Genomic DNA, 83,749 nt, shown 5'->3' with positions numbered 1-83,749 from the left:
CGCGACGGACGGTTGTCCGTCGCGCCACCGCCTTGTCCGCATACGTTCTTCCCGCTGCGAGCCGCCGGACCAACGGCGGCTCCCCACACGGAGATCGGGGGTGTACGCGTGCGCATCGGACTGGTCACGGAGGGTGGCTACCCGTTTCTGAACAGTGACGCCGGGCCGTGGTGCGACCGGCTCGTGCGCGGGCTCGGGCAGCACGAGTTCGACATCTACGCGCTCAGCCGCAGTCGGTGCCAGGAGGACGAGGGCTGGGCTCCGCTGCCGCCGCAGGTCAGCAGGGTGCACGTGGCCCCCCTGTGGACGGCCGAGGACGACGGCGTGACCCACGGGCGCCGCGCGCGCCGGCGGTTCACCGAGTGCTACGGCGAGCTGGTGGCCGCGATCTGCGCGGAGCCGTCCGCCACCCCGGCGCACGCCTCCGAGGCGGTGCACGCCCCCGAGGCGGACCGTTTCAGCAACGCGCTGTACGGTCTCGCCGACCTCGCCCGTGACGAGGGCGGCCTGGTGAGCGCGCTCCGCTCGGAAGGGGCGGTACGCGCCCTGGAACGCGCCTGTCGCGCGCCCGGCGCACTGCGCACCGCACGGGATGCCCGGGTGGCGGATCTCCTCACCGTCGCCGCCCACCTGGAGAGCGCCCTGCGCCCCCTCTCCCTCGACTGGTACGACGACGCCGGGCTCGGCTCGGCCGACGTGTGCCACGCCGCCTCCGGCGGCCCGGCCGCCCTGACCGGCCTGCTCGCCGGCCACTTCTTCGGCGTACCCCTGCTGGTGACCGAGTACGGCGTGCGGCTGCGCAGCCACTATCTGGCGCCCGGCCCCGGCCCGCAGGCCACGCCCGTCGCACGGGCCCTGCTCGCCGCCTTCCACGGGCGGCTCGCCACCGAGGTCTACCGCCGGGCCGCCTGTGTCACGCCCGGCAACGCGCACGCCCGCCGCTGGCAGGAACGCTGCGGCGCCGACCGGGACAAGCTGCGCACCGTCTACCCGGGCATGGACGCGAGCCGCTTCGCCGAGGTGGGCGAGGCGCCGGATGCCGCCGACCCCGGCACGCTGGTGTGGGTCGGCCGCATCGAACCGGCCAAGGACCTGGTGTCGCTGCTGCACGCCTTCGCCGAGGTCCGCAAGGAGGAGCCGGGCGCACGTCTGCGGATCGTCGGCCCGCCGGCCGGCGCCGAGGGCGAGGCCTACCTCGCGCACTGCCGGGCGCTCGCCGCCCAGCTCTTCCCGGACGAGGCCGCCGGACTGCACGCCGTCGGCGACAACCCCGTCTCCTTCGAGGAGATCGGCGGCCCGGAGCTGCCCCTCCTCGCGGACGCCTACGCCGCGGGCGCGGTCGTCGTGCTGTCCAGCGTCGTCGAGGGCTTCCCGATCGGGCTCGTCGAGGCCATGTTCTGCGGCCGCGCGACCGTCTCCACGGACGTCGGCGCGGTCGTGGAGGTGATCGGCGGCACCGGTCTCGTCATACCGCCGCGCAACCCGCGGGCGCTCGCCGAGGCGTGCGTGGCACTGCTGCGCGACCCCGAGCGCCGTGCGCGCCTGGGCGCGGCCGCACGCGCGCGTGCGCTGGAGCTGTTCACCGTCGAGCAGAACGTGGCGGCATTTCACGGCATTTACCTGGAGCTGGTCTCCCGCTGCCCGGTCAACCGCGTCGTCCTCGACGACACCGGTGAGCCGCTGCCGTTCGGCGTCCCGGCCGAGGCGCACGTGCCGGGCCGCTGGACCGACTCCGGCGCCCGCGTGGTGGCCCGCGGCGGCCCCGGCTGGGCCACGGCACCGGTACGGGCGGCGTCCCGGGCGGGCACCGCGCCGGTCCCGGCGGGGGAGGCGGCGCGATGAGCGACACCGGAGAGTTCGACCGCCCGGGGACACCCGGCAGCCCCGGCGCGTGGGACACGCGGTCGGCGCAGCTGCTGGACGAGGACGGGACGCAGATGTCGGGCGACGGCATGCGCGGAGCCCGGAGCGCCCCCCCGGCCACGGCGCGGCCGGACCCGAGGGAGCGCCCCGCCGTCCCCTCGGCCACCGCCGACCGCAAGGCGCCCGCCCCCCGGCGCGGAGCGGCGGACCCGGTCAAGGCCCTGATGCACCGGCACCGTGAGCTGTGCGAGCGGGCCGTCGACCCCCTGGAGATCGCGGCCGGTCTGGAGGCGCACGGCGTCACCGACCGCACCGCCGCCCGCTTCCGTCACCGGGACGTCTTCTCCCTCGCGGAGGAGATGTACGCGCGCGTGCCCCGCACCGGCGACACCCCCGCCCCACCCCCGGCCGTCACCGCGCCGGAGCGGCCGCGCACGGCCTGGCTGCTGCTCTCCCTGCTGCCGGGCACTCTGTGCGCCGCGACCGTGGCCGCTCTGCGCCTCACCGACGGCCGCGCCCGCCTGTACGTCACCCTGGCCGGCGTCCTCGCCATGGCCGCCGCACTGCGGGCCGTCCTGCGCCGGGGGCCGCTCGGCGCCCCGCACCGCCCCCACCAGGGCGTGCGGGCCGCGGGCACCCGCGCGTGGACCTGCTGGCTGCTCGCCTACGCCGCACTGGGCGACGCCCTGCTGTCGGACGCCGTCACCGGGGGCCCCGACGGCCTGCCCGACGGCACCGCCGCAGGCGCGTGGCCCCTCGCCGCCGCCCCGGTCCTGGCGCTCGCCCTGGCCTGCGCTCCCGCCGCCTGGTGCGCCCACCTCCTCTCGTCCCGCGCCCGCCGCGTCCTCGCCGCCAGCCGCGGCCTGGAGGAGTTCGCCGCCGCCGTACGGCCCCTGCTGCTCGGCGTCTTCGCCCTCTTCCTCGCCGCGCTCACCGCGCTGCTCGCCCTGAGCGCGGCGGTCCTGGGCGAGAGCGCCGGGTACGCCCAGGCGCTCACCCTCGGCGCGCTGCTGCTGCTTGCCCGGCTCCTGACGACACACGGTGCGACGCGCGCCCCCGGGATGGTCCTCGCCGTCACCGCGGGCTGCGAGGCCGCCGTCCTGGCCGTGGTCTTCACCGCCCGGCTGCCCGGCTGCGGCCTGCTGGCCGCCCCGGTCGAGGCAGTCGTCGACGCCCTGGGACCCGGCGGCGTTCCCGCCCTGCTGTGCGGGGCGGCCGCACTGACCCTGCTGATCCACGCGACCCGCACCCTCACCCGGGCCTCGGCCCACGCGCGAGCGGACCACCACCGGTGAGCCGCCGGCAGCCCACCCCCCACCGGGCCGCACGTCATCGCAACACCCCTGAAGGAGAAGACCAGATGATCACCTCCCGCGAGGACTCGGCCCGGGGAGCCGCCCGATGAGGGTCCTGCTGATCGGAGCCAACGGTTTCCTCGGCCGCTTCGTCGCCGACCGCCTGCTCGCCGACCCGGCCGTCCAGCTCACCGCGCTCGGCCGCGGCGACGACGCCGACGTCCGCTTCGACCTCGCCAGCGGCAGCCCGGGCGCGCTCACCCGCTTCCTCGACGCCGTGCACCCCGGAGTCGTCATCAACTGCGCCGGCGCCACCCGCGGCGGCGCCCGCGACCTGACCCGGCACAACACCGTCGCCGTCGCCACTGTCTGCGAGGCCCTGCGCCGCAGCGGCTGCGGCGCCCGCCTGGTGCAGCTCGGCTGCGGCGCCGAGTACGGCCCCAGCCAGCCCGGCTCCTCCACCGCCGAGGACGCCGTGCCGCGCCCGGGCGGCCCGTACGGCGTCAGCAAGCTCGCCGCCACCGAACTGGTCCTCGGCTCCGGCCTGGACGCCGTCGTCCTGCGGGTGTTCTCGCCCGCCGGGCCCGGCACCCCGGCCGGCTCCCCGCTCGGCCGGCTCGCCGAGGCCATGCGCCGCGCCATGCAGTCCGGCGACGGCGAACTCAAGCTCGGCGGCCTCGGCGCGCAGCGGGACTTCATCGACGTCCGCGACGTCGCCCGCGCCGTGCACGCCGCCTCGCTGTCGGCCGCGCAGGGTGTCATCAACATCGGCTCGGGCCGCGCCGTGCGGCTGCGCGACGCCGCCGCGATCCTCGCCCGGGTCGCCGGATACGGCGGCGCGCTGCACGAACTGGACGGCCCGCCCGGGCCCCTCAGGTCGACGATCGGCCACCCGCGCGCCGACTCCGACCACGTGGCCCCGGTCGCGTACCCGTACCCCGACGGCTGCGGCAGCTGGCAGCAGGCCGATGTGCGCACCGCCCGCGACCGGCTGGGCTGGCGGCCGCGGATCAACCTCGAGGAATCCCTCGCCGACATCTGGATGGAGGCGGCATGCCGCATCTGACCAGCCCGACAGCGGGCACCGCCGGCACCGTCCTGCACACCGGCCTCGGCCTGCCCGGCCTCGCCCACCCCCTGGTCGCACCGGCCGAGTGGGGCGAGCTGACCCGGCCCGGCACGCCGCTGCACTGGGTCGTCCTCGACGTCGCCGACGGCCCCGGCGCCCGCCCCGACCCGCACTGCCTGGCGGCCGCCGGCCGGCTGCGGAACGCGGGCGTGCGCGTCCTGGGCCGCCTGGACGCCACGCGCCCGGCCGGCGATCTGCTCGGGGACGCCGAGCGCTACCTCGACTGGTACCAGGTCGACGGCTTCCTGCTGCACCGCTGCCCCGTGGACCGCGCCGACCTCCCGGCGGTGCGGCGCGCGGTCTCCGCGCTGCGCGCCCGGCGTGACGACGCGCACATCGTCCTGGACCACGGCACCCACCCGTACCCCGGCTACGCCGAGAGCGCCGACCAGCTGGTGACCTTCAGCGGCGCCTGGAGCGACTACCGCTGGTCGCAGGCGGCCGAGTGGACCGCGGACTACCCGCCGGAGCGCTTCTGCCACTTCGTGCACGGTGTGCCGCACCCGCACCTGGAGGAGGCGCTGCGCATCTCCCGCTGGCACGGCGCGGCCACGATCTGGTTCACCGACCGCGTGGCGGGCGGCGGCCGGGGCCGCGAGACGGACGCGTGGACGACGATGCCCGGCTTCTGGGACGACATCGTCTCGCGTATCGGAACAGGTGTCTCGGAATGAAAAAGACCATGGCACTGTTACGGGGAGAACAACCGTAGTGATTGACCGACCAACGGAGTCCCCGTGTCGTTGCCACCCCTGGTCGAGCCAGCAGCTGAGCTCACCGTAGACGAGGTCCGCAGGTACTCCCGCCACCTGATCATCCCCGACGTGGGGATGGACGGGCAGAAGCGGCTGAAGAACGCCAAGGTGCTCTGTGTGGGCGCCGGCGGCCTGGGCTCGCCGGCGCTGATGTACCTGGCCGCCGCGGGCGTCGGCACGCTCGGCATCGTGGAGTTCGACGAGGTCGACGAGTCGAACCTGCAGCGCCAGATCATCCACAGCCAGTCCGACATCGGCCGCTCCAAGGCCGAGTCCGCGCGTGACACGGTCAAGGGCATCAACCCGTACGTGGACGTGATCCTTCACGAGGAGCGGCTCGAAGCCGACAACGTGATGGACATCTTCAGCCAGTACGACCTGATCATCGACGGCACGGACAACTTCGCGACGCGTTACCTGGTCAACGACGCGTGCGTGCTGCTGAACAAGCCGTACGTGTGGGGTTCGATCTACCGCTTCGACGGCCAGGCCTCCGTCTTCTGGTCGGAGCACGGCCCCTGCTACCGCTGCCTGTACCCGGAGCCCCCGCCCCCCGGCATGGTCCCCTCCTGCGCCGAGGGCGGCGTCCTGGGCGTGCTGTGCGCGTCCATCGGCTCCATCCAGGTCAACGAGGCCATCAAGCTCCTCGCGGGCATCGGCGAGCCGCTCGTCGGCCGCCTGATGATCTACGACGCCCTGGAGATGACCTACCGCCAGGTCAAGGTCCGCAAGGACCCGAACTGCGCGGTCTGCGGCGAGAACCCGACCGTCACCGAGCTCATCGACTACGAGGCCTTCTGCGGCGTCGTCTCCGAGGAGGCCCAGGAGGCGGCCGCCGGTTCGACGATCACTCCCAAGCAGCTCAAGGAGTGGATCGACGACGGCGAGAACATCGAGATCATCGACGTCCGCGAGCCCAACGAGTACGAGATCGTGTCCATCCCGGGCGCCCGTCTCGTCCCGAAGAACGAGTTCCTCATGGGCACCGCCCTCGAGGGCCTCCCGCAGGACAAGAAGATCGTCCTGCATTGCAAGACGGGTGTCCGCAGTGCGGAAGTCCTCGCGGTTCTGAAGTCCGCGGGCTTCGCCGACGCGGTCCACGTCGGCGGCGGCGTGATCGGCTGGGTCAACCAGATCGAACCGCACAAGCCGGTGTACTGATCACGGCTCTCGCCCAGCGGCGAGGCTGACGAAGCCCACGGCTCCGACCTTGTCGGACGCCGTGGGCTTCTGTCGTGGGAGGGCCAGGAGGTTCAGCGGGTGAAGGTGCCGAGGCCGCTTTCGTTCAGATGCTCGATGGTGATGCTCGTGGCACGCCCCGAGCTCGTGTGGAACGTGACGCCGGACAGGCCGACGGCGTTCTCCCCCTGGGTCTGGTAGCTGAAGGTGTCGCCCGTGTAGTGCTTCAGGGGGAACGTCATCTTCTTCGGACCCAGGGTCATGCTCAGGTTGCCTTTGCCGTCGCCGGAGACGGTGACCGGGCCGTAGTAGTCGTTCGCGTAGGTGCCCGTGTAGGCGTCGTCGGGCTTGGCCGGGGTGGCGTTGCCCGGTGGCTTGGCGTAGTTGGTGGGGGAGGCGGCCGCGTAGATCGTGGCCGTCACGATCTTCCGGAAGAAGGGCAGCCAGTCGACCGTCTGCTTTCCGTTCTGGGCGATGTCGAGGAACGCGGCGTTGATCGCCTCGGGCACGCCGATGGGCTGTCCGTTGGTCAGTGCGACCACGCCGAGCCGCTCGCCGGGAAGCATGTCGACCTCGGTCGCCGCGCCCAGCGCGAAGCCGCCGGAATGGCTCAGCCGCAGCCGTCCGCGCTGGTCGTAGCTGACGTTCCAGCCGAGCCCGTAGAAGCCCGGCTCGCCGGCCGGGGCGCGTGGGGGACCGGAGACGGCGTGGGGGACGCGGGTCTCGTCCAGGGCGGCCGAATCGATCACCTTCTTCCCCTCGAACGTGCCGTTGTTCATTTGGAGGCGCATCCACTTGGCGAGGTCGTCGATGGTGGAACTCGCCCCGCCCGCGGGCGCCTGCCGGTCGGCGTTCTCGGTGGTGGAGGGCTTCCAGTGGCCGTCGACCAGCACATGGGCCGACGCCTTGTCGGCGGCCTTGTCGTAGTCGGCGCGCCGGTAGCTGGAGTGATCCATCCCCAAGGGTTCGAACAGAGTCGTCGTCGCCAGCTGCGGCCAGCTGGTCTTCGCCGCGTCGGCCACCGCCTCGCCCGCCGCCGTGAGGCCGTAGTTGGTGTAGGCGTAGCTTGCCCGGAAGGGGGTCAGGGGCTCAAGCCGCAGGTGCTGCAGGATGTAGTCGAGCGGGTAACCCAGGTCCTGGAGCAGGTCGCCCGCGTGGTCGGGCAGGCCGGTGCGGTGCGAGAACAGGTCGGCGACCGTCGCGTTCGCGCTCACGTACGGGTCCTTGAACGCGAGATCCGGCTCGTGGGGACGGACCGGATCGTTCCAGCCGATGGCTTTGCGTCCCACGGCCCCGGCGACGACGGTGGACGCCAGCGGCTTGGACACCGACGCCAGCTGGAAGACGGTCGAGGGGTCGACCTTGGCGCTCTTGCCCAGCTCGCGGACGCCGAAGCCCTTGCGGTAGACGACCTTGTCCTGGTAGACGACGGCCACGGCGATGCCCGGTACCCCGGTCTGCCGCATCGCGTTCTCCACCAGGCCGTCGAGCCGGCTCACCGCGTTCTTCACCTGGTCCTGCGTCAACTGGGGCGGCGGTTGCTCCGGCGGCGTCGGCGCGAGCGACGCGGTGGCGGACGGACCGCCGGTCGTGGCGTCCGTCCTGTCGCTGCACCCCGACGCGGCGAGCCCCAGCAGGCCCAGCGGCACCACTGCCACGCCCACCCGGCTCTGCCACGACAGCCTTCTGCGGCTTCGATTCGCCATGATTCGGTTCCCTCGCGTTCACAGGCCCCCTGGCGCGTGGTCGGCGCCCGCTCCATCCTCGCCACAGTGGTACGGCGCGGCACTCGGGGCTCGGCAAGTGGGTGAGGGACCGTCACCGGGCGGCCTGCTCGCCGACAGGTCCTGCCGGCTCAGGAGCAGACGGTGCCGGCCGGTGGACTCAGGAGCAGACCGTGCCGGCCGGTGGCACCTTCCCGTCCAGCAGATAGCCGTTGACCGCGGACTGCACGCATTTGTTCTTGCTGTCGTACGCGCCGTGCCCCTGCCCCTTGTACGTCAGCTCCACTCCGACGCCCTTGCCGAGGGCGTCCACCATCTTGCGGGCCCCCTCGTACGGCGTGGCCGGGTCGCCGGTGTTGCCCACGACGAGGATCGGGGCCGCGCCGGGTGCGCTGACGTCGGGGTGGTCGGCGGCGCCGGGCACCGCCCAGTCGGTGCAGCTGACCATGCCCCAGGCCAGGAAGTCCCCGAACAGCGGTGAGGCGGCCCGGAAGGCGGGCAGCTCCTTCTGCACGTAGTCGGCGGTGTAGCGCGCTTTGTCGTCGGCGCAGTTGATGGAGATGTTGGCGGCGGTGATGTTGCTGTACTCACCGTTCTCGTTGCGTCCGTTCATCGAGTCGGACAGGGCCATGAGGATCCTGCCGTTGCCGCTGTAGGCCTCCTGGAGTCCCTCGGTGAGGTACTCCCAGAAGTCCTTGGAGTACAGGGCCTGCGCGATGCCGTTGGTGGCGGCGGTCTGGGTCAGCTGGCGGGGGAAGATGCCCGGGATCGGCTTGCGGTCGAGGTCCCTCAGCAGTTTGGCGATGCGGTCCTTGACGGCCTGCGGGGTGTCCCCGAGCGGGCAGTCCTCCGTCTTGGAGGTGCAGTCCTTCGCGAAGTTGTCCAGGGCGAGCTGGAACCCCTTGGCCTGGCCGAGCGCGCCCTGCTCGGCGTTCTGCGTCGGGTCGACGACCGCGTCGAACACGGCCCGTCCGACGCGCCGGGGGAACAGGTGGGCGTAGACGCCGCCCAGCTCGGTGCCGTAGGAGATGCCGAAGTAGTACAGCTTGGCGTCGCCGAGGACCTGGCGCATCAGGTCCATGTCGCGGGCCGCGTCCGTGGTGCGCACATGCGGCAGGACACGCTTGGAGTTGTGCTCGCAGGCCGCGTTGAAGTCCTTCGTGTTGTCGAGGTACGTCGTGCGCTCGGCGGAGTCGTCGGGGGTGGCGTCCTGCTGGAAGTAGGCGTCCAGCTGCTCGTCGTTCTCGCACTTGACCGGCGCGCTGCGGCCGACCCCGCGCGGGTCGAAGCTGACCAGGTCGAAGCGGGTGCGCAGGGTGGCGTAGTCCTGGCCGAAGGCGGGCAGCGTGGTCACGCCGGAGCCGCCGGGGCCGCCGAAGTTGAAGAGCAGCGAGCCGATGCGCCGGTTCTGCGGGCCGCTGGTCCTGGCCCGGATCAGCGCGATGCCGATCGTGTCGCCCTTGGGCTTGGCCCAGTCGAGGGGGGCCTTCATGGTCGCGCACTGCCACTGGCCGCCGTTCGGCAGCGCAGAGGGGGCATTGCCGCCGCCTTCCGCCTGCGAGGGGGCGGGACAGTCCTTCCAGCTCAGCTTCTGATCCGTCAGGTCCTCGTCCTTGGTGTCGTCACCGCAGGCCGTCAGGGCTGCCGACAGCAGCAGGGCGGTGGCGGTGAGGGCGGCGGCGCGCAGCCGGAAGGGGTTGGGCATGATCCCATGGTGCGGGCACGTGCGCCCACGCGCGCGGGGCGCGGGCCGTTGGGGGGACGAGAGGCCGGCATGCCTGCCTGCGGGGCTTCGCAGAGTCCGGCGCGGTCCGCTCCGGCGTCCGCCGGGCCTACAGCGCTCCCTTGCGGGTGAGCTGGTTGAACGCCAGCCAGCCCGGCAGCACCGGAAGCCACAGCGTGAGCAGCCGGAACAGCAGCACCGCGGGGGCGGCGACCTCCTTGGGCAGCCCGACGGCGATCAGGCCCAGCGTCAGGGACGCCTCGACGGCGCCCACACCGCCCGGGGTGGGCGCGGCCGAGCCGAGCGCGTTGCCGGCCAGGAAGACGACGGCGACGCTGGCGATGCTCAGCGAGGCCGAGCCGTCGCCGAAGGCGCGGATGGAGGCGTCCAGGCACATCACGAAGCAGGCGGTGAGCAGCAGCATGCCGCCGATGCCGGTGACGAGCTTCTGCGGTCGCTGCAGCACGTCCAGCATGCGCGGGATGACGCCCGCGAACAGCGACCGCACGCGCGTGACGATGAACTTCCGCAGGAACGGCACCGACGTCACGACGAGGACGAGGACCGCGACGGTCAGCAGACCCGCGATGACCGTGCGGGACGGCGACAGCGAGGGCGTCTTCTCGGTGCCCGTCAGATAGCCGAACGACAGCAGCATCAGGATGTGCGCGCCGAGCCCGAACAGCTGCGAGGCGCCGACGCTCGCCACCGCGAGCCCGGGCCGCACACCTTGGCGCTGCAGGAAGCGGGTGTTCAGCGCGACGCCGCCGACCGCGGCGGGCGCGACGATCTTCACGAAGGACCCGGCGACCTGCGCGGCCACCGTCCGCGGGAAGGGCACCCGCTCGGGAACGAAGCCCAGCAGGCTCATCGCCGCGGCGACGTAGCTCAGCGCGGAGAACAGCACGGCCGCGGCGACCCAGCCCCACTGGGCGTTGGCCACGAGCGGCCCGAACTCGATGTGGGTGAGCTGGGTGAGCAGGAAGTACGCGCCGATGGCGCCGGCGATGAAGCTGATCAGGGTGCGCGGCCGCACCCGCTCCAACCGGGCGGGCTCGACCGGCGCCTGCGGCCTGATCAGCAGCACTTCGTGCCGGATCTGGCTGAGCAGATCCTCCTCGCGGGCCTCCTCGCGCGCCTCCTCCAGCGCCTCGTCGACGGCCCGCTTCTCGGCCCGCGCATGCGCCCGGACGGCCTTCTTGTCGGCCATGTCCGGCAGGGTGGCGTCCTCTTCGTGCGCTTCGGCGCGGGCCTCCTTGGCGTGCTTGGCCGCCGCCAGGACCGCATCGCGCTCGCGCTGGGCACGCTCGCGTGCCAGTCTGCGCAGCGTCGCTCGCGTGGAGCGGGTCAGCGCGATCGGCTGGAGCATCGGCAGACAGTCGGCCACGGTGTCGGGGCCGAGGACGCTCACCGCGGAGGCCACCGCCCGCTCGGCCCCGACCCGCAGGCCCAGTGTGGTCACGAGCTGGGCGACGTCCATGCGCAGCAGCAGATCTCCGGCCGCGATCTCGCCGCCGCGCAGGTCGGTGAGGATCACCTTGCCGGAACGATCCACCAGAATCGCGTCACCGGCGAGCCTGCGGTGCGCGATGCGCCGCGACTGCAGGGCGCGCAGCTGGTGCCAGGCGTTGAGCAGCAGCTCGTCGGTGATCTCCTCGTCGGCCAGCGAGTCCAGCGTGCGTCCGCCGGTGTGCTCGTAGACGAGCATGACGGCGTCCGGGCCGAGCTCGGAGGTGGCGATCAGCTTCGGGGCGTTGGCGCCCGCGGCGATCGCGGCATAGGCGAGCAGCGCCTCCTGCTCCAGTGCCTGGCGCAGCGACTGCAGGCTGCTGCGGGTGGCGAAACCGCGCAGCGTCAGATTGCGCCAGGCGCGGTAGAAGAAGCCCTGGGCCTGCTGTTCGCGGTCGACGACCGTGACGTCCAGCGGCGGGCCGTCCTCCAGGGTGACGAAGTAGCGCCGGCCCCGGTCGCCGTTCTCGGCGGTCTCGGGCGCCTCCTCGCGGGCGGCGCTGACCGGGTGGAAGCCGACGGTCCGCAGGCCGGCCATCAGGGTGCGGCCGGTGGGGCGGACGTTGGGCGAGCCGACCGCGTACAGGGTGCCGTAGGCCACGGTCCAGCCGATGAGCACCGTCAGGATGATCGAGAACGGCGTCGTGTAGCCCGTGACCAGCATCGAGAAGGCGTCGAGGAGCAGCACGATCCACAGCACGGCCCGCCAGCGCGGCCTGCGCGACATGCCGACGGCGGTCATGTAGGCGATGACCGGGGCGAGGTAGCCGTGCACGGGGTCGGTCAGTGCGTGGATGTTGCCGGGGGAGGGCTGGGTGAGCGCCTCCTGGATGGAGTCGGGGGCGGCCTTGGCGACCCACAGGTCGGTGGCCAGCGTCACGCCGTGGGCGAGGACGGCGGCGAGGACACCGTCCGCGATGCGCAGCCCGTCCCGCTTGATCAGCCGCTCGATCGCGAACGCGACGGGCACCAGCAGGATCGCGATGCTGGAGACCAGACCGGCGATCTTGATCAGCAGATCGGGTGCCTGTCCGGTGCCCTTGTTGATGTCCTGTTCGAGGCCGGAGGTGGTGCCGTGGGCGAACGCGGCGATGCCCAGCAGGACGATGACGGCGAGCACGCCCACCGCCAGCCGCATGAGGTCGGAGGGGCGGTGCACGCGCGCGGGGAGCAGCGGTTCGTCGCCCTCCACCTCGTCGATGTGCGTCACGTCACCTGCCTCGTCACCGCCGCGCGAGGCGTCCGGGGCGCCCGCCTTCTTGCTGTGCCGCACGGGCCGGTCGCCGTCCGCGGGTTCGTCGTCCTTGCCGGTGTTCGCGCGCTGGGGGCCCTCGCCGGCGTTCACGGGCTCGGTGCCCTCGCCGGTGGGCGCGGGCTCCCCGCCCTGGTCGCCGCTGTCGCCGGTGTCCGGGCGCGACGCAGCGTCAGAGGTGCCCTCCGCGTCCCCGGGGTGCACGCCCTGCTGCTTCATCGCCTCTTCTTGATCTCGTATCACCGGTCACCGCCCGCACGATGGTGGCATGCCCCACTGACACACGGGGGCATCAGGGTGCAGATGCGGCGGCGCACAGTCTGCCGGAAGCGGCGTCTGCGGGCGAGGGTCACCCACCGTGTGGAGTCGGTCACGCTGTCGGTGGGGTGGTGCAGGATGGGACGAATGAGCGAGCAGAGTCTGCCGGACGACGCCCGTGCGGAGTACGCCGCCGCCCGCCCCGAGGACGCCGGCGCGCTCCCGGAGTACGCCGAGCGGGTCCTCGAGGTCGCCGAGCTGATCCCGCCGGGGCGCGTCATGACGTACGGAGATGTCGCCGAGTGGCTGGAGGAGGGCGGCCCCCGCCAGGTCGGCCGGGTGATGTCCCTGTACGGCGGCGCCGTCCCCTGGTGGCGCGTCGTGCGGTCCGACGGGGTGCTGCTGCCGGGGCACGAGCAGCGGGCGCTCGCGCACTACCGCGCGGAGGGCACACCGCTGAAGCAGGCCAGCCGGGCCGCGCAGGGCCATCTGCCGCGCCTCGACATGCGACGCGCGCGGTGGGACGGCGGACGCGCTGACGCTCACATCTGACAGCTTCCGCCATGCCGACCGCCCCCGTGTGACATGTGACCCGTATGGGTGAACAAGGGCACGAGGGTGGCATGACGTACGTTCGAGGGGCGAGGGACTCGCGTGGCATGAGCGTCGGACGGGAAGAAGCGGAAGTCCTGCTTCCACCCGACCGTCCGGCGTAGCGTCGCCTGCGCGTGTCCCCCGCGGCCCGCGGCCGGCACCACGCACGCGCGGGTGGCCGCACCACCAGTACACCCACCAGGACCGGCGAACCACGTGAGCTCCTCTTCCTCCACCAGGCGCCTGCCGCACCCCCAGGTGCGCCAGGGGAGCCGTGGCGCCTACCGGCTCCTGCGTACCCCGCCACACCGTCCGGACCCCCCTCGTCTGGACGCCGTCCAGCGCGCCGTGGTTGACCACACCGGCGGCCCGCTGCTCGTCCTCGCGGGCCCCGGCACCGGAAAGACCACCACCCTCGTCGAGTCCGTGGCCGCCCGTGTCGCCCGCGGCGGTGACCCCGCGCGCGTGCTCGTGCTGACGTTCAGCCGTAAGGCCGCCGTCGAGCTGCGCGACCGCATGGCGCTGCGCATGGGCGCGGCCCGCGCCCCTCGGGCGACCACCTTCCACTCCTTCTGCTACGCCCTCGTCCGCGCCCACCAGGACAGCGAGCTGTTCGCCGAGCCGCTGCGGCTGCTGTCCGGCCCCGAACAGGACGTCACCGTCCGCGAGCTGCTCGCCGGCGAGATCGACCTGGAGAAGCTCGGCCTCGCGCACGTGCGCTGGCCGGACGAACTGCGCGCCTGCCTGACCACGCGCGGCTTCGCCGACGAGGTCCGCGCCGTCCTCGCCCGCAGCCGGGAGCTCGGACTCGGGCCGGACGCCCTGGACGCCTTCGCCCGTCGCATCGGGCGCCCCGACTGGAGGGCGGCTGCCGCGTTCCTCGCCGAGTACCTGGACGTACTCGACCTCCAGGGCGTCCTGGACTACGCCGAACTGGTCCACCGCGCGGTGCTCCTCGCCCATCGCCCGGAGGTCGCCCGCGAGCTGGCCGCCCGCTACGACGCCGTGTACGTCGACGAGTACCAGGACACCGACCCCGCACAGATACGGCTGCTGCGCGCGCTCGCCGGAGGCGGACGCGACCTCGTGGCCTTCGGCGACCCCGACCAGTCGATCTACGCCTTCCGGGGCGCCGACGTGAACGGCATCCTCGACTTCCCGCACGCCTTCCCGCGCGCGGACGGCCGCCCGGCCCCCGTCGCGGTGCTGCGCACCTCCCGGCGCTCCGGGGCGGCCCTGCTCGCCGCCACCCGGCTGGTCACCCAGCGGATGCCGCTGACCCGGCTGCCCGCCGAGAAGGTGCGGGCCCACCGCGAACTGACGCCGGTGCACGACGGCGGCCGCGTCGAGGTGTACACCTACCCGACGCCCGGCACGGAACTCGACAACATCGCCGACATCCTGCGGCGCGCCCACCTGGAGGACGGCGTCCCCTGGCGTGACATGGCCGTCCTGGTGCGCGCGGGCGGTCGGTCCATCCCGGCGGTCCGCCGCGCCCTCACCGCCGCCGGCGTCCCGCTGGACATCGACGGCGACGACCTGCCCCTGCGGCACGAACCGGCCGTGGCGCCCCTGCTGGCGGCCCTGCGGGCGGTGGCCACGGCGGAGGCGGACGGGGCACCTCAGGCCGACGGGGTCGGGGAGGCCTCTGAGGCCGACGGGGTGGGGGAGCAAGCCGAGGTCGGCGGGGTCGGCGTGCCCGCCGAGCCGGTTGGGGTCGGGGAGCCTGGCGGGGTGCGTGAGCCTGCCGCGGGTGAGTCTGTCGCTGTCGAGTCCGGCGAGGTCGAGGCGCCCGCCGAGCCTGGCGCGCGAGGGGAGCCCGCTGAGCCCGGCGGGCCCGAGGATGCCACCGACTCTGCCGACGCCGTGGCGACCGGGGACGCGACCGAGTCCGAGTCCGACGCGCCCCCAGGCCCCGCCCACGGCGCCGTCGCGGTCCCCTGCTGGCTGGACACCGAGACCGCCCTCACCCTCCTCGCCTCGCCGCTCGCCGGTATGGACGCCGCCGACCTGCGCCGTCTCGGGCGCGCCCTGCGCGAGGAGGAACGCGCCGCCGGCAACCCCCTGCCGCCGCCTTCCGACGACCTGCTCGCCCGCGCCCTCGCCGAGCCCGAGCGCCTCGCCGTGCACGACCCGACGTACGCGCGTGGCGCCCAGCGTCTCGGCGCGCTGCTGCGCAAGGCCCGCGAGCGGCTGGCCGGAGGCGGTACCGCCGAGGAGGCGCTGTGGGACCTGTGGGAGGGCACGCCCTGGCCCGGGCGGCTGGAGCGGGCCGCCCGGCGCGGCGGCGCGGCCGGCCGCAACGCCGACCGCGACCTGGACGCCGTGTGCGCGCTGTTCGCGACCGCCGCGCGCGCCGAGGAGCGCACCGGCGGCCGGGGCGCGCTGAACTTCCTCGAGCAGATCGAGGCCGAGGACATCGCCGCCGACACCCTCACCCGGCGCGCGGTGCGCACCGACGCCGTCCGGCTGATGACCGCGCACCGCTCCAAGGGACTGGAGTGGCGCCTGGTCGTCGTCGCGGGCGTTCAGGAGGGCCTGTGGCCGGACCTGCGCCGGCGCGGCTCCCTGCTGGAGGCCGACCGCATCGGCCGTGACGGCCTCGCCCAGCCCCTCACCCCGGCCGCTCTGCTCGCCGAGGAACGCCGTCTGTTCTACGTCGCCGCCACACGCGCGCGTGAACGCCTCGTCGTCACCGCGGTGAAGGCCCCCGCGGACGACGGCGACCAGCCCTCTCGCTTTCTCACCGAACTCGGCGTCGAGCCCAAGGACGTCACGGGCCGCCCGCGCCGCCCCCTGTCGGTCGCCGCCCTGGTCGCCGAGTTGCGCGCCACCACCGTCGACCCGCGCGTCTCGGACGCCCTGCGGGAGGCCGCGGCGCAGCGCCTGGCCCGCCTCGCCGCGCTCGCCGACGAGGACGGCCGCCCGCTGGTGCCGTCCGCGCACCCCTACCGCTGGTGGGGCATGTGGGACCCGACCGAGTCCAAAGTGCCGCTGCGCGACCGCGACCAGCCCGTCGTGCTGTCCGGCAGCGCGCTGGACCAGCTCGCCAACACATGCGCCCTGCAGTGGTTCCTGGGTCGCGAGGTCAAGGCCGACGCCCCCGCGACCGCCGCCCAGGGCTTCGGCAACGTCGTCCACGTGCTCGCCGACGAGGTGGCCTCCGGACACACCCCGGCCGACCTCGCCGTGCTGATGGAACGCCTGGAGACGGTGTGGAACGCACTCGCCTTCGACGCGCCGTGGAAGTCGCAGCAGGAGAAGGAGAACGCGCGCGTGGCGCTGGAGCGCTTCCTGCAGTGGCACGTCATGGACCGTGGCGGCCGCACGCCCGTGGCCAGCGAGCACGACTTCGACGTCACCCTGGAGGCGGGCGAGTACGCGGTGCGCATCCGCGGTCAGATGGACCGCGTCGAGGCCGACGGGGACGGCCGCGCCTACGTCGTCGACTTCAAGACCGGCAAGCAGGCCCCCAGCTCGGCCGAGGTGGCCCGCCACCCGCAGCTCGCCGTTTACCAGCTCGCCGTCCGCGAGGGCGCCGTCGACGAGGTCTTCGACGGGGTGCGGCCCGAGCCGGGCGGCGCGGAGCTGGTCCAGCTGCGGCAGGGGGCCGCGAAACGGGACGGCGGTGAGGCGCTGCCGAAGGTGCAGGCGCAGGAGCCGCTGGAGGGGGAGTGGGTCGGTGAGCTGCTGGCGACGGCGGCCGGCAGGGTGCTCGACGAGCGGTTCGCACCGAGCGCGGGCCAGCACTGCACGCACTGCGCGTTCCGCGCCTCGTGCAGCGCCCGGCCGGAGGGCCGCCAGGTCGTGGAGTGAGTCCGCGGGCCGCCAGGTCGTGGAGTGACTGCGAGGACGGCCAGGTCGTGGACTGTCCGCAGGCTGCGAGGCCGTGGAGTGAGCGGCGTGACGTACCGCACCTCCCGGGCTGACCTGCGTTTCTTCCAGCACGGCAGGTGAGTGGGGCATCCGCTGTCAGTGCCCGCCGCTAGCCTTCGTCGATGTGTCCGCACGCATCACCGACCCCGAGCAGCTCAAGGAGCTCCTCGGCATCCCGTTCACCCCGGAGCAGACGGCCTGCATCACCGCGCCGCCCGCCCCGCAGGTGATCGTGGCCGGCGCCGGGTCCGGCAAGACGACGGTGATGGCGGCGCGCGTGGTGTGGCTGGTCGGCACCGGCCAGGTCGCGCCCGAGCAGGTCCTGGGCCTGACGTTCACCAACAAGGCCGCCGGCGAACTCGCCGAACGCGTCCGCAAGGCCCTGATCAAGGCCGGCGTCACCGACCCCGATGTCATCGACCCGGACAACCCGCCGGGCGAGCCGGTGATCTCCACCTACCACGCCTTCGCCGGCCGCCTGCTGACCGACCACGGCCTGCGCCTCGGCCTGGAGCCCACCTCCCGCCTGCTCGCCGACGCCAGCCGCTACCAGCTCGCCGCGCGCGTCCTGCGTGAGGCACCCGGCCCCTACCCGGCGCTCACCCGCTCCTTCCCCGACCTGATCAGCGACCTGCTCGCGCTCGACGCCGAGCTCGCCGAACACCTCGTGCGCCCCGAGGCGCTGCGCGCCCACGACGCCGGACTGCTGCTCACCCTGCAGGGCGCCAAGCTCTCCAACGCCGACCTGCGCAAGGTCCCCGAGACCGCCGCCGCCCGCCGCGAGCTGACCGACCTGGTCCGGCGCTACCGCGGCGCCAAACGCGACCGCGACCTTCTCGACTTCGGCGACCAGATCGCGCTGGCCGCGCAGCTCGGGGAGCTGCCCGAGGTGGGCCGCCTGCTGCGCGAGGAGTTCCGCGTGGTGCTCCTCGACGAGTACCAGGACACCTCGGTCGCCCAGCGCGTGATGCTCGCCGGCCTCTTCGGCGGCGGCAGCGGGCATCCGGTCACCGCCGTCGGCGACCCCTGCCAGGCCATCTACGGCTGGCGCGGCGCCTCCGTCGCCAACCTCGACGACTTCCCCGACCACTTCCGCCGCGCCGACGGCCGCCCCGCCGCCCGGCAGGCGCTGAGCGAGAACCGCCGCAGCGGCGGCCGCCTCCTCGACCTCGCCAACCACCTCGCCGAGCCGCTGCGCGCGATGCACGCGGGCGTCGAGGCCCTGCGCCCCGCCCCGGGGGCGGAACGCGACGGCATGGTCCGCTGCGCCCTGCTGTCCACCCACGCCGAGGAGATCGACTGGATCGCCGAGTCGATCGCCCACCTCGTCCACACCGGCACGCCTCCCGGTGAGATCGCCGTCCTGTGCCGTACGGCGAACGACTTCGCCGAGATCCAGGGCGCCCTCGTCGCCCGTGACGTCCCGGTCGAGGTCGTCGGCCTGTCCGGTCTGCTGCACCTGCCGGAGGTCGCCGACCTGGTCGCCGTGTGCGAGGTGCTCCAGGACCCCGGCGCCAATGCCGCCCTGGTGCGCCTGCTCACCGGCCCGCGCTGGCGCATCGGCCCCCGCGACCTGGCGCTGCTCGGCCGGCGCGCCCGGCTGCTGGTGTCCCCCACGCGCGTTGGCGACGGCGACGACCCGGACCGGCGCCTCGCGGAAGCGGTCGAGGGGGTCGACCCGTCGGAGGTGATATCGCTCGCGGACGCCCTCGACACGTTCCTCGAAGCTCCCCTGGCGGAGGATGACGACGGGCTGCCGTTCTCGCCGGACGCACGCGTGCGCTTCGCCCGGCTCGCCGCCGAACTGCGCGACCTGCGCCGCTCGCTGTCCGATCCGCTGATGGACGTCCTGCACCGGGTCCTCGCCGTCACCGGCCTGGAGGTCGAGCTGTCGGCGTCCCCGCACGCGCTGGCCGCCCGCCGCCGCGAGACGCTGTCGAATTTCCTCGACGTCGCCGCCTCCTTCGCCGCCAACGACAGCGAGGCCACCCTGCTGGCGTTCCTCGGCTTCCTGCGCACCGCCGCCCAGTACGAGAAGGGACTCGACAACGCCCTGCCCGGCGGGGAGAACACCGTCAAGGTGCTCACCGCGCACAAGTCCAAGGGCCTGGAGTGGGACGTCGTCGCCGTGCCCGGCCTGGTCACCGGCACCTTCCCCAGCGGGCAGGGCCGCGAGAAGTGGACCGCGCAGGCCAAGGTGCTGCCGCACGCCCTGCGCGGCGACGCCGACACCCTGCCCGACGTGCAGGCGTGGGACGCGCGGGGCATGAAGGCGTTCCACGAGGCCATGAAGGACCACCAGCACACCGAGGAACTCCGCCTCGGTTACGTCACCTTCACCCGGCCCCGCTCCCTGCTGCTCGGCTCGGGCCACTGGTGGGGCCCCACCCAGAAGAAGCCCCGCGGCCCGTCCGACTTCCTGCTCGCCCTGTACGAGCACTGCGCCGCCGGGTACGGCGAGATCGAGGCGTGGGCGGACGAGCCCGAGGAGGGCGAGGAGAACCCGGCCCTGCTCCGGGCCGGGGCCGAGCAGGCGTGGCCGCTGCCGCTCGACGAGGCCGCCCTCGCCCGCCGCCGGGCCGCCGCCGAGACGGTCCTCGCCCATCTCGACGCCCTCGCCGCGGGCGACGCGACGGCGACGCACGACCCGGACTCGTACGACGACCCCGACTGGCCGCCGCCACCCGAGGACGCCGAGCCCTACGACGAGCCGCCCCCCGAGGACCGGGCCGACGCCGAGCCGCCGTACGACGAAGCCGAACCGTTCGAGGACGACCCGTTCGAGGACGACTCGTTCGAGGACGACCCGTTCACCGACGACGCGGGCTGGGACGCGTCGCCCGCCGAGCGCCCGACCGTGCCCCACCAGGCCACCGCGCCGGAACCCGCGGCCGACGCCCGCCGGGCCACCGAGCACCCTGCGCCCGGGTCCCGGGCCGCCGGGGCGGATCCGCTCACCCCCGAGGAGGCCCGTGTCGTCGCCTCCTGGGACCGCGACCTCGACGCCCTCACCGGGGAGCTCCTGCGCGCCCGCGAGGCCGTCACCGACGTACCCCTGCCCGCGTCGCTGACCGCCTCGCAGCTGCTGCGCCTGGCCGCCGACCCGGACGGCTTCGCGCAGGAGCTGGCGCGGCCCATGCCGCGTCCGCCGCAGCCGGCCGCCCGCCGGGGCACCCGCTTCCACGCGTGGGTGGAGGCCCGCTTCGAGGCGCTGACGCTGCCCCTGCTGGAGCCGGAGGAGCTGCCGGGCAGCGACGCCGAGATCGCCGACGAACACGACCTTCAGACGCTCAAGGACGCCTTCGAACGCACCGAGTACGCCCACCGCACGCCCTACCGCGTGGAGGCGCCGTTCCAGCTGTCCCTGGCCGGACGCGTGATCCGCGGCCGGATCGACGCCGTCTACCGCAACGGTGACGGGGACGACGCGACGTACGAGATCGTCGACTGGAAGACCAACCGCCACCGCGACGCGGACCCCCTCCAGCTCGCCGTCTACCGGCTGGCCTGGGCCGAGCAGCAGGGCATCGATGTGGAATCGGTCACGGCGGCGTTCCTCTACGTGCGCAGCGGGCAGGTCGTACGACCGGACGATCTGCCGGACCGGGCCGCGCTGGAGCGGCTGCTGACGGCGGAACCGGCCGCCGGGGCCGGTACGCGTACGTGAAGGTGTGACGAACCGCCCAACCGGGATGTCACTCGGTGCCGATAGGCTCGTGACCATGAGCCAGACCCCGGACAGCGCCGTCCGCCAGTACATCGAGCAGCACCGTGCCGCCTTCCTCGACGACCTCGCCGTATGGCTGCGCATCCCGTCCGTGTCGGCCCAGCCCGACCATGCTCCCGATGTACGCCGCAGCGCGGACTGGCTCGCCGCCAAGCTCAAGGAGACCGGCTTCCCGACCGCCGAGGTCTGGCCGACCCCGGGCGCGCCCGCCGTCTTCGCCGAGTGGCCCTGTGACGACCCCGACGCCCCCACCGTCCTCGTCTACGGCCATCACGACGTGCAGCCCGCCGCCCGCGAGGACGGCTGGGACACCGAGCCGTTCGAGCCGGTCATGCGCGACGGCCGCCTGTACGCGCGCGGCGCCGCCGACGACAAGGGCCAGGTCTTCTTCCACACCCTCGGGGTGCGCGCCCACCTCGCCGCGACCGGCCGCTCCGCCCCGGCCGTCCACCTCAAGCTGCTGATCGAGGGCGAGGAGGAGTCCGGCTCCCCGCACTTCCGTGCCCTGGTCGAGGAGCGCGCCGGCCGGCTCACCGCCGACGCCGTGATCGTCTCCGACACCGGCATGTGGGCCGAGGACACCCCGACCGTGTGCACCGGCATGCGCGGCCTCGCCGAGTGCGAGATCCACCTGTACGGCCCGGACCAGGACATCCACTCCGGTTCCTTCGGCGGCGCCGTGCCCAACCCGGCCACCGCCGCCGCCCGTCTGGTCGCCGCGCTGCACGACGAGCACGCACGCGTGGCCGTCCCCGGCTTCTACGACGGCGTCGTCGAGCTGACCGACCGCGAGCGCGAGCTGTTCGCCGAGCTGCCCTTCGACGAGCAGCGCTGGCTCGATACGGCCAAGTCGTACGCCGCCCACGGCGAGGCCGGGTACTCCACGCTGGAGCGCGTCTGGGCCCGCCCCACCGCCGAGGTCAACGGCATCGGCGGCGGCTACCAGGGCCCCGGCAGCAAGACGATCATCCCGTCCTCGGCGATGGTGAAGCTCACCTTCCGGATGGTCGCGGGGCAGGACCCCGCCCACATCGAGAAGGTGGTCCGTGCCTGGGCCGCCGACCAGGTGCCCGCCGGGATCCGCCACGAGATCACGTTCGGCGGCGCCACGCGCCCGTGCCTGACCCCGCTGGACCACCCGGCGCTGCAGTCCGTCGTACGCGCCATGAGCCGCGCCTTCGAACAGCCCGTCCGCTTCACGCGCGAGGGCGGCTCCGGACCGGCCGCCGACCTGCAGGAGGTCCTGGGCGCCCCGGTGCTGTTCCTCGGCATCTCCGTCCCGTCCGACGGCTGGCACGCCCCGAACGAGAAGGTCGAGCTGGACCTGCTTTTCAAGGGCGTCGAGACCAGCGCGTACCTGTGGAGCGAGCTCGCGGCCGGCCTGCGCGATGCCCCCTGAAGCCGGCACACCCGACCGGGCGCCCTGGCGCCGGAGGCACACTGTAAGCACCGCCCGCGGAGCCCGTCCGGACCCGGTCGCCGCACGCCGTACCCACCGCTGAACCGCCCGCCGACCCAAACCGTTCCACCGGGGGAGTTGGAAGCACCCGTGACCACCTGGACCGACCGCACCGCCGACCGACCCATCTCGCTCACCGCGCCCAGCGGCATCGACCGGGCCGCCCACCACCGGCTCGACGAGGCCTGGCTCGCGGCGGCGTGGAGCCATCCCTCGACGCGCTGTTTCGTGGTCTCCGGCGGCCAGGTCCTCATCGACGAGACGCCCGACGGCCGCACCGAGCTCGTCATGACGCCGTCGTTCGAGGCCCCTCTCACCGAGGCGCACCGCTACTTCCTCGGCATCGACGAGGACGGCGTCAGCTACTTCGCCCTGCAGAAGGACGCGCTGCCGGGACGGATCGACCAGTCCGCGCGCCCGGCCGGCCTGCGCGAGGCCGGGCTGCTGCTCTCCCCGCGCGACGCGGGGCTGATGGTGCACGCCGTCGGCCTGGAGAACTGGCAGCGCACCCACCGCTTCTGCTCGCGCTGCGGTGAGCGCACCGTCATCGCCGCCGCCGGGCACATCCGCCGCTGCCAGGCCTGCGGCGCCGAGCACTACCCGCGCACCGACCCGGCCGTGATCATGGCGGTCACCGACGAGGAGGACCGCATCCTGCTCGGGCGGCAGGTGCACTGGCCGGAGGGCCGTTTCTCCACACTGGCCGGCTTCGTCGAGCCCGGCGAGTCCATCGAGCAGGCCGTGCGCCGCGAGGTCCACGAGGAGGTCGGGGTCAGCGTCGGGCCCGTGGAGTACGTCGCCAGCCAGCCCTGGCCGTTCCCGTCCAGCCTGATGCTCGGCTTCATGGCCCGCGCCACCTCGACCGCCATCGACGTCGACGGCGACGAGATCCACGAGGCCCGCTGGTTCTCCCGCGACGAACTGACGGCCGCCTTCGAGGCGGGCGAGGTCATGCCCCCCTACGGCATCTCCATCGCCGCCCGCCTGATCGAGCTGTGGTACGGCAAGCCGCTCCCGACGCGGAGCGTGTGACGCACCACCGGCACCACACGTGGCACGACGAAGGGGTGGCCGTCCCGCACCGGGACGGCCACCCCTTCGTCGTGCACGCGCTACGGAACGCCTACGCGCCGATCTTCTGCTTCACCTGAGCGAGCGACGGGTTCGTCAGCGTCGAACCGTCCGGGAAGAGCACGGTCGGCACCGTCTGGTTTCCGCCATTGGCCTTCTCCACGAAGGCCGCGGACTCCGGGTCCTGCTCGATGTTGATCTCGGTGTACCCGATGCCCTCGCGGTCCAGCTGGCTCTTCAGCCGGCGGCAGTAGCCGCACCAGGTGGTGCTGTACATCGTCACAGTGCCCAGCATGTCGTCGTGCTCCTTCGGCGGCTCGGGATCAGGTGCTCGCTGAGGGGAGAACGTACTTGAAAGGGCCACCATTCCCGCCGCCGGTACCGACCCGCGAGTGACGCCGGTCGCACCGGCCAGGGTGACACCGGATGCGGCGCAGTGACGCCTGTCGCATTAGTACGACCGCGAGCCCCCGCCTGTGGACAACGGCCGCAGCCGTCCCGGCCGACCTGGCAGCATGGCCATGTGACAGCAGCAACGCATTCCCCCCTCGTCCCGCCGGCACCGGACTCGGCCGACGCGGTGCTCGAAGGGCTCGACCCCGAGCAGCGCGAGGTGGCGACCGCCCTGCACGGACCCGTGTGCGTGCTGGCCGGAGCCGGAACAGGCAAGACGCGGGCGATCACCCACCGCATCGCCTACGGGGTGCGCGCGGGCATCCTCCAGCCCTCCAGCGTGCTCGCCGTCACCTTCACCAACCGGGCCGCGGGAGAGATGCGCGGCCGGCTGCGCCAGCTCGGCGCGCAGGGTGTGCAGGCCCGCACGTTCCACTCCGCCGCCCTGCGGCAGCTGCAGTACTTCTGGCCGAAAGCGATCGGTGGCTCCATGCCCCGGCTCGTCGACCGCAAGATCCAGCTCGTCGCCGACGCGGCCGCCGCCTGCCACCTGCGCCTCGACCGCGGTGAGCTGCGCGACGTCACCGCCGAGATCGAGTGGTCCAAGGTCACCCAGACCGTGCCCGCCGACTACGCGCCGGCCGCCGCCAAGGCCGGCCGCGAGGCTCCCCGCGCCCCCGCCGAGATCGCCCAGCTGTACGCCGCCTACGAAGACCTCAAACGCCGGCGCGCCGTGATCGACTTCGAGGACGTCCTGCTGCTGACCGTCGCCGTGCTGCAGGACCGGCACGACATCGCCGAGCAGGTGCGCAGCCAGTACCAGCACTTCGTCGTGGACGAGTACCAGGACGTCAGCCCCCTCCAGCAGCGTCTGCTGGAGCTGTGGCTCGGCGACCGGGACGCCCTGTGCGTCGTCGGAGACGCCAGCCAGACCATCTACTCCTTCACCGGCGCCACCCCCGACCATCTGCTCGACTTCCGGCTGCGCCATCCCGGCGCCACCGTGGTCAAGCTGGTGCGCGACTACCGCTCCACCCCGCAGGTCGTCCGCCTCGCCAACGGCCTGCTCGCCCAGGCCCGCGGACGCGCCGCCGACCACCGCCTGGAGCTGGTCTCCCAGCGGGCGCCGGGCCCGGAGCCCGTCTTCGCCGAGTACTCCGACGAGCCCGCCGAGGCCGAGGGCTGCGCGCGACGCATCCGCGAGCTGCTCGACGCGGGCGTCCCGGCGAGCGAGATCGCCGTGCTGTTCCGCACCAACGCCATGTCCGAGACCTACGAGCAGGCCCTCGCCGACGCCGGCGTGCCCTACCAGCTGCGCGGCGCCGAGCGGTTCTTCGACCGCCCCGAGGTGCGCAAGGCGGGCATGGCCCTGCGGGGCGCGGCACGCTTCGGCGGGAACGACTCCGCCCTGGACGAGGCCGTGGACCTGCCCAGCCAGGTGCGGGCCGTGCTCTCCGGCGAGGGCTGGACATCCGAGCCCCCGGCCGGTTCCGGCGCCGTCCGCGAACGCTGGGAGTCACTGGCCGCCCTGGTCCACCTCGCCCAGGACTTCGCCGCAGCCAGGCCCGGAGCCACCCTCGCCGACCTGGTCGCCGAGCTGGACGAGCGGGCGGGCGCCCAGCACGCCCCGACCGTGCAGGGCGTCACGCTCGCCTCCCTGCACTCCGCCAAGGGCCTGGAGTGGGACGCCGTCTTCCTGGTCGGTGTCGCCGAGGGCATGATGCCGATCACCTACGCGCGCACCGACGAGCAGATCGAGGAGGAGCGCCGGCTGCTCTACGTCGGCGTCACCCGCGCCCGCGAGCGCCTGTACCTCTCCTGGGCCGTGTCCCGCTCGCCCGGCGGACGTCCCAACCGCCGCCCCAGCCGGTTCCTGGACGGGCTGCGCCCCGGCTCGTCCGGTGCCGCCGGCCGAGGCGGCGCGGGCGGCGCGGGTGGCGTGGAGAGGGGCTTCGGCAGTGGCGGCCGGGCGGCGGCCGAGCCCGTGCAGCGGCGCAGAGCGCGCACCCCGGCACGCTGCCGGGTCTGCGGACGCACCCTCACCGACGCCGGTGAGATGAAGCTGATGCGCTGCGAGGACTGTCCGTCCGACATGGACGAGGGCCTGTACGAGCGGCTGCGGGACTGGCGCGCGGAACAGGCCCGGCTCAGCGGCCAGCCGGCGTTCTGCGTCTTCACCGACCGCACGCTGATCGCGATCGCGGAAGCCGTGCCCGACGACGAGCGGGAGCTGTCGCGCATCCCCGGCGTCGGCGCCCGCAAGCTGGGCCGCTACGGCTCCGACGTCCTGGCCATCTGCGCAGGCCGCGACCCGGGCGACGGCGGTGCGGGAGACAAGATCGACGACTGATGCGAACTCGTCGAAAAAATAGTTTGCGCATGCCCCGACGATCCCCATAGGTTCTTAGGCACGGGAACAGCGGCCTTCTCAAAGGCCCTGATGCCGTGTTGTACTTGCATATCCGTCGGACTGGTTCATCCCAGTCCTTGAGACGCCGAGAGGAGGCGAGTCCAGTGACCAACATCAACGCCAACCACACCAGCACCACGGCCAAAATGACCGATCGCTCGACCGTCTCCCTGTGCATGCTCGGCGCCTCGAACCAGGGCACCGGTCTGTCCGGCATCCGTGCCGTGCGTCCGGCGTCCTCCATTGCCCCCGCGGGTCTTCCTGTCCGCGAGCGCAATGAGCGACCGACCAAGGCACTGGAAGCGGCAGTAGCGGCACAGGCGCAGGCCTATGCCTTTACGGCGACCGGTGCCGGTGTCCGGAAGCAGACGACGCACCACCACCTGATGTGGGCCTTCCGTGGGCCAGAACCCTGGAGTGATCCAGCCTGATTCGATCAGGCCGGCGCCTTCAGGGCCGCGGAACCCCATCCGGGATCCGCGGCCCTTCTGTTTTTCCCCGAACGGGGACAGCAGAGCGAAGGGGCCCGGGACAAGAAAAGAACCCGGTACCAGCCGCCAACCGGCCAACAGGCCGGAACGACCAGACGAGGAAGACGATCCGTGCAACTCGAAGCGCACGCCCCGTCCGTACCGCCTTCCGACACGATCCCCAAGCCCGGCTCCACGGAGGACCCGTTGACCCCGCTCACCGCGCTCACCGCGCTCGACGACGCCATCGAGAACCTGGGCGTACCCGTCCCGTGCCGTTCCTACGACCCGGAGGTCTTCTTCGCCGAGTCGCCGGCGGACGTGGAGTACGCCAAGTCCCTCTGCCGCACCTGCCCGCTGATGGAGGCATGCCTCGCCGGCGCCAAGGAGCGGCGTGAGCCCTGGGGTGTCTGGGGTGGCGAGCTGTTCGTGCAGGGTGTCGTCGTCGCCCGGAAGCGGCCGCGTGGCCGCCCGCGCAAGAACCCGGTCATGGCATGAACACCATCGCAGGAACGATCGACCGCCCCCTCACGCACGACCCCCAGAAGCAGGCCCCGATGAAGCCGTCCACCAGCGAGCCCAGCGGCTCCGCGATCGAAGACGTCACCACCACCGGCGCGACCGACTCGCGCCAGAACAGGACCCGAGAGATGCAACTCATCCCAGAAGCCATGGCCCGTGCGCATATGCACGAGCGACTGCAGGAGGCTGAGCGAAACCGTCAGGCCGTGCGCCTGGCGGCCGCCCAGCGCATGCAGCGCCGGGCCGAGCGCGCCTCGCTGCGCGCCCGCCGCGCGCTCGCCATGGCGGTCATGCACTGACGGCAGTCCAGCGCGGACCGCGCTCAAGCCGGACCACGGTCAAGGCGGGCCACGGTCAAGGCGGGCCGCGGTCATGCGCGGACCACGCTCAAGCACTGACGTGCTCAAGCACTGACACTGTCAAGCACTGACACGGTCAAGCACGACGTGATCAGACGCTGACCGGTCGGCGCCCAGGGGCCACCGTCCACGGGTGGTGGCCCCCGCAGAGGGAGTGGCCCCCGCAGGGGCGGTGGCCCCCCAGCCACGGTGGGTGGCCCCTGCCACGGCTGGTGGCGCACCGCCACGGCGCGTGGCGCACCGCCCCAGCCCGTGCCGGGGCCCGGCGCCACGGCGCGTGGTACGCCGTCCGCTCGTGCCGGTGCCACCGCAGCAGCGCTCCTCACAGCAGCGGCCTTCCCCACCGGGAGGCGCGACTCCTCGCGGGGGTCGGTCCGTCCAGCACGGACCGGCCCCCGCAGGCGTTGTGCCCGGCGATCAACCGGCCCCGGCGTTATCGTCGCCGGATGACGAGCCTCCCCGGCAACGGCAACGGCAACGGCAACGGCAACGGCAACGGCAACGGCAACGGCAGCATCGGCAACGGCATCGGGGCCGACGGCGACGGTTCCCCGGCGGAGCCGCGGCCTCCGGTGTGTGCCCGCTGCGGAACCACGGCCACCGAACCGCAGCCCGCCACATGGACCTTCTCCGTGGAGAACGGCGTCCCGCGCTGGTTCTGCGACGCCTGTTCCCGGGAGAATCTCCGTGCCATCGAGGGCCGTCTGGACTCGTCCTGGTGGTGACGGGGGGCCGGCCCAACGGGCCCCCGGGTGCCGTCCGCCCCTACGCCTCCGCCGCCGGCTTCTCCTCGTCCGCGATGTCCTCGGGGACGAACCCCGGCAGCCACTCCTCCAGCTCCTTGCGCAACCGGACCGTCGCGCCGAGCTGGCACAGCACGCCGATGGTGCTCAGCGTCACCCGGTGTATCAGGAGATACGCGGGCGGGAGGTTGAGCCGCTTGCCGAGCTGGTAGGCGGGGGAGCGCGGGTCGGCCACCCGGGCGGCCTGACTGCGCATCCAGCCCCGGCTGAAGGTGAACTCCTCCACCCGGGCCGGCTCGATGATCGGCAGCAGATAGTCCAGGACCGCTTCCGGATCGAGGTCCATCGACTCCTTGACGAACCCCTCGGCGCACAGCAGCTCGTAGACCGCCTCGGCCTCGCCGTCGAGGGTCATCCGCAGCGACTCGCCGATCGGTGTGGGCAGTCCGCCCGGCAGCCGGTCGACGGTGCCGAAGTCCAGTACGCCCAGGCGCCAGTCGTCCTCACCGCCCGGAGCACCGGGCAGCAGACGGAAGTTGCCCGGGTGAGGGTCGGCGTGCAGCAGGCCGGTGCGGGCGGGGCCGGAGAACAGGAACCGGGCCAGCAGCTGCCCGGCGCGGTCCCGCTGCTGCTGCGTGCCGTCGGCGATCACTTCCGACAGCGGGATGCCGTCCATCCACTCGGTGACGAGGACCTGCTCGCACTGGTGGACCACCGCCGGCACGACCACGTCGGGATCGCCCGCGAACTCCTCCGCGTGCGCCTGCTGCGCCTGGGCCTCCAGGCCGTAGTCCAGCTCCTCGGAGACGCGGTCCCTCAACTCCGTGATCAGCGGCTTGATGTCCATGCCGGGCACGAGGGGGCCCAGCAACCGGGCGAACCGGCTCAGTTGGTTCAGATCGGAGAGCAGCGCCTCGCCGGCTCCCGGGTACTGCACCTTGATCGCGACCTCACGGCCGTCGTGCCACACGCCCCGGTGCACCTGGCCGATCGAGGCCGCCGCGGCCGGCTTGTCCTCGAACTCCTCGAACAGCTCGTGCCAGTCCTCGCCGAGCCGCTCGCGCAGCACGGCGTGCACCGTGCGGGTCGGCATGGGCGGCGCCGCCTCCTGCAGCTTGGTCAGGGCGGCACGGTAGGGCCCCGCGACCTCCTCGGGCAGCGCCGACTCGAAGACGGACAGTGCCTGCCCGAACTTCATCGCGCCGCCCTTCAGCTCACCGAGCACCTTGAACAGCTGCTCCGCCGTGCGCTGCTGCAGCTCGCGGCCGACGATCTCCGCGGACTCGCCCACGATCCGCTTGCCCAGCCCCCAGGTCGCCCGGCCCGCGAAGCCGAGCGGAAGCGCGGCGAGCTTGGCGGTCCGGGTGACCGCCTTCCGAGGAAGATCAGACATGCGCCCTCCAAGTCCCAGCCGGCCGCGCCGCGCGTGCCTGACGGCGTACCCGAATCGACGACCGTTGCACAGCCATTGTCTCGTGCGCTTCCCCGTCCTCTAAGCCCCCTTGCCCTTCGGCTTTCGCCGGGCTGCGCAGGGCCGCGGCGCAGGGGCAGTCCGGATGGGGCCACACCGGTCGCGCGTGCCACTGCAGCCCCGGCAGGGACACCTCCCAGCGCATGTCCGCCGCGGCGACGGAGCGGCGGTCGAGGAAGGCGAGCGCGTGCGCGGCGGCCAGCCCGGCGACCGTCGTGGCGAGGGTGAGGTCACAGGGGCGTACGGGCCGCTGCCGTCCGGAGCGCCACTGGGCGATCATGCGGGGCCAGGCCTCGTCCCGGTCGGTGCGGTCCCGGTCCAGACAGCCCGCGCAGGCGCTCTCGCCGGGCACCACGAGGGGGCCGACCACCCCGGTCGCCTCCACCACGCCCGCGTACAGGTGAGGGGTGCCGGAGGCGACGAGCGCGTCCGCCGCGGACGGGGCGGGCGCGTGCACGGCGACGTCGTCCCGCGGAGCGATGATCACCAGCGACAGCACGGGCTCGTCGTCCTCGAGACGGGAGCGCGGGGTGCGGCGCGGTGGTCGGTCGGGGGCGGCCCGGCGCGCGGTGCGGCGGGCGGCCTCGTCCCTGCGCTCGCCGACCGCCTCCACGGGTACGCCGCACGGCGCGACGTCCCACGGCTCGACCCGGCCGGTGTCGCGGACGTCGACCTCGCCGACGCCCGCGGCCGACAGCAGCGCGGCCACGGCCGACCCCACGCGTCCGGCTCCGCGCACCTGCACCCGCGCACTGCGGCGGGCGGCGAGCAGGGAGATCGCCTCGCCCGGCTCGGAGGTCGTCAGCGACAGCGACTCCAGGTCCGGCCGGAGCCGGTCGAGAGCGTCCTTGTCGGCGCGCAGGGTCGCGGCGGCCTGGCCGCCGCCGCGCGCGTCGTCGAGCAGCCCGGCCCGCGCGAGCCGCTCCACCAGCCGGTCGACATGGCCGTCGGGCAGATCCATGCGGGGTGCCTGCTCCCGCAGCAGAGGCAGCCCGCGGGTGCCGTCGAGCAGTTCGAGGAAGCTGCCCGTCGCCGTGTCCACCGGGCCCAGCGTCATGGCGTGCGCCGGTGTCATCCCGAATTGCACGGTGTTCAGATCGCGCCAGCCGCGCCGCAGCGCGGGTTTCACCACTGGATGCATGACAGGCCCCCGTAGCCCGAGAAGGTCGGCAATGGTCACAGACAAGGTCAAGATCACGAAATGAGGCCCCCGGTGCCGGCGGGGCGGGGGCGTGGGGGCGTCCTCGCCCCGCCGACGCATGCCAGCATGCCCGGCCCAGCGGTCCGGCGCCGAAAGTTGTCCACAGGCGACGCGATTCGTCGTACTGGTCGTACGGATCAATCCGGCACATCGTCGTACACGCCGGTCGTACTAATCCGGCGCTCGGTGGGGCATCGGAACACAACCGTTCGCGAGCCGGGACTTCCACCAGGTGCAGCGGGTAACGTCGGGGCGTGTCCGCCAACCCCCTGCACCGCGCCGGAGCGCCACAGCGCAAGCCGACGAGCCCGCCGCCCGCCGGCTCGGGGACGAGCGCGATCGAGGTGCGCAGAAGCAGCCGCCGACGCCGGACGGTCTCGGCCTACCGCGAGGGCGACCGCACCATCGTGCTCATCCCCGCCCGCATGTCCGAGGCGGAGGAGCGGCGCTGGGTCACGGTCATGCTCGACAAGCTGGCCGCCCAGGAGAGCAAGCGGAAGCTGGGCGACGCCGAGCTGGCCGAGCGTGCCGGGCGTCTTTCGGCGCAGTACTTCGACGGGCGCGCCCGTCCCGCCTCCGTGCGCTGGGTCACCAACCAGAACACCCGCTGGGGCTCCTGCACCCCCGCCGAGGGCAGCATCCGCCTCTCGCACCGCCTGCAGGGCATGCCCGAGTACGTCGTCGACTACGTCCTGCTGCACGAGCTGGCCCATCTGCTGGTGCCGGGGCACGGCCCGGACTTCTGGCGGCTGCTGGACGCCTATCCGCGCACCGAGCGGGCCCGTGGCTACCTCGAGGGCGTGGTCGCGGCCGACCGGCTGCCGCACGTGCCCGGCGCACGCGGAGAGTGATCACGCGGACCGTCTGTGCAGCAGTGCGGACGCCGTTGTGTAGCGGGTCTGTACCGGCCTGAGCCGATGTCCGGGTTTGCCGTTAGCCTGGCGCGACGCACTCGCAATTCGGGATGGGGGACGGTCGTAACGCATGCCCAGGGAATTCCAACGCGGCCACAAGGCCAGGATCAGTGACCTCACCGCGGGCACGGATCTGTACGTCGGCGTGCAGATCTCCGCCCCCGGGCTGAGCTTCGACATCAGCTGCTTCGGACTGGACGCCGCAGAACGGCTCTCCGACGACCGGTACTTCGTCTTCTTCAACCAGCCGAAGTCCCCGGAGGAGGCCATCCAGCTGCTGGGCCCCCAGGCGGGCGACACGGAGTCCTTCCGCGTCACACTCGACAAGATTCCCCCGCAGATCCAGAAACTGTCCTTCACGGCGACCATCGACGGCGCCGGGCAGATGGCGCAGATCAGCCCCGGCTATCTGCGGATCGTCGCCGGCGGCGAGGAAGTGGCCCGGTACTCCTTCAGTGGTGCGGAGTTCTCCACCGAACGCGCCGTCATGCTGGGCGACCTGTACCTGAAGGACGTGTGGCGGTTCGCCGCCGTCGGGCAGGGCTTCGACGGCGGTCTGGAGGCGCTGCTGAAGAACTTCGGCGGCGAGGTGCTCGAGGAGGAGGCGCCCGCGGCGCCCCCGCAGCAGCCGCAGACCGGTGCCGCTCCCGGCTTCGCCCCGCCCGCGTTCGGTGCGCCCGCGGGCCCCGCCGCGCCCCCGGTCCCGGCACCCGCTCCGGCCCCCGCCGCGCAGGGCTTCGCGCCGCCGCCGGGAGCCACGCCGCCCCCGGCTCCCGCCCCGGCGCCCCAGCCGTCCGTGCACGCCCAGCCCACCATCGTCGCGCCCCTGACGCCGCACGGCGGCAACCCGCACACACCCCCGCCGCCGCCCCCGCCCGCCCCCTACCCGGGGCCCAACGTCCCGCACGGCCCGCACCCCGGGCAGGCGGCCATGCCCCCGCCCGGCTACGCGCAGCCCCAGGCCCCGCACGCCCCCGCCCCGCCGCCCGGTTACGGCCAGCAGCCGCCCGCCCAGTCCGGTTTCGGGCAGCCGCCGATGCCCCCCGGCTACGGTCAGCAGCCCTCCTACGGCCAGATCCCGGGCCAGCAGGCGTACGGCGGCGTCCCCCAGGGCGCCCCGCAGGGTCCCGGTGTCGCCGCCGCGCTCCAGCAGTTCAAGGAGACCCCGACCGGCCAGCGCTGGACGCAGCAGAACAAGAAGCTGGTCCGCGTCGACCTCGGCATCGGCGGCCAGCCCGTGCTCGCCCGGCAGGGCAGCATGGTGCTGTACCAGGGCAAGGTGGACTTCAGTTACAAGGGTGCCGGTTTCGCCGGGCGGATCGTCGGCAACGCCACCGGCCAGGAGATGCAGTTGATGCGCTGCACCGGCCAGGGCCAGGTGTTCCTCGCCGAGAACTCCACCCATCTGCACCCCATCGAGCTCCAGGGCGACGCGATCTGCGTCTCCGCGGAGAACGTCCTCGCCTTCGACGAGAGCCTGCAGCACGAGGTGCGCCGCATCGAGGGTCACGGCATTCCCGGCGGCGCCCTGTTCACCATGCAGTTCCAGGGCACCGGCACGATCGTCGTGAAGACGCACGGCACGCCCGTCGTCCTGCCGGTCACCCCGACCACCTTCGCCGACTGCAACGCCGTCGTCGCCTGGTCGGCCGCCTCCCAGGTGATCGTCTCCAGCCAGGTGCGGATGCGCCGCAACGCCTACCCGGGCGACACCGGGGAGAGCGTCAACCTCCAGTTCCGGGGCGCGCCCGGCAACTTCATCGTCGTCCAGCCGTACGAGGTCTGAGGGAGCCCGTCATGAACCAGCCGCTCGCGGGCTTCGCCCCCGCACCCGTCACCGCCCGTATGGAGAACCACGGCGACCACATGCTGAAGGTCGCCATGCAGAGCGGGCACGACCTCCTCGCGCGCGTGGGCTCGATGGTCGCCTACGAGGGCTTCATCCAGTACGAGCCCAACCCGCCGGCCGTGCGGCAGATCGCCCGGGACTGGATCACCGGCGAGGGCGCCCCGCTGATGAAGTGCTCCGGCGACGGCCTGCTCTACCTCGCCGACTACGGCGCGAACGTCGTCGTCATCCAGCTCAACGGCGACGGCATCTCCGTCAACGCCACCAATCTGCTCGCCTTCGACGCCCATCTGTCGTGGGGAGTGGAGCGGGTGAAGGGGCTGGCGAAGTTCGCCGGACAGGGCCTGTGGAACACGAAGATCTCCGGGCAGGGCTGGGTCGCGCTCACCTCCCGGGGCAAGCCCATCGTCGTCGACTGCGGCGGCGGCGAGGACGAGACGTACGTCGACCCGGACGCGCTGGTCGCCTGGTCCCCGAACCTGAAGGTGAAGGGCAAGCGCAGCTTCAAGGCGCAGTCGCTCATCGGCCGCGGCAGCGGTGAGGCCTACCAGATGGCCTTCTCCGGCCAGGGCATCGTCGTCGTCCAGCCCAGCGAGGACAGCACCGACCGCCTCCGGTTCCGGGGCTGAGGGGGAGCCAGAAAGCCATGCAGAGCCCGCTTTTCGCCCACAACGACCTGCAGACCTCCGAGCGCTGGAGCCTGCAGAACAAGCAGATGCTGCGCGTCACCCTGGAGGGCCACGACGACATCCTGGCCCGCAAGGGCACGATGGTCGCCTACCAGGGCCTCGTCGAGTTCGACGCCGAGTACCGCAGCAACAACCAGGCACGCGCGCGTGCGTACACCGGCGAGGGCCTGGACCTGATGCGCTGCCACGGGCAGGGCACGGTGTACCTCGCCAACCTCGCCCAGCACGTCCATGTCATGGACGTCGAGCAGGACGGGCTGACCGTCGACAGCTCCTACGTCCTCGCCATGGACTCCTCGCTGCACCACGAGGTCATCGCCGTCGACAGCCTCTACGGCATCTCCGGCTCCGGGAAGTACCAGCTCAACATCACCGGGCGCGGCAAGGTCGCCCTGATGACCTCCGGGGCGCCGCTGCTGATGCAGGTCACCCCGGACAAGTACGTCAACTGCGACGCCGACGCCATCGTCGCCTGGTCCACCGGGCTGCGCGTGCAGATGCAGGCCCAGACGCACTCCTCGGGCGTCTGGCGACGGCGCGGCAGCACCGGCGAGGGCTGGGAGCTCAGCTTCATGGGCAGCGGCTTCGCTCTGGTGCAGCCCAGTGAGCTGCTGCCGCCGCAGAACGCCCAGATCGGCCAGGGCCTCGCCGCCCAGTTCGGCATGGGCCAGCAGGGCGCGCGCGGGCAGAACCAGGGCAACGTCTGGAGCTGAACCTCCCGCAGGACCAGAAGCAAGGGGCGCCCGCCTACCGCGGACGCCCCTTGCACGTTCCGGAGCCCGGCACGCCGTTCACAGCCGGGCGCGAGTCGCCTCCAGCAGTCGTACCACCGATTCGTCCGCCACGCCCGCCACCTCGTCGTAGGCGAACCAGCGCAGGTCGAGCGACTCGTCGCTGATCTGCTCCAGCGCCCCGGCGGGCGCCAGCGCCGCGTACTGGACGTCGAGGTGCCAGGCGCACGGCGTGAGGTGCCGGTCGAGACGGACCGGGCCGCCGGGCAGCAGGCGCAGACCCTCGACCCCGGACTCCTCGGTGGCCTCCCGCAGGGCGGCGGCCGCCAGGGAGACGTCCTCCGGCTCGCAGTGGCCGCCCATCTGCAGCCACATGCGCAGCTTCTTGTGCAGGGTCAGCAGCACCCGCCCGTGCTCGGCGTCGACGACCAGCGCGCTCGCCGTGATGTGACCGTCCGCGCAGGCCTTCCACATGCCGTCCGGGTGGGCGGCGAGATGGTCCAGGTAGGTCTGGCGCAGCTCGTCCTGGTCCTCGTACCCCTTCAGGACGAGGACCGCGTCGTCGTACAGGCTCACTCGGTCTCGTCGCCGCCTTCGGGCTTGCCGTCCTCGGCGCTCTCGTCCTTCTTGCGCAGGTCGGGCTTCGCGCCGCCGGCGGCCTCGCCGAGCATCTTGTCGAGCTCGGAGAAGTCGATCTGCTCGCGGTGCACGAAGCCGTCCGGGTCGTCCAGATCGGTGGCCGTCGGCAGCATGTCCGGGTGGTGCCACAGGGCGTCCCGGCCGTCGACCCCGCGCGCGTCCGTGAGCGAGGCCCACAGGCGGGAGGCGTCCCGCAGGCGGCGAGGACGCAGCTCCAGGCCGATCAGCGTGGCGAACGTCTGCTCCGCCGGGCCGCCCGAGGCGCGGCGGCGGCGCAGCGTCTCGCGCAGCGCGTCGGCGGACCCCAGCCGCGGCTTGGCGGCCGCGTGGACCACCGCGTCCACCCAGCCCTCCACGAGGGCCAGAGCGGTCTCCAGACGGGCCAGGGCGGCCTTCTGCTCCGGGGTGTCCTCCGGCTGGAACATGCCCTGCTGAAGAGCCTGCTGCAGCTCCTCGGGGTTCTGCGGGTCGAACTGGCCGACCACGTCCTCCAGCTTGGCGGTGTCGACCTTGATCCCGCGCGCGTAGCCCTCCACGGCGCCGAACAGGTGCGAGCGCAGCCACGGCACGTGCGCGAAGAGGCGCTGGTGGGCGGCCTCACGCAGGGCGAGGTACAGCCGCACCTCGTCCTGGGGGACGCTCAGGTCCTTGCCGAAGGCCTCGATGTTCAGCGGCAGCAGGGCCGCCTTGCCGGCCGGGCCCAGCGGCAGACCGACGTCGCTGGAGCCGACGACCTCGCCCGCGAGGACGCCGACGGCCTGCCCGATCTGCGTGCCGAACATGGCCCCGCCCATCGAGCGCATCATGCCGATCAGCGGGCCGGCCATGGCCTGCATCTCCTCCGGCAGGATGTCGCCCATGGCGCCGCCGACCCGCTCGGCCACCGGGTCGACGAGCTCCTTCCACGCGGGCAGGGTCGCCTCGACCCACTCCGCGCGGCTCCAGGCGACGGCGGACGCCGAGCCGGACGGCAGCGACGTCGCGTCGTCGAGCCACAGGTCGGCCAGGCGGACCGCGTCCTCCACGGCCTTGCGCTCGGCGGGGCCGACACTGGCGTCCTTGGTGCCGTCCGGGGTGCCCTGGGAGACCGTCTGGCGGGCGATCTGCTTGGCCATGTCCCAGTTCACCGGGCCGCCCTCGTAGGAGAGCATCTGGCCCAGCTGCTGGAAAGCGGCGCCCAGGTCGGTGGGGTTCAGCGAACCGAACATGGCAGCGAGCGGATTGTCCGCGCCGCCTCCCAGGCCTCCGGCACCGGGCAGCCCGAAACCGAAGGGGTTGGACGGTCCCTGACCACCACCGCTCTGCTGGTCCTTCTTCTTGCCCTCGTCGCCGTCTTCCGGCTCCTCCGGCGGAAGGCCGAAACCGAATGGGGTGTCACTCACGGGATTCCTCGGCTGGTAAGGCCGCCGGTCTCTCTCCGGCGGCACGACTGCCCGACAACACCACCCAGCCTAGACACCGCGAGCGGTTCGGGCCTCGGTGCTTCGCCGAGTGAACGCCTGCGGCAGGATGGATGCCACCTGGTACGTACGCGTCATTTGCGCTCGTATGAAGACAACCGCTGGAGACGCCCGGTGAGTTCCCCAGATCCGCAGGTTCGCGCAGCGCGAAACCACTCAACCACATCCGCCGCGCGCGGGCCCGTCGTCGCGGTCACCGGTGCCGCGTCCGGGGTCGGCGCGCTGCTGACCGAGCGGCTCGCCGCCTCGGAGGAGATCAAGCAGGTCATCGCCATCGACGAGCGGCGCGGCGAGTGCGAGGCGGCGCAGTGGCAGATCCTGGACGTCCGGGACCCCGCCATCGCCGACAAGCTGCGCGGCGCAGACGTCGTCGTCCATCTGGCGCTCGACCTCGACCTCGGCTCGGACGCCGCCGCCCGAACGGCGTACAACGTGCGCGGGACCCAGACCGTGCTGACCGCCGCCGCGGCGGCCGGGGTGCACCGGGTGGTGCTGTGCACCTCCGCGATGGTCTACGGGGCGCTGCCGGACAACGAGCTGCCCCTGTCGGAGGACGCCGAGCTGCGGGCGACGGCGGAGGCCACGGGCGTCGGGGACCTGCTGGAGATCGAACGGCTGGCGCGGCGCGCGCCGCGCGCGCACCCGGGGCTGAACGTCACCGTGGTCCGTCCGGCCGTCCTGGTCGGCGGCACCGACACCGCGCTGACCAGGTACTTCGAGTCGCCACGCCTGCTGGTGGTGGCCGGGTCGCGGCCCGCCTGGCAGTTCTGCCACGTCGAGGACCTGTGCAGCGCGCTGGAGTACGCCGTGCTCGAGAAGGTCGACGGGGAGCTGGCCGTCGGCTGCGACGGGTGGCTGGAACAGGAGGAGGTCGAGGAGCTCAGCGGGATCCGGCGGATGGAACTGCCGTCCGCGGTGGCGCTGGGCGCGGCGGCGCGACTGCACCGGATCGGGCTGACGCCGTCGCCGGCGGGGGACCTCGCGTACACGATGTACCCGTGGGTGGTCAGCGGCAGCCGGCTGCACGATGCCGGGTGGCGGCCCAAGTGGACGAACGAGGAGGTGCTGGCCGAGCTGCTGGAGGAGGCGTCCGGGCGGCACACGGTGGCCGGACGGCGGCTGGGGCGCAAGGACGCCACGGCGGCGGGGGCCGCGGGAGCGACGGTGGCGCTGCTGGGCGCGGCGGCGGTGGTACGGCGGGCCCGGAAGGCACGGCGCCGCGTGTGAGCCGGCGTCTTCGGCGGGCCGGTGGCCGGCGCGGCGCGGGGGCCGGGAGCTGGTGCCGGTGGCCGGTGCCGCGAGGGCCGGGGGCCGATCGTCCCCGGCTCCGTACGTAGCTCCAAGCTCCCACGCGCGTGTGCCTGGTGAAACGTCTATTTCGGATGGGCGCGCCGTCGGGCACGATGGGGGCATGGCACCCACGTACGACCATCCCGGTGAGCAGGCAGCGACGGATCCCGTCAAGTTGATCGGTGTGCGGGACACGGCGCTGTCCGTGGACGAGGTATTCCGGGCCGTCGGGGACGAGGCCGCCGGCGGGACCGCGCTGTTCGTGGGCACCGTGCGCAACCACGACGGCGGCGCCGACGTGGACGCCCTCGGGTACTCCTGCCACCCCTCCGCCGAGGCCGAGATGCGGCGCGTCGCGGAGAAGGTCTGCGCCGAGTACCCGGTCCGGGCGCTGGCCGCCGTCCACCGTGTGGGGGATCTGGCCGTCGGTGATCTCGCGGTCGTCGTCGCCGTGTCGTGCCCGCACCGCGCAGAGGCCTTCGACGCCTGCCGGAAGCTGATCGACGACCTCAAGCACGAGGTGCCCATCTGGAAGCATCAGAGGTTCTCCGACGGCACGGAGGAGTGGGTCGGCGCCTGCTGATCCACGCGACGGCGTCCGCTGAGCGGTGCCGCGACGCCCGCCGATACGCCGAGCGCCGGAATTCCGGTTGCGTAACCGACCCCCCGGCGTGAGCGTTGTCACGGCAGATGGTTAATCTGCTGATCAGTCGGTAGCGGTCGCTCAGTTGGGGTCGGGAGGTCGCCATGGGGGCGCTCGTCTGGTTGCTGATTCCGCTCGTGGCTGCGGTCGCAGCCGGTCTGTGGGGCAGTTGGGCGAACCGGACCCGCAAGGTCCGCAGTGATGGTCCTGAGCTGGACGGCTATGCCCGCTTCCGTGAGGCGATGGAGAAGTCGCACTCCGGCACCTGACACGGGCCTGGCGTGTGATCAAGTCGGCGGCCCTGACGGTGCTCCGACAGACACGTCCCGTAGTGTCGTGCCATGCCACGCCGCACCGCGACGATGCTCGCCTCCACCTTGATGCTGATCGCACTCCTGTGCGCCGGAGTGCTCATCAACGTGCCGTACTCGGAGATGTCCCCGGGGCCGACGGTGAACACCCTCGGCGACCACGACGGCGAGCCGGTGCTGCAGATCTCCGGGCGCAAGACCTACCCCACGGACGGTCACCTCAACATGACCACCGTGCGGGTCACCAGCGCCGACTACCGGATGAACCTCGTGGAGGCGGTCTACGGCTGGCTCGCGCACGACACCAAGATCGTGCCGCATGACACGCTGTACCCCGACGGCAAGACCGAGGAGCAGTCCAGCCAGGAGAACGCCGAGGAGTTCAGCCAGTCCCAGGAGAGCGCCAAGGTCGCCGCCCTGAACGAGCTGCACGTCCCGGTGCAGTCCTGGGTGATCGTCTCCACGGTGGTCAAGGGCTCGCCCGCGGAGGGCAGGCTGCACGCCGGTGACGTGATCAAGGCCGTCGACGGCACCGCGGTGAAGCAGCCCGCCGACGTCGCCAAGCTGGTCACCGAGCACAAGCCCGGCGAGAAGGTCGTCTTCACGATCGTGCCCGCCAAGGAGCAGGCGGCCGCCGAGAAGGAACACCGGACGGCGACCGCGACCAAGAATGTGACGATCACCACAGCGGCGTCCGACGATCAGGGCCGCAAGCGGGCCATCGTCGGCATCTCGGCCGGCACCGACCACACGTTCCCGTTCACCATCGACATCAAGCTCGCCGACGTGGGCGGCCCGAGCGCCGGACTGATGTTCGCGCTCGGCATCTACGACAAGCTCACCCCCGGCGCTCTGACCGGCGGCAAGTTCGTCGCGGGCACCGGCACCATCGACGACGACGGCAAGGTCGGCCCGATCGGCGGCATCGAGATGAAGACCGTCGGCGCGCGCGACAAGGGCGCCCAGTACTTCCTCACGCCCGCCGACAACTGCGCGTCCGCCGCCAAGGACACCCCCGACGGCCTCACCCTCGTCAAGGTGAGGACCATCGGTGACGCCCTCGACGCCCTCAAGGACATCAGCAGCGGCAGGACCGCCGACCTGCCGAAGTGCACCAAGTAGCGGGGACTAGTCCTCGAACGTCGCCGCCAGCGCGTCCGCCAGGCCCGGGATCAGGTCCGGGCCGGTGAGGACCTCCGTCGGCGAGTCCTTCTCGCGCAGCCGGAGCGCCGACTCACGGCCCCCGCCGCGCAGCACCGCGACCGTCATCCGGACCTCCTGCCGCTCGGGGTGCTCGGCGACCCACTGCGCCAGCTTCGCGCCGTCCAGACCCTGCGGGACCTGGGCCTCGGCGGACGGCGGCAGCATCAGCCGCTCCACGGTCAGCGCGCAGCCGGCCACCGCGTCGGGCCAGGCGATGGTGGCCAGGAACTCATCCAGCGGCCGGTCCGTTGCAATCTCGTCCTGCTCGATCGGGGTGAGGCCGGTGCTCTCGTCCTCCCCCAGACCGAGCTGGTCGGCGAGCGAGGGTTCCTGAGCCCGCAGCTGCTGGGTGTCGACGAGGGCGAAGAGGCGTGCGGGCTGGTCCCAGCCGAGCCCGGAGGCGTACTCGTCGATCTCGAGCACGGCCCGGGTGAGGGGGTTCGCTGCCATGGGAGTGTTGGACATGGTCACAATCCTGCCTCGTTCCCGGCCGAAATCGGGAACCGAGTAAACCGTGAGTAAGTTGCATAGGTGTGGGCCCGCGATCACGGGGGGCCACGGAGGGCCTGCGAAAACGCCGGCCTGACGAGACGACAGCGAACTTCGAGGTGCGCACCTTGGCTTTCCAGATGCCGGACCGCGGCGGAGGCCCCACGGGGCCGCGGATCAGAGTGGGACGCCCGTCCCGGCGTGTCCGGACCCTGCTCGCGACGCTGGGCGTCCTTGCCGTACTCGGCATGGCGTTCACCATGTTCGCGGGCTTCTGGACGGACTGGCTGTGGTACCGGTCGGTGAAGTACTCGTCGGTCTTCACCACCACCCTGTGGACCAAGATCGGGCTGTTCTTCGTCTTCGGCCTGCTGATGGCCGTCGCCGTCGGTCTCAACATCTGGCTGGCCCACCGGCTGCGCCCGCCGCTGAGCGCGATGTCGATGGAGCAGCAGAGCCTCGACCGCTACCGGATGGGCATCGCGCCGTACAAGAAGTGGCTGCTGCTCGGGATCACGGCCCTGGTGGGGCTGATCGCCGGGGCGTCGGCCGCCGGCCAGTGGCGCACCTGGCTGATGTGGGTCAACGGCGTGTCCTTCGGCCAGAAGGACCCGCAGTTCCATCTGGACGTCTCCTTCTACGCCTTCGACCTGCCCTGGTACCGCTTCCTGCTCGGCTTCGGCTTCGCCGCCACGATCCTGTCGCTGATCGCCGCCGCGCTCACCCACTACCTGTACGGCGGGCTGCGCGTCACCAGCCCCGGTGCGCGCGCCACGGCCGCAGCGACCGGGCATCTGTCGGTGCTGCTCGGCGTCTTCGTCACGCTGAAGGCGGTCGCCTACTGGCTCGACCGGTACGGGCTCGCGGTGAAGTCCAGCGACTTCAAGGCGACCGACAACTGGACCGGCCTGAGGTACGTCGACGCCAACGCGTATCTGCCCGCGAAGACCATCCTCTTCTGCATCGCCGTCATCTGCGCGCTGCTGTTCTTCGCCACCCTGTGGCGGCGCACCTGGCAGCTGCCGGTGATCGGCTTCGGCCTGATGGTGCTCTCCGCGATCCTCATCGGCGGGCTCTACCCCGCGATCGTGCAGAAGTTCCAGGTCCAGCCCAACGAGCAGGCCAAGGAAGCCCCGTACGTCCAGAAGAACCTCAAGGCGACGCGTGAGGCGTACGGCATCGACGACACCCAGGTCAGCGAGTACCCGGGCACCAGCACCACCAAGGACACGACGAAGCTGCGCGACGACGCCGAGAGCGTCGCCAGCATCCGGCTGATGGACCCCAATGTGGTCGGCCCGACGTTCCAGCAGCTCCAGCAGGTGCGCAACTACTACGGCTTCCCGTCCAACCTGGCCGTCGACCGGTACAAGACCAAGGACGGCAAGGTCCAGGACACCGTCATCGGTCTGCGTGAGCTGAATCTCAACGGGGTGCCGAAGCACAACTGGATCAACGACCACTTCCGCTACACCCACGGCTTCGGGGTGGTCGCGGCCAAGGGCACCGAGGCCGACTCCGAGGGCCGCCCGGTCTTCACCGAGTACGACCTGCCGTCCAAGGGCGACCTCGGCACCTACCAGCAGCGGGTCTACTACGGCGAGAAGACCACCACCTACTCCATCGTCGGCGGTCCCCAGGACGAGATCGACTACTCCGACGACAGCGGGGAGAAGACCACCCGCTACCAGGGCAAGAGCGGGGTGAACCTCGCCAATCCGCTCAACCGGGCCGCGTACGCGGTGGCCTTCGGCGAGCCGCAGATCCTGTACTCCGGCGCGATCGGCGACGGTTCGCGCATCCTGTACAACCGCACGCCCAAGGAGCGCGTCGAGGCGGTCGCCCCGTGGCTGACCATCGACGGCGTGACGTACCCGGCGGTGGTCGACGGCCGGATCCAGTGGATCGTCGACGCCTACACCACCACCAACGGCTACCCGTACGCCTCGCGGACCACCCTCGGTGACACCACGACGGACTCGCTGACGGCCGCGAACAACCAGCGGGTGGTGGCGCAGCAGAACCAGGTCAACTACATCCGCAACTCGGTGAAGGCGACCGTCGACGCCTACACCGGCGAGGTCAAGCTCTACCAGTGGGACACCAAGGACCCCGTCCTGAAGACGTGGATGAAGGCGTTCCCGGGCACGGTCCAGCCCAAGAGCGACATCTCCGCCTCGCTGATGGAGCATCTGCGCTACCCGCAGGACCTGTTCAAGGTGCAGCGCGAACTGCTCACCCGCTACCACGTCGAGGACGCGCAGACCTTCCTCAGCGGCAGCGAGGTGTGGCAGATCCCGGACGACCCGACGAACAAGTCGGGCGACGCGGTGCCGCCGTACTACCTGAGCATGAAGCTGCCCGGGCAGAAGTCGCAGGCGTTCTCCCTGACGACCACGATGACGCCGAACGGCCGGGACAACCTCAGCGCGTTCATGTCGGTGAGCGCCGAACCGCAGTCCGGCGACTACGGCAAGATCAGCATCCTGAAACTGCCGACCGGCAAGACGATCGACGGTCCGAAACGGGTGCAGAGCCAGTTCAACTCCGAACCCTCCATCGCCGAGTCGATCAGCCTGCTGCAACGCGGCGACTCCAAGGTGGAGTACGGCAATCTGCTGACCGTCCCGCTGGACGGGGGCCTGCTCTACGTCGAGCCGGTCTATGTGCGCGGCGGTGACCTCAAGTACCCGCTGCTGCGCAAGGTCCTGGTCACCTACGGCGGCAACACGGCCTTCGAGAACACCCTGGACGAAGCCCTGAACAAGGTGTTCGGAGCCAACGGCTCCGAGACCCGGCCGCCGGACCAGGGCACGGGCACCACCAAGCCGCCGGCGACCGGCAACCCGACGGTCCAGCAGGCGCTCGACGACGCGCAGAAGGCGTTCGACGCCGGCCAGGAGGCCCTGAAGAAGGGTGACTGGCAGGCGTACGGCCAGGCCCAGAAGGAGCTGGAGGACGCCCTGAAGCGGGCCGAGGACGCCCAGTCCAAGGCGGGTCAGGGGGCGCAGGGTGCCAAGCCCGGCGGCACGGCGAGCCCGAGCCCCACGCCGACGACCGCTCCGAGCGCGACGGCCAAGCCGACGCCCTCTCCGAGCAGCGGCTGATCATGCCCGCCCCGCGCCGTGGTACGGTTGTACACACAACGGCGCGGGGTGGAGCAGCTCGGTAGCTCGCTGGGCTCATAACCCAGAGGTCGCAGGTTCAAATCCTGTCCCCGCTACTGAAGTCGACGACGTGGTCGTACGACGGTGAAGGCCCGGATCCTCACAGGGATCCGGGCCTTCGTGTGTGCGAACGCATGTGCCGACGGGTAGGAGCGCCGTGCCGCCGTGGGGAGTTGGGGGAACTGTGTTTGACTTGTCTCTCTGTGGGCATGTCGACAAAACGCTGAAGTGACCTCACGGACTGCGGTATACCGGGTGTACCCAGGTTGCAGGTGGTGCGACGATGGACGTTATGGGGGACAAGGCAACTCTGTTCGAGACAGGGCGATTTGTTCAGCCTTCGGGCGATGAGGACGAGGGCGAGGCCGCGGAGGAACTGCGCCAGCGCCTCGCCGCGGAGGCCGGCGACGTCGAGGCGATGAGCGTCCTCGGGGCCATGCTGCTGCGCCGCGGCGATCTCGACGGAGCCGAACCCCATCTGCGTGCCGCCACCGCCGCGGGCGACCGCGCCGCCGCCAACAACCTCGGTGTCCTGCTGCACCAGCGCGGATACGCCGAGGAGGCCGCCGGATGGTGGCGCATCGCGGCCGTCGCCGGTTCCGCGGCCGCCGCGCACGCGCTCGGCCGGCACCACCGTGAGCGCGGCGACGAGCCCGCCGCCGAGTACTGGCTGCGCCAGTCCGCCGACCAGGGGCACGTGCTGGGCGCCTACGCGCTCGCCGACCTGCTGGAGCACCGGGGAGACGCCGAGTCCGAGCGGTGGCTGCGGGCCGCGGCCGAGCGCGGGCACCGGGAGGCGGCGTACCGGCTGGCCCGAGCGCTCGACGCGCGCGGCACGCGGGAGTCCGGCGGTGACAACGGTGTCGGCCTCGTCGCCGAGGCCGAGCAGTGGTACCGGCAGGCCGCCGCGCGCGGCCACCGGCGGGCCGCGCTGCACCTCGGGGCGATCCTGGAGAAGCGGGGCGAGCTGAAGGAGGCCGGCCGCTGGTACCTGACGTCCGCGAAGGACGGCGAGCCGCGCGCCGCGTGCGCGCTCGGCTTCCTGCTGCGCGACGCCGGGGACTCCGACAGCGCCGCCGCGTGGTGGCTCAAGGCCGCGCAGGAGGGCGACGGCAACGCCGCCAACGCGCTGGGCGCGCTGCACGCCGAACGCGGGGAGACGCAGACCGCCGAGCGGTGGTACCGGGCGGCGATGGACGCCGGGGACGTCAACGGCGCGTACAACCTCGGGCTGCTCTGCGCCGAGCAGGGGCGGACCGCGCAGGCCGAGCAGTGGTACCGGCGCGCGGCCTACGCGGGGCACCGGGAGGCGGCGAACGCGCTGGCCATCCTGCTCCTGCGGGGCGGCGACGAGACCGGGGCCGAGCCGTGGTTCTCCAAGGCGGCGGAGGCCGGGAGCGTGGACGCCGCGTTCAATCTGGGGATCCTGTACGCCGGGCGGGGCGAGGACGCGGCCGCGCTGCGGTGGTACGAGCGGGCGGCGGCCGCCGGGCACACCGAGGCCGCGCTGCAGGTCGGGATCGCGCGCCTGAGGGACGGCGACGAGCCGGAGGCGGAGCGGTATCTGCGGTGCGCGGCGGGGGGCGGCAGCGCGGAGGCGGCGTACCGGCTGGCCGCAGTGCTGGACGCGCGGCGGCCGCCGGCGCCCACGCACGAGCTGGGCGAGTCGTTGCAGTCGCTGCACGAGAAGACCGAGTGCGAGGAGTGGTACGAGCGGGCGGCGACCCAGGGGCACCGGCGGGCGCAGGTGCGGGTGGGGATGCTGGCCGCGGCGCGGGGTGACGTCGTCGAGGCGGCGCGGTGGTACCGGGAGGCGGCCGAGGCCGGGTCGCGCAACGGGGCGTTCAATCTGGGGCTGCTGCTGGCGCGGGAGGGGAGCGAGCCGGAGGCGGCGATGTGGTGGACGCGGGCGGCCGACGCCGGGCACGGGCGGGCGGCGTTGCGGCTGGCCCTGGTCTACGCGCGTCGTGGCGAGCTGGTGGAGTCGCAGCGCTGGGCCGACCGCGCGGTCACGCTGGGGCCCGGTGAGGTCTCGGAGCGGGCGGCACGGCTCCGCGACGCGCTGCGGGAAGAACTGTCCGCGTGAGTCTGTCGGCGTGAGGCCGGGGCGGGGTGGCCTTCCGGGCGACGCGAGCGCGGCCGGCTCAGGGGCGCGGGGGGCCGCGTGACCAGGCCCGGCGCGCCCACGGGCCGTACGACCGCATGCGCCCGCGTCGGCTGCCCGCGGCCTGATCGGCTGCCTGCACGGAAGCGATTTGCTTCTGTCGGCTTCCTTGACGTAGTGTTCCATTCATCGACGCGGGGTGGAGCAGCTCGGTAGCTCGCTGGGCTCATAACCCAGAGGTCGCAGGTTCAAATCCTGTCCCCGCTACTGAAGGCCGAGGGCCGGAAGCCGAAAGGTTTCCGGCCCTCGGTGTTATGCCGTCGGTGTCATGCCCTCGCTGCTTCGCCCTCGGTGTTCTTGCGGGCCGGCGTCGGCCCCGCGCCGGTTCGCGGCAGGTCGGCCCCGCGCCGGTTCACGGCAGAGAAAACCCCGGTACGGCATCCGTACCGGGGTTTTCTGCGTACTGCTACGCGCTCGCGCAGTTCGGGCACAGGCCCCGGTACGTCACCTCGACGTCGGAGACCGTGAAGCCGAAGCGTTCGGTGTCGGGGAGGTCGGACAGCGGGTTGCCCGTCGGGTGCACGTCCTTGATCGCGCCGCAGTTGGCGCAGACCAGGTGATGGTGCGGCCGGTGCGCGTTCGGGTCGTACCGCTTGGCGCGCTTGTCGGTGCTGACCTCGAGCACCTCGCCCAGGGAGACCAGTTCGCCGAGCGTGTTGTACACGGTCGCCCGGGAGATCTCCGGCAGCTTGGCGACGGCCCTGGCGTGCACCTCGTCGGCCGTGAGGTGGACGTGCTCGCCGTCCAGGACCTCGGCCACGACACGCCGCTGCGCGGTCATCCGCCATCCGCGGCCGCGCAGCCGTTCCAGAAGGTCGCTCATGGAGACCAGCGTAACAGCAAGGAGACCAGGTTCCGAATAGGTGTGAAGTTGGAGTCCAACTTGACTTAGACATTGTCCAATGTAGGATCGACAACGGCTTTGGCCAAGGGACAGGATCAGACAGAAGGTACGCAGGAGGCGCTCGTGACCACGGGACCGCTCACGACGGAGGCCGGTGCGCCGGTAGCCGACAACAACCACAGCGAGACCGCGGGCGTCGGCGGCCCGGTGCTCGTCCAGGACCAGCTCCTGCTGGAGAAGCTGGCCCACTTCAACCGCGAGCGCATCCCGGAGCGCGTGGTGCACGCCCGGGGCGCCGGGGCCTACGGGACCTTCAGGGTGACCGCGGACGTCACGCCGTACACGCGGGCGAAGTTCCTCTCCGAGGTGGGCAAGGAGACCGAGGTCTTCCTGCGCTTCTCCACGGTGGCCGGCAACCTCGGCGCCGCCGACGCGGTGCGCGACCCGCGCGGCTTCGCGCTGAAGTTCTACACCGAGGAGGGCAACTACGACCTCGTCGGCAACAACACCCCGGTGTTCTTCATCCGGGACGCGATCAAGTTCCCGGACTTCATCCACACCCAGAAGCGCGACCCGTACACCGGGTCCACCGAAGCGGACAACGTCTGGGACTTCTGGAGCCTGAGCCCGGAGAGCACGCACCAGGTCACCTGGCTCTTCGGCGACCGCGGCATCCCCGCCTCCTACCGCCACATGGACGGCTTCGGTTCGCACACCTTCCAGTGGAACAACGAGGCCGGCGAGGTCTTCTGGGTCAAGTACCACTTCAAGACCGACCAGGGGATCAAGAACCTCACCGCCGAGGAGGCCGACCTCCTCGCGGGCAAGGACCCCGACTCCCACCAGCGCGACCTGCGTGAGGCGATCGAGCGCGGCGAGTTCCCGAGCTGGACGGTGTACGTCCAGATCATGCCGGCGGCCGAGGCGGCGACGTACCGCTTCAACCCGTTCGACCTGACCAAGGTGTGGCCGCACGGCGACTACCCGCTGACCGAGATCGGCAAGCTGGAGCTCAACCGCAACCCGCGGAACATCTTCGCCGAGGTCGAGCAGTCGATCTTCTCGCCCGCCCACTTCGTGCCCGGCATCGGCCCGTCGCCCGACAAGATGCTCCAGGGCCGCCTCTTCGCCTACGGCGACGCGCACCGCTACCGCGTCGGCATCAACGCCGACCACCTGCCGGTGAACCGCCCGCACGCCACCGAGGCGCGCACCCACTCCCGGGACGGCCACCTCTACGACGGCCGTCACGGCGGGGCGAAGAACTACGAGCCGAACAGCTTCGGCGGTCCCGCGGCAACCGGACGCCCGTTGTGGGAGCCGCTCGGCTCCCTGGCCGGCGGCACCGGCAACCACCCGACGCCGCTGCACGCCGAGGACGACGACTTCGTGCAGGCCGGCAACCTCTACCGGCTGATGACCGAGGACGAGAGGGAGCGCCTGGTGGGCAACCTGGCCGGCGCCCTCGCGCAGGTCTCGCGCGAGGACATCGTCGAGCGCGCGGTCGGCAACTTCCGCCGGGCCGACGCCGACTTCGGCAAGCGCCTGGAGGTCGCCGTGCAGGCACTGCGCGGCTGACCTGCCGGAGCGCCCGCGGCCGACGGGCCGGGTTCCCTCGCGGGGCCCGGCCCGTCGGCGTGCTCACGCGGGGACGCGCTCGCGGGCGGGTGCCCAGCAGCGGATGATGTCGCGGACCGAGACGATGCCGGCCGGCTCGTCACCGTCCAGGACGATCAGATGGCGGAAGCCGCCGTGCGCCATGGCGCGGGCCGCCTCTTCCAGGGTCCAGGCGGGGGCCGCGAACACGACGTCCGTGGTGGTGTGGTCGTCGGCCAGTTCGGTGTCCGGGTCCTGCCCCAGGCCGATCGAGTTGAGGATGTCGCGTTCGGTGAGGATGCCGATGCCGCCGGCGTCGGGGTCGTACACGACGGCCGCGCCGACGCGGCGGGCGGACATCAGAGCGGCTGCCTGGCGGAGGGTGTGGTGCGGGCCGATGGTGAGGACCACCGTGCTCATGGCGTCGCGGACGAGCATGGTCTAGAGCCACCTCCTGGAGTCGTCCCCGGCTGCTTGTTCATGAATTCACAAGTTCACAAGCGGGGGGACTCTCAGAGTGGCAGGTAAAGCGGGGGTCAACAAGAGGGCGCGTGCGGCCCGTTGGGGGCGCGCACGCTCACCTCGGCTTTACCGGTAGCGCCCGTTCAGATACCCCAGCAACTCGTCGTGCAGCAGGCCGTTGGAGGCCGCCGCGTTGCCGCTGTGCGGGCCGGGACGGCCGTCGAGGCCGGTGAAGGTGCCGCCGGCCTCGGTCACGACGATCGCGTTGGCGGCCATGTCCCACAGCGACAGCTCCGGCTCGGCGCAGATGTCGACTGCGCCCTCGGCGACCAGCATGTACGGCCAGAAGTCGCCGTACGCGCGCGTGCGCCACACGCTGCGGGTCAGGTCCAGGAAGCCGTCCAGGTGCCCCCGCTCCTCCCAGCCGGACAGCGAGGAGTAGGCGAAGGACGCGTCCGAGAGCTGCGAGACGCCGGAGACCTTCAGACGCGTCGCCTGGGAGAGGCTGCGGCCGGTGTAGGCGCCGTGACCCTTCGCGGCCCACCAGCGGCGGCCGAGGGCGGGCGCGGACACGACGCCGACGACGGGCTGGTAGCCGCCCTCCCCGGCCTCCATCAGGGAGATGAGCGTGGCCCAGACGGGCACACCGCGGACGTAGTTCTTGGTGCCGTCGATCGGGTCGATCACCCAGCGGCGCGGGCCGGTGCCCTCGATGCCGTACTCCTCGCCGAGGACCGCGTCGCGGGGGCGGGAGCGCGCGAGATGACCGCGGATGATCTCTTCCGCTGCCTTGTCCGCTTCGCTGACCGGGGTCATGTCCGGCTTCGTCTCGACCTTGAGGTCGAGGGCCTTGAAGCGGTCCATGGTGGTGGCGTCGGCCGCGTCGGCGAGGACGTGCGCGAAGCGGAGATCGTCGAGGTAGTCGGGCATGTGGGGAACGGTAGTCGGCCGGGTGCGGGTGGGACCAGCGGGGTCCGTCAGCCGGATGGCAGGTGTGCCGTGGCTGCGTGCACACCCTTGACAGTGCATACGGGCCCGTCAAACCTGGGCGCAGAGTCGGTCGCCCTAGGGAGCGATGATGCCTGCTGCGAGGGAATCCCTGCTGGAGGCCGCGTTCGCGGCGGTGGCGCGTCGGCCGTGGCCGGCGGTGCGGATGGTGGACGTGGCCGCCGCGGCGGGAGTGTCCCGGCAGACGCTGTACAACGAGTTCGGCAGCAAGGAAGGGCTCGCGCGGGCGCTCGTGAGAAGAGAGGCGGACGCCTACCTCGCCGGCGTCGAGCGCTCGCTCGCCGGAGGGGGTGACGCGGCGGAGCGGCTCGCGGCGACCGCCGAGTGGACGGCGTCGGCGGCCCGCGACAACCCGCTGCTGCGCGCTCTGCTCACCGGCTGCTGGAGCGAGCGGCTGCCCGCGCCACCCCTGAACGCGGTGCCGTCCACCTCCGCCGTACCGGCGCAGCGCCGCGCCGACGGGCCGCTGCCCTCGCCCGGCGAACTCGTGGCGCAGGTACGCGACCGCGCCGTCGTCGCGCTCTCCGCGCCCGGTACGGCCCGGACGGACGGGGCCGAACTGGCCCGCGCCAGTGAACTGGTGGTCCGGCTCGCGCTGTCCTGCATCGCCGCCCCGCCCGGCGAGGGCGGCCTCACCGCGCTGGTGCGCGCCGTCCTGCCCCGGCAGATCGCCTGAGCGGAGGTCAGTGCGTGGAGCCGGACAGCTGCAGGCCGATCACGCCCAGGATGACCAGGCTGATGGAGACGATCTTCAGCGTGGACACGAGATCGCCGAGGAAGACCATGCCGTAGATCGCGGTGCCGGCCGCGCCGATGCCGGTCCACACCGCGTAGGCCGGGCCCACGTCGAGCTTCTTCAGGGACAGGGTCAGCAGGCCGAAGCTGCCCAGCGCGAAGCAGGCGAACGCGATCGTCGGCCAGAGGCGGGTGAACCCGTGCGAGAGCTTCAGGCACACGGCGAAACCGGTCTCCAGAATCCCGGCCACTATGACCAGCAGCCACGCCATGTGCTGTCCTCCCGTTGATCCGGATCTCCGGCTCGGTGCGATTATGCACTTACCGAACGCGAGCCCCGGCAAACAACGCGGACGCACCGCGGCAGCGGCTCAGTCGCCCTCCGTGCGCTCCCGCGTGGACAGCAGCCGGCGCAACGAGTACAGCCGGGCCGGATCGGCGTGACCGTCCGCGACCCAGGCGTCCAGCGCGCAGTCCGGCTCGTCGTGGCTGCACGCGCGCGGACAGCCCTCGGTGCCGGCCTCCAGGTCGGGGAAGGCGTGGATGACCCGCGAGGGGTCGACGTGGGCCAGGCCGAAGGAGCGCACACCCGGGGTGTCGATCACCCAGCCGTCGTCGCCGGCCAGCGGCAGTGCCAGCGCGGAGGTGGTGGTGTGCCGGCCGCGGCCGGTCACCGCGTTCACATGCCCGGTCAGGCGGCGGCGCTCCTCCGGGACCAGCGCGTTGACCAGGGTCGTCTTGCCGACGCCGGAATGGCCGACGAACGCCGTGATCCGCCCGTCCAGCTGTGCGCGCACCCGGTCCGCGGCATCGCCGTTCTCCAGCTCCTCGCGGCTGGTGACGACGTAGGGGATGTCCAGGTCGCCGTACAGCTCGAGCAGTTTGTCCGGCGGGGCCAGGTCCGACTTGGTCAGCACCAGCAGCGGCTCCAGACCGCCGTCGAACGCCGCGACCAGGCAGCGGTCGATCAGCCGCGGGCGCGGCTCGGGGTCGGCGAGGGCGGTCACGATGGCCAGCTGGTCGGCGTTGGCGACGACCACCCGCTCGAACGGATCGTCGTCGTCCGCCGTCCGGCGCAGCACCGAGGTGCGCTCCTCGATGCGCACGATCCGGGCGAGCGTGTCCTTCTGGCCGGACAGGTCGCCGACGATCGCCACCCGGTCCCCGACCACGGCGGCCTTGCGGCCCAGTTCACGCGCCTTCATCGCCAGGATCGTGCGGCCGTCGACGAGGCAGGTCAGCCGGCCCCGGTCGACGGTGAGGACCATGCCCTCGGCGGCGTCCTCGTGCTTGGGCCGGATGCTGGTGCGCGGCCTGCTGCCCCGGCGTCCGGGGCGGGTGCGGATGTCGTCCTCGTCGGTGTGCTTGCCGTAGCGGCGCATGGTGACCCCTACGCCCCGAGCATCCCGGTCCACAGTTCGGGGAACTCCGGCATGGTCTTCGCCGTCGTCGCCACGTTCTCGATCTCCACGCCCTCGACGGCCAGGCCGATGATCGCACCGGCCGTCGCCATGCGGTGGTCCTCGTAGGTGTGGAAGACGCCGCCGTGCAGCTTGCGCGGGCGGATGTGCAGGCCGTCGGCGGTCTCGGTGACGTCACCGCCCAGCTCGTTGATCTCCTTGGTCAGCGCGGCCAGCCGGTCCGTCTCGTGCAGCCGCAGATGCGCCACACCGCGCAGCGTCGAGGGGGAGTCGGCGAGCGCGGCGACCGCGGCGATGCCGGGGGTCAGCTCGCCGACCTCACCGAGGTCGACGTCGATGCCGTGCACGGCACCGGAACCGGTGAAGACGAGGCCGTAGTCGGTCAGCTCGCAGGAGCCGCCCATCTCGGTGAAGATCTCCCGCAGCCGGTCACCGGGCTGGGTGGTGCGCTCCGGCCAGTCGGGGACGACGACCCGGCCGCCGGTGACCAGCGCCGCCGCCAGGAACGGCTGCGCGTTGGACAGGTCCGGCTCGATCGTCAGGTCGCGGCCGAGCAGGGCGCCCGGCGTCACCCGCCACACGTTCGGCTCGCCGCCCGACTCCGGGGTGTCCACCTGGGCGCCGACCGCGCGCAGCATGTCCACGGTCATCTGGATGTGCGGCATGGACGGCAGGGTGGCGCCGACGTGCCGTACCTCCACGCCCTGGTTGAAGCGCGGCCCCGACAGCAGCAGCGCCGAGACGAACTGCGAGGAGGAGGACGCGTCGATCTCCACCGGTCCGCCGTCCAGGGCGCCCCCGCCGTGCACGGTCATCGGCAGCGCGCCCCGGCCGTCGTCGTCGATCCGCGCGCCGAGCACGCGCAGCGCGTCGATGACACCGTGCAGCGGCCGCTCGTACGAGCGCGGGTCGCCGTCGAAGCGGATGGGACCGTCGGCGAGCGCGGCCACCGGCGGCAGGAACCGCATCACCGTGCCGGCGTTGCCGACGTCGACCGTGGCCGGGCCGCGCAGCCCGGTGGGCAGGACCCGCCACGCCTCGCCGGTGCCGTCCGGGCCCACGCCCTCCTCGATCTCCACGCCCATCGTGCGCAGGGCCCCGGCCATGAGCAGGGTGTCGCGCGAGCGCAGCGGGCGGCGCAGCCAGCCCGGCTCGGAGGCGAGGGCGGCGAGCACCAGGGCACGGTTGGTGACCGACTTGGACCCGGGCACGTGGACCGTCGCGTCGACGGCTCCGCTCGCGTGCGGGGCGGGCCAGAGGGCGGTGTGTGCGGGGTTCGGGGCCATGGGGCCACTTTATAAGGAGCGGCGAGGTGGAGGTCGTCGCGAGCACCCGCCGGCAGGCGGTGGGGAGGCCGGGCCGTCACCAGCCCAGCAGCCAGCGCCCCCCGCCGATCAGCGAGCACAGCGACACCGCGTGGAACAGGAACAGCCACACTCCCGCCGGGGCGTGCGTCAGCCGGGACAGCTGGTCCGCGTCCGAGTCCCCGGCGCCGCCCCGGAGGCGCTTGGCCTGCAGTTCGAAGGCCGGGCGCACCCCGCCCAGCAGCAGGAACCACACCACCGCGTACCCGAACGCCGCCTGCACCTGAGGTCCCGCGAGCCAGGAGACGAGCACGAACGTGCCACCCGTAAGGAGGACCGTCAACGCGCCGTACGCATTGCGGATCATCACCAGCATCGCCACCAGCAGGGCCGTCGCCACCCACAGCAGCAGCGTGATCCGGCCCGTGGCGAGCAGGGCCGCGCCGCCGAGACCGAGCAGCGGGGGAGCGGTGTACCCGGCCGCCGCGGTCAGGATCATGCCGAGCCCGTACGGCTTGCCGCGGCTCACCGTCAGGCCGCTGGTGTCGGAGTGCAGCCGGATGCCGGTGAGCTGCCGGCCGGTGAGCAGCGCGACCAGGCCGTGGCCGCCCTCGTGGGCGATGGTGATGGCGTTGCGGGATATCCGCCACAGAGTGTGCGGCACGACCACGGCCAGCGCCGCGACCATGGTGGCCAGCACCACCCAGAGGTCCGGGTCGGACTGGGTGCCGGTGAGCCGGTCCCAGAGATCGGGCAGCGCGGTGGCGGCGAGGTGGTCCATGGGGGGAAGTGGCTCCTCTGCTGGTGGGGAGTCTGGCAGGCTGGCACGCATGTGCGGACGGTTTGCATCGAGTCGTAGGCCCGAGGATCTCGCAGGAGTCTTTGAGATCGAGACATGGGAGCCGGAGGAGACCCTGGCGCCCGACTACAACGTGGCCCCGACCAAAGAGGTGTACGCCGTCCTCGACCGTCCCCTCAAAGACGTCCCGGACCCGCGTCCGGTTCGCCAGCTGCGGAAGCTGAGGTGGGGGCTCGTGCCGTCCTGGGCCAAGACCCCCGAGGGCGGCGCCCGCATGATCAACGCGCGTGCCGAGACCGTGCACGAGAAGCCGTCCTTCCGCCGTGCGTTCACCTCCCGCCGCTGCATCGTGCCCGCCGACGGCTACTACGAGTGGGTCACCGGCGAGCAGGAGCGGGAGCTGGAGGTCGAGGGGAAGCGGAAGCGGCCGCGCAAGCAGCCGTACTTCGTGCTCCCGGCCGACGGCTCGGTGTTCGCCATGGCCGGGCTGTACGAGTTCTGGCGCGACCGCACCCTGCCCGACGACCACCCGCAGGCCTGGTGGGTGACCTGCTCGGTGATCACCACGGAGGCCGAGCAGACCCCGCTCGCCGTCGCCCCCGCCGAGGGCCCGCGCTCGCTCGCCGCCATCCACCCCCGGATGCCGCTGATGCTCACCCCCGACCGCTGGGACGCCTGGCTGGACCCCGCCCGCACCGACCCCGACGAGCTGCGGGAGCTGCTCGCGCCGCCGCCCGCCGGGCTGATGCGCGCCTACCCGGTCTCCACGGCCGTGAGCAACGTGCGCAACAACGGCGAGGAGCTGCTGAAGGAGCTGGCCGCGCCGGAAGAGGGCACACTCTTCTGACGTGACGACCGAGATCATCAGCACCGACGCGGGCGACGCCCGCATCACCTGGCACACGGCGAGGGCGGCACGGCTGGTCCTGGCCGTCAGCCACGGCGCGGGCGGCGGCATCGAAGCGCGCGACCTCCAGGCGCTCGCCCGCGCGCTGCCCGGACACGGGGTGAGTGTCGCCCTCGTCGAGCAGCCCTGGCGGGTGGCCGGGAAGAAGGTCGCGCCCGCGCCGAAGACGCTGGACACCGGCTGGCGCGGCCTGTGGCCCGCCCTGACCGCGCCCGGCCTGCCCGTGATCTCCGGCGGCCGCAGCGCGGGCGCGCGCGTGGCCTGCCGCACCGCCACGGAACTGGGCGCGCACGCCGTGCTCGCGCTGAGCTTCCCGCTGCACCCACCGGGCAGACCGGAGAAGTCCCGCGCGCAGGAACTGCTCGGCGCCGGGGTGCCCACGCTGGTCGTGCAGGGCGGCAACGACCCCTTCGGCAGGCCCGGGGAGTTCCCGGACGGGTCGTACGACCTGACCGAGGTGCCCTTCGGCGACCACGGGTTCGCGGTGCCCAAACGCGCGGGGATCACCCAGGAGCAGGCGCTGGAGATCGTCACCGACGCCGTCGTGCGGTGGGCCTCGTCACTGGCCTGAAACCCTCGGGAATGTGGGGCGGACGGTCGCTGTTGAGGCGGACAGAAGTGCTGGGGAACCAGCGCCGACGCCGTAGGAGAGGAAGTCCGCCGCATGGGTTCGACCTTTTGCCCGAGCCGTGAGCGCCGTGCCGACCTGGACTGGACGGTGCTGCACGCGGCCAAGACCGCTCCTATTCGAGCGGCGGCAGGCACGGGTCGTCGTCTATCCTCCGATTCGGGTGGGACCGGTTTCGGCCGCCCGACGACGTTTGAGGAGGTGGGTCCGGTTCCCGGTACCGACGCAGGGACCGACAACGGCCAGACGGGGCTGCCCGAGGGCCAGGGCGCCGGCGCGGACGCGAGCACGGAGACGACTGCGGAGCGCACCGCGCGCTTCGAGCGTGACGCCCTCGAATTCCTCGACCAGATGTATTCGGCCGCGCTGCGCATGACGCGCAACCCGGCCGACGCCGAGGACCTGGTGCAGGAGACGTACGCCAAGGCGTACGCGTCCTTCCACCAGTTCCGCGAGGGCACCAACCTCAAGGCGTGGCTGTACCGGATCCTCACCAACACGTTCATCAACTCCTACCGCAAGAAGCAGCGTGAGCCCCAGCGCTCCGCCGCGGAGGAGATCGAGGACTGGCAGCTCGCGCGTGCCGAGTCGCACATGTCGACGGGGCTGCGCTCCGCGGAGTCCCAGGCGCTCGACCACCTGCCCGACTCGGACGTCAAGGAAGCGTTGCAAGCGATCCCCGAGGAGTTCCGCATCGCCGTCTACCTCGCGGACGTAGAGGGCTTTGCGTACAAGGAGATCGCGGACATCATGGGGACACCCATCGGTACGGTGATGTCCCGGCTGCACCGGGGCCGCCGTCAACTGCGTGGCATGCTCGAGGACTACGCCCGCGAGCGCGGACTGGTCCCGGCCGGCGCCGGAGAGTCGAACGAAGCGAAAGGCTCGGGCTCATGAGCTGCGGAGAGCCGCACGAGACGGACTGCAGTGAGGTCCTCGACCACCTGTACGAGTTCCTCGACAGTGAGATGCCGGACGTCGATCGCGACAAGTTCAAGCAGCACTTCAAGGAGTGCTCGCCGTGCCTGGAGAAGTACGGCCTGGAGCAGGCCGTGAAGAAGCTGGTCAAGCGGTGCTGCGGCCATGACGACGTGCCGACCGACCTGCGGGCCAAGGTCCTCGGCCGGCTCGATCTGATCCGCTCGGGGCAGGCCGTGCCCGAGCACGACGTCACGGCCACGCCGCAGGAGTCCTGACCCGCCCTGCCGGCGTCTTGACCCCCTCTGCCGGAGTCCTGACCCGCTCCGCCGTCACCCGAATGTGCTAATCCGCGGGTCATACGCCCGCGGAGCCCCCTGACCCCGCCCTAGGCTCCGAAGCCTGGCGCAGGCACGGTCGGGGGGAGGGCCCTTCATGGAGACGGTTCCGGCACGGGCGCGTGCCTACGTGGCCGGTGTCGTGGGCTGCGCGCTGCTCTGCCTGCTTCCCGTGCCGTCCCCCCTTCCCGTGCCGTCCCCGACGGTGCCCTGGCCGGCGGTCGTCGCGCTCGCGGCGGTGTACGCCGCCGGCGAGCGGGTCGCCCGCCGGCGCTTCGCCGGAACGTTCTACCCGGTCCTGCTCGCCGGGGCCCTCCTGCTGCCGGCGCCCGCAGCGGCGCTCGTGCCGCTGCCGGGCGCCCTGCTCGCACCGGTCGAGCAGCGCCCCGTGCTGCTGCGCCGCATCTGGCGCGCCGCCCAGCTCGCCGTCGGCGCCTGGGCGGCGGCCCGGGTGCACGGCGCGCTCGGCGGCCGCGACGCCGTCGCCGCCTGCCACTTCCCGTACGTCCTGCTGCCCGCCGGCGCGGCCGTGCTCGCCTTCTGCCTGGGCCTCGTCCTGCTCGACGGAGGCATCCGCGCCCTCGCCGAACGCAGGCCGCTGCGCCGCGCCTGGCACGGCCTGTTCCTGCGCTCCCTCGGCCCGCTCGCCGTGCACGGGCTCGCGGGGCTGATGATGGCCGTGCTCTGGCACAGCCCCTACGGCCCCGTCGCCGCCCTCCTCGTGCTGCTGCCGATGGGCGTGTCGTGGTGGGTCTTCGCGCAGTACCACCGGCAGCGCGCCGCCCACCAGGCCACCATCCGCGCGCTGGTGCAGGCCGTGGACATCAAGGACGGCTACACCCGCGGTCACAGCGAGCGCGTCGGCCAGGCCTCGATGATGATCGCCCGCGAGCTCGGCATGAGCGACGAACGCGTGGAGGTCCTGCGCTTCGCCGGGATCCTGCACGACGTGGGCAAACTCGGCGTCCCCACCCGCCTGCTGCGCAAGGACGGCCCGCTCACGCCCGAGGAACGCCGGATCATCGAACTGCACCCCGAGTACGGCCATGACATCGTGCGCGGCATCTCCTTCCTCGGCGAGGCCCGCTCGGCGGTCCTGCACCACCACGAACGCATCGACGGCAGCGGCTACCCCTACGGCCTCAGCGGCGGCCAGATCCCCGAACCCGCCCGTGTGGTGGCCGTCGCCGACGCCTTCGACGCGATGACGTCCACCCGCTCCTACAGCAGGGCCCGCCCGGTTCCGGCGGCGCTGACGGAGCTGCGGCGCTGCGCGGGGACCCACTTCGACCCGCAGATGGTCGAGGCCCTGGTCCGGGCGGTGGCCAGCCAGGGCTGGCACCCGACGGTCACGGCCGAGGAGACCCCCGCCGCGGGCACGCTGCCCGTCCCGCGCTCCGCGTCGAGCCGTGGGGCGCATCGGTGAGGGGGCCGGGCCCGTGCTGTGCCGGCCCCCCGAACCGTGCCGGCCACAGCCACCGCCACGACAACCGCCACAGCCACGGCCACGGCCACGACAACCGCCACGGCCACGGCAACCGCCACGGCCACGGCAGCGCCCCCGGCAGGGGCTTCGGCTTCGGCGTCGGCATCGACGGCGGCGGCACCCGGGCCGGGGCGGTGGCCCGGTCGGGCCGCCGGTCGGGGACCCGCCCGTCGGGGACCCGCCGGTCGGGGACCCGCCGGTGAGCGGGCGGCCGGCTTCGGCGGCCTTGCTCTGTGTGCACACCGGTGCCGGGGTGCTGGCGCTCGTCTGTCTCGTCGGTACGCTGCGCGCCGGTCTCGCCGACCGGCCCGTCGCGCTCGCCTTCGGCGCTCTCGTCGCCGTCGGCGAACTCACCCGCTGGAGCGGCCCGCACCTGCGGGAGCCCGCCCCGCTCGGCGCCGCCGGGGCGCTGTCGTACGCCCTGCTCGGGCAGTGCGCCGGGCGGCCGACCGGGCACGGGGTGGCCCAGGTCGTCGCCGTCGTCTGCGCGGCCGCCCTGCTCGGCGGGGTGCCGCACATCGCGCGCGGGCGCGGGCCGACCCTCGACGAGCTGGCCCGGCGCACGCTGACCGCCGGCTTCGCCGCCGCCTGTTTCCAGCCGCTGTTCAACCGGGGCGTCTTCGACGCCTGGATCGGCCCCGCCTACGCCCTGCTGCTGATCGCCCTCCTCGCGCTGACCGCCCTGTGCGACGCGGTGCTCGCCGCCGCCCTGGCCCACGCGCGCACCCGCTGGCCGTTCGGGCCGTTGCTGCGCGACCAGCTGCGCGCGCTGCCCGGCGTCGGCTCCGCGGTGTGCGCCACCGGGGCGGTGATGGCCCTGGCGGTGGCCGTCGCGGGCCTGTGGGCGCTGCCGGTGTTCTGTCTGCCGCTGCTGCTGACCCAGCTCGCCGTCCGCCGGTACGCCGCCGTGCGCGCCACCTACCGGCAGACCATCGCCTCCCTGGCCCGGGCCACCGAGATCGCCGGGTACACGCCCGCCGGGCATGCGCGCCGGGTCGCCGAGCTGAGCCAGGCGGTCGGGCGCGACCTCGGGATGAGCGAGCCGGAACTGACGGTGCTGGAGTACGCGGCGCTCATGCACGACATCGGTCAGCTCAGCCTGATCGACCCGGTCCCGGACGGGGCCACCGCCCACCTCCCGGCACCGGAGCAGCGGCGGATCGCGCTGCTCGGCGGGGCCGTCGTACGGCAGACCGGGGTGAGCCGGCAGGTCGCCACGGTCGTGGAGCGGCAGGCCGACCCCTGCTGTGAGCAGCCCCTCGCCGCGCGGATCGTGCGGGCGGTCAATGCCTACGAGGAGAAGGCTCGGGGTAGTGGGGCGGGCGGGGCGCTGGCCGCCCTGGAGGAACTGCGCCTCGGGACGGCCGGTGACTTCGCGCCGGAGGTGGTGGAAGCGCTGGCCCGGGTGTTGTCCCGGCACCAGTCTGACGCTGCCCCCAGCTGGGTAACCCATGGGTAATGAGCGGCCCTCCCGGCGTACGTGGTTGGATGCGAGGGAGAGGGTGTCCGGGGGCGTGAGCCAGCCCACTTTCCGGAACTGGAACTGGCAGGCGGGAATCGTGAGGATCTTCGGCAAGGGACGGCACCGGCCCTCCGCCTCCTGGCGGCAGGCCACGGACCGCGCGTTCACGCTGATCGGCGACGGCCGGTACGAGGACGCGGGAGCGCTGCTGACACGCGCGGCGGATCTGGAGCCCTGGCTGGCCGAGTCCTGGTTCAACCTCGCCCTGCTGCACAAGTTCCGCCACGACTGGGAGCAGGCGCGGGCCGCGGGATTGCGGGCCGTGGCCCTGCTGGAGAAGGAGACCGGCGCGCCCGACTGGTGGAACGTCGGCATCGCCGCCACCGCGCTGCAGGACTGGCCGCTGGCCCGCCGCGCCTGGCAGGCGTACGGGCTGCACGTGCCCGGGGGTGCCACCGCCGCCGGCGAGCCCGTCGGCATGGACCTGGGCAGTGCGGCCGTACGGCTCTCCCCGGAGGGCGAGGCCGAGGTGGTGTGGGGCCGGCGGCTCGACCCGGCCCGGATCGAGGTGCTGTCCATTCCGCTGCCGTCGTCCGGGCGGCGCTGGGGCGAGGTCGTGCTGCACGACGGGGTCCCGCACGGCGAGCGGACCACCTCCACCGGGAACGCCTTCCCGGTGTTCGACGAGATCGAGCTGTGGGCGCCCTCGCCCGTGCCGACCTGGGTCGTCCTGATCGAGGCGGCCACCGAGGCCGACCGCGACGCGCTGGAGCAGCTCGCCGCGGACGCGGGGTTCGCGGCGGAGGACTGGTCGTCCTCGGTGCGGCTGCTGTGCCGGATGTGCTCGGAGTCGCGGATGCCGTCGGACGAGGGGGACGGGGTGCATCTCGATCCCCATGACCACAGCGAGCCCGGTCATCCCGGCCCGCTCGGCCACCGCACGGACGGGCAGCTGTGGGTGCCGGAGCGGGAGTGCGGCGTCGCCGCCCCGGCCTCGCTGGTCCGGGGGCTGCTGGACGGCTGGGTCGCGGACAGCCCGGACTCGCGCGACTGGCGAGATCTGGAAGAGGTCTGTTAGACCCGCCGTACCCTGTATCAGCATCCCTTTGTTTTGTTCAGGAAGGCTTACGTCGGTCATGGCGCAGCAGGACACCGATCAGCAGCACGTGGGCGTGCTCCCCGTCGACGACGAGGGTTTCGTCGTGGACACGGAGGACTGCGAGGAGCGCGAGACCGCCTGGCGTGAGCGCGGCACCTCGCGGCCGATCACGGTCGTCGGCAACCCGGTCCTGCACAAGGAGTGCAAGGACGTCACCGACTTCGGCGACGAGCTCCAGCAGCTGGTCGCGGACATGTTCGCCTCGCAGCGCACCGCCGAGGGCGTGGGCCTGGCCGCCAACCAGATCGGCGTCGACCTGAAGGTCTTCGTCTACGACTGCCAGGACGACAACGGCGTGCGGCACGTCGGTGTGGTCTGCAACCCCAAGCCGGTCGAGCTGCCGGCCGACCGGCGCGTCCTGGACGACAGCAACGAGGGCTGCCTGTCCGTGCCGACCGCGTACGCGCCGCTCGCGCGTCCCGACTACGCCGAGGTCACGGGGCAGGACGAGCAGGGCAACCCGGTCAAGGTGCGCGGCACCGGCTACTTCGCGCGCTGTTTGCAGCACGAGACCGATCACCTGTACGGCTACCTCTACATCGACCGGCTCTCCAAGCGGGAACGCAAGGACGTGCTGCGGCAGATGGCCGAGAACGAGCCGCGCTACCCGGTCGTCGCCAACGACTGACGCGGCACACCGACCCCACGAACGGCGTCCGTCCGGGCCTCACCGCCCGAGCGGACGCCGTTCGTCTGTCCGTCGCACGTTCGATCCCCTGCGCACATCTCTTGATCGATAAGCAGTCACATAGGGGGAGATTCTCGGCACGTTGGGGTAGTGAATGAAGCAAATCCGTTCCCAGAACAGTCAGTTGTGGTGCTGAATGGAGAGTGCGGGGATACGCGACGGCGCACGCCCGGTACGACAGGAGGGGTGTGCGCGAACGGCGGCTGAGAGGGGTACTTCGTGCACGCTCTCCCATGCAGCACCACACGCGGCGCCGGCGGGGCGTCGAAGGCGGTGGCAGTGCCACCGTCGCTTACTCTTCCGGTGATCGAGGCGGCGTTTCCCCGGCGGTTGCACCCGTATTGGCCGCAGCTCCAGGAGAAGACCCGGACCTGGTTGCTGGAAAAGCGGCTCATGTCGGCGGACAAGGTCGAGGAATATGCCGACGGCCTGTGCTACACCGACCTCATGGCGGGCTACTACCTGGGCGCCCCCGACGAGGTGCTCCAGGCCATCGCCGACTACAGCGCATGGTTCTTCATCTGGGACGACCGTCACGACCGCGACATCGTGCACCGCAGGCCGGTCGCCTGGCGCCGTCTGAAGAACAGGCTGCACACCGCGCTGGACGCGCCCCAGGACCATCTCGACCATGAGGATCCGCTGGTCGCAGGGCTGGCGGACAGTGTGGGACGGCTGTTCTCGTTCCTCCCGGGCGGCTGGAACGCCCGCTTCACCCGGCACTTCCACGCGGTGATCGAGGCCTACGACCGCGAGTTCCGCAACCGCACCGAGGGCATCGTGCCGACGGTCGAGGAGTATCTGGCCCTGCGCCGGCTCACCTTCGCGCACCGGATCTGGACCGACCTGCTCGAACCGAGCGCCGGCTGTGAACTGCCCGACGCCGTGCGAAAGGACCCGGCTTTTGCGCGCCCGGCCCTGCTGAGTCAGGAATTCGCCGCCTGGTACAACGACCTGTGCTCGCTGCCGAAGGAAATAGCGGGCGACGAGGTGCACAATCTCGGAATCAGTCTCATCACCCATGAGGGACTGACTCTGGAAGAAGCGGTACGCGAAGTCCGGCGGCGTGTGGAGGAATGCATCACGCAATTCCTCGACGCGGAAACGGACGCTTTACGGTTCGCCGACCGACTCGATGACGGCACGGTGCGCGGAAAAGAACTGAGCGCCGCCGTTCGGGCCTGCGTCGGGAACATGCGGAACTGGTTCAGTTCCGTCTACTGGTTCCACCACGAGTCCGGCCGGTACATGGTCGACAGCTGGGACGACCGGTCCACGCCCCCGTACGTCAACAACGAAGCGGCAGGTGAGAAATGACCGTCGAGTCGGTGAAGCCCTCGGTCTCCACGACCCCGGAGCTGCGCGAGCCGCCGATCGCGGGCGGCGGTGTGCCCGTTCTCGGCCACGGCTGGAAACTGGCGCACGACCCGCTCCACTTCATGTCCGCCCTGCGCGACCACGGCGACGTCGTCCGTCTCCGGCTCGGCCCCAAGACGCTGTACGCCGTCACCACCCCGGAACTGACCGGCGCCCTCGCGCTCAGCCCCGACTACCACATCGCCGGTCCGCTGTGGGAGTCCCTGGAAGGGCTGCTCGGCAAGGAGGGCGTGGCCACCGCCAACGGCCCCCAGCACCGCCGTCAGCGGCGCACCATCCAGCCAGCGTTCCGGCTCGACGCGATCCCCGCATACGGGCCGATCATGGAGGAGGAGGCGCACGCCCTCGTCGAGCGCTGGCGGGACGCCGGGACGATCGACTGCACCAGCGAGTCGTTCCGCGTCGCCGTGCGTATCGCCGCCCGCTGCCTGCTGCGCGGCGACTACATGGACGAGCGCGCCGAGCGGCTGTGCACCGCCCTCGCGGTCGTCTTCCGCGGCATGTACCGGCGGATGGTGGTCCCGCTCGGGCCGCTGTACCGGCTGCCGACGCCGGGGAACCGCGAATTCAATCGGGCGCTGGCCGATCTGCATCTCCTCGTCGACGAGATCATCGCCGAGCGGCGCGCATCTGGTCAAAAGCCGGACGATTTGCTGACGGCATTGCTGGACGCGAAGGACGAAAACGGCGACCCCATCGGGGAGCAGGAGATCCACGACCAGGTCGTCGCCATCCTCACCCCCGGCAGTGAAACAGTGGCATCCACCATCATGTGGTTGCTTCAGGCACTTTCCGAGCACCCCGCACACGCCGACAAGGTGCGCGACGAAGTCGAATCCGTCACCGGCGGGCGCCCCGTCGCATTCGAGGACGTACGCGCGCTGCGGCACACCAACAATGTCGTCATCGAGGCCATGCGTTTGCGGCCGGCGGTATGGATATTGACCCGGCGGGCGGTCGTCGACACGGAACTCGGTGGCTATCGCATTCCGGCCGGGTCCGACATCATCTACAGCCCGTACGCGATCCAGCGCGATCCCAAGTCCTACGCCCGCAACCTGGAGTTCGACCCGGACCGCTGGCTTCCGGAGCGGGCCAAGGACGTGCCCAAACACGCCATGAGCCCGTTCAGCACCGGCAACCGCAAGTGCCCCAGCGACCACTTCTCGATGGCGCAGCTGACGCTGGTCACCGCCGCGCTCGCCGCGCGGTACCGCTTCGAGCAGGTGCCCGGCTCGAACGACGCGGTCCGCGTCGGCATCACCCTGCGCCCGCACCGGCTGCTGGTACGGGCGGTACCGCGCTGAGCGCTCAGGCGGCCTGCGGGCCCCGGAAGGTACGGCGGTAGGCGTTCGGCGTGGTGCCCAACGCACGCGTGAACTGGTGCCGCAGCGCCGCCGCCGTACCGAACCCGGTACGCCAGGCGATCGCGTCCATCGTCTCGTCCGTCGCCTCCAGCAGCCGCTGCGCCAGCAGCACCCGCTGGCGCAGGATCCACCGGTACGGCGTCGTGCCGGTCTCCTGCTGGAAGCGCCGGGCGAAGGTGCGCGGCGCCATGTGGGCCCGCGCGGCGAGCTGTTCGACGGTCACCTCCTGATCGAGGTGCTGCTCCATCCACGCCAGCACCTCGCCGACGGTGTCGCAGGAATCCTTCGGCAGGGGACGCTCGATGTACTGCGCCTGCCCGCCGTCCCGGTGCGGCGGCACCACCATGCGCCGGGCGATCTTGTTGGCGACCTCCGGCCCCTGCTCCTTGCGCACCAGGTGCAGACAGGCGTCGATGCCGGCGGCCGTGCCCGCCGAGGTGATCACCGGATCCTCGTCGACGTAGAGCACGTCCGGCTCGACGACCGCCCTCGGGTACTGCCGCCGCAGCTCCTCGGCGTGGTGCCAGTGCACGGCGCAGCGCCGCCCGTGCAGCAGCCCGGCGGCGCCCAGCACGAACACGCCGGAGCACACGCTCAGTACCCGCGACCCGCGCTCCACCGCACGCACCAGGGCGTCCAGCAGCGCCGGCGGACAGACGCGGTGCGTGTAGCCGTCGCCCGCCGGGACGACGATCAGGTCGGCCTCCTCCAGCCGCTCCAGGCCGTACGGCGTGGACACGGTCAGCCCGCCGACGTGCGTGGCCAGCGCCGGGCCCTCGGCGGAGACGACCGCGAAGTCGTACACCGGCAGTCCGTCGTCGCTCCGGTCGAGCCCGAAGACCTCGCACACGACCCCGAGTTCGAAGGGATGCACACCGTCGAGCAGGACGGCCGCCACGTTCTTCAGCATGCTGCCAGTGTGCCTCGCCGATGGCAGTAATTCGAGGCTCTACGGCAGTCCTGCCACTCACGGTAAGGAGTGTTCCGCGCGAGAGTGGTGTCCATGAACGGAAACCAGATCGAAGGCCTCGTCGGAATGCTCTTCACCCTGGGGATCCTGGTCCTCCTGATGCTGCCGTCCGCACTCGGCGCCGTGCGCGAGCGGCGGATGGACCGGCAGATCAAGGAGGCCCAGGAGACCCGGGGAGGGACAACGCCTCAGAAGTCCTCGTCCAGGTCGACGGTGCCCTCCACCGCGACCTGGTACGCCGAGGGGCGCCGCTCGAAGAAGTTGGTCAGCTCCTGAACACCCTGCAGCTCCATGAAGGAGAAGGGGTTCTCCGAGCCGTACACGGGGGCGAAGCCGAGCCGGGTGAGCCGCTGGTCGGCGACACACTCCAGGTACTGCCGCATCGAGTCGGTGTTCATGCCCGGCAGGCCGTCGCCGCACAGGTCGCGCGCGAACTGCAGCTCGGCCTCGACGGCCTCCTCGAGCATGTCGGTGACCTGCTGCCCGAGCTCCTCGTCGAAGAGGTCCGGCTCCTCCTTGCGGACGGTGTCGACCACGTCGAAGGCGAACGACATGTGCATGGTCTCGTCACGGAACACCCAGTTGGTGCCGGTGGCGAGACCGTGCAGCAGGCCCCGGCTGCGGAACCAGTACACGTACGCGAAGGCGCCGTAGAAGAACAGGCCCTCGATGCACGCCGCGAAGCAGATGAGGTTCAGCAGGAAGCGGCGCCGGTCGGCCTTGGACTCCAGACGCTCCAGCTTCTCGACCTCGTTGATCCACTTGAAGCAGAAGCCGGCCTTCTCCCGGATGGAGGGGATGTTCTCCACCGCGTCGAACGCGGCCGCGCGGTCCTCCGGGTCGGGCAGGTAGGTGTCCAGCAGCGTCAGATAGAACTGGACGTGCACGGCCTCCTCGAAGAGCTGCCGCGACAGGTACAGGCGCGCCTCGGGGGAGTTGATGTGCTTGTACAGCGTCAGCACCAGGTTGTTCGCGACGATCGAGTCGCCCGTCGCGAAGAACGCCACCAGCCGGCCGATGAGGTGCTGCTCCGCCGGAGTCAGCTTCGCGAGGTCGGCGACGTCGGAGTGGAGGTCGACCTCCTCCACGGTCCAGGTGTTCTTGATGGCGTCCCGGTAGCGCTCGTAGAAGTCCGGGTAGCGCATGGGACGCAGGGTCAGTTCGAAGCCCGGGTCGAGCAGGTTCGTGTTACGGATCATTTCTGTCGGCGCGGAGCGCCGTCCTCCAGGGGTGGTGGTCGGGGGCGGGTGGGAATTACTGGCAGGCCTCGCAGGACTCGGGGTTCTCCAGGGAGCAGGCGATCGCCTCGTCGTCGGTCACCTGCTGGACGGGGAGGGACTTCTCAGGCCGGGCCTGGGCCCGCGCGGCGCGGGCGATGCGCGTCGCCGGGCGCGAGCGCAGGTAGTACGTCGTCTTCAGCCCCGACTTCCAGGCGTAGGCGTACATCGAGGAGAGCTTGCCGATCGTCGGCGTCTCCAGGAACAGGTTGAGCGACTGCGCCTGGTCCAGGAACGGAGTCCGGGCCGCCGCCATGTCGATCAGACCGCGCTGCGGGATCTCCCACGCCGTGCGGTACAGCCGCCGCACGTCCTCGGGGATCCACGCGAAGTCCTGCACCGAGCCGCTCGACTCGCGCAGCGCCTCACGGGTGCGGGCGTCCCACACGCCGAGCTGCTTCAGGTCGGCGACCAGGTAGGAGTTCACCTGGAGGAACTCGCCGGACAGCGTCTCGCGCTTGAACAGGTTCGACACCTGCGGCTCGATGCACTCGTACACGCCCGCGATGGAGGCGATGGTGGCGGTCGGCGCGATGGCGAGGAGCAGGGAGTTGCGCATGCCGGTCGTGGCGATACGGCGGCGCAGTGCCGCCCAGCGCTCCGGCCAGGTCAGCTCGACGTCGTAGTGGTCGGGATGCAGGACGCCCTGTGCCGTCCGGGTCTTCTCCCAGGCCGGCAGCGGGCCGTTGCGCTCGGCGAGGTCGGCCGAGGCCTCGTACGCCGCGAGCATGACGCGCTCGGCGATCCGGGTGGACAGCGCTTTGGCCTCGGCGGAGTCGAACGGCAGCCGCAGCTTGAAGAAGACGTCCTGCAGCCCCATCGCGCCCAGGCCGACCGGGCGCCACTTGGCGTTGGAGCGGCCCGCCTGCTCGGTCGGGTAGAAGTTGATGTCCACGACGCGATCGAGGAAGGTCACGGCCGTGCGGACGGTGGCGTCCAGCCGCTCCCAGTCGATGTCCCCGTCGGCCACGAAGGCGCCGAGGTTGACGGAGCCGAGGTTGCACACCGCCGTCTCACCGTCGTCGGTGACCTCCAGGATCTCCGTGCAGAGGTTGGAGGAGTGGACCACGTGGCCCGGCAGGGCGGTCTGGTTGGCGGTGCGGTTGGCGGCGTCCTTGAAGGTCATCCAGCCGTTGCCGGTCTGCGCCAGCGTGCGCATCATGCGGCCGTACAGCTCACGGGCCGGAAGCGTCTTCTTCGCCAGCCCCGCGTCCTCCGCCTTGCGGTACGCGGCGTCGAACTCCTCGCCCCACAGGTCGACCAGCTCCGGCACGTCGGCCGGCGAGAACAGCGACCACTGCGCGTCCGCGTCGACCCGGCGCATGAACTCGTCCGGGATCCAGTGCGCGAGGTTCAGGTTGTGCGTACGGCGGGCGTCCTCACCGGTGTTGTCCCGCAGCTCCAGGAACTCCTCGATGTCCGAGTGCCAGGTCTCCAGGTACACCGCGGCCGCGCCCTTGCGCCGCCCGCCCTGGTTCACCGCGGCGACCGAGGCATCCAGCGTCTTCAGGAACGGGACGATGCCGTTGGAGTGCCCGTTGGTGCCACGGATGAGGGAGCCGCGGCTGCGGATGCGGGAGTACGACAGGCCGATGCCGCCGGCGTGCTTGGAGAGCCGGGCGACCTGGTGGTAGCGGTCGTAGATGGAGTCCAGCTCGTCCAGCGGGGAGTCCAGCAGGTAGCAGGACGACATCTGGGGGTGGCGGGTGCCGGAGTTGAAGAGGGTGGGGGAGGAGGGCAGGTAGTCGAGGCGGCTCATGAGCCCGTAGAGCGCCGCGACCTCGTCGGCGGAGCGGACGGTGTCGTCCTCCGCGAGCCCGCTCGCCACCCGCAGCAGGAAGTGCTGGGGCGTCTCGATCACCTTGCGGGTGATCGGGTGGCGCAGGAGGTAGCGGCTGTGCAGGGTGCGCAGGCCGAAGTAGCCGAAGCGGTCGTCGGCTCCGGTGTCGACGAGGGCGTCGAGCCGTTCGGCGTGCAGCCGTACGAACGCCGCGGTCCGGTCCGCGATGAGCCCCTCGCGGTGCCCGACGGCGACCGACTCCGTGAACGAGGTGACGCCCTGGGAGGCGGCCTCCGCGCGGACGGTCAGGGTGAGCAGACGGGCGGCCAGCCGCGAGTAGGCGGGGTCCTCGGAGATGAGCCCGGCGGCGGCCTCCGTGGCCAGCTCCCGCAGCTCCGCCTCGTCGGCGTGCGCCGAGCGGCCGCGCAGCGCGGCGGCGGCGACCCGGCCGGGGTCGGCGTCGGGGAGGTCGGCGGTCAGCTCGGTCAGGATGCGCAGCAACGCGGCACCGGGACCGTCCTGCTCCCGCTGGGTGGCTGAGGCCGGATCGGCTGGCGCGATGGTCACGTGGGGCTCTCCCTCGCTCGGCACGGGGCCTCGGCGAGGGCAGGGGGCAGCACACGAGCGCACGCGGCGTCGCGTCCACCGGCCCATTCCACGAGGCCCGGACGTCAGGGCACGCCGGCCGGGTGGCCGGGTGCACTGTCGGCAGGTCCTCGGACTGGACCAGCGTGCGCGAAGCACGCATGTACACCGTTGCGGGACAGTTCCGGATTCGCACCGGATTCCCCTGCGACGACAGCGAGCATGAGCATACATCTAGTGCCGGGCTGTCGCGTCACCCCCAGATGTTGTGTTGCGCTGATCTCATAGCGTCAACTGTCCGCGGCCCGCCGGGTCGGCACGACGCCGGCCCGGCGGCCGCCGACGGCCCCGGCCCGGCGGGCACGGGGCACCGGCCTGTCGTCCGCGGAGGGAGCCCGCACGACAGCGGGCCGCCGTGGCATCTGCCTCCGGCGGCCCGCCTCGGGGCAGCCCCGCGGTTGCTCGCTCAGCTCACGCGCCCACGGGGCGTGTTTCAGTGACCGGCGCCCGCCGTGGCCGGGGGGAGTTCGGACTGGACGCCCGGGTCGCCGGCGTCCGCCGTGTAGTCCTCCGGCCGGGTCTCGTCGACGCCCTCGGGGGCCTTGACGGCCTTCAGGACGAGCGTGAGGACCACGGTCACCAGGACGTTCAGCACGAACGCCGTGAGGCCGATGTAGCCGATCTCGCCGATGCCGGGAATCTCCTTCGCGGAGCCACCGAAGTGCTTCTGGCCCGGGTTGGTGGGCGACGGCACCCCGTAGGCCACGAGCGTGCCGTAGACCATGCCGACCGCCCAGCCCGCCAGCAGCGCCCAGCGGTGGAACCAGCGCGTGAACAGGCCGCCGACCAGGGCCGGGAAGGTCTGCAGGATCCAGATGCCGCCCAGCAGCTGGAAGTTGATGGCGACCGTCTTGTCCATGGTGAGGACGAAGACCAGCGCGCCCACCTTCACCAGCAGGGAGACGATCTTGGAGACCTGGGCCTCCTGCTTCGGCGTGGCCTCCGGCTTGATGAAGTCCTTGTAGATGTTGCGCGTGAACAGGTTCGCCGCCGCGATGGACATGATGGCCGCGGGGACCAGTGCGCCGATGCCGATCGCCGCGAACGCGATGCCCGTGAACCAGTCCGGGAACATGTCCTCGAACAGCTGCGGGATGGCCAGCTGGCCGTTCTGCACCTTGACGCCGGCCGCGATCGCCATGAAACCGAGCAGCGCGAGCAGGCCCAGCATCAGGGAGTACAGCGGCAGAATCGTGGTGTTGCGCCGGATCACCTCCCGGCTCTTGGACGACAGCGTCGCGGTGATCGAGTGCGGGTACATGAACAGCGCGAGCGCGGAGCCCAGCGCCAGGGTGGCGTACGTCCACTGCTGGGCCTCACCCGAGACCAGCGCGCCGCGCGGCTTGTGCGTCGTCGGGTTGACCTGGCTGAACGCGTGGCCCGCCTTGGCGAAGATGTCGTCGAAGCCGCCCAGCTTGATCGGGATGTAGATGATCGCCACCGCGATGACGATGTAGATCAGCGCGTCCTTCACGAACGCGATCAGCGCGGGAGCCCGCAGACCCGACGAGTAGGTGTACGCCGCCAGCACGCCGAACGCGATCAGCAGCGGCAGGTCCTTGACGAACCAGTTGGTGTTCTCGCCGCCGCCGACGCCCATCACGTCCAGCACGGCCTGGATGCCGACGAGCTGGAGCGCGATGTACGGCATCGTCGCGAGGATGCCGGTCAGCGCCACCGCCAGCGACAGCCCCTTGGAGCCGAAACGCCCGCGCACGAAGTCCGAGGTCGTCACGTACCCGTGCTTGTGCGACACCGACCACAGCCGGGGCAGGAACGTGAAGATCAGCGGGTAGACGAGGATCGTGTACGGCACCGCGAAGAAGCCGGACGCGCCCGCCGCGTAGATCGCCGCCGGCACGGCGACGAAGGTGTACGCCGTGTACAGGTCGCCGCCGAGCAGGAACCAGGTGATCCAGGTACCGAACGACCGCCCGCCCAGGCCCCATTCGTCGAGGCTGTGCTCGTTCTCGGCCTTGCGCCAGCGCGCGGCCAGGAAGCCGAGCACCGTGACGAGGAGGAAGAAGAAGATGAAGACGCCGAGTGCGACGCCGTTCACGCCGTCCTTCACTGGTCCGCACCGCCCTTCCGGGAGGCACGGGCGCGCTGGTCACGGCGCCACAGCTGGTACGCGAGCACCGTCAGCGCCGTGGAGATGATCACCCACAGCATCTGGTACCAGTAGAAGAAGGGGATCCCGATGAACGTAGGGTCCACCTTCGCGTAACTTCCGACCCACAGCATCGCCACGAAGGGCGCTGCAAGGCAGAGGGCGATGACGACGCGCACGGGCGTCACCGTCGCCGGTCTGGACACATCTGGCGCATTCGTCATCGCGCGGTTCCGTCCCCTCACTGATCACCTGTGCAATGCGCAGGAAATCTAGGTCAGGTGTAGCAGGAACGGAACCCCTCGTCCGCATAACGGGCGTTGACGGTCTGGACCGTTATCCGACCGCGACTGAGGCGGGATGTGACGGAGCGTTCTACGGCCGCTTCAGACGGGCCACGAACTTGTAGCGGTCCCCGCGGTAGACCGACCGCACCCACTCCACCGGCTCGCCCTGCCGGTCGAAGGAGTGCCGGGAGAGCATCAGCATCGGCAGGCCCACGTCGGTGCCGAGCAGTCCGGCCTCGCGCGGGGTGGCCAGCGAGGTCTCGATGGTTTCCTCGGCCTCGGCGAGGTGGACGTCGTAGACCTCGGCGAGCGCGGTGTACAGGGACGTGTACTTCACCAGGGAGCGGCGCAACGCCGGGAAACGCTTGGCCGAGAGGTGGGTGGTCTCTATGGCCATCGGTTCGCCGTTGGCCATGCGCAGCCGCTCGATGCGCAGCACCCGGCCGCCGGCGGTGATGTCGAGCAGGTCGGCGAGCCGGTCGTCGGCGGTGATGTAACCGATGTCGAGCAGCTGCGAGGTGGGCTCCAGGCCCTGGGCGCGCATGTCCTCGGTGTACGACGTGAGCTGCAGCGCCTGCGACACCTTCGGCTTGGCCACGAACGTGCCCTTGCCCTGGATGCGCTCCAGCCGACCCTCGACCACCAGCTCCTGCAGCGCCTGGCGGACGGTCGTACGGGAGGTGTCGAACTCCGCCGCGAGCGTCCGCTCCGGCGGGACCGGGGTGCCGGGCGGCATCGTCTCGGTCATGTCGAGCAGGTGCTTCTTCAGGCGGTAGTACTTGGGCACGCGCGCGGTACGGACGGTGGCGCCACTGTCGTTCTCCGCACTGCTGACGTCGGTGCTCATGCTCTGCCTTCCCGGCTCCGGTGCCGAAGCGGCCGACACGCCATCGGCCGCGGGCTCACATCGTGGCACGGCTTGGTGCGGCGTGACCTCGGTGGGCGCCTCCGCACGCTCCGTGATCTCCTCTGTATACCGTCGGCGCCCCCTCTGGTCTAGTCCAGCGGGAACGCTCTGTGGCCCGGCTCGGCACCCGGCCCGCCCCGACTCCGGCACCCGGCCCGCCCGGGCTCCGCCGCCCGGCCCGCCCCGGCTCCGCCGCCCGGGCCTGTCCGGCTCCGGTCAGATGCCCTGCCACTCCGGCTTGTTCGCGTATGTGTGCCGGAAGTAGTCCGCCAGCTTCAGCTTGGACGCCGCCGCCTCGTCCACGACCACCGTCGCGTGCGGGTGCAGTTGCAACGCGGAGGCCGGGCAGACCGCCGCGACCGGGCCCTCGACGGTCGCGGCCACTGCGTCCGCCTTGCCCTCGCCCGTGGCCAGCAGGACCAGGTGGCGGGCCTCCAGGATGGTGCCGATGCCCTGCGTGATCACGTGGTGCGGCACCTGGTCGATGTCGCCGTCGAAGAAGCGGGCGTTGTCCACCCGGGTCTGCTCGGTCAGCGTCTTGATCCGCGTACGGGAGGCGAGCGAGGAGCACGGCTCGTTGAAGCCGATGTGTCCGTCGGTCCCGATCCCGAGGAGCTGGAGGTCCACCCCGCCGGCCTCGGGCAGCGCCCTGTCGTACGCCTCGCACGCCGCCTGCACGTCCTGCGCGGTGCCGTCCGGGCCGAGGAACCGCTCCATGCCGATGCCGAGCGGCTCCAGCACCTCGCGGCGCAGCACCGAGCGGTAGGACTCCGGGTGCTCGGCGGGCAGCCCCACGTACTCGTCGAGCTGGGCGACGCGGGCCCGGCCGGTGTCCACGGCACCGGAGCGCACCTTCGCCTCCAGCGCCCGGTAGATGGGCAGCGGGGTCGAGCCCGTGGCGACGCCGAGGAGGGCATCGGGCTTGCGCCGCAGCAGCTGCGCCATGGCCTCGGCGATGAGCTCGCCGCCCGCCTCGGCGTCCGGAACGATGACAACTTCCACGCTGGCCTGCCGTTTCGAAGAGGGGACTCGGAGAGGGACCGGGGTGGCCGGGACCGGGAAGGCGCTGGGTGAGCCGCCGGGCGCCCGGTGCCCGGAATCGGGCAATGTGGTTTAGACCAATCTAGACCAATCTAACAGAGGCGGGCCGTCCTCTCCCAGGGTCTCCGCGCCCCTCCCCGCCCGCCACCGCCGCAGCGGCACGGCGCATGGCCGCCCCCGCCGCGCTGCCCCGCCGGCCCACTCCGACCTCCTCCCTCGGGCCGGGACGCCGGTCAGGTCAGGGAGCCCCCCGTCGCGTCGAGCCAGTGGCCCGTCACCCAGCGGCCGTCGTCGGAGGCCAGGAAGGCCACCGCGTCGGCGATGTCCGCCGGTGCGCCCACCCGGCCGAGCGCCGAATACGCGGCGGCGCCCCGCCATGCCTCGTCGCTCGTCCGCAGCCACGCGGCGTTGATGTCGGTGTCGACGATGCCGGGCGCGACCGAGTTGACCGTGATCCCGCGTGCGCCGAGCACCTTGGCCAGGTCCCGGGTGAAGACGTCGAGGGCGCCCTTCGTCATCGCGTACGCCATCAGCTGCGGCATCGCCGCGGTCCGTGCGAGGCCGGAGGATATGTTGATCACGCGGCCGCCGTCCCTGAGCCGGGACAGCCCGAGCCGGGTGATGAAGTGCGGCGCCTTCACGTTCACGGCGAAGAGGCGGTCGTACTCCTTCTCGTCGATCTCCTCGAACGGGTGCGAGGTCCCGATCCCGGCGTTGTTCACCAGGATGTCCACCCCGTCCGCATGCCGGTCGAACTCGGCCCACAGCCGTGCGGCGTCCCCCGGTACGCCCAGCTCCGCCCCGACGGCGAAGGCCGAGCCGCCCGCCGCCTCAATCTCGGCGACCGTCTCCTTCGCCGCCGTCTCGTTGCTCCCGTAGTGCACCGCCACCCGGGCTCCGTCGCGCGCCAGCCGCTCCGCGATCCCGCGTCCAATGCCCCTGCTCGCCCCCGTCACCAGAGCCGTCCTGCCGGCCAGTACGCCCATGTCGGCGCCCCCTTCGCTCCGTCGCCGCATTTCTCTAGCGGTCGATACAAAAAGACCGTACACACGTCCGCCGACATTTTTCTAGTGCCCGCTATAAAATCCCCCTCATGGGTGACCAGCGAACAGACAAGGCGACCTCCGGCGGCAGCGGTACCGCGGCGCGCACCCCCCGCCCCCGCGGCCGTCCTCGCGCCTTCGACCGCGCGACCGCGCTGGAGAAGGCGCTCATGGCCTTCTGGGAACGGGGGTACGAGGCGACCTCGGTCTCCGACCTGACCCGGGTGATGGGCATCGGGGCCCCCAGCCTGTATGCCGCCTTCGGTGACAAACGCGCGCTCTTCGAGGAGGTCGTGCAGGTCTACGGCGCCACCCACGGCTCCTTCGCGCAGCGCGCGCTGGAGGAGGAGCCGACCGCCGAGGCGGCGGTGGCACGGCTGCTGCGCGAGGCCGCGACGGGGTTCACCGCCCCCGGCCACCCGCACGGCTGCCTCGTCATCCACGCGGCCACCAACTGCTCGACCCCCGAGGTCGAGGAAGCCCTGCGCCGGCAGCGCGAGGCCAACGTGCTCGCCATCGAGAACCGCATCCGGGCCGATGTCGCCGCCGGCCGGCTGCCGCCGGACACCGAGCCGGGCGTCCTCGCACGCCATGCCGCCGCCGTGTTCCAGGGCATGTCGCAGCAGGCACGGGACGGGGCGAGCCGGGAGGAACTGGAAGCGGTCGCGGAATTTGCCATGACGGTGTGGCCCCGTTGCTGACCGGGGCGGGCTAGGCTGCGGTGCAATAACTTCACACGAGCTGCGCGAGCGATCCGCCCCGGCACATGGACAGGCCTAGTGGTCTAGTCCAGAATGCGTCGGGACGGTGCGAGCACGACCGAGCGCAGCGATCACAGCCTCCGTCTTCCCCGCACAGGAAGACGGATCGAGGAACCGGAGCTCTCTGCCCTGACTGCCCCGGCTCCTCACCTTCGGCCGACCGGGACCGCACACCCCACGGCCGATATTGCTCCGGGCTGCGGTGCCGGGAGGGTTGAGGGTCCCTCCCAGGCGCCGCGGCCCGCGGGTGTTTCCGGGCCCGCCCAGTCCCGCGGCCAGAGGTCTCCCGCGTCCCACGGCCCCAGGTCCGCGCCGTACATTTCAGGGCCGTACAAACCGCCAGGTACGCTCGCACCCGTGCCCTCCATGAACGAACTGGTCCGCCAGCACACCGCCCTCGACGACTCCGACCTCGAGTGGCTGCATCTGCTGGTGTCGGAGTGGCAGCTGCTCTCCGACCTCTCCTTCGCCGACCTGGTTCTCTGGGTTCCCACCCGCGACGGCACGCGGTACGTCTCGGTCGCCCAGATGCGGCCCAACACCGGCCCCACCTCCTACCAGGACGACATGGTCGGCCACCTCGTCCCGCGCGGCCGCCGGCCCCTGCTGGACGCCGCACTCGACGAGGGCCGGATCGTGCGCGAGGGCGACCCGGAGTGGCGCGAGGAGGTCCCCGTCCGGGTCGAGTCGATCCCCGTACGGCGGGACGGCCGCGTCCTGGGCGTGATCGCCCGCAACACCAACCTGCTCACCGTGCGCACCCCGAGCCGGCTCGAGCTGACCTATCTGCAGAGCGCCTCCGACCTCGCGCAGATGATCGCGGCCGGCTCCTTCCCGTTCCCGGACCAGCAGGTGGACATGGACGCCTCGCCGCGCGTCGGCGACGGCCTGATCCGGCTCGACGCGGACGGCATCGTCCAGTACGCCTCCCCGAACGCACTGTCCGCCTACCACCGGCTCGGCCTCGCCTCCGACCTCGTCGGCCAGCACCTGGGCCAGACCACCGCGGAACTCGCCCCGACCCGGGGCCCGGTGGACGAGGCGCTCGCCAAGGTCGCCAGTGGCTGGGCGCCGCGGGAGTTCGAGATCGAGGCCAGCGACGGGGTCATCCAGTTCCGGGCGATCCCGCTCAAGCCGAAGGGCACGCGCATCGGTTCGCTGGTGCTGCTGCGGGACGTGACGGAACTGCGGCGCCGCGAGCGCGAGTTGATCACCAAGGACGCCACCATCCGGGAGATCCACCACCGGGTGAAGAACAACCTCCAGACGGTGGCGGCCCTGCTGCGGCTGCAGGCCCGGCGCATCGACTCCGATCGCGGCCGGGAGGCGCTGGAGGAGGCGGTCCGCCGCGTCGGGTCCATCGCCATCGTGCACGAGACGCTGTCCCAGAACCTGGACGAGCGGGTCGAGTTCGACGAGATCGCCGACCGTGTGCTGTCCATGGTCGCGGAGATCTCCCCGGGCAAGGTCGTCGGCCGGCGCACCGGCCGCTTCGGCATCCTGGACGCGGAAGTCGCCACGCCGCTGTCGATGGTGCTCACCGAGGTGCTGCAGAACGCCCTGGAGCACGGCTTCCAACAGGGCGACACCGGCACGGTCGAGGTCTCGGCGGTGCGCGGCGGTACCACGAAGGAGGCGCGCCTGCTCGTCACGGTCCAGGACGACGGCGTCGGGCTGCCGGAGGGCTTCGATCCGCGGACCGCCGGAAATCTCGGGCTGCAGATCGTCCGCACCCTGGTCGAGGGCGAGCTGGGCGGCACCTTCGACATGGTCCCGGCGCCCGAGCGCGGCACCCAGGTGATCCTCGACATCCCGGTGCGGGCGCAGAAGTAGGACCGCTCGGCGGCGGTACGCGCGGGGAAGCGGCGGACGTCACAGAGAGTGAGTGGCCCTCGTCATGCGGGAGGAGTGGCCCGCCTCACAGGGAAGAGGGCAAACGCTCACAGGGCACAAGTGGCCCGCGCCACCCGCCAGTTGAGGGCCATGTCACCGCGGCCGGCGGACAGCAAAAAGCCCCGGACCGCCATTGGTCCGAGGCTAGTGCTCGACTTCTTCGTTCACTGCGCGCTGCGGCTCGGGGGCGGGAGATGCGCACGCGATGTGCGCGCCGCCAAGCTCAGGCTGTCAGCAGGGGTGGGTCGTCAGGCGGAGGCCTGACGGGCCCGGTTGCGGGCGGCGCGGCGCTTCATGGCGCGGCGCTCGTCCTCGCTGAGACCACCCCAGACGCCGGAGTCCTGACCGGACTCGAGCGCCCACTGCAGACACTGCTCGATCACCGGGCAGCGACGGCAGACGGCCTTGGCTTCCTCGATCTGCAGCAGCGCAGGACCGGTGTTGCCGATGGGGAAGAAGAGCTCGGGGTCTTCCTCGCGGCAAACGGCGTTGTGACGCCAGTCCATGGCTGCTACCTCTCCTTGGTATGACTGTGCAAGTTGCTTGTGAATGTGAACGCTTTCACGAATCCCTCAACAAGTGAAGGGCCGACCGCCGAGTCTTCCCCGGCGTGGTCCTGTGTTTTGTAGAGGGGTTCTGGTGATCAGTGGAGGCCGGTCTTGCGGGCCGTCCCGATCGCCACGTAGAGACTCGCAAACCTCAGCGGCGGATACAACCCCTTCAAGAAAGTTTTTTTTGATTCTTCGGTGTCGACTAGGTCACAGCCGTACTTCCATGGGGTGGATCCTGGCCTAAACGTTCGAGTGAAAGGACTTTGGCCCTTTCTGCTCACACAATCACACGCAGTGCACGGCGTACACCTGTGAACGTCACGCTGGTACGCAGCCCCAGATGGTCACCGTCCATCTGGAGGGGGAGCGGCACCTTCGAATGCAAGGTGAAGCGGTCCAGATCGTGCAGTGCCGCGGCGTGCTTGCCGTGGGGTCCGCGTTCCGGGGACGAAGTGAGCAACTGGGTGCCATACCGGGCAACCGCGGCCGTGGACAGACGGCGCAGACCGAAAACATCGAGCCCCGTGTCGAACGAGGCCTGCGGGGAGGCGTAGATCGGGCGGTTGCCCAGGAACGTCCATGGCGAGGTGTTCGAGACTATGGAGAGGACGAGATCCGTGAGCGGCTCCTCACCTTCCCGCTCCAGCGTGATCGAACCGTGCCGGCGGTTCGACTCGCCCAGCAGCTGACGCACCACCTGCCGTACGTACAGCGCGTGGGTCGACTTCTTGCCGCGCTCGCGGTGCTGCTCCACCCGGCCGACGACACCCGCGTCGAAGCCGAGGCCCGCGTTGAAGGTGAACCAGCGCTCCGGCACCGCCTCGTCCTCCGTGCCCGGCGTGCCGGAGGCCAGACCCAGGCCGACCGTGCGTTCGCTGCCCTCGCGCAGCGCGTCCAGCAGAGCGCCGGTCGCCTCCACGGCGTCGTTGGGCAGGCCCAGCGCGCGGGCGAAGACGTTCGTGGAACCGCCGGGCACCACCGCGAGGCCGGGTAGCCGCGCCGGATCGGGGCCGGCGTGCAGGAGCCCGTTGACCACCTCGTTGACCGTGCCGTCGCCGCCGAGGGCCACGACCAGGTCGATGTCGTCACCGGTGGCGGCCTGCCGGCCGAGGTCGCGCGCGTGCCCGCGGTACTGGGTGGTGACCGCCTCCAGCTTCATCTCGCTGGCGAGCGCGTGGATGAGCACGTCGCGTGTGCGCGCACTGGTGGTGGTTGCCGCCGGGTTGACCACGAGAAGTGCACGCATGACGTGCAGCGTACCTACTGAGCGGTACTCGTACGAGGGCGAGGTAGGGAACAGGTAAGAGGGGGGCCGCCGGGGCTTGCCCCGGGGCGGGCCGGGTGGCCGGGCCGGGTGGGCCTTGCCCTGGGGGACGCGTCGGCCGAGGGCTACCCTTCAGGGGTGAGCAGTGAGCAGACCCCCACCCCCACGCAGACCCAGGACCCCGCCGGCCCGCGCCCGCGGCGTCTGACGTACGCCGCGGCGCTCGCCGGTCTCGAAGGGCTCGCGCTGCTCGTCGGCGGGGTGTGGATGCTCGTCCTCGGCCTGACCGGTGCCCCGGACGACCGGCAGCAGGCGGTGACCGGCGGGGTGACGATCGTCGTCCTCGCGCTGCTGCCGCTGCTGGCCGCCCGCGGGCTGCTGGCCCGCCGCAGCTGGAGCCGGGGCCCGGCCGTCATCACGCAGGTCCTCGCGCTGCCGGTGGCCTACAACCTGATCCACGCCGACGGCGCCGCCATCCCGGCGGGCATCGCGCTGACGGCCGTCGCCGTCGCCGGACTGGTCCTCCTGGTCAACGGCGAGACGACCCGTGCCCTCGGCATCCGTGGGCCGGGAGCCGGGCCGGGGGCGCAGAAGTAACGGCGACGGCTCCCGTGGGCGCTCACACCCGCACCGGGAGCCGTCAGAGGCGCGAAGGGCGCGTCACTCCTCCACGAGCAACTTCTCCCGCAGCTGTGCCAGGGTCCTCGCCAGGAGCCGGGACACATGCATCTGGGAGATGCCGACCTCCTGCGCGATCTGCGACTGGGTCATGTTGCCGAAGAAGCGCAGCAGCAGGATCCGCTTCTCGCGCGGCGGGAGGCCCTCCAGCAGCGGCTTGAGCGACTCCCGGTACTCGACCCCCTCCAGCGCCTCGTCCTCGGCGCCCAGGGTGTCGGCGACCGCGGGGGACTCGTCGTCGGTGTCGGGGACGTCCAGGGACAGCGTGGAGTAGGCGTTGGCCGACTCCAGGCCCTCCAGGACCTCCTCCTCCGAGATCCCCAGCTTCTCGGCGAGCTCATGGACCGTGGGCGAGCGGCCGTGCAGCTGGGACAGCTCCGCCGTGGCCGTCGTCAGCGACAGCCGCAGCTCCTGCAGCCGGCGCGGCACCCGTACCGCCCAGCCCTTGTCGCGGAAGTGCCGCTTGATCTCGCCGACGACCGTGGGGGTCGCGTACGTGGAGAATTCCACGCCACGGTCCGGGTCGAAGCGGTCGACGGACTTGATCAGCCCGATGGTGGCGACCTGCGTGAGGTCGTCGAGCGGCTCGCCGCGGTTGCGGAAGCGGCGCGCGAGGTGCTCGACCAGCGGCAGGTGCATGCGGACCAGCTTGTTGCGCAGCTCGGCGTACTCCGGGCTGCCGTCCTTCAGCGCCCGCAGCTCGACGAACATCGCCCGCGCTCCGCTGCGGTCCTGCGGGGCGTGCGGCGTGACGTGCACCGCGCGCACGGTCTGCCCGTCCTGCGCCTGCACCTCGCGCACGGCCTGACCGTCCGGCGCCTGTTCCTCGGCGTCTCGCTCGTGCTCGCTCATCGTCCCGCCCGTTGCCCTGCCCCGAGCCCCGGCTTCCGCTGGGACAGGGGTGCCCCCGTTCCGCCGGCCCCGGGGCGTGCCCCGTCCGGCGCCTTCGCTTGGCCGCGGACCGCTGTCGGCGGTGCCCCGCAGACCGGCGTCCACCGCCCCGGCCCGGGAGGACTCGTCCTCCGGATGCGGCCGTGCCTGCTCGGGGATGCCGTCGATGCCGTCCGCCGTACGCCGGGAAACACCCTGAGCGCCCAGGGCGTTCTCGGGCGGCAGTTCCCTGGTGCCACGCTCTTCGTCCCGCACCGGCCCGTCCCCGTTCCTCACGCCGGCCCGGGTCCCGCGCCGCGCTGTTTGTAGAGGCTGATCGAAACGGTCTTGTCCTCGTCGACGGCGGAGGAGACCTTGCCCGCGAGAGCGGACAGGACGGTCCAGGCGAACGTGTCCCGCGAGGGGGCGTGCCCGTCCGTGGTCGGCGCCGAGACGGTGACCTCGAGTGAGTCGTCGACGAGCCGGAAGACGCAGGAGAGCACCGAGCCCGGCACGGCCTGCTGCAGCAGGATCGCGCAGGCCTCGTCCACGGCGATGCGCAGGTCCTCGATCTCGTCCAGGGTGAAGTCCAAACGGGCCGCGAGACCGGCCGTGGCCGTCCGCAGCACCGACAGGTAGGCACCCGCAGCCGGCAGCCGGACCTCCACGAAGTCCTGGTTCACCGCGGGCTCGCCTGCGATCTGGGACACCCTCACCTCCAAGGTGGTACAAGCTGTTCGGGGCCGAGGGTCGCCCCCCGGGTCAACGCGAAGTGTGGTACTGCGGTGACGCTATCGCGCCCAGAAGTTTCCTGTCCCGGGGCCCCAACCCCTTGCCGTCACTCATAGTAAAGCTCCGGATACGCTCCGTGGCTAGGGGGTGTGCGGGCCCAATTGGGAACAGCGCGCGCCGGATTGACGTACCCAGGCGTCAGACGCTCGAACCGTACCCGTTGCGGCCCCTTCCGGTCTCCTCCCGCGGTCCCATTTCCGCCCGTAGCGGGGCGAGCGGCGGCTCGCACCCGTGGCCGGGCCGAGCGTGGCGGCTCGCACCGGTGACCGGCCGCTCCGCGCCGGCTACACCAGCACGTGGTCGACGAAGCACCAGCGCCAGTCCTCGCCCGGCTCGAAGGTCCGCATCACCGGGTGACCGGTTTCCTTGTGGTGCCCGGTGGCGTGCCGATTGGGCGAGGAGTCGCAGCAGCCCACGTGGCCGCACGTCAGACACAGCCGCAGCTGCACCGGGTGGGTGCCGTCCCGCAGGCACTCCGGACACGTCTCGCTGAGCGGAGTCGGTTCCGGACGCGGCAGCGCGTCGGCGTGCGTGCACTGTTTCATGATTGCCAGGTTACGACGGGCGTGCGGTGAGCGGCGCGGAGAACGAGGGTGGGCGAGGACGATGGACGTGATGCCACTGCTGTTGCTGGTGGCGGGCAGTGCGGCGGTGGCCGCGGCCGCCCGGCGCACCCCGGTGCCGGCACCGCTGCTGCTGGTCGCCGCCGGCCTCGCGGTCTCCTACGTCCCCGGCATCCCCGACTACCGGCTCGACCCCGACGTCGTCCTGCCCCTGCTGCTGCCGCCGCTGCTGTACACCTCCGCGGTCGACAGCTCCTACCTCGACCTGAGGGCGCAGATGCGGCCCGTGGCGCTGCTGTCGGTCGGCTACGTCCTGTTCGCCACCGTCGCCGTCGGCTGGGCCGCGTACGTCCTGGTGCCCGGCCTGCCGCTGACCGCGGCGCTGGTGCTCGGCGCGGTCGTCGCGCCGCCGGACGCGGTGGCGGCGACGGCCGTGGCGCGCCGGGTCGGGCTGCCCTCGCGGATCACGACCATCCTCCAGGGCGAGTCCCTGCTGAACGACGCCACCGCGATCACCGCCTACAAGGTGGCGCTCGCCGCGGCCGTCGGCGAGGGCGCGTCCTGGGCCGGGGGGATCGGCGAGTTCCTGCTCGCGGCGGTCGGCGGTGTGGTGGTGGGCCTGATCCTGATGGCGCCGATCCACTGGCTGCGCACCCACCTGAAGGAACCCCTCCTGCAGAACACGCTGTCCCTGCTCATCCCGTTCGTCGCGTACGCGGCGGCCGAGCAGGTCCACGCGTCGGGCGTGCTCGCCGTGGTCGTCGTCGCCCTCTATCTCGGCCACCGGAACTGGGAGGTCGACTTCGCCACCCGGCTGCAGGAGGAGGCGGTGTGGAAGATGGTCGCCTTCGTGCTGGAGTCGGCCGTGTTCGCGCTCATCGGCCTGCAGCTGCCGGTCGTCCTGCAGGGCCTCGGGGAGTACGCGGGTGCCGACGCCGCCTGGTACGCCGTCGCCCTCTTCCTCGTGGTCGTCGCGGTCCGCTTCCTGTGGGTGTACCCGGCGACCTTCCTGCCCCGGCTGCTGTCCGCGCGCATCCGTGCCCGTGAGGACAATCCGACCTGGCGCGGCCCCGTGGTCATCGCCTGGGCGGGGATGCGCGGCGTGGTCTCCCTGGCCATCGCCTTCTCCATCCCGCTCCACCTGCACGACGGCGACCAGCCCTTCCCGCACCGCAACCTGGTCCTCTTCCTGACCTTCACCACGGTCATCGGCACCCTCGTGGTGCAGGGCCTGTCCCTGCCGCCGCTGATCCGCCTGCTGAAGTTCCCCGCCCGCGACGCGCAGG

70 protein-coding genes, 2 tRNA genes and 1 riboswitch (1 of these 73 only partly in view) are annotated in these 83,749 nt (G+C 72.0%); of the genes, 43 read left to right on the top strand and 29 right to left on the bottom strand.

The features are described from left to right. Nucleotides 1–108: 108 nt before the first annotated feature. From AB0E88_RS17950 to moeZ, 5 genes are all read left to right on the top strand, one after another. A complete protein-coding gene (locus AB0E88_RS17950; RefSeq protein WP_361631281.1) occupies nt 109–1,842 on the top strand; it encodes a DUF3492 domain-containing protein in 1,734 nt (577 codons plus the stop codon). Further along, the gene (locus AB0E88_RS17945; RefSeq protein WP_361631279.1) at nt 1,839–3,158 is read left to right on the top strand and encodes a hypothetical protein; all 1,320 of its coding nucleotides are present in this window, start codon (nt 1,839–1,841) and stop codon (nt 3,156–3,158) included. The genes AB0E88_RS17950 and AB0E88_RS17945 overlap by 4 nt, the downstream gene beginning before the upstream one ends. Nucleotides 3,159–3,264: 106 nt before the next feature. Next, nucleotides 3,265–4,224, top strand: coding sequence for an NAD-dependent epimerase/dehydratase family protein (locus tag AB0E88_RS17940; RefSeq protein ID WP_361631277.1), 960 nt, complete (start codon nt 3,265–3,267; stop codon nt 4,222–4,224). Beyond that, on the top strand, nt 4,212–4,961 hold the full coding sequence (locus AB0E88_RS17935) for a spherulation-specific family 4 protein (RefSeq protein WP_361631275.1): 750 nt from the start codon (nt 4,212–4,214) through the stop codon (nt 4,959–4,961). The genes AB0E88_RS17940 and AB0E88_RS17935 overlap by 13 nt, the downstream gene beginning before the upstream one ends. A gap of 63 nt (nt 4,962–5,024) precedes the next feature. Further along, nucleotides 5,025–6,203, top strand: a complete 1,179-nt coding sequence (moeZ, locus tag AB0E88_RS17930; RefSeq protein ID WP_361631273.1) for an adenylyltransferase/sulfurtransferase MoeZ — start codon at nt 5,025–5,027, stop codon at nt 6,201–6,203. A 92-nt stretch (nt 6,204–6,295) separates the two neighbouring features. Here the strand turns inward: moeZ and AB0E88_RS17925 are convergent, their stop codons facing one another. From AB0E88_RS17925 to AB0E88_RS17915, 3 genes are all read right to left on the bottom strand, one after another. Further along, entirely contained in the window at nt 6,296–7,927 is a 1,632-nt protein-coding gene (locus AB0E88_RS17925; RefSeq protein ID WP_361631271.1) for a serine hydrolase, read from the bottom strand. A gap of 178 nt (nt 7,928–8,105) precedes the next feature. After that, nucleotides 8,106–9,650, bottom strand: a complete 1,545-nt coding sequence (locus AB0E88_RS17920) for an alpha/beta hydrolase (protein WP_361631269.1) — start codon at nt 9,648–9,650, stop codon at nt 8,106–8,108. Between the two features lie 127 nt (nt 9,651–9,777). Next, nucleotides 9,778–12,648 (bottom strand): lysylphosphatidylglycerol synthase domain-containing protein, encoded by a 2,871-nt coding sequence (locus tag AB0E88_RS17915; protein WP_361631267.1) that lies wholly within the window; start codon nt 12,646–12,648, stop codon nt 9,778–9,780. Nucleotides 12,649–12,834: 186 nt separating this feature from the next. On the opposite strand from AB0E88_RS17915, the gene AB0E88_RS17910 reads away from it, so the two are divergent. The 5 genes from AB0E88_RS17910 to nudC all read left to right on the top strand — a co-directional run bounded on the left by AB0E88_RS17910 (nt 12,835) and on the right by nudC (nt 23,375). Continuing rightward, on the top strand, nt 12,835–13,239 hold the full coding sequence (locus AB0E88_RS17910) for an MGMT family protein (protein ID WP_361631265.1): 405 nt from the start codon (nt 12,835–12,837) through the stop codon (nt 13,237–13,239). Nucleotides 13,240–13,497: 258 nt separating this feature from the next. Next, entirely contained in the window at nt 13,498–17,097 is a 3,600-nt protein-coding gene (locus AB0E88_RS17905; RefSeq protein WP_361631262.1) for a UvrD-helicase domain-containing protein, read from the top strand. A 184-nt stretch (nt 17,098–17,281) separates the two neighbouring features. Continuing rightward, nucleotides 17,282–20,824 (top strand): UvrD-helicase domain-containing protein, encoded by a 3,543-nt coding sequence (locus AB0E88_RS17900; RefSeq protein WP_361631259.1) that lies wholly within the window; start codon nt 17,282–17,284, stop codon nt 20,822–20,824. A 55-nt stretch (nt 20,825–20,879) separates the two neighbouring features. Further along, complete coding sequence (locus tag AB0E88_RS17895) at nt 20,880–22,283, top strand: dipeptidase (protein ID WP_361631256.1); 1,404 nt, start codon at nt 20,880–20,882, stop codon at nt 22,281–22,283. A gap of 150 nt (nt 22,284–22,433) precedes the next feature. After that, nucleotides 22,434–23,375, top strand: a complete 942-nt coding sequence (nudC, locus tag AB0E88_RS17890) for an NAD(+) diphosphatase (protein WP_361631253.1) — start codon at nt 22,434–22,436, stop codon at nt 23,373–23,375. A gap of 91 nt (nt 23,376–23,466) precedes the next feature. Here nudC and AB0E88_RS17885 read toward each other — a convergent pair whose 3' ends face one another. Beyond that, a complete protein-coding gene (locus AB0E88_RS17885; protein ID WP_361631250.1) occupies nt 23,467–23,709 on the bottom strand; it encodes a mycoredoxin in 243 nt (80 codons plus the stop codon). A gap of 228 nt (nt 23,710–23,937) precedes the next feature. On the opposite strand from AB0E88_RS17885, the gene AB0E88_RS17880 reads away from it, so the two are divergent. The 5 genes from AB0E88_RS17880 to AB0E88_RS17860 all read left to right on the top strand — a co-directional run bounded on the left by AB0E88_RS17880 (nt 23,938) and on the right by AB0E88_RS17860 (nt 28,293). Further along, nucleotides 23,938–26,157, top strand: coding sequence for an ATP-dependent DNA helicase UvrD2 (locus AB0E88_RS17880; protein WP_361631247.1), 2,220 nt, complete (start codon nt 23,938–23,940; stop codon nt 26,155–26,157). Between the two features lie 164 nt (nt 26,158–26,321). Next, on the top strand, nt 26,322–26,648 hold the full coding sequence (locus AB0E88_RS17875; protein WP_361631244.1) for a hypothetical protein: 327 nt from the start codon (nt 26,322–26,324) through the stop codon (nt 26,646–26,648). 171 nt (nt 26,649–26,819) lie between these two features. Further along, the gene (locus AB0E88_RS17870) at nt 26,820–27,185 is read left to right on the top strand and encodes a WhiB family transcriptional regulator (RefSeq protein ID WP_361631241.1); all 366 of its coding nucleotides are present in this window, start codon (nt 26,820–26,822) and stop codon (nt 27,183–27,185) included. Then, nucleotides 27,182–27,508, top strand: a complete 327-nt coding sequence (locus tag AB0E88_RS17865; protein WP_361631238.1) for a hypothetical protein — start codon at nt 27,182–27,184, stop codon at nt 27,506–27,508. The genes AB0E88_RS17870 and AB0E88_RS17865 overlap by 4 nt, the downstream gene beginning before the upstream one ends. Nucleotides 27,509–28,014: 506 nt before the next feature. Further along, complete coding sequence (locus AB0E88_RS17860) at nt 28,015–28,293, top strand: hypothetical protein (RefSeq protein ID WP_361631235.1); 279 nt, start codon at nt 28,015–28,017, stop codon at nt 28,291–28,293. A gap of 40 nt (nt 28,294–28,333) precedes the next feature. On the opposite strand, the gene AB0E88_RS17855 is transcribed toward AB0E88_RS17860, so the two are convergent. Next, nucleotides 28,334–29,704 carry an AarF/ABC1/UbiB kinase family protein gene (locus tag AB0E88_RS17855; protein WP_361631232.1) on the bottom strand — a complete coding sequence of 457 codons (1,371 nt, stop codon included), beginning with the start codon at nt 29,702–29,704 and terminating at the stop codon, nt 28,334–28,336. Next, nucleotides 29,697–30,923, bottom strand: coding sequence for a TOMM precursor leader peptide-binding protein (locus AB0E88_RS17850; RefSeq protein ID WP_361631229.1), 1,227 nt, complete (start codon nt 30,921–30,923; stop codon nt 29,697–29,699). The genes AB0E88_RS17855 and AB0E88_RS17850 overlap by 8 nt, the downstream gene beginning before the upstream one ends. A gap of 314 nt (nt 30,924–31,237) precedes the next feature. On the opposite strand from AB0E88_RS17850, the gene AB0E88_RS17845 reads away from it, so the two are divergent. The 4 genes from AB0E88_RS17845 to AB0E88_RS17830 all read left to right on the top strand — a co-directional run bounded on the left by AB0E88_RS17845 (nt 31,238) and on the right by AB0E88_RS17830 (nt 35,148). Next, a complete protein-coding gene (locus tag AB0E88_RS17845; RefSeq protein WP_361631226.1) occupies nt 31,238–31,834 on the top strand; it encodes a M48 family metallopeptidase in 597 nt (198 codons plus the stop codon). Nucleotides 31,835–31,967: 133 nt separating this feature from the next. Further along, entirely contained in the window at nt 31,968–33,683 is a 1,716-nt protein-coding gene (locus AB0E88_RS17840; protein ID WP_361631223.1) for a TerD family protein, read from the top strand. Between the two features lie 11 nt (nt 33,684–33,694). Further along, on the top strand, nt 33,695–34,375 hold the full coding sequence (locus tag AB0E88_RS17835; RefSeq protein WP_361631220.1) for an AIM24 family protein: 681 nt from the start codon (nt 33,695–33,697) through the stop codon (nt 34,373–34,375). 17 nt (nt 34,376–34,392) lie between these two features. Beyond that, complete coding sequence (locus AB0E88_RS17830; protein ID WP_361631217.1) at nt 34,393–35,148, top strand: AIM24 family protein; 756 nt, start codon at nt 34,393–34,395, stop codon at nt 35,146–35,148. A 78-nt stretch (nt 35,149–35,226) separates the two neighbouring features. On the opposite strand, the gene AB0E88_RS17825 is transcribed toward AB0E88_RS17830, so the two are convergent. Both AB0E88_RS17825 and AB0E88_RS17820 read right to left on the bottom strand, forming a co-directional pair. After that, nucleotides 35,227–35,742 carry an NUDIX hydrolase gene (locus AB0E88_RS17825; protein WP_361631214.1) on the bottom strand — a complete coding sequence of 172 codons (516 nt, stop codon included), beginning with the start codon at nt 35,740–35,742 and terminating at the stop codon, nt 35,227–35,229. Then, complete coding sequence (locus AB0E88_RS17820) at nt 35,739–37,187, bottom strand: zinc-dependent metalloprotease (protein WP_361631211.1); 1,449 nt, start codon at nt 37,185–37,187, stop codon at nt 35,739–35,741. Before AB0E88_RS17820 ends, AB0E88_RS17825 begins: the two co-directional genes overlap by 4 nt. Nucleotides 37,188–37,379: 192 nt before the next feature. Here AB0E88_RS17820 and AB0E88_RS17815 point away from each other — a divergent pair, with 192 nt between their 5' ends. The 4 genes from AB0E88_RS17815 (at nt 37,380) to AB0E88_RS17800 (ending at nt 40,631) form a co-directional block, all read left to right on the top strand. Further along, a complete protein-coding gene (locus tag AB0E88_RS17815; RefSeq protein WP_361631208.1) occupies nt 37,380–38,492 on the top strand; it encodes an SDR family oxidoreductase in 1,113 nt (370 codons plus the stop codon). Between the two features lie 184 nt (nt 38,493–38,676). Further along, nucleotides 38,677–39,138: a molybdenum cofactor biosynthesis protein MoaE gene (locus tag AB0E88_RS17810; protein ID WP_361631205.1), complete on the top strand. Its 462-nt coding sequence runs from the start codon at nt 38,677–38,679 to the stop codon at nt 39,136–39,138. A 197-nt stretch (nt 39,139–39,335) separates the two neighbouring features. After that, nucleotides 39,336–39,467 (top strand): hypothetical protein, encoded by a 132-nt coding sequence (locus AB0E88_RS17805; protein ID WP_361631373.1) that lies wholly within the window; start codon nt 39,336–39,338, stop codon nt 39,465–39,467. A 72-nt stretch (nt 39,468–39,539) separates the two neighbouring features. Next, the gene (locus AB0E88_RS17800; protein WP_361631202.1) at nt 39,540–40,631 is read left to right on the top strand and encodes a PDZ domain-containing protein; all 1,092 of its coding nucleotides are present in this window, start codon (nt 39,540–39,542) and stop codon (nt 40,629–40,631) included. 6 nt (nt 40,632–40,637) lie between these two features. Here AB0E88_RS17800 and AB0E88_RS17795 read toward each other — a convergent pair whose 3' ends face one another. Then, the gene (locus tag AB0E88_RS17795) at nt 40,638–41,177 is read right to left on the bottom strand and encodes a PPA1309 family protein (protein ID WP_361631199.1); all 540 of its coding nucleotides are present in this window, start codon (nt 41,175–41,177) and stop codon (nt 40,638–40,640) included. Between the two features lie 164 nt (nt 41,178–41,341). Between AB0E88_RS17795 and AB0E88_RS17790 the strand changes: the two genes are divergently transcribed. From AB0E88_RS17790 to AB0E88_RS17775, 4 genes are all read left to right on the top strand, one after another. Further along, nucleotides 41,342–44,308, top strand: coding sequence for a UPF0182 family protein (locus AB0E88_RS17790; protein ID WP_361631363.1), 2,967 nt, complete (start codon nt 41,342–41,344; stop codon nt 44,306–44,308). Nucleotides 44,309–44,350: 42 nt separating this feature from the next. Beyond that, nucleotides 44,351–44,424 (top strand) — tRNA-Met (locus tag AB0E88_RS17785). Between the two features lie 227 nt (nt 44,425–44,651). After that, nucleotides 44,652–46,454 (top strand): tetratricopeptide repeat protein, encoded by a 1,803-nt coding sequence (locus tag AB0E88_RS17780; RefSeq protein ID WP_361631196.1) that lies wholly within the window; start codon nt 44,652–44,654, stop codon nt 46,452–46,454. Nucleotides 46,455–46,665: 211 nt separating this feature from the next. Beyond that, nucleotides 46,666–46,739: transfer RNA gene (locus AB0E88_RS17775), tRNA-Met, on the top strand. Nucleotides 46,740–46,938: 199 nt separating this feature from the next. Here the strand turns inward: AB0E88_RS17775 and AB0E88_RS17770 are convergent. Then, nucleotides 46,939–47,355 carry a Fur family transcriptional regulator gene (locus AB0E88_RS17770; RefSeq protein WP_361631193.1) on the bottom strand — a complete coding sequence of 139 codons (417 nt, stop codon included), beginning with the start codon at nt 47,353–47,355 and terminating at the stop codon, nt 46,939–46,941. 144 nt (nt 47,356–47,499) lie between these two features. Here AB0E88_RS17770 and AB0E88_RS17765 point away from each other — a divergent pair, with 144 nt between their 5' ends. Further along, a complete protein-coding gene (locus AB0E88_RS17765) occupies nt 47,500–48,954 on the top strand; it encodes a catalase (protein ID WP_361631190.1) in 1,455 nt (484 codons plus the stop codon). 63 nt (nt 48,955–49,017) lie between these two features. Here the strand turns inward: AB0E88_RS17765 and AB0E88_RS17760 are convergent, their stop codons facing one another. Both AB0E88_RS17760 and hisN read right to left on the bottom strand, forming a co-directional pair. Then, the gene (locus AB0E88_RS17760) at nt 49,018–49,410 is read right to left on the bottom strand and encodes a CBS domain-containing protein (RefSeq protein ID WP_361631187.1); all 393 of its coding nucleotides are present in this window, start codon (nt 49,408–49,410) and stop codon (nt 49,018–49,020) included. A 150-nt stretch (nt 49,411–49,560) separates the two neighbouring features. Then, complete coding sequence (gene hisN, locus AB0E88_RS17755; protein ID WP_361631184.1) at nt 49,561–50,364, bottom strand: histidinol-phosphatase; 804 nt, start codon at nt 50,362–50,364, stop codon at nt 49,561–49,563. A gap of 148 nt (nt 50,365–50,512) precedes the next feature. Between hisN and AB0E88_RS17750 the strand changes: the two genes are divergently transcribed. Further along, nucleotides 50,513–51,118: a TetR/AcrR family transcriptional regulator gene (locus AB0E88_RS17750; protein WP_361631361.1), complete on the top strand. Its 606-nt coding sequence runs from the start codon at nt 50,513–50,515 to the stop codon at nt 51,116–51,118. Between the two features lie 7 nt (nt 51,119–51,125). Here the strand turns inward: AB0E88_RS17750 and AB0E88_RS17745 are convergent, their stop codons facing one another. From AB0E88_RS17745 to AB0E88_RS17730, 4 genes are all read right to left on the bottom strand, one after another. After that, nucleotides 51,126–51,449 (bottom strand): multidrug efflux SMR transporter, encoded by a 324-nt coding sequence (locus AB0E88_RS17745; protein ID WP_361631181.1) that lies wholly within the window; start codon nt 51,447–51,449, stop codon nt 51,126–51,128. A 99-nt stretch (nt 51,450–51,548) separates the two neighbouring features. Further along, nucleotides 51,549–52,559, bottom strand: coding sequence for a ribosome small subunit-dependent GTPase A (gene rsgA / locus AB0E88_RS17740; RefSeq protein WP_361631178.1), 1,011 nt, complete (start codon nt 52,557–52,559; stop codon nt 51,549–51,551). Between the two features lie 8 nt (nt 52,560–52,567). Continuing rightward, complete coding sequence (gene aroA, locus AB0E88_RS17735) at nt 52,568–53,884, bottom strand: 3-phosphoshikimate 1-carboxyvinyltransferase (RefSeq protein ID WP_361631176.1); 1,317 nt, start codon at nt 53,882–53,884, stop codon at nt 52,568–52,570. Nucleotides 53,885–53,960: 76 nt separating this feature from the next. Continuing rightward, the gene (locus AB0E88_RS17730) at nt 53,961–54,683 is read right to left on the bottom strand and encodes a M50 family metallopeptidase (RefSeq protein WP_361631173.1); all 723 of its coding nucleotides are present in this window, start codon (nt 54,681–54,683) and stop codon (nt 53,961–53,963) included. A 49-nt stretch (nt 54,684–54,732) separates the two neighbouring features. Between AB0E88_RS17730 and AB0E88_RS17725 the strand changes: the two genes are divergently transcribed. The 10 genes from AB0E88_RS17725 to AB0E88_RS17680 all read left to right on the top strand — a co-directional run bounded on the left by AB0E88_RS17725 (nt 54,733) and on the right by AB0E88_RS17680 (nt 64,971). Beyond that, on the top strand, nt 54,733–55,548 hold the full coding sequence (locus AB0E88_RS17725; protein ID WP_361631170.1) for an SOS response-associated peptidase: 816 nt from the start codon (nt 54,733–54,735) through the stop codon (nt 55,546–55,548). A gap of 1 nt (nt 55,549) precedes the next feature. Then, complete coding sequence (locus tag AB0E88_RS17720) at nt 55,550–56,179, top strand: alpha/beta family hydrolase (RefSeq protein ID WP_361631167.1); 630 nt, start codon at nt 55,550–55,552, stop codon at nt 56,177–56,179. Between the two features lie 258 nt (nt 56,180–56,437). Beyond that, nucleotides 56,438–57,133: a sigma-70 family RNA polymerase sigma factor gene (locus AB0E88_RS17715; RefSeq protein WP_361631164.1), complete on the top strand. Its 696-nt coding sequence runs from the start codon at nt 56,438–56,440 to the stop codon at nt 57,131–57,133. Then, nucleotides 57,130–57,432, top strand: a complete 303-nt coding sequence (rsrA, locus tag AB0E88_RS17710; RefSeq protein ID WP_361631161.1) for a mycothiol system anti-sigma-R factor — start codon at nt 57,130–57,132, stop codon at nt 57,430–57,432. The genes AB0E88_RS17715 and rsrA overlap by 4 nt, the downstream gene beginning before the upstream one ends. Before the next feature lie 157 nt (nt 57,433–57,589). Further along, nucleotides 57,590–58,918 carry an HD-GYP domain-containing protein gene (locus AB0E88_RS17705; protein WP_361631158.1) on the top strand — a complete coding sequence of 443 codons (1,329 nt, stop codon included), beginning with the start codon at nt 57,590–57,592 and terminating at the stop codon, nt 58,916–58,918. 259 nt (nt 58,919–59,177) lie between these two features. Beyond that, the gene (locus AB0E88_RS17700; protein WP_361631155.1) at nt 59,178–60,437 is read left to right on the top strand and encodes an HD domain-containing protein; all 1,260 of its coding nucleotides are present in this window, start codon (nt 59,178–59,180) and stop codon (nt 60,435–60,437) included. A 100-nt stretch (nt 60,438–60,537) separates the two neighbouring features. After that, nucleotides 60,538–61,518, top strand: coding sequence for a tetratricopeptide repeat protein (locus tag AB0E88_RS17695; protein WP_361631359.1), 981 nt, complete (start codon nt 60,538–60,540; stop codon nt 61,516–61,518). A 58-nt stretch (nt 61,519–61,576) separates the two neighbouring features. Beyond that, on the top strand, nt 61,577–62,227 hold the full coding sequence (gene def / locus AB0E88_RS17690) for a peptide deformylase (protein ID WP_361631152.1): 651 nt from the start codon (nt 61,577–61,579) through the stop codon (nt 62,225–62,227). A gap of 363 nt (nt 62,228–62,590) precedes the next feature. Beyond that, on the top strand, nt 62,591–63,604 hold the full coding sequence (cyc1, locus tag AB0E88_RS17685) for an epi-isozizaene synthase (RefSeq protein ID WP_361631149.1): 1,014 nt from the start codon (nt 62,591–62,593) through the stop codon (nt 63,602–63,604). Continuing rightward, a complete protein-coding gene (locus AB0E88_RS17680) occupies nt 63,601–64,971 on the top strand; it encodes a cytochrome P450 (RefSeq protein ID WP_361631146.1) in 1,371 nt (456 codons plus the stop codon). Before cyc1 ends, AB0E88_RS17680 begins: the two co-directional genes overlap by 4 nt. Nucleotides 64,972–64,975: 4 nt before the next feature. Here the strand turns inward: AB0E88_RS17680 and AB0E88_RS17675 are convergent, their stop codons facing one another. From AB0E88_RS17675 to AB0E88_RS17640, 8 genes are all read right to left on the bottom strand, one after another. Further along, entirely contained in the window at nt 64,976–65,941 is a 966-nt protein-coding gene (locus tag AB0E88_RS17675) for a helix-turn-helix domain-containing protein (protein WP_361631143.1), read from the bottom strand. Between the two features lie 248 nt (nt 65,942–66,189). Continuing rightward, on the bottom strand, nt 66,190–67,200 hold the full coding sequence (locus tag AB0E88_RS17670) for a ribonucleotide-diphosphate reductase subunit beta (protein WP_361631140.1): 1,011 nt from the start codon (nt 67,198–67,200) through the stop codon (nt 66,190–66,192). Nucleotides 67,201–67,255: 55 nt separating this feature from the next. Beyond that, nucleotides 67,256–69,625, bottom strand: coding sequence for a ribonucleoside-diphosphate reductase subunit alpha (locus AB0E88_RS17665; protein ID WP_361631137.1), 2,370 nt, complete (start codon nt 69,623–69,625; stop codon nt 67,256–67,258). A gap of 122 nt (nt 69,626–69,747) precedes the next feature. Further along, a riboswitch (cobalamin riboswitch) is annotated at nt 69,748–69,880 on the bottom strand. A gap of 256 nt (nt 69,881–70,136) precedes the next feature. Then, entirely contained in the window at nt 70,137–71,774 is a 1,638-nt protein-coding gene (gene mctP, locus AB0E88_RS17660; RefSeq protein WP_361631134.1) for a monocarboxylate uptake permease MctP, read from the bottom strand. Then, nucleotides 71,771–72,037: a DUF3311 domain-containing protein gene (locus AB0E88_RS17655; protein ID WP_361631131.1), complete on the bottom strand. Its 267-nt coding sequence runs from the start codon at nt 72,035–72,037 to the stop codon at nt 71,771–71,773. The genes mctP and AB0E88_RS17655 overlap by 4 nt, the downstream gene beginning before the upstream one ends. Nucleotides 72,038–72,188: 151 nt before the next feature. Next, entirely contained in the window at nt 72,189–72,947 is a 759-nt protein-coding gene (locus tag AB0E88_RS17650; protein WP_361631128.1) for a GntR family transcriptional regulator, read from the bottom strand. Between the two features lie 276 nt (nt 72,948–73,223). Continuing rightward, nucleotides 73,224–74,009: a glucosamine-6-phosphate deaminase gene (gene nagB / locus AB0E88_RS17645; RefSeq protein WP_361631125.1), complete on the bottom strand. Its 786-nt coding sequence runs from the start codon at nt 74,007–74,009 to the stop codon at nt 73,224–73,226. Between the two features lie 272 nt (nt 74,010–74,281). Next, entirely contained in the window at nt 74,282–75,034 is a 753-nt protein-coding gene (locus AB0E88_RS17640) for an SDR family oxidoreductase (RefSeq protein ID WP_361631122.1), read from the bottom strand. Between the two features lie 107 nt (nt 75,035–75,141). On the opposite strand from AB0E88_RS17640, the gene AB0E88_RS17635 reads away from it, so the two are divergent. Both AB0E88_RS17635 and AB0E88_RS17630 read left to right on the top strand, forming a co-directional pair. Beyond that, nucleotides 75,142–75,792 (top strand): TetR/AcrR family transcriptional regulator, encoded by a 651-nt coding sequence (locus AB0E88_RS17635; protein WP_361631119.1) that lies wholly within the window; start codon nt 75,142–75,144, stop codon nt 75,790–75,792. Between the two features lie 417 nt (nt 75,793–76,209). After that, nucleotides 76,210–77,685, top strand: coding sequence for a PAS domain-containing sensor histidine kinase (locus tag AB0E88_RS17630; protein WP_361631116.1), 1,476 nt, complete (start codon nt 76,210–76,212; stop codon nt 77,683–77,685). A gap of 308 nt (nt 77,686–77,993) precedes the next feature. Here AB0E88_RS17630 and AB0E88_RS17625 read toward each other — a convergent pair whose 3' ends face one another. Together AB0E88_RS17625 and AB0E88_RS17620 are read right to left on the bottom strand one after the other, a co-directional pair. Continuing rightward, nucleotides 77,994–78,251: a WhiB family transcriptional regulator gene (locus AB0E88_RS17625; protein ID WP_003992873.1), complete on the bottom strand. Its 258-nt coding sequence runs from the start codon at nt 78,249–78,251 to the stop codon at nt 77,994–77,996. A gap of 322 nt (nt 78,252–78,573) precedes the next feature. Continuing rightward, entirely contained in the window at nt 78,574–79,542 is a 969-nt protein-coding gene (locus AB0E88_RS17620) for a diacylglycerol kinase family protein (protein ID WP_361631111.1), read from the bottom strand. A gap of 156 nt (nt 79,543–79,698) precedes the next feature. Here AB0E88_RS17620 and AB0E88_RS17615 point away from each other — a divergent pair, with 156 nt between their 5' ends. Beyond that, nucleotides 79,699–80,157, top strand: a complete 459-nt coding sequence (locus AB0E88_RS17615; RefSeq protein ID WP_361631108.1) for a hypothetical protein — start codon at nt 79,699–79,701, stop codon at nt 80,155–80,157. A 63-nt stretch (nt 80,158–80,220) separates the two neighbouring features. On the opposite strand, the gene AB0E88_RS17610 is transcribed toward AB0E88_RS17615, so the two are convergent. From AB0E88_RS17610 to AB0E88_RS17600, 3 genes are all read right to left on the bottom strand, one after another. Then, nucleotides 80,221–81,405 (bottom strand): RNA polymerase sigma factor SigF, encoded by a 1,185-nt coding sequence (locus AB0E88_RS17610; protein WP_361631105.1) that lies wholly within the window; start codon nt 81,403–81,405, stop codon nt 80,221–80,223. Then, on the bottom strand, nt 81,402–81,818 hold the full coding sequence (locus tag AB0E88_RS17605; RefSeq protein ID WP_103781358.1) for an anti-sigma regulatory factor: 417 nt from the start codon (nt 81,816–81,818) through the stop codon (nt 81,402–81,404). Before AB0E88_RS17605 ends, AB0E88_RS17610 begins: the two co-directional genes overlap by 4 nt. A 366-nt stretch (nt 81,819–82,184) precedes the next feature. After that, nucleotides 82,185–82,445 carry a UBP-type zinc finger domain-containing protein gene (locus AB0E88_RS17600; RefSeq protein WP_361631102.1) on the bottom strand — a complete coding sequence of 87 codons (261 nt, stop codon included), beginning with the start codon at nt 82,443–82,445 and terminating at the stop codon, nt 82,185–82,187. A gap of 61 nt (nt 82,446–82,506) precedes the next feature. Between AB0E88_RS17600 and AB0E88_RS17595 the strand changes: the two genes are divergently transcribed. Continuing rightward, nucleotides 82,507–83,749, top strand: partial view of a Na+/H+ antiporter gene (locus AB0E88_RS17595; RefSeq protein WP_361631099.1) — the 5' portion only. The gene runs 356 nt beyond the window's last position; only the first 1,243 of its 1,599 coding nucleotides appear in the window; its start codon is at nt 82,507–82,509; its stop codon lies beyond the right edge, outside the window.

Origin of the sequence: Streptomyces sp. NPDC028635 (assembly GCF_040637635.1) — a bacterium.
Taxonomy (GTDB): domain Bacteria; phylum Actinomycetota; class Actinomycetes; order Streptomycetales; family Streptomycetaceae; genus Streptomyces.
This window is presented reverse-complemented; position numbering and strand designations above follow the sequence as displayed.

Excerpts from the sequence above, each read along its gene's own strand:
- AB0E88_RS17655 (WP_361631131.1), bottom strand. The coding sequence starts at position 72,037 with ATGACGAATGCGCCAGATGTGTCCAGACCGGCGACGGTGACGCCCGTG.
- AB0E88_RS17600 (WP_361631102.1), bottom strand. The coding sequence starts at position 82,445 with ATGAAACAGTGCACGCACGCCGACGCGCTGCCGCGTCCGGAACCGACT.
- AB0E88_RS17935 (WP_361631275.1), top strand. The coding sequence starts at position 4,212 with ATGCCGCATCTGACCAGCCCGACAGCGGGCACCGCCGGCACCGTCCTG.
- AB0E88_RS17835 (WP_361631220.1), top strand. The coding sequence starts at position 33,695 with ATGAACCAGCCGCTCGCGGGCTTCGCCCCCGCACCCGTCACCGCCCGT.
- AB0E88_RS17915 (WP_361631267.1), bottom strand. The coding sequence starts at position 12,648 with ATGAAGCAGCAGGGCGTGCACCCCGGGGACGCGGAGGGCACCTCTGAC.
- AB0E88_RS17745 (WP_361631181.1), bottom strand. The coding sequence starts at position 51,449 with ATGGCGTGGCTGCTGGTCATAGTGGCCGGGATTCTGGAGACCGGTTTC.
- AB0E88_RS17640 (WP_361631122.1), bottom strand. The coding sequence starts at position 75,034 with ATGGGCGTACTGGCCGGCAGGACGGCTCTGGTGACGGGGGCGAGCAGG.
- AB0E88_RS17675 (WP_361631143.1), bottom strand. The coding sequence starts at position 65,941 with ATGCTGAAGAACGTGGCGGCCGTCCTGCTCGACGGTGTGCATCCCTTC.
- AB0E88_RS17705 (WP_361631158.1), top strand. The coding sequence starts at position 57,590 with ATGGAGACGGTTCCGGCACGGGCGCGTGCCTACGTGGCCGGTGTCGTG.
- AB0E88_RS17925 (WP_361631271.1), bottom strand. The coding sequence starts at position 7,927 with ATGGCGAATCGAAGCCGCAGAAGGCTGTCGTGGCAGAGCCGGGTGGGC.
- rsgA (WP_361631178.1), bottom strand. The coding sequence starts at position 52,559 with ATGCGCCGCTACGGCAAGCACACCGACGAGGACGACATCCGCACCCGC.
- AB0E88_RS17860 (WP_361631235.1), top strand. The coding sequence starts at position 28,015 with ATGACGAGCCTCCCCGGCAACGGCAACGGCAACGGCAACGGCAACGGC.
- AB0E88_RS17750 (WP_361631361.1), top strand. The coding sequence starts at position 50,513 with ATGCCTGCTGCGAGGGAATCCCTGCTGGAGGCCGCGTTCGCGGCGGTG.
- AB0E88_RS17800 (WP_361631202.1), top strand. The coding sequence starts at position 39,540 with ATGCCACGCCGCACCGCGACGATGCTCGCCTCCACCTTGATGCTGATC.
- AB0E88_RS17920 (WP_361631269.1), bottom strand. The coding sequence starts at position 9,650 with ATGCCCAACCCCTTCCGGCTGCGCGCCGCCGCCCTCACCGCCACCGCC.
- AB0E88_RS17650 (WP_361631128.1), bottom strand. The coding sequence starts at position 72,947 with ATGAGCACCGACGTCAGCAGTGCGGAGAACGACAGTGGCGCCACCGTC.
- AB0E88_RS17635 (WP_361631119.1), top strand. The coding sequence starts at position 75,142 with ATGGGTGACCAGCGAACAGACAAGGCGACCTCCGGCGGCAGCGGTACC.
- rsrA (WP_361631161.1), top strand. The coding sequence starts at position 57,130 with ATGAGCTGCGGAGAGCCGCACGAGACGGACTGCAGTGAGGTCCTCGAC.
- aroA (WP_361631176.1), bottom strand. The coding sequence starts at position 53,884 with ATGGCCCCGAACCCCGCACACACCGCCCTCTGGCCCGCCCCGCACGCG.
- AB0E88_RS17680 (WP_361631146.1), top strand. The coding sequence starts at position 63,601 with ATGACCGTCGAGTCGGTGAAGCCCTCGGTCTCCACGACCCCGGAGCTG.
- AB0E88_RS17620 (WP_361631111.1), bottom strand. The coding sequence starts at position 79,542 with ATGCGTGCACTTCTCGTGGTCAACCCGGCGGCAACCACCACCAGTGCG.
- AB0E88_RS17780 (WP_361631196.1), top strand. The coding sequence starts at position 44,652 with ATGGACGTTATGGGGGACAAGGCAACTCTGTTCGAGACAGGGCGATTT.
- AB0E88_RS17625 (WP_003992873.1), bottom strand. The coding sequence starts at position 78,251 with ATGGACTGGCGTCACAACGCCGTTTGCCGCGAGGAAGACCCCGAGCTC.
- AB0E88_RS17810 (WP_361631205.1), top strand. The coding sequence starts at position 38,677 with ATGGCACCCACGTACGACCATCCCGGTGAGCAGGCAGCGACGGATCCC.
- AB0E88_RS17795 (WP_361631199.1), bottom strand. The coding sequence starts at position 41,177 with ATGTCCAACACTCCCATGGCAGCGAACCCCCTCACCCGGGCCGTGCTC.
- AB0E88_RS17725 (WP_361631170.1), top strand. The coding sequence starts at position 54,733 with ATGTGCGGACGGTTTGCATCGAGTCGTAGGCCCGAGGATCTCGCAGGA.
- AB0E88_RS17895 (WP_361631256.1), top strand. The coding sequence starts at position 20,880 with ATGAGCCAGACCCCGGACAGCGCCGTCCGCCAGTACATCGAGCAGCAC.
- AB0E88_RS17865 (WP_361631238.1), top strand. The coding sequence starts at position 27,182 with ATGAACACCATCGCAGGAACGATCGACCGCCCCCTCACGCACGACCCC.
- AB0E88_RS17670 (WP_361631140.1), bottom strand. The coding sequence starts at position 67,200 with ATGATCCGTAACACGAACCTGCTCGACCCGGGCTTCGAACTGACCCTG.
- AB0E88_RS17945 (WP_361631279.1), top strand. The coding sequence starts at position 1,839 with ATGAGCGACACCGGAGAGTTCGACCGCCCGGGGACACCCGGCAGCCCC.
- AB0E88_RS17790 (WP_361631363.1), top strand. The coding sequence starts at position 41,342 with ATGCCGGACCGCGGCGGAGGCCCCACGGGGCCGCGGATCAGAGTGGGA.
- hisN (WP_361631184.1), bottom strand. The coding sequence starts at position 50,364 with ATGCCCGACTACCTCGACGATCTCCGCTTCGCGCACGTCCTCGCCGAC.
- AB0E88_RS17830 (WP_361631217.1), top strand. The coding sequence starts at position 34,393 with ATGCAGAGCCCGCTTTTCGCCCACAACGACCTGCAGACCTCCGAGCGC.
- AB0E88_RS17910 (WP_361631265.1), top strand. The coding sequence starts at position 12,835 with ATGAGCGAGCAGAGTCTGCCGGACGACGCCCGTGCGGAGTACGCCGCC.
- AB0E88_RS17850 (WP_361631229.1), bottom strand. The coding sequence starts at position 30,923 with ATGCATCCAGTGGTGAAACCCGCGCTGCGGCGCGGCTGGCGCGATCTG.
- AB0E88_RS17840 (WP_361631223.1), top strand. The coding sequence starts at position 31,968 with ATGCCCAGGGAATTCCAACGCGGCCACAAGGCCAGGATCAGTGACCTC.
- AB0E88_RS17760 (WP_361631187.1), bottom strand. The coding sequence starts at position 49,410 with ATGCTCGTCCGCGACGCCATGAGCACGGTGGTCCTCACCATCGGCCCG.
- AB0E88_RS17855 (WP_361631232.1), bottom strand. The coding sequence starts at position 29,704 with ATGTCTGATCTTCCTCGGAAGGCGGTCACCCGGACCGCCAAGCTCGCC.
- AB0E88_RS17940 (WP_361631277.1), top strand. The coding sequence starts at position 3,265 with ATGAGGGTCCTGCTGATCGGAGCCAACGGTTTCCTCGGCCGCTTCGTC.
- AB0E88_RS17770 (WP_361631193.1), bottom strand. The coding sequence starts at position 47,355 with ATGAGCGACCTTCTGGAACGGCTGCGCGGCCGCGGATGGCGGATGACC.
- def (WP_361631152.1), top strand. The coding sequence starts at position 61,577 with ATGGCGCAGCAGGACACCGATCAGCAGCACGTGGGCGTGCTCCCCGTC.
- AB0E88_RS17885 (WP_361631250.1), bottom strand. The coding sequence starts at position 23,709 with ATGCTGGGCACTGTGACGATGTACAGCACCACCTGGTGCGGCTACTGC.
- AB0E88_RS17730 (WP_361631173.1), bottom strand. The coding sequence starts at position 54,683 with ATGGACCACCTCGCCGCCACCGCGCTGCCCGATCTCTGGGACCGGCTC.